The organism is Prevotella sp. P5-126, assembly GCF_002251185.1.
In the GTDB taxonomy this organism is placed as follows: Bacteria; Bacteroidota; Bacteroidia; order Bacteroidales; family Bacteroidaceae; genus Prevotella.
Genome location: NZ_NPIZ01000080.1, coordinates 1 through 89988 on the forward strand (window position 1 = coordinate 1; position 89988 = coordinate 89988).

The 89988-nt window shown below is 47.7% G+C and carries 71 protein-coding genes, 2 tRNA genes and 1 pseudogene; 41 read left to right on the forward strand and 33 right to left on the reverse strand.

Going from position 1 to position 89988, the window contains the following annotated elements; all coding sequences use genetic code 11:
• Positions 1-1029 precede the first annotated feature (1029 nt).
• The 5 genes from CIK90_RS09080 to rpmH all read right to left on the reverse strand — a co-directional run bounded on the left by CIK90_RS09080 (position 1030) and on the right by rpmH (position 5326).
• On the reverse strand, positions 1030-2199 hold the full coding sequence (locus CIK90_RS09080) for an acyltransferase (protein WP_094465032.1): 1170 nt from the start codon (positions 2197-2199) through the stop codon (positions 1030-1032).
• Between the two features lie 10 nt (positions 2200-2209).
• Positions 2210-3199: a D-alanine--D-alanine ligase gene (locus CIK90_RS09085; protein WP_094435498.1), complete on the reverse strand. Its 990-nt coding sequence runs from the start codon at positions 3197-3199 to the stop codon at positions 2210-2212.
• Between the two features lie 15 nt (positions 3200-3214).
• The gene (locus CIK90_RS09090; protein ID WP_094465078.1) at positions 3215-4285 is read right to left on the reverse strand and encodes an RluA family pseudouridine synthase; all 1071 of its coding nucleotides are present in this window, start codon (positions 4283-4285) and stop codon (positions 3215-3217) included.
• 84 nt (positions 4286-4369) lie between these two features.
• The gene (locus CIK90_RS09095; protein WP_094391776.1) at positions 4370-5032 is read right to left on the reverse strand and encodes a PASTA domain-containing protein; all 663 of its coding nucleotides are present in this window, start codon (positions 5030-5032) and stop codon (positions 4370-4372) included.
• Between the two features lie 138 nt (positions 5033-5170).
• Positions 5171-5326: a 50S ribosomal protein L34 gene (rpmH, locus tag CIK90_RS09100; RefSeq protein WP_094391775.1), complete on the reverse strand. Its 156-nt coding sequence runs from the start codon at positions 5324-5326 to the stop codon at positions 5171-5173.
• Between the two features lie 192 nt (positions 5327-5518).
• On the opposite strand from rpmH, the gene efp reads away from it, so the two are divergent.
• The 6 genes from efp (at position 5519) to CIK90_RS09130 (ending at position 15239) form a co-directional block, all read left to right on the forward strand.
• Positions 5519-6085 (forward strand): elongation factor P, encoded by a 567-nt coding sequence (efp, locus tag CIK90_RS09105; protein ID WP_094391774.1) that lies wholly within the window; start codon positions 5519-5521, stop codon positions 6083-6085.
• Positions 6086-7123, forward strand: coding sequence for a glycosyltransferase family 2 protein (locus CIK90_RS09110; protein WP_094465034.1), 1038 nt, complete (start codon positions 6086-6088; stop codon positions 7121-7123).
• A gap of 25 nt (positions 7124-7148) precedes the next feature.
• A complete protein-coding gene (gene radC, locus CIK90_RS09115) occupies positions 7149-7838 on the forward strand; it encodes a DNA repair protein RadC (RefSeq protein ID WP_094391772.1) in 690 nt (229 codons plus the stop codon).
• Between the two features lie 524 nt (positions 7839-8362).
• Positions 8363-10702: a DUF3943 domain-containing protein gene (locus CIK90_RS09120; protein WP_254046323.1), complete on the forward strand. Its 2340-nt coding sequence runs from the start codon at positions 8363-8365 to the stop codon at positions 10700-10702.
• A gap of 118 nt (positions 10703-10820) precedes the next feature.
• Complete coding sequence (locus tag CIK90_RS09125) at positions 10821-12824, forward strand: heavy metal translocating P-type ATPase (protein WP_094391770.1); 2004 nt, start codon at positions 10821-10823, stop codon at positions 12822-12824.
• Between the two features lie 96 nt (positions 12825-12920).
• Positions 12921-15239 (forward strand): glycoside hydrolase family 3 N-terminal domain-containing protein, encoded by a 2319-nt coding sequence (locus CIK90_RS09130; protein WP_094465080.1) that lies wholly within the window; start codon positions 12921-12923, stop codon positions 15237-15239.
• 403 nt (positions 15240-15642) lie between these two features.
• On the opposite strand, the gene CIK90_RS14220 is transcribed toward CIK90_RS09130, so the two are convergent.
• Entirely contained in the window at positions 15643-15798 is a 156-nt protein-coding gene (locus tag CIK90_RS14220; protein ID WP_158216051.1) for a hypothetical protein, read from the reverse strand.
• A gap of 178 nt (positions 15799-15976) precedes the next feature.
• On the opposite strand from CIK90_RS14220, the gene CIK90_RS09140 reads away from it, so the two are divergent.
• Positions 15977-16297: a metal-sulfur cluster assembly factor gene (locus CIK90_RS09140; protein WP_094391781.1), complete on the forward strand. Its 321-nt coding sequence runs from the start codon at positions 15977-15979 to the stop codon at positions 16295-16297.
• A gap of 97 nt (positions 16298-16394) precedes the next feature.
• Positions 16395-17159, forward strand: coding sequence for a UDP-2,3-diacylglucosamine diphosphatase (locus tag CIK90_RS09145; protein ID WP_094391768.1), 765 nt, complete (start codon positions 16395-16397; stop codon positions 17157-17159).
• Positions 17160-17278: 119 nt separating this feature from the next.
• On the opposite strand, the gene CIK90_RS09150 is transcribed toward CIK90_RS09145, so the two are convergent.
• The gene (locus CIK90_RS09150) at positions 17279-18298 is read right to left on the reverse strand and encodes a sugar kinase (RefSeq protein WP_094465040.1); all 1020 of its coding nucleotides are present in this window, start codon (positions 18296-18298) and stop codon (positions 17279-17281) included.
• 59 nt (positions 18299-18357) lie between these two features.
• Here CIK90_RS09150 and CIK90_RS13970 point away from each other — a divergent pair, with 59 nt between their 5' ends.
• Positions 18358-18543 (forward strand): hypothetical protein, encoded by a 186-nt coding sequence (locus CIK90_RS13970; RefSeq protein WP_144007251.1) that lies wholly within the window; start codon positions 18358-18360, stop codon positions 18541-18543.
• Positions 18544-18549: 6 nt separating this feature from the next.
• Here CIK90_RS13970 and CIK90_RS09155 read toward each other — a convergent pair whose 3' ends face one another.
• From CIK90_RS09155 to folP, 4 genes are all read right to left on the reverse strand, one after another.
• Positions 18550-19740: an acetate kinase gene (locus CIK90_RS09155; protein ID WP_094391766.1), complete on the reverse strand. Its 1191-nt coding sequence runs from the start codon at positions 19738-19740 to the stop codon at positions 18550-18552.
• A gap of 20 nt (positions 19741-19760) precedes the next feature.
• Positions 19761-20777, reverse strand: coding sequence for a phosphate acetyltransferase (gene pta / locus CIK90_RS09160; protein WP_094391765.1), 1017 nt, complete (start codon positions 20775-20777; stop codon positions 19761-19763).
• Positions 20778-20866: 89 nt separating this feature from the next.
• Entirely contained in the window at positions 20867-21652 is a 786-nt protein-coding gene (gene cdaA / locus CIK90_RS09165; RefSeq protein WP_094391764.1) for a diadenylate cyclase CdaA, read from the reverse strand.
• A gap of 11 nt (positions 21653-21663) precedes the next feature.
• The gene (gene folP, locus CIK90_RS09170; RefSeq protein ID WP_094447278.1) at positions 21664-22461 is read right to left on the reverse strand and encodes a dihydropteroate synthase; all 798 of its coding nucleotides are present in this window, start codon (positions 22459-22461) and stop codon (positions 21664-21666) included.
• A gap of 221 nt (positions 22462-22682) precedes the next feature.
• On the opposite strand from folP, the gene murF reads away from it, so the two are divergent.
• The gene (gene murF, locus CIK90_RS09175) at positions 22683-24008 is read left to right on the forward strand and encodes a UDP-N-acetylmuramoyl-tripeptide--D-alanyl-D-alanine ligase (protein ID WP_094465042.1); all 1326 of its coding nucleotides are present in this window, start codon (positions 22683-22685) and stop codon (positions 24006-24008) included.
• 90 nt (positions 24009-24098) lie between these two features.
• Positions 24099-24174: transfer RNA gene (locus CIK90_RS09180), tRNA-Pro, on the forward strand.
• Between the two features lie 81 nt (positions 24175-24255).
• On the opposite strand, the gene CIK90_RS09185 is transcribed toward CIK90_RS09180, so the two are convergent.
• Both CIK90_RS09185 and CIK90_RS09190 read right to left on the reverse strand, forming a co-directional pair.
• Complete coding sequence (locus CIK90_RS09185) at positions 24256-25611, reverse strand: sodium-dependent transporter (protein ID WP_094465044.1); 1356 nt, start codon at positions 25609-25611, stop codon at positions 24256-24258.
• An 88-nt stretch (positions 25612-25699) separates the two neighbouring features.
• Positions 25700-27070, reverse strand: coding sequence for a sodium-dependent transporter (locus tag CIK90_RS09190; RefSeq protein WP_094465046.1), 1371 nt, complete (start codon positions 27068-27070; stop codon positions 25700-25702).
• 68 nt (positions 27071-27138) lie between these two features.
• Here CIK90_RS09190 and CIK90_RS09195 point away from each other — a divergent pair, with 68 nt between their 5' ends.
• Positions 27139-27528 carry a VanZ family protein gene (locus CIK90_RS09195; RefSeq protein ID WP_094435488.1) on the forward strand — a complete coding sequence of 130 codons (390 nt, stop codon included), beginning with the start codon at positions 27139-27141 and terminating at the stop codon, positions 27526-27528.
• Between the two features lie 80 nt (positions 27529-27608).
• Here CIK90_RS09195 and CIK90_RS09200 read toward each other — a convergent pair whose 3' ends face one another.
• From CIK90_RS09200 to CIK90_RS09215, 5 genes are all read right to left on the reverse strand, one after another.
• Positions 27609-28091 carry a CYTH domain-containing protein gene (locus CIK90_RS09200; protein ID WP_094391758.1) on the reverse strand — a complete coding sequence of 161 codons (483 nt, stop codon included), beginning with the start codon at positions 28089-28091 and terminating at the stop codon, positions 27609-27611.
• Positions 28092-28094: 3 nt separating this feature from the next.
• Positions 28095-28235: a hypothetical protein gene (locus CIK90_RS14225; protein WP_158214658.1), complete on the reverse strand. Its 141-nt coding sequence runs from the start codon at positions 28233-28235 to the stop codon at positions 28095-28097.
• 46 nt (positions 28236-28281) lie between these two features.
• The gene (gene prfB, locus CIK90_RS09205; RefSeq protein WP_094391757.1) at positions 28282-29403 is read right to left on the reverse strand and encodes a peptide chain release factor 2; all 1122 of its coding nucleotides are present in this window, start codon (positions 29401-29403) and stop codon (positions 28282-28284) included.
• Between the two features lie 35 nt (positions 29404-29438).
• Entirely contained in the window at positions 29439-31247 is a 1809-nt protein-coding gene (locus CIK90_RS09210) for a long-chain fatty acid--CoA ligase (RefSeq protein ID WP_094439797.1), read from the reverse strand.
• A gap of 268 nt (positions 31248-31515) precedes the next feature.
• On the reverse strand, positions 31516-32046 hold the full coding sequence (locus CIK90_RS09215) for a hypothetical protein (RefSeq protein ID WP_094465048.1): 531 nt from the start codon (positions 32044-32046) through the stop codon (positions 31516-31518).
• Positions 32047-32256: 210 nt separating this feature from the next.
• Between CIK90_RS09215 and CIK90_RS09220 the strand changes: the two genes are divergently transcribed.
• Positions 32257-33324, forward strand: a complete 1068-nt coding sequence (locus CIK90_RS09220; RefSeq protein WP_094465050.1) for a M20 family metallo-hydrolase — start codon at positions 32257-32259, stop codon at positions 33322-33324.
• Positions 33325-34202: 878 nt separating this feature from the next.
• Here the strand turns inward: CIK90_RS09220 and CIK90_RS09225 are convergent.
• The 4 genes from CIK90_RS09225 to dut are packed head-to-tail and all read right to left on the reverse strand — an operon-like array spanning position 34203 to position 38891.
• Entirely contained in the window at positions 34203-35819 is a 1617-nt protein-coding gene (locus CIK90_RS09225; RefSeq protein WP_094465052.1) for a murein hydrolase activator EnvC, read from the reverse strand.
• A gap of 8 nt (positions 35820-35827) precedes the next feature.
• Positions 35828-36679 (reverse strand): DUF4292 domain-containing protein, encoded by an 852-nt coding sequence (locus CIK90_RS09230; protein ID WP_094434635.1) that lies wholly within the window; start codon positions 36677-36679, stop codon positions 35828-35830.
• Entirely contained in the window at positions 36676-38409 is a 1734-nt protein-coding gene (locus CIK90_RS09235) for a tetratricopeptide repeat protein (protein WP_094391751.1), read from the reverse strand. The genes CIK90_RS09230 and CIK90_RS09235 overlap by 4 nt, the downstream gene beginning before the upstream one ends.
• A 44-nt stretch (positions 38410-38453) precedes the next feature.
• A complete protein-coding gene (gene dut / locus CIK90_RS09240) occupies positions 38454-38891 on the reverse strand; it encodes a dUTP diphosphatase (protein ID WP_094391750.1) in 438 nt (145 codons plus the stop codon).
• Positions 38892-39000: 109 nt separating this feature from the next.
• Between dut and dgt the strand changes: the two genes are divergently transcribed.
• Positions 39001-40341: a dGTP triphosphohydrolase gene (gene dgt / locus CIK90_RS09245; protein WP_094465082.1), complete on the forward strand. Its 1341-nt coding sequence runs from the start codon at positions 39001-39003 to the stop codon at positions 40339-40341.
• Between the two features lie 169 nt (positions 40342-40510).
• Here the strand turns inward: dgt and CIK90_RS09250 are convergent, their stop codons facing one another.
• Entirely contained in the window at positions 40511-41515 is a 1005-nt protein-coding gene (locus tag CIK90_RS09250) for a GNAT family N-acetyltransferase (RefSeq protein ID WP_094434639.1), read from the reverse strand.
• Between the two features lie 42 nt (positions 41516-41557).
• Positions 41558-42382, reverse strand: a complete 825-nt coding sequence (locus tag CIK90_RS09255) for a glycerol acyltransferase (RefSeq protein WP_094391748.1) — start codon at positions 42380-42382, stop codon at positions 41558-41560.
• 740 nt (positions 42383-43122) lie between these two features.
• Between CIK90_RS09255 and mraZ the strand changes: the two genes are divergently transcribed.
• Genes mraZ through ftsZ form a run of 13 tightly spaced genes read left to right on the forward strand, consistent with a single transcriptional unit; the run spans position 43123 to position 58657 of the window.
• The gene (mraZ, locus tag CIK90_RS09260) at positions 43123-43578 is read left to right on the forward strand and encodes a division/cell wall cluster transcriptional repressor MraZ (RefSeq protein WP_094439787.1); all 456 of its coding nucleotides are present in this window, start codon (positions 43123-43125) and stop codon (positions 43576-43578) included.
• Positions 43579-43584: 6 nt separating this feature from the next.
• Entirely contained in the window at positions 43585-44502 is a 918-nt protein-coding gene (rsmH, locus tag CIK90_RS09265) for a 16S rRNA (cytosine(1402)-N(4))-methyltransferase RsmH (RefSeq protein WP_094465054.1), read from the forward strand.
• Between the two features lie 12 nt (positions 44503-44514).
• A complete protein-coding gene (locus tag CIK90_RS09270) occupies positions 44515-45003 on the forward strand; it encodes an FtsL-like putative cell division protein (RefSeq protein ID WP_254046324.1) in 489 nt (162 codons plus the stop codon).
• 8 nt (positions 45004-45011) lie between these two features.
• Positions 45012-47156 carry a penicillin-binding protein gene (locus CIK90_RS09275; protein ID WP_094465056.1) on the forward strand — a complete coding sequence of 715 codons (2145 nt, stop codon included), beginning with the start codon at positions 45012-45014 and terminating at the stop codon, positions 47154-47156.
• A 40-nt stretch (positions 47157-47196) separates the two neighbouring features.
• Positions 47197-48651 carry a UDP-N-acetylmuramoyl-L-alanyl-D-glutamate--2,6-diaminopimelate ligase gene (locus CIK90_RS09280; protein ID WP_094465058.1) on the forward strand — a complete coding sequence of 485 codons (1455 nt, stop codon included), beginning with the start codon at positions 47197-47199 and terminating at the stop codon, positions 48649-48651.
• 8 nt (positions 48652-48659) lie between these two features.
• Entirely contained in the window at positions 48660-49931 is a 1272-nt protein-coding gene (locus CIK90_RS09285) for a phospho-N-acetylmuramoyl-pentapeptide-transferase (protein ID WP_094391743.1), read from the forward strand.
• Complete coding sequence (gene murD / locus CIK90_RS09290) at positions 49928-51259, forward strand: UDP-N-acetylmuramoyl-L-alanine--D-glutamate ligase (protein ID WP_094465060.1); 1332 nt, start codon at positions 49928-49930, stop codon at positions 51257-51259. Before CIK90_RS09285 ends, murD begins: the two co-directional genes overlap by 4 nt.
• 33 nt (positions 51260-51292) lie before the next feature.
• Positions 51293-52564 (forward strand): FtsW/RodA/SpoVE family cell cycle protein, encoded by a 1272-nt coding sequence (locus tag CIK90_RS09295; RefSeq protein WP_094465062.1) that lies wholly within the window; start codon positions 51293-51295, stop codon positions 52562-52564.
• A 33-nt stretch (positions 52565-52597) separates the two neighbouring features.
• Positions 52598-53713, forward strand: coding sequence for an undecaprenyldiphospho-muramoylpentapeptide beta-N-acetylglucosaminyltransferase (gene murG, locus CIK90_RS09300; RefSeq protein WP_094434651.1), 1116 nt, complete (start codon positions 52598-52600; stop codon positions 53711-53713).
• Positions 53703-55082: a UDP-N-acetylmuramate--L-alanine ligase gene (murC, locus tag CIK90_RS09305; protein ID WP_094391739.1), complete on the forward strand. Its 1380-nt coding sequence runs from the start codon at positions 53703-53705 to the stop codon at positions 55080-55082. Before murG ends, murC begins: the two co-directional genes overlap by 11 nt.
• A gap of 22 nt (positions 55083-55104) precedes the next feature.
• Positions 55105-55863, forward strand: coding sequence for a cell division protein FtsQ/DivIB (locus CIK90_RS09310; RefSeq protein ID WP_094391738.1), 759 nt, complete (start codon positions 55105-55107; stop codon positions 55861-55863).
• Between the two features lie 15 nt (positions 55864-55878).
• The gene (gene ftsA / locus CIK90_RS09315) at positions 55879-57324 is read left to right on the forward strand and encodes a cell division protein FtsA (protein WP_094447219.1); all 1446 of its coding nucleotides are present in this window, start codon (positions 55879-55881) and stop codon (positions 57322-57324) included.
• A gap of 19 nt (positions 57325-57343) precedes the next feature.
• Positions 57344-58657, forward strand: a complete 1314-nt coding sequence (ftsZ, locus tag CIK90_RS09320) for a cell division protein FtsZ (RefSeq protein WP_094465083.1) — start codon at positions 57344-57346, stop codon at positions 58655-58657.
• 307 nt (positions 58658-58964) lie between these two features.
• Here ftsZ and recO read toward each other — a convergent pair whose 3' ends face one another.
• Complete coding sequence (recO, locus tag CIK90_RS09325) at positions 58965-59690, reverse strand: DNA repair protein RecO (RefSeq protein ID WP_094391736.1); 726 nt, start codon at positions 59688-59690, stop codon at positions 58965-58967.
• Between the two features lie 105 nt (positions 59691-59795).
• Between recO and CIK90_RS14230 the strand changes: the two genes are divergently transcribed.
• The 5 genes from CIK90_RS14230 (at position 59796) to CIK90_RS09345 (ending at position 65850) form a co-directional block, all read left to right on the forward strand.
• Positions 59796-59867 (forward strand) — tRNA-Glu (locus tag CIK90_RS14230).
• 174 nt (positions 59868-60041) lie between these two features.
• The gene (rpsT, locus tag CIK90_RS09330) at positions 60042-60296 is read left to right on the forward strand and encodes a 30S ribosomal protein S20 (RefSeq protein WP_094434657.1); all 255 of its coding nucleotides are present in this window, start codon (positions 60042-60044) and stop codon (positions 60294-60296) included.
• 136 nt (positions 60297-60432) lie between these two features.
• On the forward strand, positions 60433-62403 hold the full coding sequence (gene gyrB / locus CIK90_RS09335) for a DNA topoisomerase (ATP-hydrolyzing) subunit B (protein ID WP_094391734.1): 1971 nt from the start codon (positions 60433-60435) through the stop codon (positions 62401-62403).
• A gap of 157 nt (positions 62404-62560) precedes the next feature.
• Positions 62561-64990, forward strand: coding sequence for a glycoside hydrolase N-terminal domain-containing protein (locus tag CIK90_RS09340; protein WP_094465064.1), 2430 nt, complete (start codon positions 62561-62563; stop codon positions 64988-64990).
• Positions 64972-65850, forward strand: a complete 879-nt coding sequence (locus tag CIK90_RS09345) for a helix-turn-helix domain-containing protein (RefSeq protein WP_094391732.1) — start codon at positions 64972-64974, stop codon at positions 65848-65850. The genes CIK90_RS09340 and CIK90_RS09345 overlap by 19 nt, the downstream gene beginning before the upstream one ends.
• Before the next feature lie 41 nt (positions 65851-65891).
• Here the strand turns inward: CIK90_RS09345 and CIK90_RS09350 are convergent, their stop codons facing one another.
• From CIK90_RS09350 to gpmI, 3 genes are all read right to left on the reverse strand, one after another.
• Complete coding sequence (locus CIK90_RS09350) at positions 65892-66485, reverse strand: DUF3109 family protein (RefSeq protein WP_094391731.1); 594 nt, start codon at positions 66483-66485, stop codon at positions 65892-65894.
• Between the two features lie 16 nt (positions 66486-66501).
• A complete protein-coding gene (locus tag CIK90_RS09355) occupies positions 66502-67167 on the reverse strand; it encodes a uracil-DNA glycosylase (RefSeq protein ID WP_094391730.1) in 666 nt (221 codons plus the stop codon).
• 595 nt (positions 67168-67762) lie between these two features.
• A complete protein-coding gene (gene gpmI / locus CIK90_RS09360) occupies positions 67763-69283 on the reverse strand; it encodes a 2,3-bisphosphoglycerate-independent phosphoglycerate mutase (protein WP_094391729.1) in 1521 nt (506 codons plus the stop codon).
• A gap of 425 nt (positions 69284-69708) precedes the next feature.
• On the opposite strand from gpmI, the gene CIK90_RS09365 reads away from it, so the two are divergent.
• From CIK90_RS09365 to CIK90_RS09395, 7 genes are all read left to right on the forward strand, one after another.
• The gene (locus tag CIK90_RS09365) at positions 69709-70542 is read left to right on the forward strand and encodes a transketolase (protein ID WP_094391728.1); all 834 of its coding nucleotides are present in this window, start codon (positions 69709-69711) and stop codon (positions 70540-70542) included.
• A 33-nt stretch (positions 70543-70575) separates the two neighbouring features.
• Positions 70576-71502 (forward strand): transketolase family protein, encoded by a 927-nt coding sequence (locus CIK90_RS09370; RefSeq protein ID WP_094447216.1) that lies wholly within the window; start codon positions 70576-70578, stop codon positions 71500-71502.
• A gap of 8 nt (positions 71503-71510) precedes the next feature.
• Entirely contained in the window at positions 71511-72992 is a 1482-nt protein-coding gene (locus CIK90_RS09375; RefSeq protein ID WP_094391726.1) for a glycerol kinase GlpK, read from the forward strand.
• A 27-nt stretch (positions 72993-73019) separates the two neighbouring features.
• A complete protein-coding gene (locus CIK90_RS09380; protein ID WP_094391725.1) occupies positions 73020-74444 on the forward strand; it encodes an L-fucose/L-arabinose isomerase family protein in 1425 nt (474 codons plus the stop codon).
• Positions 74445-74617: 173 nt separating this feature from the next.
• Positions 74618-76957 (forward strand): glycoside hydrolase family 3 protein, encoded by a 2340-nt coding sequence (locus CIK90_RS09385; protein WP_094465066.1) that lies wholly within the window; start codon positions 74618-74620, stop codon positions 76955-76957.
• Between the two features lie 5 nt (positions 76958-76962).
• Positions 76963-78849 carry an alpha-glucuronidase gene (locus CIK90_RS09390; protein ID WP_094465068.1) on the forward strand — a complete coding sequence of 629 codons (1887 nt, stop codon included), beginning with the start codon at positions 76963-76965 and terminating at the stop codon, positions 78847-78849.
• Between the two features lie 3 nt (positions 78850-78852).
• Positions 78853-80478, forward strand: coding sequence for a DUF5597 domain-containing protein (locus CIK90_RS09395; protein ID WP_094465070.1), 1626 nt, complete (start codon positions 78853-78855; stop codon positions 80476-80478).
• Positions 80479-80601: 123 nt separating this feature from the next.
• On the opposite strand, the gene CIK90_RS09400 is transcribed toward CIK90_RS09395, so the two are convergent.
• From CIK90_RS09400 to CIK90_RS09410, 3 genes are read right to left on the reverse strand one after another with little or no spacing between them, the layout of a single operon-like run.
• Positions 80602-81522, reverse strand: a complete 921-nt coding sequence (locus tag CIK90_RS09400) for a DNA/RNA non-specific endonuclease (protein WP_094391721.1) — start codon at positions 81520-81522, stop codon at positions 80602-80604.
• Between the two features lie 9 nt (positions 81523-81531).
• Positions 81532-82188, reverse strand: coding sequence for an HAD hydrolase-like protein (locus CIK90_RS09405; RefSeq protein ID WP_094391720.1), 657 nt, complete (start codon positions 82186-82188; stop codon positions 81532-81534).
• Positions 82189-82246: 58 nt separating this feature from the next.
• Positions 82247-83539, reverse strand: coding sequence for a M18 family aminopeptidase (locus CIK90_RS09410; RefSeq protein WP_094465072.1), 1293 nt, complete (start codon positions 83537-83539; stop codon positions 82247-82249).
• 313 nt (positions 83540-83852) lie between these two features.
• Here CIK90_RS09410 and CIK90_RS09415 point away from each other — a divergent pair, with 313 nt between their 5' ends.
• Together CIK90_RS09415 and recQ are read left to right on the forward strand one after the other, a co-directional pair.
• Positions 83853-84767 carry a glutaminase gene (locus CIK90_RS09415; RefSeq protein ID WP_094391718.1) on the forward strand — a complete coding sequence of 305 codons (915 nt, stop codon included), beginning with the start codon at positions 83853-83855 and terminating at the stop codon, positions 84765-84767.
• Between the two features lie 81 nt (positions 84768-84848).
• Positions 84849-86651, forward strand: a pseudogene (gene recQ / locus CIK90_RS09420) (DNA helicase RecQ); the annotation flags it as partial.
• Positions 86652-87906: 1255 nt separating this feature from the next.
• Here recQ and CIK90_RS14460 read toward each other — a convergent pair.
• Entirely contained in the window at positions 87907-88092 is a 186-nt protein-coding gene (locus tag CIK90_RS14460; RefSeq protein WP_094447207.1) for a helix-turn-helix domain-containing protein, read from the reverse strand.
• 337 nt (positions 88093-88429) lie between these two features.
• Positions 88430-89959 (reverse strand): fimbrillin family protein, encoded by a 1530-nt coding sequence (locus tag CIK90_RS09430; protein WP_094465076.1) that lies wholly within the window; start codon positions 89957-89959, stop codon positions 88430-88432.
• Between the last annotated feature and the right edge of the window lie 29 nt (positions 89960-89988).

Below are 89988 nucleotides of genomic sequence, written 5' to 3' on the forward strand. Positions count from 1 at the left end.
TCCTAAAAATCGACGGTTCGTAAATTCACCCAAGACTGTACTCATAAAAAGTAAGTCTCGCTTCTTGTACTACTACTTCTCTGTTTTATGTAAATCTTTCAAAGAACTCTTCCTTCAGTGCTTGTCAGGTGTTGTGTTCCTGAAAGCGGATGCAAAGGTACGGCTTTTTTCTGAACTACCAAACTTTTTCGAGAAAAAAAATGCAGATTGCATGAAACTTTTTTGCAGAGATTGATTTCTGTCAAGCCGCAAAACGGGAACTCCTTATTTATTATATATAAAGGACGTGTGGACGCGCACAAATCTTTTTCTTCATTTCCGATGGCTGAAAAAGCACCCGAAACGCACCAATGCCGCTATTCCTGAATTCCGTTTTTAGAGGGAAGCTTTGCGGAAATGTGCAAAGAACGGTGCGGTTGGAGAAGAGAAAATGAAAGTCATGATGATAAAATGATCAAGTCAGGGTTGCTTGAACGAAATGCTCATTTGACTTTGTAAGATGAGAATCTTGAGGCATTACGCACGCATGCACACACGCACGTGAGGTAGCAAAAATCGAACATTCGAACACCTTCGTTGGATAACAAGCTTTGAGACATGACGTTATCGTGGTGTTCGAAATGTATTGAGAAAGCGTTATAGAACATCAATTGAACAACAATCGGACACAAGCCGAACGACCATCGAATACCAATCGAACACGATCCGGATACTAATCATACGTCTGAAAGATGATATATAGAGTTGCCCAAGAGATCTGGAGACTACGAAAGAATATCCAGGGAGCTGTGAAAGAATATCCAAGAAGGTACATAAGAATATCCAAGAAACTGGGGAAAGCCACTGAGAAGTCAGCGTTTGAATATCTGAAAATGACATTCAAACCATCTGGAAATCTTTTACCTTCATTATATTGAAGTGATGGAGGTCGTATGATAGAAAAAAGAAATCTCTGAGGTTTTCTTCGGAAAGAAGCCCCAGAGATTTCCGTTTATTATATGTCATGCGCCAACTTATAGCTGCTGCAGTTTACTCCGCTTTGGCTTTGAGATAGTTGCGCAATGGATTTGCATACATGGTAAGCATGCGTTCCCGTAGGAATTTCTCGTCAGGATTAGCGATTTTCACCTTCTCCAATTGTCCTTTGAGATAGTCTTCGAATCGTTTTTTGTCCGCCTCGGTATAATGTTGTGCATATTTTTTTGTTCCTTCCAACTCATCGAGTGCGATGTAATTGCAGGGGAACAGACAATAATTAGCATGCAGTTCACGGTCAATACGCTTACTGAGTGCTGCAAAAAACTCCGTTTTTGGCAGATCACCGAGTTCGTCGATCCATGTATTGATGGGTGCTGCACAATGATAATGCACACGTCCCTTATATCCAAAGATACCTGTTTTCATGTTATCGAGATCATCCTGGCGACTTTTCTTGAATGCCGGATTATCACGTTTCTGCTGAAATTCCTGTGCTTTAAGATAATCGCATGGGTCGAACTCATAGCTGATGGTGAGTGGAACGATATTGATTTCACGGAGGCTATCGATAGGTTTCCCCTCGCCTCCCATTGCCAACATCTTCAGTACAGAATCCTGCGTACGGTCGTCAGAATCCTTTGCTCTTCCTTCACGCTGTGCGATCCAGATATTTTCATGCTTTTGTGTTACCGCATAATGTATATATCTGCTCATGATTTGGCTAGAGCGCAACATCTCTTTTGGCGTGAGTCCCCGTCTGACCGTAAACGCCTTGTTCATGCGCACCAACCTTTTTATCCATGGGTAAATCAGGAGGTTATCGCCGATACCTATTTCCACGGTAGTAGGATATCCCGTTTTTACAAGCATGACGTCGAGTAGCGCCGAGTCGAGTACGATATCTCTATGGTTGCTGACAAATGTATATCGGAGACTGAAATCGCGTGGCAAACAGTTATCATCGAATGTGCATCCGTCCGTATGCTTCCGTATGATATGTCGCACGATAGGTTTCATAAACCTTTTCTGGAAGTCGAGTGGCGACTTAACCCCAATGAAAGCCATTTTCAGCACAGCGTTTCTCAATGATTTAGGCAGCCACGGCACGATGCCACGTAGCATGGTCGAGAATTGTCTGTCAGCAAGCAATTCATTGAAAGCCTGTTGCACTTCTCCCGTATCATAGGGTCTTATCTCGTCGAATTCAGCAGGAATAGCCATAATATTCGTATCAGAATTGGTTTTCAACAATATCGGTGAGCACGTCGCTCATTTTGAGTCCCGCAGCCTTAACCTGTTGCGGTATGAAGCTGGTAGGTGTCATTCCAGGAGTTGTATTCACTTCGAGCATAGAAATTTTTCCCTCCTTAGAGATGATATAGTCAATGCGTATGATGCCATTGCAGTGCAGGATATCATAGATATGACTGGTAATTTCTTTAACGCGACGTGTCACATCTTCTGGCAGACGGGCAGGTGTAATCTCCTGTACCTGTCCATTATACTTAGCATCATAGTCGAAAAATTCGTTTGTTGTCACGACTTCTGTAGCAGGAAACACAACCGATTTCTCTTTAGTCTTATATACACCGATAGAAATCTCGGTACCTTCCAGATACTGTTCGACCATCACTTCCGAGCTTTCCATCATAGCTTTTCTGATAGCAGGAGCCAGTTGGTCACGGTTTTTCACTTTGGAAACACCGAATGACGATCCATCAGCAGCCGGTTTTACGAAGCATGGCATTCCGATACGAGCCTCAATTTCCTCGTCAGACACCAGTTCTTCATATCCTTGTCTGATGAGCAGGGAATCAGCCACGCTCACTCCGTATCCTTTGAGATACTGGTTGAGCACAAACTTATCGAAAGTCATAGCCTCAACGAGCACGCCACTTGTACTGTATGGCACCCCCACGAGGTCGAAATATCCCTGCATGATACCGTTTTCTCCCGGTGTTCCATGAATGGTGATATAGGCATAATCGAATGTTTTAGCCTTTCCGTTTTCCACAAAAGAAAAGTCGTTACGGTCGATGCGCGCAGTAGTTCCGTCGGGCAGTTCCACATTCCAGTCCTGTCCTTTTACATCGACGATATATACATTATACCGCTCTTTGTCGAAAAACGAAAAGAGTCCTTGTGCTGAGCGCAGCGATACGTCGTGTTCTGAAGAGTCGCCACCGCATACGATGGCGATGTCACGTTTCAAATTGTTGATCATTCGTGTATGTTGTTATATTGTTTGTTGTTCCGGTTTCATATATTTGCGCCATTTTTCAATCAGCGCCTCCATATCAGCTGCCAATGGCGAATTGAAGTCCATTTGCTGTTTGGTGACAGGATGCACAAATCCGAGTGTGCGTGCGTGTAGCGCTTGCCTTCCACATATTTTGAAGCAGTTTTGTATAAACGCCTTATAGGATGCAGAGCGTTCACCTCTTAGTATTTCCATTCCGCCATATCGTTCATCTCCGAAGAGCGGGTGTCCTATATGTTTCATGTGTGCACGTATCTGGTGTGTTCTCCCAGTTTCGAGTCTGCATTCGACGAGTGTCACATACCCGAATCGCTCCAGTACCCGATAGTGTGTGACCGCCGTTTTACCGATATCTCCGCCTGGTGTGAATACCGCCATGCGCAGTCTATCCTTCGGATCGCGTCCTATATTTCCCTCTATGCGTCCACTGTCTTCGGTAAGGTTTCCCCATACGAGTGCATTATAACTTCTGTGTGTATCGTGATTGAAGAACTGGGCACCGAGTTCTGTCTTTGCCTCTGGTGTTTTAGCCACGACGAGGAGTCCGCTTGTATCTTTATCTATACGGTGTACGAGTCCCACAGCGGGGTCGTTGGGGTCGTATGTCGGCAGATCCCGCAAGTGCCATGCTATGGCATTGACGAGTGTTCCTGTAAAATTTCCACATCCCGGATGCACCACGAGTCCTGCTGGTTTGTTGACCACCATCAGTTGGTCGTCCTCATATACCACATCGATTGGTATGTTTTCCGGCACGATTGACGTATCATGGTGTGGCCTGTCGAGCATCAGCGTGATGATATCACCCGGTCTGACCTTATAGTTACTTTTGACAGGATTGCCGTTCACATGTACATATCCCGCATCGGCAGCCTTCTGTATTCTGTTTCTGGACGAGTGCTGCACATGTTCTGACATATATTTGTCGATTCTCACGGGCACTTGTCCTTTATCGACTTCCATGCGCAAATGCTCATACAGTCCGTCGTCAGAAGGTCCGTCGTTGCTCCCTTGTTGGTCCGCATCGAGTCCGAAATCGTCATCCATTTCGATTTCGTCGTATCCTATTTCGTTTATTTCGTTGCTTTTATCTTTCATTACAGTCGTTATATCGGCGTTGGCGGTCAATGGTTATGGTGCTGTCACTTCTTGAAAATCATCGACATCTCCCCCACTTTGTGTTTCGTTGCCATATCCGGCATCGGGTCCCACATAGTTTATATCTACATCTTGGTCATCGTAGGTACCTTTTCCCACCATGAGTGTGAGTGGATATTCTATAGAGATGCGGTCTCCATTAGCCACTCTTCTTCCTCTGCAGAGTATGCCATAGACCCAATCTTTCTCTCCTGCTACTTTTTTTGCAGGCAGCACATTGAATCCGAGCGATTTGAGCTTCGCCTCAGCTTCTCTGTAGCTTGAGTTGTCAACAATGTCTGGTATTTCTATTGTAGGCGACGATGGCGAGTTGACCGTGACATAGATGACGCGGCCTTCTTTCACCTTTGTGCCATAGTCTGGGCTTTGTGCGAGAATGCAGTTGGCAGGCAGAGTCTTGACATAGCCAGAGTCGCTGACAGCAATTTTCAGTCCGTCTTGCTGCAGCAGTTGGTCTGCCTTGTTATAATCCATGTCTTTCAGGTCAGGCACGGGTATTCCCACTCCGTGCTTAGTATATATACTGAGTCCCACGTTGATGCCCACGACGATGAGTATGACCACTGCCGCCATAGCCAGCAGATGGAAGCACAGATAGGGACTGAACAGTTTTCCAAAGAATTCCTTGACGTTCATATATTATTAATAGGTGTAACCAATGGGCAAAAGTACGAAGAATAATCCATACTACCAAATGAATAAACAAAAAAAAGAGAGACAACCTCATGGGTCGTCTCTCTATGTTCTTGTTTCGTCTCCTACTGAAACCGCCATTTACTTACCGTGATTCTCGTGAGATACGGTCAACTTCTTACGGCCCTTAGCGCGGCGTGAAGCCAGCACGCGACGACCATTCTTGCTTGCCATACGCTCGCGGAAACCATGCTTGTTCACGCGACGACGATTGTGAGGCTGAAATGTTCTTTTCATTGTCTTATTATATTTTTATTTTTGTTATTATTCCATAATTCGGGTTGCAAAATTACGCATTATTTTCGAAATACGCAAGTTTTATACGATTTTTAGCACATAAAAAGCCGTTTTTTTATATTTTCTTCGTAACTTTGCACCGCTTTTTACAAACTAAGCCATAAGAAGTTACAATTTTACAGATAAAACAATATGATTAAATCACAAGACATCAAGAAGGGCACCTGCATCCGCATGGATGGCAAGCTCTATTTCTGCATCGACTTCCTCCACGTGAAACCAGGTAAAGGAAACACCATCATGCGTACTACTCTCAAGGATGTGGTAAGCGGTCGTGTATTGGAAAAGCGCTTCAACATCGGTGAAGCCCTTGAAGACGTTCGTGTGGAGCGTCGTCCCTACCAGTATCTTTATCAGGAAGGTGCTGACTACATTTTCATGAACCAAGAGACTTTCGACCAGATTCCCATTGCCAAGGATCTGATTACCGGTGTTGATTTCATGAAGGAGAGCGATATCGTAGAAGTTGTCAGCGACGCCGACACCAACACTATCCTCTTTGCCGAAATGCCTGTGAAGACCAATCTTCGCATCACTCACTCTGAGCCAGGCATCAAGGGCGATACCGCTACCAATGCTACCAAGCCTGCTACACTGGAGACTGGTGTAGAGATTCGCGTTCCCCTGTTTATTGACGAGGGTGACCTCGTACAGGTTGACACCCGCGACGGCAGTTACTTGAACCGCGTAAAGGAGTAAATGAAATATTCCATCATCGTCCCCGTCTATAATCGCCCCGATGAGATAGGCGAGTTGCTTGAGAGTCTTTGCTCTCAAACAGAGACCGATTTTGAGGTCATTGTAGTAGAGGACGGATCACAAATCCCATGCAAGGATGTTTGCGAGAAATTCGCAAGCATCCTTGATTTGCATTATTACAATAAGGAAAACAGCGGTCCCGGCATGAGCCGCAACTATGGTGCTGAGCGATCTGCAGGCGATTATATCATCGTGCTCGACTCCGATGTGGTATTGCCCGACGGCTATCTTGCTGCCATCAACCGCGAGTTGAATCAGCATCCCGTCGATGCTTTCGGCGGTCCCGACGCTTCACATCCCTCGTTTACTGCCATCCAGAAGGCCATTTCCTACTCGATGACGAGTTTTTTTACCACCGGCGGCATCCGCGGTGGCAAAGCCAAACTCGACAAGTTCTATCCCCGTTCGTTCAACATGGGTATTCGTCGCGAGGTCTATGCACACCTGAATGGATTTGCCAAGATGCGTTTTGGCGAGGATATCGACTTCAGTTATCGCATAGTAGAAGCAGGCTATTCCACCCGACTCTTCCCCGAAGCATGGGTTTGGCATAAGCGCCGCACCGACTTCCGCAAGTTTTTCCGCCAGGTGTATAACAGCGGCATAGCACGCATCAACCTTGAGAAGCTCCATCCCGGCACGCTCAAATTAGTGCATCTGCTGCCTATGGTCTTCACCGTAGGCGTCATTGCCCTTATCCTTGCCAGCGCCGTAGGCCGTGCGCTGATGCACTATTGTCCCGAAGGCCAATGGCTGTGGCTGTTTGTCTGTCCGTGGATTCCCATCCTACTCTATTCACTCATCATTCTGATCAACTCCACCGTGTGCAACAAGAGTCTGAAGGTTGGCATCCTCAGTGTGCCCGCCGCCTTTGTCCAGCTTATGGGATATGGCTTCGGATTCATAGAGTCTTGGTGGAAGCGCTGTGTCAGAAAGCAAGACGAGTTTACGGCTTTCGAGAAGAATTTCTATAAATAAACTTACTCTGTCGAGTAGCATCCGTATGGACAAACTCAGCATCACCCAATGGGCAGAAGACGACCGACCGCGTGAAAAACTCATGCGACTGGGTCCCGAAGCATTGAGCAATGCCGAGCTCATGGCCATTCTCATCGGTTCGGGCACCCCAGAAGAGAGTGCCGTCGATCTGATGAAACGGGTGCTCAACGACTGTAACAACAACCTCAACACGCTGGGCAAGCGCAGCATTGCCCAACTCATGGAGTACAAAGGTGTGGGGCCTGCCAAGGCTGTCACCATTATGGCGGCATGCGAACTGGGCAAGCGCCGCCAGATGGAAAAGGCAGAAGTGCGTCCTAAGCTCGATTCGGCAGAGGCGATCTATCAATACATGCACCCCAAGATGCAAGACCTTGATGTGGAAGAGGCATGGGCATTGCTCATGAATCAGAATTTCAATCTCCTCAAGGCAGTGCGTCTCTCCCATGGCGGCATCAGCGAAACGGCGGTCGATGTGCGCATCATACTGAAAGAGGCCTTGCTTGCCAATGCCACTATAGTTGCCATCTGCCACAACCATCCCAGCAACAACCATCGCCCAAGTAGCAACGATGACCGCCTGACGGAACTGGTGAGAAAGGCTTGCCAGACCATGCGTATCTTCATGCTCGACCATATCATCATCACCGACGGACGTTATTATAGTTATCGAGAAGAGGGTCGTTTGTCTTGAATATCAGCCATATAGAATCATCACGCAGCATACCTTTCTCAGCAATTTCAATGTATTTGCTCAGCAAATTCAATGAATTTACTCAGCAATTTCAATGAATTTGGTCAGCAAACTCAATGAATTTGCATCATCAACGAATATTTCGTTTACCTTCTATACATATCTTCAGACTACGTTGCGCAAGTTTCATAGCCTTGCAAAACAAATTACTTTCCTCAGCAAATCAATTTACTTTCCTCAGCAAATCAATTTACTTTGCTCGGCAAATCAATTTGTTTTCCTCGGCAAATCAATTTGATTTGCTAACAGATACGGCTTTCACATAACGGCAACGCGCTATTACTTAAAGATTTAGACTACAATCTCAATACCTGTCATCGACTATGGTTAGTCACATGATGCATATTCCCTTCCATGCAAAGCCTCATCAGCTTCAGCCTCAACGCTTAACCGCAATTACTAACAAAGTATAAAATGCGGAGGCAATCACGATGTTTATCCCGACAAATAGTTATATTTGCATCATGAAAACTACCATTTTCCATCACTTCAGCAAGATAGCCGCACTGGTCGTTGCCCTATGTGCAGCATGCGGGGCAAGCGCCCAAAACTATCCTATAGGTATTGTCAGTCACCAAGATTCCATGCGCTATGTGCAGTTTGGACTGGTGGCAAACATTGCCGACAGTTATGCCAACGGTGTGCAGTTCTCCCCCATTACCAATATGTCGGCGGCTCCTTTCCGAGGCATACAGCTCAGCGCCATCAGCAATATCGCGATGGGAGTGGAGAAAGGCATACAGCTGGGAGGTGCCCTCAACGTGTCGTCGGGATATATGCGCGGCATTCAGTTGGCTGCTGCCAACTATGCCGACTCGCTCAACGGTTCGCAGATAGGACTCATCAATGTGGCACTGGCACATCCAAGGGGATGGCAGGTGGGCATTGTCAACGTCACTCGCGACACCTTGGCACACAAGATAGGACTGGTCAATATCAATGCCAAGACCACCATCGACTATATGTTTTCTGCCGGATCGAGCACCAAGTTCAATGCTGCCGTGCGCTACCGCAACCGCAGCACCTATAACATTCTTGGTGCGGGAACCCACTATATGGGTCTCGACCGCGATTTCTCCGGTGCCATCTATTATCGCATCGGACAGTATTTCCACCTCACACCACGACTGACACTGAGTGGCGATGTGGGCTTCTACCATATAGAGACCTTCCAACACAAGGCCGACAAGCCTGAACGACTCTATTCCATACAGGCACGCATCAATGCCGACTACCAGTTGGGCAAGTATCTTGGTGCCTTTGTCTCCGTGGGTTATGGCGACACCCGATACTACAGCCACAACCGACACTACCGCAACCGCCCGCTCATCGAGGCAGGTCTGACCATACGCCACCAGCGTTCACAGCCGCAAGACATCTTCGACATCAGACGCAACGACGATGATATCATGGATCGCACAGATTCCATCATGGCACTGCCCCTCAAACCAAAACCTTGGCGAGCAGCTGTCGAAGCCACGGGCATCAACGTATTTGTCCACTGTTTCGACCGTTTTGTGCTGGGCGAGGAATTTGCCAAAACCACGCTCAACTCCATTGGTCACAACATCCGCAACGGCTTTGTGTGGGACAACGACCAGTTTTCCACCAACCTTTTTGCCCATCCCTACCACGGCAACCTCTACTACAATGCCGCACGAAGCAATGGGCTCAACTTCTGGCAATCGGCTCCCTACTCCTTCTTTGGATCGCTCATGTGGGAAGTGGCAGGCGAGAAAGAACCGCCAGCCATCAACGATTTGATAGCTACAACCATGGGAGGCATCTGCATAGGAGAGGTGACACACCGCGTCAGCGACATCATTCTCGACGACCGCGCCTATGGTTTCCCGCGATTCCTGCGTGAGGCAGCAGCCACCATCATCAATCCCATCAAGGGTTTGAACCGCATCATCACGGGCGAAGCATGGCGCGTGAGGTCCACCCACTACCTGCACCACGACCGTGAGGCATTCCCCCTCGACTGTTCCATCAGTGTGGGCGACCGCTATCTGGCAGACAATGGTGCAATCTTCCGTGGCGAACACAATCCCTACGTCAATCTCTTTATGGAATACGGCGATGCCATGGATGGTGAAAACCACAACAAGCCCTACGATTTCTTTAGTGCTGAAGTGACCTTCGGACTCAGCAAAAACCAGCCCATCATCAACTCCTTGCACATTCTGGGACGTCTCTGGTCGGCACCGTTCAATTGGGGAAAATCCATGGATGTTGAGTTTGGCATCTATCAACACTTCAATTATTACGACTCGAAACCAGTGAAAAACGGGTCGGATCTCACCCCTTATCGCATCAGCGAAGCGGCATCGGTGGGACCGGGAGTCATCGTAGGATTTCCAAAGGTGGGAGCGCTGACGCGTCTCGAACAGCGCATTTTCCTCAGCGGCATACTGCTGGGCGGCACAAAGAGCGACTATTTCAATGTGATTGACCGCGACTACAACATGGGAAGCGGCTACAGCATCAAGGCCAAGACCCACATGGAGATAGGCAGGTTCGGCAGGTTCATCCTCAATGTGCATTATTTCCGCATCTTCACATGGAAGGGTTACGAGAATAAAGACCTCAGCACCATCGACCCGCTGTATCTCAATGCACAGGGAGACAAAGGCAATGCACGCCTTCTGGTGGTCAGTCCGATGATAGAAATCGACTTGCCAAAGCGCTGGAGCCTATTGATGGCAAGTTCGTTTTTCGAGCGACAAACCCACTACAAATACTATGCCGACGTCAAGGCGAAGACCTTTGAAGTGAGAGCCGGACTTACCTATCATTTCTAATCCAACCGCCGTTTCTTGCAATCGGGTTGCAAGAAACAGCGGTTTTTCCATGTTTTCATATCATCGTGACACTGGTTTGTGTACCTTTGCCATCAGAAACAAACACGTATTATAATATATGGCACACGAACATCAACATCACAGTCACTGCAGCTGCAACTGTCATTCTGAGGCAGAAGCACACCATCATCATCACAATGAAGGTCAAGACCATCACCACCATCACGACCATAACAGCCTTCACCGACAACTGGCTGTCATCGCCACAACCATCATACTGCTCATCGGTGCGGTCTGCATAGAACATTATCTCACGTTGCCCACATGGCAACTGTTGCTCATTTATCTCGTGCCCTACCTCCTGGTGGGTCATAAAACGCTGGGCGAAGCCGCCGAAGGACTGCTCCATGGCGATGCGTTCAACGAGGATTTCCTCATGGCGATAGCCACTATCGGTGCGTTGTGTATCGGATTTCTGCCCGGTGCCGACACCGAATTTCCCGAAGCAGTATTCGTCATGCTGTTCTTCCAGATAGGCGAAATGTTTGAAGGCTATGCCGAAGGGCAGAGCCGCAAAAGCATTTCAAACCTCATGGACATACGCCCCGATGTGGCACACGTGGTGCGCAACGGTCAAACCGTCGATGCAAAACCGGAAGATGTGGCAGTAGGAGAAACCATCATCATCGCACCGGGCGAGAAAGTGCCCCTCGATGGAACGGTCTGCAAAGGCTCATCGGCACTCAACACCGTGGCACTAACGGGTGAAAGTGAACCGCGCGACATCCATGAAGGCGACGACATCACGTCGGGATGTATCAATCTCAGCGGTGTCATCAACGTCACTACGACCAAGACTTACGGCGACAGTACCGTGTCGAAAATCATCGATTTGGTGGAACATGCCAGCGACAACAAGTCGAAAAGCGAGGCTTTCATCACCCGCTTTGCACGCTATTACACCCCTGTAGTGGTCGTTGCTGCATTGATACTGGCGGTGGTTCCGCCACTCATTTCCGGCGATTTCATCGAAAACTTCCCCACATGGCTCTACCGCGCACTGATGTTCTTGGTGGTATCGTGCCCTTGCGCTCTCGTCATCAGCATTCCCCTCACCTTCTTTGGAGGCATCGGTGGAGCGTCGCGCCACGGCATACTGGTGAAAGGGGCATGCTATATGGATGCACTCGCCAACCTCCATACGGTGGTTTTCGATAAGACGGGCACCCTCACCCACGGTCAGTTTGCCGTAGAAGCGGTGCATCCCGACCATTTCAACGAGCGTCAACTGCTTCACCTCGCTGCCCACGTAGAGCATTTTTCCACCCATCCCATCGGAGCTGCCCTGCGTAATGCGTTCCCCGAAGAGGCTACCGACGGATGCCGCATCAGCCATGTGGAAGAAGTGGCAGGACAGGGCATTCGCGCACAGGTTGAGGACCACATCGTCTGTGTGGGCAATCAGCGCATGATGGAAGCCATAGGCGCACAGTGGCATCCTTGCCATCACATCGGCACTATCATCCATGTGGCTATCGACGGACAGTATGCAGGCCACATCGTCATCAACGACCATATCAAGGACGACAGCATTGAAAGCATCAACAAACTCAAGCAGTTGGGCATCAAACGCACGGTCATGCTCACCGGCGACCGACAGGAAGTGGGACAACATGTAGCGGAGACACTTCATATAGATGAATTTCACGCCGAACTCATGCCAGCCGATAAGGTGGCACATGTGGAACGGCTGATACAGGAAAAACCCGTCGATAAAGCCCTTGCCTTTGTGGGCGACGGTATCAACGATGCGCCCGTACTGGCACGAGCCGACGTGGGTATTGCCATGGGCGCACTGGGTAGCGATGCTGCCATAGAGGCTGCCGACGTTGTATTGATGGACGACCGACCCTCTAAGATTGCACTTGCCGTGAGCATTGCACGCCACACCATCGCCATAGCACGCCAGAATGTGGTGCTCGCCATTGGCATCAAGGTGGCTGTACTGCTATTGGCAACCTTCGGTATGGCTACACTTTGGATGGCTGTGTTTGCCGATGTGGGCGTCACCGTACTGGCGGTACTCAACGCCATGAGGGCGCTGAGCGGAAAAAACAAATAAAAAAGAACGACTCTGTTTGGCACTCTGCCCACTATTTAGTAACTTTGCAGTCACTGAAAACATATTCATATTTATAACTAACCATACTACACTATGATGAGAAAATACTTCTTGGCTGTGGTTTGCTGTTGCTCGGCATGGGCTGCAGCACAGACAGCTAAACCCGCCATTCCACGCGATGAACAGTTGGAAGCGAAAGTAGAAAAGACACTTGCCAAAATGACCCTCGATGAGAAAATAGGCCAGATGCTCGAACTCAACCTCGATATCATGGGGACATACGACGCATCGGGAAAATGGAAACTCAACGAGACGATGCTTGACACCTGTATCTCTAAATACAAAGTGGGATCGCTGCTCAATGCACCGGGAACACGCGCTGCTACCGTAGAACAATGGCAGGAGTGGATTCGGCTGATACAGAAAAAATCGATGAAACATATCGGCATCCCCGATGTGTTCGGTCTGGACCACAACCACGGAGTGACCTATACTCAAGGCGGAACGCTCTTTCCGCAACCTATCAATATCGCTGCTTCATTCAATACTGAGTTGGCACGCACCGGAGCACAGGTTACTGCATACGAAAGCCGCGCTGCCAACTGTCCTTGGGTATATAACCCTGTGACCGACCTCGGCAGAGATCCACGCTGGTCGCGCATCTGGGAGAGCTTCGGCGAAGACCCCATTGTCAATGCACGCATGGCTGAAGCTGAAATCATGGGCTATCAGGGCAATGACCACAACCACCTCTCACGCTATAACGTAGCTACCAGTTTGAAACACTATATGGGTTACGGCGCTCCCTTCACCGGCAAAGACCGCACACCGGCGTATATCGCTCCAAACGTGTTGAGAGAAAAGTATTTCGAGCCTTTCAAGGCTGCCGTGCAGGCTGGCGCACTCACCATCATGGTCAATTCGTCAAGCATCAACGGTGTACCCGTGCACGCCAGCTACGAATACCTTACTCAATGGCTTAAGAAAGATTTGAACTGGGACGGAATGATTGTCACCGACTGGGCTGACATCAACAATCTCTTTACCCGCGAAAGAGTGGCAAAAGACAAGAAAGATGCGATCCGCATTGCTATCAATGCCGGTATCGATATGTCGATGGACCCATACAGCGTGGAGTTTTGCATACTGCTGAAACAACTCGTCAACGAGGGCAAGGTGAGCCAAGAGCGTATCGACGATGCCGTGCGTCGCATCCTCAGACTGAAATACCGCATCGGACTGTTTGACGAACCAAACACCGGAGGCAAGGGCTATGAGAAGTTTGGATCGCAAGAACATGCTGATATGGCTCTCCGTAGCGCCGAGGAAACTGAGATTCTGCTAAAGAATGAAGGCATTCTTCCATTGGCAAAAGGAAAAAAGATACTGCTCACTGGACCTAATGCCAACCAGATGCGCTGCCTCAACGGCGGTTGGAGCTACACTTGGCAGGGTAGCAAAGCTGAAGACTTAGCAGAGAAATACAACACAATCTATGAAGCACTCTGCAACAAATACGGTCAGGAAAACGTGATTCTCGACCAAGGTGTGACCTACAACGAAAAGGGACAGTACTGGGAAGAAAATGAACCACAGATCGAAAAAGCTGTTGCTGCGGCTGCTCAGGCGGATGTCATCATTGCCTGTGTGGGTGAAAACAGCTACTGCGAGACACCGGGAAACCTCACTGACCTTTGGATGTCAGAGAACCAACGCAATCTGGTGAAGGCTCTGGCAAAGACTGGCAAGCCCATAGTTCTCGTGCTCAACGAAGGTCGTCCACGGCTCATCGCCGACATTGAACCACTGGCTAAAGCCATTGTCCACATCATGTTGCCAGGCAACTACGGTGGCGATGCACTGGCAAACCTGTTGGCTGGCGACGCTAACTTTTCTGCGAAACTGCCCTACACCTATCCGAAAGAAATCAATTCACTGGCTAACTACGACTATAAAGTCAGCGAAGAAGTGGGCACCATGACTGGTGCATACAACTACGATGCGAAGGTTTCGCTGCAATGGCCCTTCGGTTACGGTCTGAGCTATACTACTTTTGAGTATGCCAATCTAAAGGTGGATAAGGCAAACTTCACTGCCGACGATACGCTGACCGTTACGGTGGATGTGAAAAACACGGGTAGCCGTGCTGGCAAGGAGTCGGTATTGCTCTATTCGAGCGACCTCATAGCATCGATAGTGCCCGACAACAAGCGTCTGCGTTGCTTCACCAAGATTAGTCTCGAACCAGGTGAAACAAAAACTGTGACTTTCACTCTGCCGGCAAAAGACCTTGCCTTCGTGGGTGCCGACGGTCGCTGGACACTCGAAGAGGGTGATTTCCTGCTGCGCGTTGCACGCCTTACCGCTCCCACCACCTGCACCAAAACTAAGGTTTGGAATACGCCAAATAAATAAAAAGGCCTGATTTCAACGGATTTTCCCGTTCTCATACACAACGATTCAGCCGCATTTGAAAAATCAAATGCGGCTGAATCATTTTGATATCACAATGTCGTTTCAGTATAAGAGACAAACATATTCAACATGCCACGAATAGCCATTCTTCCCAAAAGTAGTCCGAGAATGCCCAATACAAACAATAATATCAAGGGAACAACTCCCCAGTTATCACAATAAGACAATATCACTGGAAACAGTAAAGACAACACCAAGAGACTATAAGACAAGAAGAACAGGCATCGAGGACGTTTCCATTCAACCTCCAGCTGTTGTTCTGTCCTCATCTTATCCATAAGCATAGGCACTACCGCCAACGACAAGAATCCAATGACATAAGTCAGAATGGCCAATATGAAAACTAAAGAATAGCCATACGATAATTATACGATTGGGCTGCCGTTGTTTCATAGGACTTCTGCATCACCTGCCCATCGATGATAATTCCAACTACCGCAATGATAAATCCTATTGCCATGAGAATAGCTATATAGGATACCAAATTTCGCTTCTTCATAGGTTAGCAATATGTGACATAGTTAATATAGCTTATGTTCCTTCCTGTTCATCACTGCAAAGATACGATTTTTCTATGACACACCACTTGTGTACCCGTTCCTTTTTCATCCATGCACCCTATTTTTGGTGGTTTGGGAAAAAAGATATATCTTTGCAAGAAGAAAACAAATAAGACTATGACACAAGAAGAAAAGACACAAATAGAAGAACGCATCGTGGATGTGCTCAAAACTGTATATGACCCGGAAATACCCGTAGATATCTACAATCTGGGCATGATCTATAAGATTGATGTGAAAGATGACGGAGCTGTGGAACTCGACATGACATTCACTGCACCAAACTGTCCGGCTGCTGACTTTATACTGGAAGATGTACGCACCAAACTGGAAGGTGTGGATGGTGTGAAAACAGCCAACGTCAACCTCGTGTTTGAACCCGCTTGGGATCAGTCGATGATGAGCGAAGAGGCTCGTGTCGAACTCGGTTTCGACTGATGCTCTATAAACACAGACATGGAGACTGCAACCAATAGCGACAAGCTCCATATTGATTATCGACAGATACTATAATATATAATAAGGTGTAAAGCCCATGAAGAATGTATATTTCCTATCCGATGCCCACCTCGGATCGTTGGCAGTTCCGCATCAACGCACGCAGGAACGACGTCTGGTACGCTTTCTCGATTCTATCAAAGAGAAGGCGGCAGCCATCTATCTGCTGGGCGATATGTTTGATTTCTGGTATGAATACCGCTACGTAGTGCCACGTGGCTATACCCGGTTCTTAGGCAAACTCTCGGAACTGAGCGATATGGGAGTGGAAATCCACTATTTCACCGGCAATCACGATATATGGGCTTACAACTATCTGCAACAGGAATGTGGGGTGATACTGCATAAGAAAGAGGAGACAACAGAAATCTATGGTCACGAATTTTTCCTTGCTCATGGCGACGGACTGGGCGACAATGATGCCTCATTCAAATTGCTTCGTGCCATTTTCCATAATACGGTGTGTCAAAAGATGTTTTCTTCCATCCACCCACGATGGGGTATGGCATTCGGATTGACATGGGCAAAACACAGTTATATCAAGCACAAAAAGACCGACCAACCTTCCTTTATGGGTGAAGAGCGTGAACACTTGGTACGCTTTGCACGCGCTTATATGGTGGATCATCCCAACATAGACTATTTCATCTTCGGGCATCGACACATAGAACTCGATATAAAACTGGAACGCCACACGCGCCTGATGATATTAGGCGACTGGATTAGCCAGTTCACCTATGCCGTATATGATGGCGAACACATGTTCTTAGAGGAGTATGTGGAGGGGGAAAGCCAACCCTAACAGCATATCACGATGTCCGACAAGCAGTTTTCTAATCGTTAGAAAACTGCTGTACGACTCATTTCATCCTATCCTGTAGCCAGCCGATCTAACGGGCTGTCGGATGAAGAAAATGGCTATCAACTGTTCATCAAGGCTTCAATCTCCTCTTCAGTAGAAAGGTTGAAGTCGCCCGATATCGTACTTTTCAGTGTACTGGCAGCCAGCGAGAAGTCAAGACAACGCTGGTCATCGTCGCGGCGCACCAGGTGTGCATGGAGATAGGCTGCCAGATAAGCATCACCAACACCCATGGGATCGATCACTGGATTAATGTCATAGACGCGAGTGGTATAGAGTTTTTCGCCATCGAAAAGTACGCCACTGAGCAAATGGTGGTTGGATGAGACCTCATTGCGCAATCCCATGATAAACTTCCTACAGCGCGGAAAACGGTCTGCTATCTTGCGAAACATCGCAGTATAGGCCTCCACATCAATGTGATAATCGGACGAAGTTGCTTCAAAGGGTATGCGTGGCAGTCCTGACACCAATTCCCATTCGCCAGCATCGCCAAAGACAATGTCGCTATAGTGCATCAGTTGGGGCAACACATCGGCTGCCTTAGCGCCATAGTTCCACAGGTTTTTGCGGTTGTTGATGTCGCAGGCAATGACAAGTCCCATCTCGTCGGCAGTGCGCACTGCCTCAAAAGTTGCATCGGTAGCACTCTGCGAAAGGGCACAGGTGATACCGGAACAATGAAACACATCAGCGCCACGAAACACATCGCGCCATGGTATCATACCGGGATGTAGATTATAGAATGCGGAATCCTTACGATCATAGACCACACGTGATGGGCGAAGCGATGGTGCCTGCTCGAAGAAATAGGTTCCGATACGTGGTCCACCCCAGTTGATGAAGCGCGTATTGAGTCCCATCTCGCGCAAACGCTGTTCGCAAGCCTTGCCCATTGCCGTTTCCGGCAGGCGGCTCACATAGCGCACCTCATTACCCAACATGGCAAGCGAAACTGCCGCATTGGCCTCACTGCCGCCAAAATGAGCTTCCATCTGTGCGCCTTGTGTCAGGCGGTAATCGTCTCTTTTGGAGAAGCGAAGTAATACTTCGCCGAATGTCACTACTTTCATCTTGATTCCTTTCTATATATTATAATTGGTGTAACACCTCTGTTTCTATTGAATCCACATGGATTATGAGGTCAAAACGACTTCAACAACCAGTTTTCCACCCCATCGACCACTATACCATTTCAGTTGGAATGGAGTATAACATCTATGGTCTCTGGAGTAATAATAATGGTGAAAGACCTCCTGTCAGGCATCCCTTGCGGGCCACCAAGCGGTCTTCCACCATCAAAAAAAATGTATTGCTGCGATAATAACGCTTAGAGCAGATTCATCGTATCGGTAGCAATCATGAGTTCCTCATCGGTAGGAATGACCACAACCTTCACCTTCGAATCGTCGGCAGAGATAACAGCCTCTTCGCCACGTACGGCATTTTTGGCCTCATCAAACTTCACACCGAGGAATTCAAGACCCTTGCATACCTCTGAACGCATGCTGACCTGATTTTCCCCGACGCCAGCTGTGAATACAATGACATCCACTCCGCCCATAGCGGCAGCATAGGCACCAATGTATTTCTTAATGCGGTAGAAGTACATGGCCTGTGCCAACTGGGCACGAGGCTCACCGGCTTTGGCTGCATTCTCTACATCTCTCATGTCTGATGAACCTCCTGTGATACCAGCTACACCGCTCTTTTTGTTGAGCAGGTTGCTCATGCCATCAGCATCGAGGCCGAGTTTCTTCTCAAGGAAAGTCACTGCACCACCATCGATATCGCCTGAACGGGTTCCCATCACGAGTCCTTCGAGTGGTGTAAGACCCATGGAAGTGTCGATACACTTGCCATCAACAACGGCTGCTACGCTACCTCCATTACCAATGTGGCAAGTAATCATCTTGGTACCTTCTGCCTTGATGCCTAAAAATTCGCAGGCACGAGCAGAAACATAGCGGTGGCTGGTGCCGTGGAAACCATAACGACGCACGCCATACTTCTCATAGAGTTCGTAAGGGATGGCATACATATAGGCCTTGGCAGGCATCGTTTGATGGAATGCAGTGTCGAACACACCTACCTGAGGCAGTCCGGGCATAAGCTCTTTAACGGCATTGACACCCTTGAGGTTGGCAGGATTGTGGAGCGGAGCAAGGTCAGAGCATTCTTCAAAAACCTTCAACACCTCGTCGGTGAGCAGTACAGACTTGTTGAATTTCTCACCGCCATGCACCATACGGTGGCCTACAGCATCGATTTCCTTCAAGTCTTTAATAACGCCAACCTCAGGATCAGTAAGCAAAGAGAAGATGAATTTCACACCTTCAGTATGCTCGGGGATGTCGTGCATGATTTGCTTTTTCTCACCATTGGCCAGTTTCACCTTGACAAAGGCACCGTCCAAGCCTACGCGCTCTGCACCTCCAGAGGTCATCACGCTCTTGTCGTCCATGTTGTACAGTGCGTACTTGATAGAGGACGAACCGCAATTTAATACCAGAATCTTCATCTTTTATAGTTGTTTGCTAGTTATTTGTTTGCCTTAGCATCCATGGCCTGGCAAGCTGTGATTGCCACCATGTAGTAGATATCATCTACCGAACAGCCACGAGAGAGGTCGTTGACCGGACGTGCAATACCCTGGAGGATAGGACCAATGGCAATGGCATCGCCAAGTCGCTGCACAAGTTTGTAGCCGATATTACCAACTTCGAGGTTAGGGAATACCAGAACATTTGCCTTACCTGCGATGTCTGAACCTGGTGCTTTCTTTGCAGCTACGCTGGGCACAAGTGCAGCATCAGCCTGAAGTTCGCCATCAAGCTTGAGTTCGGGATCCAGTTCGTGGGCCAGTTTGGTAGCCTCAACAACCTTATCCACTACTTCATGCTTAGCAGAGCCCTTGGTAGAGAAGCTCAGCATGGCAACGCGAGGATCAGTAAAGCCTGCTACAGAACGAGCAGTCTGGGCAGTACATACGGCAATCTGGGCGAGTTCGTTGGCATTGGGCATGGGAGTTACAGCTACGTCACCAACTACGAGAACACCGTCTTCACCATACTCTTTCTGCTTGCTGATGAGGAGCAGGCCACCGCTAACACATGAAACGCCAGGGGCACACTTGATGATTTGGAGTGCGGGGCGCAGGGTGTCGCCAGTAGTAGAGAGGGCTCCTGATATCTGACCATCGGCTCCTTCGGTCTTGATGATCATGCATCCGAGGTAAAGCGGATTCTTCACGAGTTCGCGAGCCTGTTCGATGGTCATTCCTTTCTTTTTACGAAGTTCTGCCAGCAAAGTAGCATACTCTTCGCTCTTGGGATTGTTTTCCGGGTCGATGATAGTGGCCTTATCTACACTGTTCAGTCCCCATTGTGCAGCGAGCTGCTTGATTTCGTTGGGATTACCAATGAGAACGATGTCGGCCATGTCTTCTGCCAATACACGATCGGCAGCTCTAAGGGTGCGCTCCTCTGTTGCTTCAGGGAGCACGATGCGCTGTTTGTTACTTTTTGCACGCGCAACGATTTGACTTAATAAATCCATAGTTTGTTTATTAAAAGTTTGATTTTGCTATATCTAGTTTGCAAAAGTACTAAAAATATTCTGAATAAGTCCGTAGAATTCAGAATATTTTAGATTAATTGCATCATTTCCTCAGTTAATATGCTTTCAAGTTTCTCTGCAGTGAGCCGAAGTTGCAATTGTCCATCAATAGCAACAGTGATGCCACCGGTCTCTTCGCTGACCACAATGGCTATGCAATCGCTGTCTTGCGACATGCCCAAAGCTGCACGATGGCGCAGTCCGAGCGATTTGGGAATATTCTGTTCGTGACTGACAGGAAGTATGCAACCGGCCGCTTTCAAACGTTTTCCTTCCACGATAAGAGCTCCGTCGTGGAGTGGAGAGTTTTTGAAAAAGATATTCTCAATAAGCTGTTGACTGATATTTGCATCAATCATTTCACCCGTATTTGCCACATCATCAAGTGGCATAGACCGTTGCATCACGATCAAAGCACCAACCTTTTTCTTGCTCATGTTGAGTGCTGCCATCACAATAGGTATGATAATGGGTTTCAGATCTTCTTCCTTCTTGCGTCCATCCTCGCCTGTAAAGAAACGACGGATGCCTTTCACGCGTTGATGGGCACCCAGATTGTAGAAGAAACGACGGATATCGTCTTGGAAAAGCACGATAAGTCCGATGACACCGACACTCACCAACTTGTCCATGATACTACCCAGAAGTTTCATTTCAAGCACCTGTGAGACGACAAGCCATAGTACAATAAACACCAAGATACCCATAAACACAGGCAATGATCGCGACTCCTTCATCAACCGATAGAAGTAGTAGAGTATCAAAGCCACGAGAGTAATGTCAATGGCGTCTTTTATTCCAAACTCAAAAAACATAGGCAGGTAATTTATTGTTTAGGGTTCATCTGTCCAACAATACGCACACACTCCACTGCTTCTTTCACATCATGCACGCGAAGTATGGATGCGCCTTTCATCAATGAAATGGTGTTGAGCACCGTAGTGCCGTTGAGGGCCTGTAGCGGATCGCTTTCCAACAATTGCCACACCATGCGTTTGCGTGAGATTCCCACAAGCACAGGCAGTGAAAGGGCATCGAGCTGATCCAATTGGTGCATCACGTCATAGTTTTGTTGCAGGTCTTTACCGAATCCAAAACCAGGATCAAGGATGATATCCTTCTGTCCACAGTCGCGCAACTGCTGTATCTCACGGGCAAAGCGTAGCATCATATCGCGGATAGTGGGAGCTATAGACATGAGGATATAGGGCACTTTAAGACGCGCCACCATGCGGAACATCTCAGGATCAGCACCTTCCGACACATCATTGATGATATCGGCACCAAACTCCTCAACGGTCATTCGTGCCACATCGGGACGGAATGTATCTATGCTTACAATGGTATCGGGTGCTTCACGACGTACTATTTCAAGGGCAAAGCGCAGTCTGCGTGATTCTTCTTCTTCATCCACAGGAGCACTACCGGGCCTTGTTGAGCATCCGCCCACATCGATCATAGTACCTCCCTCTGCCAATATTTGTTGTGTACGTTCTGCTATTTCGCGTTCGGTTTGCTTTCTGCTTCCCGAATAGAAGGAGTCAGGAGTGACATTAAGAATTCCCATGACCTGTGGTGAGGACAAGGTTATCAGCTTCCCATTACAATTCAGAGTATATTCCATCTTATTTTACACGTATATTATATTATTTCGCAAAGGTACGATTAAGTGAGCAGAATACAAAAAGAAATATCAATTTTCTTTTTTATTCTCGAACGACAGTAACTTCGGTGTGTAGCGCTAGAGTTACGGTTAAATAAGGAAAATACAAAGAAAAAACGGCAATTCTTTTGCAGTTCACTCACATAATCGTACCTTTGCATCACCAAAACAACAACAAATATATGGATATCAAGGAACTCTACAAACTCTATCTCGCCCATCCGTGCATCACTACCGACTCGCGCGAATGCCCGAAAGACAGCATCTTCTTGGCTCTTAAAGGGGCTTCGTTTGATGGTAACCGATTCGCACAGGCCGCTTTGGAGAAGGGGTGTGCCTATGCCATTGTCAGCGAACTCACCAATCCTGAAACTCAAAAAGACGACTGCCGCTACATCTTAGTGAATGACACATTACAAACTTTCAAAGACTTGGCACGCGAACACAGATGCCATTTCGATCTGCCCATCATAGGCATTACGGGTACAAACGGAAAGACTACTACCAAGGAACTCACGAAGGCAGTACTCGCTGAATGTTATAACGTAATGGCAACAGAGGGTAATTTCAACAACGACATAGGCGTTCCGAAAACTCTCTTCAGACTAAACGAAGACTACGATATCGCAGTAGTGGAAATGGGAGCAAGCCATCCGGGAGACATTAAAACACTGGTAGAAACGGCTGAACCTACATGTGGACTGATTACCAACGTGGGGCGTGCCCACCTACAGGGTTTTGGATCTTTCGAAGGTGTATGCCATACCAAAGGCGAGCTCTACGATTATCTCCGACAACACGAATGCCCTGTGTTTGTCAATCGAGACAATGAACACTTGATGGCTATGACCGAAGGTCTCGCAGACATCTATTACTATGGTCAGAGTAGCAACCCCGATATTCTGATACATGGCGAAGTATTATCATGCGCCCCATTTCTCAAGTTCCGCTGGCGAGAGCAAGACAGCGATGCAGGCTATGCCAGCGAATGGATGGAGGTGCAGACCAACCTCATCGGTGCTTACAACCTCGACAATATTCTAGCTGCAATAACCGTGGGCTATGTCAACAACGTACCATTCGAACTTATCAACAAAGCAATTGCCAACTACACCCCTACCAACAATCGTTCGCAGATGACCGTCACCGACCATAATCATCTCGTGGTCGATGCATATAACGCCAATCCATCGAGCATGCAGGCTGCTATCGACAACTTCAAACTCATGGATGTGCCTGCAAAAATGGCAATCCTCGGCGATATGCGTGAATTGGGTGATGCCTCTGCAGAAGAACACCAAAAGGTGGTGGAACAACTCAAACAAGCTGGTTTCCAACAGGTATGGCTCGTTGGCGAAGAGTTCGCAAAGACAGAATGCAGCTTCAAGAAATTCCACGATATAGAAGAAGTAAAAGCAGCCATTGCTGCCCAACAGCCGCAAGACATGTATATCCTTATCAAAGGATCTAATGGCATCAAACTATTCCAACTGCCCGAATTGCTATAGCAAATAAGTGGCATTTTGGGTGTAAAGGCAAAAAAACAATGTTTTTCTCTACGTTATTCATAAATAATTAGTACCTTTGCACCACAAAATCGGGATGTAGCGCAGTTGGTAGCGCACTACGTTCGGGACGTAGGGGTCGGGCGTTCGAGTCGCCTCATCCCGACCAAAAGGCGGCAAGTGAAACGTTTCACTTGCCGCCTTTGTGTTTTTCATCACGTGGATATGCTCACCTGCATGACCTCTTTCATCAAACCACTCCCATTTGATGGAGGAAGATGATGAGGATGCAGATGGGACAAATATAGCGGACGGCAAAGAGATAAATCATAAACCAACGCTGATTGGTTATGCCACGATTAGTAAACTCAGCATAGACCGTACGCTTGGGAATATACCATCCGACGAATAGACAAGTGAGCATCGCTCCGATTGGCATCATAATGTTGGCAGTGATTTTATCACAAAAATCCATCAGCGCTACACCAGTGATTTGCAACCACGAACGCCCTCCTACTGACAATGAGCACAACACACAGATAGCTCCTGCAGCAACTGTCACCACCCAAGCAGAGTAACGGCGTCGTAAAGTAAACTCTTCTGTAAAGAAAGCAGTACCAATCTCGTGCATCGAAATGGTTGATGTCATCGCTGCAAAGACCAATAGTGCATAGAACATCACACTAATCACATAACCCACCACGGGCATCGACGCAAAGGCTTGCGAGAATACATTAGGCAAGGTGATAAATATGAGTGAAGGTCCACTATCGGGATTGACACCTACAGAAAACGCTGCAGGAAATATCATCAAACCAGCCAAAACAGCTATCATCGTATCGATGGTCACAATCTGGAATGCAGATTTCAAGAGGTTTGTATCTTTGGAGAAATAACTGGCATAGGTACATAGACATGCAGTACCCAACGACAAGGAGAAGAACGATTGGCCCAATGTTTCGAGCAATACGTCGCTCGACAACTTACTAAAGTCGGGATAGAACAGGAAACGGATGCCTTCTAAGGCTCCAGGCAACATGCACGATGCCACTACGATGATAATCAACAACACGAAAAGCACAGGCATAAGCAGTTTTGAAGCGCGCTCTATACCACCACGCACACCACGAGCCACCACAAACTGGGTGATTAAGATGAACAAAACGCCTAAAATAGCCGGTTTCATCGCATCACCGGAAAAATCGGTGAAATACTCTCGAACGGCATCAACATTGCCACTCGCCATGCCAGTCAGTGCTACATACAGGTATTGCAGACACCAGCCTGCCACTACCGAATAGAAACCGAGGATGATATTAGAAGTGAGAATACCAAGATAGCCGACAAACTTCCAGGGCCGACCTTTCGACAGTTTATCGTAGGCACGCGCTGCATTGGCTTGCGCATGGCGACCGATGATAAACTCACTCAACATGCCGGGCAATCCAAGCATTAGAATACATACCAAATATATCACTATGAAAGCAGCGCCACCATTCTCGCCTGCCATATAGGGGAAGCGCCATACGTTACCAAGGCCTACTGCAGATCCTGCCGTTGCAAGTATCACGCCAATCTTACTACCAAAGTTTCCACGTTCTATCATAATGGTTTGTGTTTATATATAAATATGTAGATGGCAGACGAACATAGTCCTTATGCCCCAACAATACTCCGATGAAATGGACAAAATTCTATTCCAACAGTCCAAACTGATGAAGGAATATGAATAGAATCGCCATCGGACAGATGTATTTCACCAAGAAGAGGTAGATATGAAACAAACGGGCGTACCACTCGCTACGAAGCGTTCCCCAGTTGGTAAACTCCTCACGCACTACCTTATGAGGTACAAACCATCCGATAAAGACACAAGTCAAGAATCCCACAACAGGTAGGAATATTTGTCCTGTAATGAAGTCAAACCAATCAAAAAGTGCCTTTCCACCGAAGACAAGAGTATCGGTCGCTCCCAGCGACAACGAGCAGAACGCACCGATGATAGCTGTTGATATGGTCACTATAAGGGCAGCTTTCTTGCGCGATAGGGTAAACTCTTCTTGGAAGAAAGCTGTACTTACTTCATGAAGCGACATGAGCGATGTCAGTCCTGCCAGACTCAGCAACACAAAGAATAACAACGACACAAAATAACCCACTATGGGAATGGCACCAAATGCTTGCGAGAAGACGTTGGGCAATGTGATGAATATGAGTGAAGGACCACTATCTGGATTGACACCAACAGAGAAGGCCGCAGGAAATATCATCAGTCCTGCAAGAATAGCAACAACGCTGTCGATGATAGCAATCTGCGTTGCTGACGTAGTGATATTGGTGTATCTGGAGAAGTAACTGGCATAGGTACACAAACAGCCCATCGCGATACTCAGCGAATAGAAGCTCTGTCCCAATGCACTAAGGAAAACATCGCCAGTCATCTTCGACATATCAGGTTTAAACAGAAATTCTATGCCTTTACCCGCATTAGGCAACATACACGAAGCCACAACAATGATGAGCAGAAGGATAAACAGTGTGGGCATCATCATCTTCGATGCTTTCTCAATACCATCGCGCACACCATGTTCAATAATCAAATAAGCGATACCAAGCATGACGAAGGTCCATAAAACAGGGCGAACAGGATCAGAGGAAAGCTCGGCAAAATAGGTTTTGAAATAGTCTGGTGTGCCTTGCAACTGACCGATGAACGATGCCCAGATGTATTGCAGGCACCATCCGGTGACAACGGCATAATATCCTGTAATGAGGAATCCAGTAAGCACACCCATATAGCCTACAAGTTTCCAAGGGCTACCACCCGACAGTTTGGAGTACGCACGCGCAGTATTAGACTGCCCATGGCGGCCCACAATAAACTCGCTAATCATACAGGGTATTCCCAACAACAGAACACAGGCGAGATAGATGATGATGAATACAGCACCACCATTTTCACCAGCCATGTATGGGAAACGCCATACATTACCCAGTCCTACTGCTGAACCTGCCGTGGCAAGAATCACTCCGAGTTTGCTTCCAAATCCAGTTCTTTCTGTCATATAAATCAGTTTTTGCTTGCAAAATTATAAAAAATTTCCTACATTTGCGCTCAAATTGTTATAATTGTATGAATAAAACAGCACAAATCATAAGAAAGTACCCATTATCGCTAATATGCATAGCCGTTATCTGGTATTTATCATTCTTCACTCCTCCAAAAACAGAGTTGGAAGATGTACCCTTGATTGACAAGTGGGTACACATGATTATGTATGGTGGAACATGGACATTAGTATGGTTGGAATATCTCAGAAGTCATACACACCTCAACTACCGCAAACTATTTTGGTGGGTATGGTTGTTACCCATCATGATGAGTGGTATGATAGAATTATTGCAGGAATACTGTACCAATGGGCATCGGAGTGGCGATTGGCTTGATTTATTAGCCAATTCCATTGGCATCACACTTGCCACAGCAGTAGGCATGTTGGCCAAACGGTTGTTTTTTCGCTAACACCAACAACACTAACTGAAAGTGGATATATCGTAGCTAAACGACTATTTTTCCACCAGCAACAAGAACATGTCTTCGACCTATGACTTATCACCCCACTTACAATAGGGATGTTGGCGAAGTTGGCTATTGTAATAACGGCGATCTCCAGTGACTTCAACTCCGATGAAATCGGGCAATTCTGCACTTTCATCAACCGATGACAATTCTACTTCAGCCATAACAAGACCTGTATTGTCGCCATAAAATTCATCAACTTCAAACACATGTCCGCCATGACGCACAAGCCAACGAGTCTTATCGACAAGTCCCGGTTCACAGAGTAGCATCAACTGATGTCCCTCTTCAAGGGTTATCTCCTTTTCAAATTCATAGCGCGATAATCCACCATCGAGGCTCGGTCCCTTGATGGTGAGATAGGCACGTTCGTCACGTATGCGGACGCGAACAGTTCTTCCGCGCTCACTGCAGATATAACCCTGTTGGATATGACTATGTGCAAAAGCAAGTTTCTTGTAGGAATCATCCCTGACAAGAAACTTGCGTTCGATTTCTGTAGCCATCATTTAAAGGACGGTTAATGCCCAAGCCATATAAAGCAAGCCGAGTGCAATAAAGCCACCGATAATCCACCATATCAGTTTAGAACCCTTTTTCTCTTGTTTCTTGGCCCATGCTTCACGCTTGGCCTGATGTTGTTTACTCATAATATTCAGTTTTTAGTGTTATATATTTCTATGTTCGAATATACGTTTATTCCTCATCGGTGGTAGGGAATTCCATGAGATAAGCCTTGATGAAACCGTCTATTTTTCCATTCATCACGCCATCCACATCAGATGTCTGATAGTTGGTACGATGGTCTTTCACTCGTCTGTCGTCAAAGACATAACTGCGAATCTGACTTCCCCACTCTATTTTCTTCTTACCCGCCTCTATCTTAGCTTGCGCTTCAAGACGTTTCTTCATGGCGCGGTCGTAAAGTTGTGAACGAAGCAAAGCCATGGCGCGCTCCTTATTCTTGGGTTGGTCGCGCGTTTCGGTGTTTTCAATGAGGATTTCCTCTTCCTCCCCTGTATCAGGATCAGTGTACCAATAGCGAAGGCGCACACCCGACTCCACCTTATTGACGTTCTGTCCACCTGCACCGCTCGAACGGAAGGTATCCCACGAGAGTTTTGCAGGATCCACATACACCTCAATGGTATCGTCAACCAATGGTGTGACGAAAACAGAAGCAAAGGAAGTCATTCGCTTACCCTGTGCATTAAACGGGGATACTCTCACCAGTCGGTGCACACCGTTTTCACTTTTGAGGTATCCATAGGCATATTCTCCACCTTCAATCTGCATCGTGACACTCTTGATGCCAGCTTCATCACCTTCTTGAAGGTTGGAAATGCTCACTTTATACCCATGAGCTTCAGCCCATCGTTGATACATTCGCATGAGCATCGACGCCCAATCCTGACTTTCCGTACCTCCAGCTCCTGAGTTGATTTTGAGTACACACTCCATAGGATCCTCCTTTTGACGGAGCATGTTCTTCAGTTCCAAGTCCTCAATGAGCGATATGGCGCGCTGATAGTCTGCATCTACTTCCTCTTCTGTAACCATCTCTTCCTTGTAGAAATCGAATGCCAGTTGGAGTTCGTCTGCTGCAGCTCGCACGTCATTATAGCCATCAATCCATTTCTTGATGGCTTTCACTTTCTTCATCTGTGCCTCAGCCCGCTTCTGATCCTCCCAGAAATCAGGTGCTTGTGTGCGCAGGTCTTCTTCTTCAAATTCTATTTTTTTCTCGTCGATCTTCAGATAATGACGCAGTTTGTCAGTCCTATCGAGGACATCTTTCAGTTGGTCTTGTGTAATCATCGTGTCTGTTGGCGATAATAATTATATGAAAGACATTAGTCTTCGTACATCTTGTCGATTTCTGCCTTATAGTTTTCGTTGAGCACCCGACGTCGTATTTTCAGCGTATTAGTCAACTCGCCCTTTTCCATTGAGAATTGGTGGGGCAAGAGTGTGAATCGCTTCACCTGCTCATAGTGTGCCAGCTGCTGCTGAAGGGTATCAATTCTTTCCTTCATCATGGCATAGATTTGCGGATTAGCGCAAAGCTGTTCACGATTTTCAAAGGCGATATTATGCGCACGTGCATACTCTTCAAGCATGCCATATACGGGGATGATGAGTGCCGAGACGAATTTGCGTTGGTCGGCAATGACAGCAATCTGGTCGATATACTTATCTACCAAGATTTTCGACTCTATCATCTGTGGTGCGATATACTTACCGTTAGAAGTCTTGAAGAGGTCTTTGATGCGCTCTTTGAGGAAGAGTTCACCATTTTTCAGGTATCCTGCATCACCAGTACGGAAGTAACCATCTTCTGTGAATGCCTGGCGGGTGAGGTCTTCACGGTTGTAGTATCCCTTGGTGATGGTGGGGCCTTTGAGCAGAATCTCGCCTTCATCGCTGATGCGGATATCGATGCCGTTGATGGGGCGCCCTACACTTCCCACGGTATATGGTTTGTTGAGATGGTCGCAACTGACGGTGGCAAGCGATTCGGTGAGTCCGTATCCCACTATCATATTAAGTCCGATGGAATGGACAAATTCTTCCACATGCTCACTAACAGCAGCTCCTGCTGTGGGGAAGAAATGTGCATTTTCCAGTCCCAACTCTTTACGTACGAGCGAGAATACGGTGCGGTTGAGCAGTTCGTATTCGAGATGGAGTGCTATCGGTGGTTTCTTGCCAAGGCTGAGATACTCAATATTATGTTTTCTTCCTACTGCCAATGCATGATGGAACAGTTTGCGTTGCACGCTACTGGCATGGTCTATCTTCTCCATCACACCCTGATATACCTTTTCCCAGAATCGGGGCACACTCGACATACAGGTGGGATGCGTCTCGCGCATCGACTGCTGCACTTCTTGAGGATGGGTGTTTACTATCAGTGTAGCACCTTCAGAGAGGCAGAGAATAGCCCATCCACGCTCAAAGATATGGGTATAGGGCAGGAAATTCATCACACGGTCGTGTTCATTGACATCAACACACTCGTCGTTGGCAATTATTGCCGCATGGAATTGTCCGTGGGTCAGTATCACGCCCTTAGAGTCTCCGGTGGTTCCGCTGGTATAGAGGATATTGGCAATATCGTCGTTGTTAGCCTCGCGCTGACGCTGTTCCACCTCTGTCTGACGTGGCAGTTTGTCACCAAGTTTGAGAAAATCATCGAAATAGATGGCATTGGTATCATGTTCTGAGATATGCACCATGGCATCATAGACAATGATCCGTTCCAGTGTGGGGCAGAGTGATACCACTCGGCGTGCCCGGTCGTACTGTTCTTGTTCGCCCACAAAGAGGAAACGCACCTTGGCATCGTTGATCATGAACTGTATTTGCTGCTCGCTACTGGTAGCATAGAAGGGTATGGTGACAGCCCTTACTCCCCATGCACCAAAGTCGCAGAAGAGATACTGAATAGAGTTTTGCGAGAATATACCTATGTTTTCCTGTTCTTTCACTCCGATGTTGAGTAGCGCATTGCTGACTTGTTTAACGGTTGCAGAAAACTTATTCCACGACAACGACTTCCATTCCTTGCCGCCAAAGTCCTGATAGATGAGTGCTTCGCGCTCGCCATATTTCTTAGCGAGGTCATGCACCAATACCGACATGTGGCTTCTTACTTGCATAAGCGTTTTTCCTTATTTATTATATATAATATGTGCAAAGGTACGAATAAGCGAGTGAAATACAAAGAAAAAACACAATTTATTTCGCATTTCCGAGCAAGAGAAGGAAAAGACAGAAGGAGGAAAAAGCATGGTCGGATGGTTATCTGTAGCGGTTTGATCTAAAACTTTTTCTCTCACACCACATGACAACCATCCGACATGCCGACTATCAACGTTCTCAAGTTTGAGACTTTTCGAACGTATATACTATATTTTTCTAACTGTATTATAGTGCAATACCGACCGACCAATACACAAAACCATGGTTTGGACTAAGTTCCGAACGTGAATTTACATAGCGGAAGCCCACACCAAGGTTCAGGCCAATAGCCTTACTGTTCGCTGCATGAATATGGTGTATAGACAGGTCGTAATAGTTATTATTCCAATCAGGATGTCCCACAGGCCATGCCATTCTAAAGCGCACAGGAGTAAAACTTGTTCGTTTCTTATTCTGTTGGATGTCATAACCCACACCAACACCCAAGGTATTGGTATTCATATAGGTTTTCACGCCATCCTTTCCCAAATGATGGCTCATTCTCTCATACGTGCCAAACAGCTCTACGCGCTTATGTTTTAGTCCAAAGTTGAAGTCATAGCCATGCATGGACATACCTTTGTTGCGTATAGAGAACACATGGTCAACATCAAGTGTAAGAAGCAAAGAATCTGTATTTCCTGGTTTACATTGTGCATGTAAAGCATCGCCCAGAAACACAATAAAAAAAAGAATAAATGATAGCATTTTCTTCATAACTCTTCAAATTTAATTTTTTATTAATATTGTTTGTGTTAGGAAATGTCCTTTTGGCTCGCAAAATTAAACAAGAAACTGGAAATACACAATAACCGACAATTAAAAAATCACACATTTTCTCATAGAAACAAAACATTTCGTCACTTCTCTCGCTGTTATATTAATAAAAAGGTGTAATTTTGCAAACAGGTTAATAACATACGAACGATGACAAACAATATACAGCAAATGACCGAAGAGGCAGTGGGACTGCTGCAACAAATCATCAAAACACCATCGGTGAGCCGTGACGAGAAAGCCGTTGCCGACCTGATGGAACAGCAAATGAAGCTATGGGGACTGGCTCCGAAACGTGTGGGCAACAACCTGATGCTTATCGGGAAACACGCTGAAGGCAAACCTACCCTACTGCTTAATGCACATATCGACACGGTGAAACCCGTCAGCACATGGACACGCGATCCGTTTACACCAACCATCGAAGACGGACGCCTCTACGGACTGGGCGCTAACGACTGCGGCGGCGGACTTGTCAGTCTGCTTATGGTATATCGCGCACTCTGCAACGAAGACCTTGCCTACAATCTGGTTTATGTAGCCAGTGCAGAAGAGGAAGTCAGCGGCGCCAATGGATTTACGCTGATTCGCGAACAACTGCCACCTATTGATGTGGCTATCGTGGGCGAACCGACTGGCCTACAACCGGCTATTGCCGAGAAAGGACTGATGGTAATCGATGCCGTGGCACACGGAAAGAGCGGACACGCTGCACGCAACGAAGGCGAAAATGCGATTTACAAAGCTCTGGACGATATACAATGGCTGCGCAACCATGAGTTTGAAAAGGTCAGTCCACTACTTGGTCCGACCAAAGCCACGGTAACGATTATCGGCGCTGGCACTCAACACAACGTGATTCCAGACGAATGTAAATTCACCATCGATGTGCGCACCAACGAGTATTACCGCAACGAAGAACTCTGCCAATACCTACAGTCGCAGATGAAGAGCGAACTGAAAGCCCGTTCTTACCGGCTGTCATCCTCGTCGATTCCCACCGACCATCCCATAGTGAGCCGTTGTATCGCCATGGGCATGACACCTTTTGGATCGCCAACCCTGAGCGATCAGGCTCTTATGCCCTTTGCTTCGCTGAAACTCGGACCAGGCGAATCGAGTCGCAGTCATAGTGCAGATGAATATATAGGTATCGACGAGATTGGCAATGCCATTGCCACCTACATGGAACTGTTGCAATCCATTCATTTGAAATAGGCGTCAATGTGATTTACGGCAATCAAACCGAGAAAACACAAAAACTCCCATTCCATCGGGTTTTACTTCGGCTTCAACCCTATTCGATTAGTATTTCCGACAGGCAAACCTCTTATAAATCACGCGCGCACACCTAACAATATACGCGCGCGTACGCACACGCGACGTCGCAAAATTTCGACCACTCGACCACCACAATGGCATAACACGCTATGTGTATGCAGCTTACGTGGGTGGTCAATTACGCTAACTCGGCGGTTTTCGACCACCATTCGACCACCAGACCCTCTGCCGTTGCCACCATAAAAACAGTCCATCCGCATAGCCGACAATACATGATTTGTATATTCTGACGCCAGATAACATCCTTGTCAAACGTTGGACAACACTATTGTATTATATTTGACACCACTCTCTTCCGATATTTGAAACAACTTATTTCCAACGTTGAAAAGGCTCTTGTCTAACGTTTGACAACACTCTTATCTAACATTTGATAACACCTTTATCAAACGTTGGATAACACCTTTATCAAACGTTGGATAACACCTTTGTCAAACGTTGGATAATAACTTTGTCAGCCGTTTGAAAATGCCTGAAAATAATTTTTGTTTACTTCGTGTGAATATCCACGATAAGTATCGGGAAAAGCACGTGTGGTCGAAGTGTGGTCGAAAACACAGGGTTCTGACCAATCGACCACAGTCTAAAATACTATCTCATAGCAGTTTACGCCACATCTGTGGTCGTGTGGTCGAATTTTTTAGAAAACTAAAATTTAGAGTAGCTTACCTCTAATGCACTTTGGTAAACAACATCCCCCAATCAGCCAAACGACCAATTGGGGGATGTTGTGTTCATCTATTGTGAGACCTCTACTATCTTCCGAGCCATGCTTCAGGATTGAGCTTAGCCGTTTCCTTACGCAATTGGAATTGCAGAATATTGTCTTGACCAATACGTCCAAGGGGTTGACGAGCAGTCACTTTCTGTCCACGGTGTACGTTGACCGATGACAAATTGCAATAAACAGAGATGTAACTGCCGTGACGCACCATGACGATGACCGTGCCTCCGAAGCTGAAGACACCACTCACTTCACCATCGAAGATGCTTCGTGCCTGTGCGCCAGCCTGACCTTGTATATTAATACCCTTATTGTCGAGGCGAACGTTTTTCAGTCCCTCTACATTATACTGACCGAAATGGCTGACGATGCGGTAGCCACCCGTGATAGGCATGGGCAGTCTGCCTCGGTTGCTCTCAAAGTTACCACTGATGCGCCGGTCGTCGCTGCTCATGGTATAGAGCACCTCATCCGATTTTTTCTTAGCTTCTGCCACCTCCTGTTTATGTCGTTTGGCATCTGCGGCAGCCTTACGCTCGGCAGCAATACGAGCCTGTGATGCTTCGAGGGCTGCACGATCGGCAGCATCACGCGCTTTCTTATCGCGAGCCGCCTTGGCTTCTGCACGTGCCTTGTCCTCAAGAGCTTTAGCCTCGGCAATGCGTCGCGCGTTTTCGCGTGCAGCCTCTTCGGCCTCCCGCTTCTTGCGAGCCAGTTCTGCTGCACGCTCGCGTGCAGCTTCGGCAGCAGCCTTGCGCTTGGCCTCTGCGGCGGCTCTTGCCTTTTGTCTTGCCACTTCTTGGGCAATCAGTCTGTCAATCTGCGCATTGATAGCAGCATCCTTCTTACGTTGTTGGTCAATGACCCGTTGGATGGTCTTCTGCTGTTTTTGCAACGAAGATACCACATTCTGCTGTTCGGCCTGCTTACCTTCCAGCGAACGTTTCTCACTCTCACCACGAGTCAACAGTTTGTGTTTTGCATCGCGAGCACCAGCCAGTTCGCTGCGCTTGGCAGCAACTTCAGCCTGTTTCACTTTCACATCTTCACCCTGCGAACGCTGATAGGAGGCATATTCCCTCATGAATCGCAAGCGTCGGTACATTTGCGAGAAACTGCTGGCACTAAAGATAAACATCATCTGGCTCTGAACAGATCGATTGCGGTGCATATAGCGCATCGACTTGACATAGCGTTGTTTACACTGTTCCAAATCCTTTTGCAAGGCATCGAGCTCCCGGTTCATTGTCTGTATTTCCACATCAATATTGGAGAGATCGCGACGTATGGTGTCGATGGTGCGACGCTTCGAAGCAATCTCGGTATTGATGATCATCAGATTCTGCAAACGTTGTTTCACATCGCGCTCGTTGCTACGCAGTCGTTGTTCCTGCAGTTTGATCTGTCGCTGAATATTCTTTCTTTGATTCTGCAGACTCTGCACCGACTCCGGTTGGCGCGTTGTCTTACGTTTTGCCGCAGCATTTCCTGTTCGCTTCCGGGTAGATGTTGCTTTGCCCGACGCAGTTTTTTTGCGCTGGGCACTTGTGGTTGTAGTTCTTGCCTTAGGCTTTGCGGTACGTTTCTGCTGTGCCGGCACTACCACAAAGGCAAAGGCAAGAAGAGTGAGTATAATAATTCGCTTCATTCGCTATATTAGAGAGCCATAAAGCGGCGGAGGATTTGATCGACCGTCACCTCACGGTATTTGGCAGAAACCTCTGTTCTGGTTTCCCAGTTATCATCATTCGACAGATAGTTGAGCGTCATTCCAAACTTCACTTCCTTATCTGGAGTGCGGAATGTGATGGCGTGTGTATAGGGGAAGAGACGCTTGCTGGTCTGCTTGAAGTTGCTATAATCCCAGTTCAACGAGTAGTTGCCACGGATTCTGTCTTCATAGACAATATTAGCCATCTTCACCTGTGCGCCCTCCTTATCAGCCAGCCAACGATAGCTGAGCTTATCTTTTGCAAAACTGATAACGGCATCGTCTCCATAGAGATCGGTAGTAAAATTCTTCAGCATCTCATCGGTCATCGCAGTATTGCCCGGCTGGAAGAGTTCATTCCAGAAGAGAGCCTGCAGCGAATAGAAGTTGAGTCCGCTATTGCGCATGAAGTCCAACTGATTGTAGTTGGCTTTGAGATACTGCTTGTTGATACGGTCCATGATGAGGACATAGTCTTTGGTGAATTCCAGTCTGCCTGCCTCCACAAATCCAAAGGCTGTGAGTTGCAAACGGATCACATCATCGCGCTTCATCTTGAGGTTGCCGGTGAGGGTGAGATGCTGATTGCCCACCTCTACAGAGAACTTCACTTTAGATGTGATAAACTTGGCATACTGCGCATTGTCAGTAACCTTTTGCAGGAATTCCTGCTGTTGGGCGGTAGCCACTGGTGCCTTCGAGGCATTGTCCTTGACTGCTTTTTTCTGAGTTCCGCAGGATGCGAGGGCAAATGCCACTGCCAGTCCTGCAAGTTTCATCATGCTGGTTGCTTTCATTCTTTTACGTACTTCTTTAGTTTAATTTTACGTGCTATGATTTTTAAACGGTTATCTTCTGATCCGACTGTTTGTCGGGTTCGTTCCAAAGCTTGCTTCCAATACTCGACCGCCTGCTGCTTATTGCCTACATGATAATAGATGTCTCCGGCATGTTCCAACAATACTGCCGATGTGTCGGAATCGCATTGCAGGGTCTGGTCAATATAGATTTTGGCTTCGGTATAACGTTTCTGCCGAAAGAGAATCCATGCGTATGTATCGAGGAACGTCGCGTTTTTAGGTTCAGCCTTTACGGTTTTGAGCGACATTTGCTCGGCTTTATCGAGCTGCTGGCCGGTTTCTGAGAGATAATAGGCATAGTTGTTGAGACATCCCACATTATCTTCTTTCCATTGCAGACAGGAGTCATAAGCCGCATAAGCCTCTTTGTCGAATCCCTTCTGATGGTAGATATCCCCCATGACAGCATAGAAATCGCTGACAATATCAGGATCGCTGTCCTGTGTGATTACTCCGATGCCATTCTGGAAGGCATTGAGCGCCTCGTCAAGTTTGTCTTGTTGATAGTAAGCCACGCCCTGATAATAATAAAATGCCATTTCATCGGGATTGTAGAGGCGTGCCCCCTGACACAGGCTGACCACTCGCGGCATATCCTGATCTCGCCAGGCATAATCAACGAGTTGCAATCTTGCTGCTGCATTATCCGGTGTTTCTGCAATAACACGGTCGAGCACAACGGTAATCGTGTCGCGTGGCATATTCTTTAGCGTCATATAAGCGACACAAAGCATGGCAACATCAGCATCGAGAGGCTTTTGCTCAAGCATGCGGTCAAAGAGGTAGAGCACACGAGTGGAGTCACCGCCATTCTGTTCGCTCTCTGCAATTTCTTGTCTCATGAGCGACACCCTATCCTGCGAAGTAGCATTTTTACTGACCAGGACACGCTGCATCAGCGAGTCAACCACATCAGGGTCTCCATGTTTCTGCTCGTATTGCAACAGGGCAAGGAGTGTGAAACGGTTGTCGGGATCCTGTTCAAGGATTTCATCATAGATGTCGAGTCCTTTTTCTTCCTGCCCATTATTGATAAGCGCCTGTGCATAGAGTCCCCTGTAATTCAAATCATTAGGATACTGATTGGCAAGTTTCTGCATCTCACGGATGGCAGCTTTCTTATTGCCGAGTTGGGTATAGTATCCGCTTTTCTTCAATGAGAACTGTGTACTTCTGCCTTCCATCACCTCCAAGCGGTTGAGTGTTTGGATGGCAGATTTGTAATCTTGCTGGTCTTCATAAATAGACACCAGTGCGCCAAGCACATCCTCTCTATCGTGGTTAGCCTCATAGATACGGTTCAAGACCTCGATGGCTTTGGGGTAATCCTGCTTGCTGAGATACAGATTGGCGAGTATTTCTTGATAGGTAGAAATATCGGGATCGAGCGAAGCAGCCTTTTCCACACAACGTTGTGCCTTGTCGTTTTCCTTCAAAGCATCATAGTATTGTGCCAGAAAATACCATGCTTCAGACTTGGTAGAGTCTATATCGACACAATGGCGCAACAGGTCGAAGGCCGCATCGTTGTTGCCTTTGACACGCTGGTTGATGGCTTCAAGGAAGAACGCATCGTATTTTCTCGATGTATCCTCATCGGTCTGTGCTGTTACAGCCGTGCAGATCAGAGCCACTACCAATAGAATGATTGTATATCTGCGTTTCATGTGTCTTCTTTACATTAACATCTCGTCTGTTACTGCGCTACTAATTACTTCACGCCAGTATGACCATACCCGCCTTCGCCACGCTCGGTTTCATCGAGTGTTTCTACGAGTGAGAACTCCACTTGCTCATATCGTGCCACTACCAACTGGGCAATGCGCTCTCCGTCGTTGATGGTGAAGTCTTCCTGCGATAAGTTGATAAGCACCACACCAATCTCACCGCGATAGTCGGCATCGATAGTGCCAGGGGCATTAAGTACGGTCAAACCATGCTTCAGCGCTAATCCGCTACGGGGTCTTACTTGTGCTTCATAACCCTCAGGCAATGCAATATGCAGTCCGGTGGGTATGAGCCGACGCTCCATAGGATGGAGCACAACAGGCTCTTCAAGGTTGGCACGGAGATCCATTCCCGCACTTTGCGATGTGGCGTATGTGGGCATAGGTTGGCGTCCACGATTGATAGCGTTAATTTTCAGCATTTGTTGGTTTATTTATAATAATGTGCAAATTTACAGAATTCCTACCAAACTGCCATCGTTTTTTGCAGAAAACTTTGTAGGTTTCATACTTTTTAGTAACTTTGCCATCATGGAATGGACTAAACTCATATCAAACAAACGCCTCGGACAGGAGCATCGCCACACCGAGCGCCACGACGACCGTACTGAATTTAAGCGTGATTACGACCGACTGATATTCTCGGCGCCCTTTCGACGACTGCAAAACAAGACGCAAGTATTTCCTCTGCCGGGTAGCGTCTTTGTTCACAATCGCCTTACCCACTCGCTGGAAGTGGCAAGTGTGGGAATGTCGTTGGGCAACGATGTGGCGCAAAGACTTATTGCCGAGAATCGTCCCGAACTGAAAGATACACTTTTTGAACAGATTGGGCAGATTGTTTCAACGGCCTGTCTGGCACACGATTTGGGCAATCCGCCATTTGGTCATAGTGGCGAGAAAGCCATTCAAACCTTCTTTACCGAAGGCGAAGGACTGCAACTGAAACCGTTGGTAAGTGATGCATTTTGGGACGACATCACCCATTTCGAGGGTAATGCCAATGCTTTTCGCCTGTTGACCCATCAGTTTAAGGGGCGGCGCACAGGTGGTTTCGTCATGACTTACAGCACGCTGGCAAGTATCGTAAAGTACCCTTATGCCTCATCGGCAGCTGGCAAGAAGGGCAAATTCGGTTTCTTTCAGTCAGAACAGGATTTCTACCAACGAATTGCCGATGAAATGGGGATAATTCGCTTATCCCACACAGAAGAGCCCTTGCGGTACGCACGCCATCCATTAGTCTATTTGGTAGAGGCTGCCGATGACATCTGCTATGAAGTCATGGATATTGAGGATGCTCACAAACTGAAGATTCTATCATACGAAGAGACCGAGCGCTTACTGCTCAACTTCTTCGACGAAGCCACCCAGGCGAAGATTCGCCAACGCATCGACGACGAGGCGTTGCAGGACACCAACGAAAAGATTGTGTATTTGCGTGCTTGCGTGATCGGAAAGTTAGAAAACGAATGTGCCAACGCATTTGTCGAAAACGAAGAAAACATTCTCAACGGTACGTTTACCGGCTGTTTGATAGACCACATCCATCCCACTCAAAAAGAGGCCTACCGCCGGTGTGCTGAACTTTCAAAGGTGCGCATCTATCGCAGCCGACCGGTTCTTGACGTGGAGCTTTCGGGTTATAAGATTATGGAAACGCTCATGAAACAAATGACCGAAGCCGTCATGCATCCCGAGCGTTACTATTCACAACAGCTCATCAGTAGGGTTTCCAGCCAATACGATATTCAGGCCGACAACCTTGAAACACGCATCATGGCGGTTATCGACTATATTGCAGGAATGACCGATGTTTATGCACTCGACGTTTATCAGAAGATCAACGGTATTTCACTACCTATCGTATAAGCCAAACTTGATTGACGCATCGGGAGTGGGCTAAAGCAATCAGCTTCTTTCTCGATTAGACCTTTGAGCCAAAACAGCAAAAAACATCGGTTCCATCGCAATTCTCCCACCATCATTCAAGGATATTTGCAATGGAACCGATTATCTGAAAATCCATAGAAAGCGCTCCTTATTCTCCTTGGGGCGTCTTCTCTTTATAGATAACATTATTAGCGCCGCTTGTAATCTTCAAAGCCTCAGGATGCGACTGAACAAACGAGTCGATATGGCGCTGACGCTTCTCTTCAAGTATTTCGTCAACGGCTATAAGGATTCCCGTTTCCTCCACATCGCCAAAACCATAATTGATGGCTGTGCCAAAGAGTTTCATGGTGGGCGACAAACTCATATAAGCATTAACCAATGGGGGAATATTATAGCCCAACTTTCTAATCTCCCGATTGAGGATACGATAGTCATCTTTAAAGTCCTTGCCAGAGAAGAGCGCCTCAAATTCGCGCACGTCAGACTCCAATTGTAGCGGTTTCATCGGGATAATGAGATGTTCTTTATCGTCGAAATGCTTTTTCAAGAAATAGAGAATCATGTCGCGTCCCTTACGGATATAAGAGGGGTACATGGTCATTTTTCCGAAATAGTAGCGTATATTAGGACGAATAACCGTGAGTGCGCCAAGTCCATCCCACAGGTTATCGAGTGCGAAGAGACTCTTGGCGCCCATGCGAGACGACTGATAAGGAAGCGAGACAAACGACCGACCGAGTTCTACGGTCTGGGGTGCATAGTCTTTGATAAACTTTTCAGAGAAATGGAACATGTGACTGGTGGCAAGAATAGGTTGTCCCTTGTCATCATACTCCCAGTCAGTACCCAGCAAATAACGGTAACCTCCGATAATCTCTTCCGCCTCCGGATTCCACACGATGAGCTGTTTGTAGCATCGCTCGCACGTATCAAACTCGTCGATATCGACTTCCTTGCCAGTTCCTCCGCCAGCCTCGCGGAAAGCAATCTCTCGCAGTCGCCCGATCTCCTGCATCACGTTGGGTGCATTGTGTGCGGTAATGACATAGATTTCATTGTTGCTCTTGTTGGTCATGCGAAGGCGCTTGTCGGGCGTCAGTTCGCTTTTGAGCACTTCCTTGTCAATGGGTTGAATAATTGGCTGTTCCATTTATTTATCTGTCTGTTAGCTATAGGTTGTTCTTCTGTTGGTTTATAGACTATACACGATATCTTGCACATATTGTGCCCATTCCATCGGTGTTTTCGATTTATCAAAGGTTTGCCAGGGAATAGGCTTTCCTATTTTTATTTCAAAGTTTTTGCCTACGTTCTTATACATTTCATCTACAAGGAAAAGCATGGCAAGGTTAAACTTCAGATGTTTGTCGCTAAAATTAGCCAAACGATAGAAGAAATCAGAATTTTGCCCACTGAAATGGATGGGCACAATATCGCGCTGATACTCCACACTCTTGACAATAAAAGTCTTGCTCCATGCCACATCGCGAATCACACCGTTTCGGCGACGTGAACAAATGCCTGCAGGATACATCAGCATGTGGTTGTCGCTTTCAAAGCCAGCTTTCACCATTGCCGGGAAGTTACGGCCTTGTTTACCTGTTTTGTTGATAGGAATGCAAAGCGGAGCCAGTCCTGGAAGATTCATCAGCAGGTCATTGACGAGATAACGGAATCGACTGTCGTAATGACGACCGATAATGGCGCCGAGCGCTACACCATCTTCTCCGCCCAACGGATGGTTGGAGACAAAGGTATAGAGGCGGCCGTCGTTGGGATCGGGAAGATTCTCTTTGCCCACGATTTTGATGGTCATTTGCAGATATTCGACACAAGCTTCGAGCCATTCGGTACCTGTTTTATGGCGGCTTTCCCACAGGAATGCGTTGACGCGATCCTGATGCACAATACGTTTCAGCCACGATACCAATGGGCGGGGCACCCATTTGGATTTGGCACCCAACTTATTCTTGAGTATCTGGTCAATATCAATCGTTTTCTCTGTTATCTGATTCATTTCTCTCTTACATACATACTAATCAGATGCAAAATTAAGAAATTAGTTTGAGAAACAGCACATTTTTTCACGAAAAACTTTTAATCTTCGTGTTTTTGTAATCACATTGGACGTTTTTGCAACATTACTCAAATAGCAAACAGCATAAAATAACCACAAAAACGAGCAAGAAACTGTCTGCCTTACTCGGTTATCAACCAACTTTTTGATTTGTTCTGCATCGACAAGTTTCCCATTTTCTTCCCATCATTCTCCCTTCACTTTCGCATAATCAACCGCAAGTTTTGGGACTTACTTGGGACTTTCATCGGACTTCCATCGGACTCAGTTGAGAATTTCATCGAAAGAATACAAGACTTTCATCTGACTCTGTTTTGAGTTGCCCACATGCTCCTGCGGGCGACTTCATCCCGAAGGCATCCCGAACATATCCCGAAGACAAAGGGTTTGATGAAGTTCGTCAAAATGCAAGTTAAAGTTTCGCTTGCGAGAGCTTAACGCCAAGACTTCAAAAACACAATACGCTTTACTGTAAAACCGAACCTCAATATTACAAAAACGCTCCACCGGAATGTCACTTACGAATATTTAAGAATACCGCTATAAATCAACCACTTACACACTATTAACATTACACTTACAAAAATAATCATAAAAAAAGTGGGGAAATGTGGGGAAATATGGAGGATTTTGTTTAATTTTGCAAGCGAGAATTAAAATCATATTATAAATAAGTACGCATGCGTTTTTTAGGTAATATAGAAGCAAAGGCTGACGCCAAGGGGCGTGCATTCCTGCCTGCAACATTCAGAAAAGTATTGCAGACTGGGGGTGAAGAGCGTCTTGTGCTAAGAAAAGACGTGTTTCAGACCTGCCTCGTGCTCTATCCCGAATCTGTATGGAACGAGCAAATGGACAGCATGCGCCAACGACTGAACCGCTGGAATAAGACCCAACAGCAAGTGTTTAGACAGTTTGTGAGCGACGTAGAACTTGTCAGCCTTGACGGAAACGGTCGTTTTCTCATACCCAAACGCTTCCAACGGATGGCTAATATCGAACAAGAAATCCGATTCATCGGCATGGGCGACACCATCGAAATATGGAGCAATAACGAGGCAGAACAGCAGAAAATGAGTGCCGAAGACTTCGGAAACGCACTCGAAGAACTGATGACAGACAACGATAAACTCTAAACCGGCATGGCAAAAACGGCAGAAACATACCACGTACCTGTGCTCCTCAACGAGAGCATCAACGGACTTGACATCAAGCCCGACGGCATCTATGTAGATGTGACATTCGGCGGAGGTGGACATTCGCGCGAAATACTGCGTCATCTCGGTCCCAATGGACATCTCTACAGCTTCGACCAAGATGCCGATGCAGAGCAAAACATCGTGAATGACGACCGTTTCACCTTTGTCAGAAGCAACTTCCGCTACCTCTGCAACTGGATGCGTTACTATGGCATCGACCATATCGACGGGCTGTTGGCTGACCTTGGCGTATCAAGCCACCACTTCGACGACGAGACCAGGGGCTTTTCCTTCCGATTCGATGCACCATTGGATATGAGAATGAACAAACGCGCAGGTACGACTGCAGCCGATATTCTCAACAACTATGCAGAAAGTCAGTTGGCAGACATCTTCTACCTCTACGGAGAAATGAAGAGTGCACGACGCATCGCCGCCGCCATCGTCAAGGCAAGAGCCGCCCACCCCATCGTCACAACAAGCGACCTGACCACCGTCATCGAACCGCTAATGCGCTCCGAGCGGGAGAAAAAAGACATGGCGAGACTCTATCAGGCACTTCGCATCGAAGTCAACCATGAGATGGACGCCCTGCGCGACATGTTACTGGGAGCAACCCGAATGTTGGGAAAAGGCGGAAGACTGAGCGTCATCACCTACCACTCATTAGAAGACCGACTCGTGAAAAACGTGATGAAAGCCGGTAATGTGGAAGGAAAAATAGAACAAGACTTCTTCGGACGCATCAACAGCCCATTCCGGTTGGTCAACAACAAGGTCATCACACCCTGCGACGAAGAACTTCAAAACAATCCCAGAAGCCGTAGCGCAAAACTGAGAATAGCAGAGAAAACAGAATAACACCACAAGAAAATGACAAATAAAGATTCAGACATCATTCTCGACGAGAATAAGGAAACCACAGAAGACGCCGCCGTCAGTAAAAAACAGATGCGCGCCGAAAAGGCAGAACAGCAGCTGCAAGAGACGCTGAAGAAGATACAGGAGACGGCACAGGACAGCGATACCCATCCCGGACAACAGCTCAGCATGAAGAGCGTATTGGGCGGCGACTTCCTGACGGCAGACTTTGTGCGCGCTCAAGTCGGACTGATTCTCCTCGTGGTGGCATTCACACTCGTCTATATCGCATTCCGCTATCAATATCAGCAAGACATGGTAACCATACGAAAACTGGAGATTCAGCTCAAGGATGCTAAAAACAAAGCATTGGCAGCATCGAGCACACTCACCGAAAAATGCCGTGAGAGCCATGTACTCGAAACACTTCAACAAAACAAGGACTCGGTATTACACATAGCCGACCAGCCACCATATATTATACAAGTGCCCGAAAACTAAACCCGTCAATGAGTAAAATAAACAATAGCAGCATAGCACAGCGGTATTTCTGGATCGCTTTCGCACTGGTAATCGTATTCATTATGATTATCGGAAAGGCATTCTATACCATGACGGCAAAGAAACAATACTGGATAGAGGTGGCAAGCAGACTCAAGAGCGACAGTATTACCGTCAAGCCCAACCGAGGAAATATCCTCAGTTGCGACGGACAACTCATGGCAAGTTCTATTCCCGAATACAAAATCTATATGGACTTCGGTATAGATAACGAGAACCAAGACTCGCTATGGAACGACAAAGTGGATTCTGTCTGCACAGGTCTCAGCAAGATATTCCCTGAGCGTTCGGCTGCGGAGTTCAAACGACATCTCGAAGAAGGACACAACAAAAAGGCACGCCACTGGCCCATTTGGCCCAAACGCATCACCTACAACACCTATACGGAGGTGAAGGCGCTGCCGTTCTTCTCACTCTCGAAAAACGCAAGCGGATTCCACGAAGAGGAATTTAATGCACGCCGGCGCCCATTCGGATCACTGGGCGAACGCACCATCGGTTCTATGTATGGCGCAAAAGACAGCGCCAGACTCGGACTGGAACTGGCTTACGACACAATTCTCCGCGGAACACCAGGTCTCAATAAGCGACGCAAAGTGCTCAACGCACAACTGAACATTCCGGTCACGCTACCCATCGACGGATGCGACATCGTCACAACTATTGATGTCAACATGCAAGACTTGGCAGAACGCGCACTCGTGGCAGAACTGAAAAAAGACAACTGCGACCTCGGCGTTGCCATCCTCATGGAAGTGGCGACGGGCGATATCAAGGCTATTGTCAACATGGAGCGTTGCCCAGGCGACGTATTCCGCGAAACAAAAAACTTTGCCGTGGCTGACCTGCGCGAACCTGGATCGGTATTCAAAACCGCATCTGTCATGGTGGCGCTCGACGACGGAGTGGCTGATACCGCACAACACATAGAAACAGCTGGAGGCATCTGGCCCATGCACGGCGCACAGATGAAAGACCACAACTGGCGAAAAGGCGGTTATGGCTACATCTCTCTCGGACGTGCGATGGAAGTCAGTTCGAACATCGGTATCAGCCGAGTGATCGACGAAAACTACGGCAACCGACCTGAGAAATATGTGGAAGGAATCTACCGCACAGGACTTGCAGCCGACCTCAAGCTGCCCATTCAGGGATATGCAAGACCTCACATCCGCATGCCCAAGAAGAACAAGCGAGGACAATGGCTCAACTGGAGTAAGACCGCACTACCGTGGATGTCGATAGGATACGAGACTCAGCTTCCACCAATATCCACACTCACCTTCTATAACGCCATTGCCAATGATGGTGTGATGATGCGCCCACGCTTTGTGAAATACATCATGAAAGAAGGGAAAGTCGTTGAGGAATATCCACCGACGAAAGTCATGGAAAAACGAATGGCTAAAATGAAAACCGTGAAAATCGTGCAATCGCTACTCGAACGAGTGGTCAGCAAAGGCACAGGTAAGAAAGCCGGATCGAGAATGTTCCATGTGGCGGGAAAAACCGGAACCGCACAAGTGGCACAGGGTGGCGGTTATAAAACAGGAGGTATTGCCTATTGGCTTTCATTTGCAGGTTATTTCCCCGCAGAAAAGCCACGCTACTCCTGCATCGTCTGCATCAAAAGATCAGGATACGGTGGTTCTGGCGGTATGAGTGCCGATGTGTTCCACCAGATTTCAGAAGGTGTAATGGCGCGTAACCTCAAACTCGGCATCAACGATGCCCATGACGAAAACTCCATAGTAATACCCGATGTAAAACGAGGCGATATGGGAGCCGCCGGCTATGTATTGAGCCATCTCGGCATTAAAACCTCAGAAAACTGGAGCGGATCGTATGCAGACGGCAACCCGATATGGGGCTCAGCCGAACGTCATAGTAACAAAGTGGCTCTCCACAAACACGACGTAGGCAAGGGTATCGTACCCGATGTTGTGGGCATGGGCGCCAAAGATGCAGTTTATCTGTTGGAGTCAACAGGAATGAAAGTAAAGCTCCAAGGCCGTGGGCATGTCAAACGACAAAGTTGCCAAGCCGGACAGAAACTACAAAAAGGAACCGTCTGCACCCTGATATTGGAATAAATAAACATATGTTGAACTCTTATATAATATAATAAGGTATATGAAACTTAGCGAACTGCTGAAATCCGTCAACATCCTGCAAATAGCAGGACCGGCAGAAACCGAAATTACAGGCGTGAATATCGACTCACGCAAAATAGAGAAGGGACATCTCTTTGTGGCTATCAAAGGCACACAGACTGATGGACACAAGTTCATAGCCAAAGCCATAGAACTGGGAGCAACTGCCATTCTCTGCGAGGATATGCCTGAGGAAAAAATCGAAAGCGTAAGCTACTTGCAAGTGGCTTCAACCGAAGATGTGGTAGGTCAGGTGGCAACCAATTTCTACGGCAATCCTTCTAAGAAGCTCAAACTGGTGGGAGTTACTGGCACCAACGGTAAAACAACCATCGCCACATTGCTCTACAACATGTTCCGTAAGTTCGGACACCGTTGCGGACTGCTCTCAACCGTCTGCAATTATATTGAAGACGAAGCTATTGCAGCCGATCATACCACTCCAGACCCCATCGAACTCAATCATCTGCTCCACCGCATGGTTGAAGCTGGATGCGAATACGCCTTCATGGAGTGTTCAAGCCATGCCATTGCGCAAAAACGTATCGGCGGATTGACATTTGCAGGAGGCATCTTCACCAATCTCACACGCGACCACCTCGACTATCATAAGACTTTCGAAAACTATCGCAACGCCAAGAAGGCATTCTTCGACGGACTGCCCAAAGAGGCTTTTGCCATCACCAATGCCGATGACAAAAACGGTAGCGTCATGGTTCAAAACTGCAAAGCCAATATCAAGACCTACTCCATACGCCAAATGGCTGACTTCCGCGCACACATTATCGAATGTCACTTTGAAGGCATGTATCTCGAAATCAACGGTCGAGAAGTAGGCGTGCAATTCATCGGTAAGTTCAACGTCAGCAACCTTTTGGCTGTCTATGGCGCTGCTGTCATGCTGGGCAAGAATCCCGAAGACGTTCTCGTTGTGATGAGTACGCTGAAAAGCGTGGCTGGACGCTTGGAGCCGATTCGTTCCAAAGACGGAATCACAGCCGTAGTAGATTATGCACATACTCCCGATGCATTGGAGAATGTACTTAATGCCATCCACGAAGTACTCGAAGGCAAAGAGGGACACGTCATCACAGTTTGTGGCGCAGGAGGCAACCGCGACAAAGGCAAACGCCCGCTCATGGCACAAGAGGCTGTCAAACAGAGCGACCGCGTCATCATCACCAGCGATAACCCACGCTTTGAGGAACCACAAGATATCATCAACGACATGTTGGCGGGCCTCACTCCTCAACAGATGAAAAAGGTCGTGAGCATCGTCGATCGCAAAGAAGCCATCCGTACCGCCTGCATGATGGCACAAAAAGGCGATGTCATCCTCATAGCAGGTAAAGGTCATGAAGACTATCAAGAGATAAAAGGCGTAAAACATCATTTCGACGACCGCGAAGTGGTCAGAGATATTTTTAACTCATAATTCAGACTATGTTATACTACCTGTTTAGATTTTTAGAAGGATTCGACATCCCAGGAGCACATATCTGGTCGTACATTTCCTTCCGTGCACTTCTGGCATTAATTCTATCGCTGGTCATCTCGGCATGGTTCGGCGAGAAATTCATTCGCTGGATGAAGCGACACCATATATCAGAAACTGCTCGCGACGCCAGTATCGATCCCTTCGGTGTGGAAAAGAAAGGTGTTCCTACCATGGGCGGTATTATCATCATCGTAGCCATTCTGGTACCTGTCCTACTGTTGGGCAGAATGCGCAACATCTATCTCATTCTGATGATTGTCACTACGGTATGGTTGGGATTCCTTGGATTCCTCGACGACTATATCAAGATCTTCAAAAAGAACAAGGAAGGTCTAAAGGGCAAATATAAGATTGTGGGACAAATCAGTATTGGCTTCATTGTGGGATTAACACTTTGGCTGAGTCCTGATGCTGTAGTACGGGAAAACATATCTGTACAACAACAGAATCAAGAAGTTGTTATCAAGCATAAGACTGAAAATGTCAAGTCGCTGCAGACGACTATTCCATTCTTTAAGAACCATAATCTCGATTATTCCAACATCATGGCATTCTGCGGAGAACATAAAGTTGCAGCCGGATGGATTCTCTTTGTCGTTATGACAATTATAGTAGTAACCGCTGTGAGCAACGGCGCAAACCTCAACGACGGTATGGACGGTATGTGTGCCGGCAACTCGGCCATCATTGGTGTGGCACTTGGAATCTTTGCATACGTCAGCAGTCATATTGTCTATGCGGCATACTTCGACATCATGTATATTCCCGGTTCACAGGAACTTGTAGTATTCCTATGTGCCTTCGTCGGAGCCATGATAGGATTCCTATGGTATAATGCCTACCCTGCACAGGTCTTTATGGGCGACACAGGTTCGCTGACGATCGGCGGCATTATCGGTGTATGCGCAGTCATCATCCATAAGGAATTGCTGTTGCCAGTTCTCTGTGGCATTTTCTTCATCGAGAGTCTGAGTGTCATCATCCAGACCCAATGGTTCAAATGGCAGAAACGTAAGGGCAAGCGCGTACGTGTGTTCCGTGCCACACCAATCCATGACACATTCCGCCGACTTGATTCACAACTCGACAGTACCAGTACCTATCTGTTGCGCAACTGGCCACATCGTCCGTTCCATGAATCTAAAATTACCATCCGTTTCTGGATTACAACCATTATATTAGCAGCAATAACGATTATAACATTAAAAGTAAGATGAGCAGAATCGTAGTATTAGGTGCCGGAGAAAGCGGTGCGGGCGCCGCTGTACTGGCCAAGAAAGAAGGTTTCGACGTGTTCGTCAGCGACATGTCGAAAATTAAAGACAAGTATAAAAAGCTGATGGACGACCACCATATCGAATGGGAGGAAGGTCAACACACAGAGGATAAGATTCTCAATGCCGATGAAATTATCAAAAGTCCTGGCATCCCTGACACAGCACCAATGATAGTTAAAGTGAAGGAGAAGAGCATTCATATCATCAGCGAGATAGAATTTGCTGGTCGATACACCGATTCGAAAATGATATGTATTACTGGTTCAAATGGTAAAACTACCACAACGAGCCTCATCTACCATATCTTCAAAGAGGCTGGATACGATGTAGGATTGGCAGGCAATATCGGCAATTCGCTGGCACTTCAAGTGGCAGAAGATCCACATGCCTTTTACGTTATCGAACTGAGTTCATTCCAGTTGGACAACATGTATGACTTCCGTGCCAACATTGCCATTCTGCTGAACATCACTCCAGACCATCTCGACCGATATGACTTCTGCATGCAGAATTATGTAGATGCAAAGATGCGCATCATCCAGAATCAGACACCTCAAGATGCCTTCATCTTCTGGAACGATGATCCCATCATCCATAACGAACTGAGCAAATATGACATCAAAGCCATACTGTATCCTTTCTCCGAACTGAAAGAAAAAGGAAGCATCGGTTACATCGAAGAAGGAGAATACAAGATTGAGAAACCCGAACCATTCAACATGGAGCAGGAGTCTCTCAGTCTGACGGGCAAACACAATATCTACAATTCGCTGGCTGCAGGTATCGCTACCAACATAGCAGGTATCAAGAAAGACATTATCCGCCAGTCGCTCAGCGACTTCCCCGGCGTAGAGCATCGCTTGGAAAAGGTTTGTTCGGTACGTGGCGTCCAGTATATTAACGATTCAAAAGCCACCAATGTGGATGCATGCTGGTACGCATTGGAATCAATGAAAAACAAGACCATCCTCATCATTGGCGGAAAAGACAAGGGCAACGACTATAGTCCTATCATCCCATTAGTAAAAGAGAAATGTGCTGGCATTGTATATCTTGGAGCCGACAATAAGAAGTTACACGACAATTTCGACAATCTCGGAATACCAGTACGCGACACCCATTCTATGAAAGAATGTGTAGAAGCCTGCTACGAAATGGCAGAACCGGGTATGACTGTTCTGCTGAGTCCGTGCTGTGCATCATTCGACTTATTCAAAAACATGGAAGACCGCGGCGAACAGTTCAAGACGCTGGTCAGAAATTTATAACACATCATAGAAGCTATATCAACAACAAAAGCAATGAACTTTAAGATCAGCAATATCTTCAAAGGCGACAAGGTCATCTGGATGGTCTTCTTCTTCCTCTGCATGGTCAGTATCGTCGAAGTTTTCTCGGCTTCAAGTCAACAAACCTACAGAAGTCAGAACTACATCGGCCCTATCGTGTTTCATGCAGGAACCATCATCGCTGGCTTTGCTGTTGCACTCGTCATGCCACTTATACCTTGTCGTTATTTCAAACTGATGATAGTACCGCTATTATTCCTAAGCGCATTATTGCTGATTGTTGTATTAGTTGGCGGAGAAACCATCAACGGAGCAAATCGAAGTCTCAATATCATAGGACTGTCGTTCCAGCCATCCGAACTGGCAAAAGGAACGGTAGTGCTTGCAACTGCACAAGTACTGGCAGTCATGCAACGAGAAGACAGGGCCGATCTCAAAGCCTTCAAATACATCATGTTCTATACCGTTAGCATATGTATTCTGATTGGTCTTGAGAACCTTTCAACAGCCATGTTGCTCTTTTTCGTTGTAGCTTTGATGATGATAATCGGTCGAGTACCATGGAGACAACTGTTCCGTCTCTTTGCTTTTTGCGCCAGTCTGGGAGTTGCTGTTCTTACTTTCGTCATGGTTGCGGGACATCAGGAAGAACCTACCATGGAGAGTAAGGCCAAGACCGAAAAAGTAGAAGCCCCAAGAAAGAAAAATTTTGCCGACAAGATTCTCCACCGTGCTGATACTTGGAAAGGACGTATTCTGAGTTTCAATAAACCAGACGTAGCCCCAAAAGACTTCGATATACAAGGTAAGGATGCCCAGGTAGCACACGCCAACATAGCTATTGCCACCAGCAATATCATCGGCATCGGACCTGGAAAATCGGTAGAGCGCGACTACCTACCACAGGCATATTCTGATTTCATCTTTGCCATCATTATTGAAGAATTGGGATTGTTCGGAGCTATTGGCGTCATTTTCCTCTATACGGTATTGCTTTATCGTGGCATCCGCATTGCCAACCGATGTGAGAACTATTTTCCTGCATTTCTCGTCATGGGACTCACCTTATTGCTCGTAGTACAAGCCATAGCCAACATGGCTGTGGCAGTAGGTCTGGGACCTGTCACAGGCCAACCGTTACCATTGGTATCAAAAGGTGGTTCGTCAACGGTCATCAACTGCGCTTATATTGGTGTCATCCTCAGCGTCAGCCGTACGGCTAAAATCAAGAAAGACAAGAATGTTGATAAAAAATGCAACGAGAATTCGGCAATGACGAAATAAAGTTGTAATTTTGCAAAATACTATATATAAGGTATGAGTAAAGAGCTTAGAGTTATAATCAGCGGCGGCGGAACGGGAGGACACATTTTTCCTGCCGTGTCCATAGCTAACGCTTTAAAGACATTACGTCCAGATGCAAAAATTCTATTTGTAGGAGCATTAGGACGCATGGAGATGCAACGTGTGCCTGCTGCAGGCTACGACATCAAGGGTCTTCCCATCTGCGGTTTTGACCGTAAGCATCTACTAAAGAATTTCAAGGTGCTCTACAAAATATGGAAGAGCCAGCGCATGGCCAAGCACATCATAAACGACTTCAAACCGCAAGTAGCTGTAGGAGTTGGTGGATATGCCAGTGGCCCTACCCTCAACAAGGCTGCTGCTATGGGCATTCCCTGTCTTATTCAAGAACAGAACTCGTATGCTGGTGTTACCAACAAACTTCTCGCCAAGAAAGCCGAGAAAATTTGTGTAGCATATGACCACATGGAACGTTTCTTCCCAGCCGACAAGATTGTGAAGACGGGCAATCCCGTGCGCCAGTCTCTACTCGACACTACGACATCTCACGAAGATGCCGTACGTTCATTCGGTTTGGATGCCAACCGTAAAACTATTCTGTTGGTAGGTGGTAGCTTGGGTGCACGCACCATCAACGATAGTGTGATGCAGCATCTCGACCTCATTCGCAAGAGCGACGTACAGTTTATCTGGCAAACAGGTAAATACTATCATGCCGCCATTATGGATCAGTTAGCTCATGACGTTAGGCCTGACAATCTCATCGTTACCGACTTCATCAGCGATATGGGAGTAGCTTACAAAGCAGCCGACCTCGTCATCAGCCGTGCCGGAGCAAGCAGCATCTCTGAATTCTGCCTCATCGGCAAGCCCGTCATTCTCGTCCCCAGCCCGAATGTAGCCGAAGACCACCAGACTAAAAATGCCATGGCACTGGTAGATGCCGATGCGGCACTCTATGTAAAAGATGCCGAAGCAGCAACCAAGCTCTTGCCTTTGGCCATCGAGACAGTAGGCAACAATGCCAAGCTCACATCGCTTAAAGAGAATATATTAAAACTCGCACTGCCCGATTCGGCAGAAATCATCGCCAAAGAAGTGATAAGATTAGCAAACAATGGAAATTAAAGACATCAAAGCTGTATATTTCATCGGAGCTGGTGGCATAGGCATGAGCGCCATCGCCCGTTATTTCATACATCGTGGATTGGTTGTTGCCGGCTACGACAAAACCCCAAGTGCCTTAACTCTACAATTGGAACGTGAAGGCATGCTCATTCATTACGAAGAAAATATCGACGAGATTCCCCATGCCTGCAAGCAACCACAGACATGTCTAGTAATCTACACACCAGCCATACCTTCCGACCATCAGGAACTGCAATATTTCCGTCAAAACGGTTTTGAAGTAGAAAAGCGTGCACAAGTGCTCGGTACATTGACTCGTGAACACAAAGGCCTCTGTGTGGCAGGTACTCATGGTAAGACCACCACATCTACCATGTGTGCACATATCATGCATCAGAGCCATTTGGACTGCAATGCCTTCTTGGGTGGTATCTCCAAGAACTATGGCACCAATTACATTCTTTCCAATTCCGATTATGTGGTAATAGAAGCCGATGAGTTCGACCGTTCATTCCATTGGCTCAGTCCATGGATGACAGTCATCACCGCTACCGACCCTGACCATTTGGATATCTACGGCACTAAGGAAGCCTATCTTGAGAGTTTCCGCCATTATACCGAACTGATACAGCCAGGTGGCAATCTCATCATCCATCGCGACCTTGAGATGAAGGAAAACCTGCAAGAAGGTGTAAACCGGTACGATTATTCCCTTCATGAAGGTGACTTCCATGCAGAAAATATTCGTATCGCCAACGGCGAAATCACCTTCGACTTCATATCACCCATCGAATGTGTGAAGGATGTACAATTGGGACAACCCGTGCCCATCAATATCGAAAATGGTGTGGCAGCCATGGCCATGGCACAGCTCTCAGGTTGTACAGCCGAAGAACTGCGCTACGGCATGCAGACCTATGGTGGTGTAGAACGTCGTTTCGACTTTAAGTTGAAGAACGACAAGATAGTATTCCTCAGCGACTATGCCCACCATCCTAAAGAGATTTATCAGAGTGCCAAGAGCATTCGCGAACTCTATAGCGACCGTAAGATTACTGCAATCTTCCAGCCGCACCTTTACACTCGCACAAGAGATTTCTATAAGGACTTCGCCAATGCGCTGAGTCTTTTGGATGAAGTCATTCTCACCGAGATATATCCTGCACGTGAACAACCTATCGAAGGTGTGACTTCACAACTCATCTACGACAACCTGCGTCCTGGAATAGAGAAGCACATGATAGCCAAATCAGATGTGCTCCAATACATCAAGGACCATTCGTTTGATGTACTCATCGTGCTTGGTGCCGGTGACCTTGACAATCAAGTGCCACAAATCACCAAGATACTGAAAGAGAAACAACAATAATAAACAACGTCAACAGCAAGTAATGAACATCAACTGGAAGAAATCCGCCATTATCGTGATAGATATCGCTCTGGCTGTCTATCTGTTTCTGGCCATCACGGTTTTCAATGAACCGCAAGACCAGAAAGCAGTATGCACCCGTGTGGATATCCGCATCACCGACGGAATGGCGGAGGGATTCCTTGGTGAGTCAGAAATAGAATCGCAACTGAAGGCCAATAAACTCTACCCACAGGGGCAGCCCATGTCGCAAGTCAACGTGCGTGCTATCGAAGAGTCGCTGTTACTCAATCCTTTTGTCAAGGAAGCACAATGCTATAAGACGCAAGGCGGTAAAGTCATCATTCTACTCAACCAGCGTCTTCCTGTCATGCGCATCAAAGCAGAGAATGGCGATGACTATTACCTCGATGAAAAGGGAAATGTAATGCCCAACACGCACTACACCAGCGACCTCGTCATTGCCACAGGTCACTTCAACAGGAATTACGCAAAGAGATATTTAGCACCTATCGGAGAGAACCTGTTGCATGACCGTTTCTGGAACAACCAGATAGAACAACTCAACGTATTGCATGACGGAACAATAGAGATGGTGCCTCGTGTAGGCAACCATATAGTCTATCTGGGACCACCCACCGACATTCCCCAGAAACTTACACGTCTGGAGAAATTCTACCGTTACGGCCTGAATGTCGCTGGCTGGAATAAATACTCCTACATCAATCTGGAATTCAACAACCAGATTATCTGCAAAAAGAACAAAACAAGCAAACCGTAAAATATAGATATAGAGATGCCAAAAGATTTTATCGTCGCAATCGAACTAGGATCATCCAAGATGACTGGTATCGCAGGAAAGAAGAACCTGGATGGCAGCACACAAGTGCTGGCCGTGGTGAAAGAAGATTCCTCTTCGTTCATCAGAAAAGGTTATGTGAACAATATCGACAAGACAGCCAAAAGCCTAAACAGCATTGTCAAAAAGCTCGAAACCCAACTCAAGACAAGCATCAAATGCGTATATGTCGGCGTAGGTGGGCAGTCTATCCGTTCAGTACATAACGTTATCACTAAAGATTTGCCTGCAGATACTATTGTGACGGAATCAATGGTCAACGACCTTTTGGATTCCAACCGCAATATGGAATATCCCGATTTGGAAACCATCGACGTTGCAGTACAAGAATACAAGGTTGATACACAAAACCAACTTGATCCTGTAGGCATTCCCTGTAGTCATATTGAAGGAAACTTTTTGAACATCCTTCAGCGCAAGACCCTCAACAATAATCTCAACCTCTGCTTCAAGACCGCTAAGATTAATGTTGCCGAACTATTCCTTGCCCCTCTTGCACTTGCCGATGCAGTACTGACCGAAGCAGAAAAGCGTTCAGGTTGCGTCCTGGTAGATCTTGGAGCCGACACCACCACAGTTAGTGTCTATTGGCAAAATGTGCTGCGCCATCTGGCAGTCATCCCATTGGGCGGCAACAATGTCACCAAGGACATCGCATCCCTGTCAATAGAAGAAAACGATGCAGAGGAAATGAAGCTGAAATATGCCTCAGCCTTTACTGATCCCAATGAAATCGACAATGAGAAGAAATATCCCATCGACAGTGACCGTCAGGTAGAAAGCAGTAAGTTTATCGAGATTGTCGAAAGTCGCATAGAAGAAATTATCGCCAATGTATTGTATCAGATACCCGACAAATACTGCGACAAACTGCTGGGTGGCATCATCCTCACCGGTGGCGGTTCTAAGATGAAGAATATAGAAAAGGCATTCCGTTCCTATACCAATATCGAAAAGATTCGCATTGCTAAGACCGTCAACATGACCATCACAGGCAACCAGCCCGAGATAACAGCCAAAGACGGAACAATGAATACCGTACTTGGAATATTGGCAAAGGGAGACATCAATTGTGCCGGTGGCGATCTCGCAAACAAGACCGACCTCTTTAGCACCGGCGAACATACCGCCACTGTCACACAAGGCATCCATCGTCCAGTACGCACAGTCGGCGAGATTCCTCCTGGAGTAGTTCCCACAGCAGACGAAAGAGCCCTTGCAGAAGAAGCCAAGCGAAAGAAGCAGGAAGAAGACAAAAATCGCGAGGCAGAAGAAGCAAAAGCCCGTGCTGCAGCCGAAGAGCGCAAGAAGAACAATCCTGTCGGCAAGATGATGGGATGGCTGAAGAAAGTCGGCCAGGAGTTTACCAAGGATGAAGACTAAACCACAAAATCAAAGAATTATGAGCGAGACAAACAATACAAACAATATATTGGATTTTGGCGATCCAGACAAGAGCAACAGCATCATCAAGGTCATCGGTGTAGGTGGCGGAGGCGGCAACGCAGTCAACCACATGTATCGGAAAGGCATCCACGATGTAACCTTCGTGCTCTGCAACACCGACAACCAAGCCCTCAACGACTCTCCCGTCCCTGTCCATCTGCAGTTGGGCAAAGAAGGACTCGGTGCCGGCAACAAACCCGAAAAAGCCCGAAAGGCTGCCGAAGAGAGCGCAGATGACATTCGAGAAATGCTCAACGATGGTACCCGCATGGCATTCATCACTGCCGGAATGGGCGGTGGTACAGGTACAGGTGCCGCACCTGTCATTGCACGCATCTCCAAAGAGATGGACATTCTGACTGTAGGTATCGTGACAATTCCCTTCCGTTGGGAAGGCACGCAAAAGATAGACCAAGCCCTCGACGGCGTAGAAGAAATGGCCAAGCATGTTGATGCCCTGCTTGTCATCAACAATGACCGCCTTCGCGAGATATATCCCGACCTGTCCGTACAGGACGCTTTCGGAAAAGCCGACGACACATTGTCAATAGCAGCAAAGTCCATTTCTGAGATTATCACCGAGCATGGACTGATCAACCTTGACTTCAACGATGTGAAGACCGTATTAAAAGACGGTGGTGTGGCCATCATGTCAACAGGTTACGGTGAGGGCGAAGGTCGTGTAAAGAAAGCCATCGAAGCCGCAATCAACTCACCTTTGCTCAACGAGAAAGATGTTTTCAACTCCAAGAAGATTCTTCTCAACATCACATTCGCAGGTGGAAAAAATGGCAACGGCCTGATGATGGATGAAATGGGCGATGTCAACGAGTTCATGGAGAAGTTTAGCGACTTTGAAATCAAGTGGGGACTTGCCATCAATCCTGAATTGGAAAAGAAGGTAAAGGTCACTATCCTTGCCACTGGTTTTGGTGTAGAAAAAGTGGAAGGCATGAAAGACCACATGAAAGACCGTTTCGCCCAACAAGATGCCGATGCCATCGAAGCACAAGCCAAGAAGGAAGATCGCCGAGACCGATACTATCACGACACCCCCAACAAGACACGCTACCGTCGTCGTCCGCATATCTATCGCTTTAATGCCGAAGACCTCGATAACGAGAATGTCATCTCTGCAGTAGAACAAAGTCCCACCTACAAGCGCACACGCGAGATACTGGAAAACATCCACAACCAGGCAAACGGACATCCCACTACTGTTGATGAAACTCCGAAGGAAGACATACAGGGAACTATCGTGTTTGCATAACACCACATATCATATACAACCATCGGCGGACACCTTGTTGATAAGGGTGTCCGCCGATTGTATAATAACCAAGCTATCGAAATCCCATAACCATCACATTAATCATATACGCGCGCACACACGTACATATACGCACACGCGTAACTCATTCATTTTGTCAGCACCAAGCACCTTTCTTGCTTAATCTTTTAATTGACAAGTCATTACACAGATGTTCGATACATTTTCAACAACGTCTATCAACACCTATCGAACATCTATCCAACACCAGTCAGAGTTCGTTTAAACCCATGACACACACCAGCAATCAGTCGAACAATTGTTGCAACACCTCAAGACTCTTAAGCATAGGGAATCCCGGAATATGTATTCTGTAATATTCCACGAGCACTTCCGCAATACGATTTCGTTCATGTCTCGACATACGGAAAAGCCGCATGGTGGCAAAATTCATCCGCATCAACTGTTGCAACAATGCCGCATCGTCAGCCGCAATAAAGTCGTGATGCATAGGAACCGTCATAGAGAAACAACTGTTTCTCATATCAAACACACATCCTTCATGATAATCTTCAAGATTAGGAAAGAAACCCAGAAATCTTGAAATGCGCATGAGAAACGTCAGATGGAAGTTGGCATAACCGTCATTTGCAGCATCCAACCACTGCAATGAGTCACAAATATAATCATAGAGCGTCACATTGCGTTGCTCCGATCGGAGACTGTAATACAGGAACTCAGCAACAAAGAGCGCAATAGCTAACTTATCAGCACAGAGGCAAATGGAAGATGCCGGAGCCGTCAACCTCACGTCTTTCAGTCGTTGCAACTGCTGTCCAGGCCTGAGGTCACAAGTCAGTTCCAACATAGTCATCGGTTGGAAATACTGCTTCTTCATCTTTCCCGTATTCTTGCTGCTTACAGTCACGGCAAACGCCATTCTACCCATTTCTTTGGTAAACATATCGACTATAATTTTCTTATCACCATATTTAATGGTATGCAGCACTATTGCGTCTGTTTTTGCTATCATGAGGGCGAAATTACAAAAAAAACACGAATAAAATGCATTTTTTTGCGAGAAAGTTTTGCAGAATAAAAAAAATACCGTACCTTTGCACCCGCTAAGAAAACGCATGGTCCCTTCGTCTATCGGTTAGGACGAGAGATTTTCATTCTCTAAAGAGGAGTTCGACTCTCCTAGGGACTACAACATTTAAGTCCGCCATCTGCGCAGCGATGCGCTACTGATAATAATCGGGAAAAGGTGACGGAGGTTTTTATTTTAGGTACATCCTTAATAGAGACCGCCCAGGGCAGTTATTTTAACGCAAGACCCAGAAGCTTTAAATCAACATTATCAATTTTAAACAATTCAACAACAATGGCAAACCACAAGTCATCTCTTAAGAGAATCCGTCAGGACAAAGTTAAAGCCCTGCACAATCACTACTATGCAAAGACCATGCGCAACGCTGTACGCAAACTGCGTGCCATGACCGACAAGGACGAAGCTACCAAGCTGTATCCTTGCGTACAGAAGATGCTGGACAAGCTCGCAAAGCGCAACATCATCCATAAGAACAAGGCAGCTAACTTGAAGTCAAGCCTCACCAAGTACATCAACAAACTCGGATAAAAACAATCCAAGAATATTCTCCCAAAGACCACATTCTGCAAAAAGGATGTGGTCTTTGTTATTTTTGTGCGCAAAAGATTCTGATAAGTCGCAGATTTTTTGTATCTTTGCAACCTATAATAGCTCTAAAATAACAATGGCAGAAGACATTACGAAAGAAAGCAACTATTCCGCGAGCAATATTCAAGTGCTCGAGGGACTTGAAGCCGTGCGCAAACGCCCAGCGATGTACATCGGCGATATCAGTGAAAAGGGTTTGCACCATTTGGTGAACGAGACCGTTGACAACTCCATCGACGAAGCGATGGCAGGCTATTGCACACATATTGAAGTAACGATCAACGAAGATGAATCTATAACCGTGCAGGATAACGGTCGTGGTATCCCCGTTGACCAGCACAAAAAAATGCACAAATCGGCCCTTGAGGTTGTTATGACCGTGCTCCACGCCGGTGGTAAGTTCGACAAGGGAAGTTATAAAGTCAGCGGTGGTCTGCATGGTGTAGGTGTAAGTTGTGTGAATGCACTTTCTACCCACATGATGTCACAGGTGTTCCGCAATGGTCATATCTACCAGCAGGAATACGAGAAGGGCAAGCCCCTTTACGACGTTAAGATTGTGGGCGACACCGATAAGACCGGAACTCGCCAGCAGTTCTGGCCCGATCCCAATATCTTTACCACCACCATCTACAAGTATGACATCATCGCCAAGCGTATGCGCGAGTTGGCTTATCTGAATGCCGGTATCACCATCACGTTGCGCGACATGCGTCCCGACGAAGAAGGCAAGACTAAGGAAGAAGTATTCCATGCCAAAGACGGTTTGAAAGAGTTTGTGCGCTACGTTGATCGCCATCGCACCCACCTTTTCGACGATGTAATCTATCTGAAGACCGAAAAGCAAGGAGTCCCCATTGAGGTTGCCGTGATGTACAATACCGACTATACCGAAAACATTCACTCCTACGTCAACAATATCAATACCATCGAAGGTGGTACCCACCTGACAGGTTTCCGTATGGCATTGACCCGCACGCTGAAGGCTTATGCCGATGCCGATCCGCAGATTTCCAAGCAAATCGAGAAGGCAAAGATAGAAATTGCAGGTGAGGATTTCCGCGAAGGTCTTACCGCTGTTATCTCTATCAAGGTAGCCGAACCACAGTTTGAAGGTCAGACCAAGACCAAGTTGGGCAACTCTGAAGTAGCAGGTGCCGTTCAGCAGGCAGTTGGCGAAGCATTGAGCAACTATCTGGAGGAGCATCCCAAGGAGGCAAAGCTCATCTGCGACAAGGTTGTTCTGGCTGCCACAGCACGTATTGCAGCCCGCAAAGCCCGCGAAAGTGTACAGCGCAAGAACCCCATGACGGGTGGTGGACTCCCTGGCAAACTTGCCGACTGTTCCAATAAAGACCCAAAGGAGTGTGAAATCTTCCTTGTCGAGGGTGACTCAGCCGGTGGTTCTGCCAAGCAAGGTCGCGACCGTCACTTCCAAGCCATCCTACCTTTGCGTGGTAAGATCCTTAATGTTGAGAAGGTTCAGTGGCATCGCGTATTCGAAGCCGAATCAGTGATGAACATCATCCAGAGTATCGGTGTACGCTTTGGCGTTGAAGGCGAAGGCGACCGTGAAGCCAATATCGACAAGCTGCGCTACGACAAGATCATCATCATGACCGATGCCGACGTCGATGGTTCACACATCGACACCCTCATCATGACATTGTTCTATCGTTTCATGCCCCAGATTATTCAGGGCGGTCACCTGTATATTGCCACTCCACCACTATACAAGTGCACCTACAAGAAGATATCAGAATACTGCTATACCGACCAACAGCGCCAGGCTTTCATCGACAAATACGTGGATGGTCGCGATGACGATAAGAGTCTGCACACACAGCGTTACAAAGGTCTTGGTGAGATGAATGCCGAGCAACTGTGGGAGACGACAATGAATCCTGCCAACCGTTTGCTCAAACAGGTTACTGTCGAGAATGCCGCCGAGGCAGACGAAATCTTCTCCATGCTTATGGGCGACGACGTAGAACCACGTCGCGAATTCATCGAGAAGAACGCCACCTATGCCAATATTGATGCATAAAGGCCAACTACCATATCAACACGAGGGCGGAACCAGCAATGGTGTCCGCCCTCGTGTCTATCATTTTGGAGGTCTATCACACAGATTACAGATGTGTCAAAGACTAACATAACAACTTATACCAACATCAAAATTACGCCTGAATAAGACTGTAAATATGAAAAAAATCCTATTGCTCCTGTCGCTGTTCACAGCCATCAGCACTTCAGCCCAACAACTCCCGATGCGCCTCACCTACAACCGTCCAGCACAATTCTTCGAAGAATCGCTGCCTATCGGTAATGGTAAAATGGGTGCATTAGTATATGGCGGCACCGACGACTGCCTTCTCTATCTCAACGATATCACGCTTTGGACCGGCAGTCCTGTAGATCACAACGAAGGAGCAGGTGCCTCCAAGTGGATTCCCGAAATACGCAAAGCCCTCTTTGCCGAGGATTATCAGCGTGCCGACAGCCTGCAGTTGCATGTGGAAGGCCATAACTCAGCCCACTACCAGCCGCTTGCCACGGTTCATCTCTACGATTGGAACGAAGGCAAAGTGAAGCGTTATCAGCGCACACTCGATATCGACCGAGCCATTGCCTCCGACCGTTTCGACCGTAACGGCGTGACCTTTACGCGCGAATATATCGCATCAAATCCCGACCGCACTATTGCCATCCGACTGACAGCCAGCGAGAAAGGAGCGCTCAACTTCCGTATTGCCCTCGGTTCGCAACTGCCTCATGAGGTGAAAGCCAGTCAGAGCGGACAGCTCACCATGACTGGTCATGCCACTGGCGATGCAAAAGAGAGTGTCCACTTTTGCACCATTGTGCGCCTCTGCGAGACCGATGGCACCGTCACAGCTGACAGTGAGGGTCTGACACTGCGTCACGGCAGCGAAGCAACCATCTATTTTGTCAATGCCACAAGCTACAACGGCCCCCGCAACCACCCCGTCACAGCCGGAGCGCCCTATTTAGAAAAGGCAGCCGACGATGCTTGGCACACTGCCAACACCAACTACGAACAAGTGCGCAGCGCCCATGTCAGCGACTATCAGCAATACTACAACCGTGTGAAACTCAACCTCGGTGGCGAGCTACCCACCGTCACTACCGATAGCCTGTTGCGGTCACAAGTGCCACAACTGCCTCCCGCCGATGGAAAAACTGCCAATGGAAAACCATTGCCCACACCTCGCGGCAATGCCTATCTCGAAACGCTTTACTTCCAATATGGTCGCTATCTGCTCATCAGCAGTTCGCGCACGCCCGGCATACCTGCCAATCTGCAAGGCCTGTGGACGCCACATTTGTGGTCGCCATGGCGCAGCAACTACACCATGAACATCAATTTGGAGGAAAACTACTGGCCCGCCTTCACCACCAACTTAGCAGAAATGGCGCAACCGCTTGATGCTTTCATACAAGCACTGGCAGAAAACGGCAAGCATACCGCCCACCATTTCTATGGCATCGACCGTGGTTGGTGTGCCTGCCATAATAGTGATTTATGGGCAATGACCAATCCTGTGGGAGAAAACCGCGAGAGTCCGATGTGGAGCTGTTGGAACATGGGTGGTGCATGGCTCGTCAACACCCTGTGGGAGCGTTACCTCTTCACTCGCGACCGCAACTATCTGCGCCAGATTGCCCTGCCACTGATGGAGGGTGCCCACGATTTCTGCGATGCCTGGCTGATAGAAGATCCCAAGCAATCCGGTAAGCGCCAACTCATCACAGCGCCTTCTACTTCTCCCGAAAACGAATATATCACCGACCAAGGCTACATGGGTGTGACCTGCTACGGCGGCACAGCCGACCTCGCCATCATACGCGAACTGAAAGTAAACCTCATGGAGGCACTTCGCACCATTGGTGCCAAATCATCGCAACTGTCGGCCATGCAGCGCCGCCTGAACCAGTTGCGCCCCTATACCATCGGTAAGGATGGCGATCTCAACGAGTGGTATTACGACTGGCGCGATAAGGATCCGAAGCATCGCCACCAGTCACATCTCATCGGCCTCTATCCCGGCCACCATCTGCAAGATGCCCGTTTGCAGGAAGCATGCCGCCAAACGCTCATCCAGAAGGGTGATGAAACCACAGGTTGGAGCACCGGTTGGCGCATCAACCTATGGGCACGTCTCCACGATGGCGAGCGCGCTTACCGCATCTATCGCAAGCTGCTCACTCCTGTGCGCTCTGAAGAAGACCGCAACTCTACGTTGCCCCATGCTGGCGGCACCTACCCCAACCTGTTCGATGCCCATCCCCCGTTCCAGATTGACGGTAACTTCGGTGGAACAGCCGGTGTTGCCGAGATGCTGGTGCAAAGCAGTTATGAGGGCGGCAAGGCAACCATCGAGTTGCTACCTGCCTTACCTTCAGCTTGGAGCAACGGCAGTGTGAGTGGACTCTGCGCTCGCGGAGGCTACGTTGTGACAATGACCTGGCAGGAAGGACGCCCCACCATGGTGACTGTCACCGCCAAAGCATCAGGCAAAGTAACATTGGTTTACGGTCAAGACCAAGCCGTACTGACACTGAAAGCCGGTGAAACAAAAACTGTAACAACATGGAAAAGCAAAAAATAGTAGAAACCAACCTGCAGAATACCAAGCATTGGCAGAACATACATTTCTTCGACGACGACATTGTGTTGAGCGAAGAGATTGCCGAAGCGCCTATTCCGAAAGAGGCGAAGCGCATGAACTTCATCCTGATAGCCCTTTGTCAGGAGGGTCATGCCGTATGTTCTATCGACACCCAAGAGGTCACAGTCAATCCTGGCGACCTCATCATGATTTCCGACCGACATATTGTCGAGCGCTTTGTGCCATCGGCAGACCTCAAAGCGCAGTGCATCATGCTGTCCAAGGATTTCTACTATGAGTTTATGAAAGACATCACCGACATGTCGTCGTTGCTGCTTTTCTCGCTCAACAACCATGTGGTGAGCCTGACTGAATCAGAGATGACCACCTTCAGCAACTACTACAACTTCATCAAGGGTAAGTTGGAGAACAAGGGGCACCATTACCGCAAGAAGTTAGTCTCCACCCTTCTACTTGCCATGTTCTACGATTTGAGCGACTTGGTCTATCACACGCGCAAGCCAACCGAGCACCGTGTGTTGCGCGGCAGCCAACTCTTCACACAGTTTATCCATTTGCTCGAAGCCAATTTCCGCAGCGAGCGCCGTGTCAGCTGGTATGCAGAGCAACTCTGCATCACGCCGAAATATCTGTCGGAAGCCATCAAAAAGGTGAGCAAGCGTACGCCTTACGAGTGGATCAACAGTTATGTGACCCGCGAATTGCGCGTGTTGCTGAAGAATACGAATATGAATATCAAGGAGATTGCTGAAGCATTGAACTTTCCCAATCAGTCGTTTCTCGGAAAGTTTTTCAAGGAGCACGTCGGTATGAGTCCATCGGAATACCGCCGTTCATAGCGACCTGCTCCCTTCAACAAGTGGCATGGGCTACCTGAATGCTATTCGGCAGCCAACAACTGCTGTGCCACTTCACAGAGTTCTTTATACCACGCTTCGCCAAAGCGACGTGTCAACGGGCCTTCGAGGAAACGATAGACAGGAAGTTGCAACTCGTTTCCTTTCTTCACCGCATCTTTACACACCGCCCAACGGTTGTAGTTCAGTCCTACGAGCCCACTGGAGAATCGTTTCTCGCGAATGGGATAGAGTGCACAACTGATGGGTTTACAGAATTTCGCCTTACCATTACGATAGGCACGTTCCAGTGCACAGAGGCAACATCCGTTGTCGTAACAAGTAAACACGCAGTCTTTTCCACCAACGATACTCGTCACCAAGTCGCCATCGGGATCGCTGTAAGCCACCCCCTGACGGTCGATTACGGCTTGTGCCGATGCCGAAAGGTCTTCCCAAACGGTATCGAGACTGTCCTCAATAGCCATCACTTCATCGGTAGTGACCGGTGCACCGGCATCACCTTCCACGCAACAGATACCCTTACAGGCATCAAGGTCGCAACAAAAACACTCTGTCAATATGTCCGACGACACCAGTATGCCGTCAATATCTATAATAGGTGGTATCTTCATCATTTATCTATTTTCGGGTTTACCATACGATAGGTTGCTGTCCATGTTCGGTCAGATAGGCATTGCAACGCGAGAACTGATGTTGTCCGAACCATCCGCCACGGTTGGCGCTAAGTGGAGAAGGATGAACAGACTCCAATACAAGATTGCGCTGCTTATCTATCATATAAGCCTTGCCGCGTGCAAATCCGCCCCACAACATATAGACCACTCCCTCGCGTTCGGTAGCCAGTGCACGGATGGCAGCGTCGGTAAACTGTTGCCAACCAAAGGCAGCATGGCTGTTGGCTTGGTGCGCACGCACGGTAAGTGTGGCATTGAGCAGCAACACACCCTGTTGTGCCCATCGCGTCAAATCGCCCGAAAAAGGCATATCCGTACCCAAATCATCGTGAATCTCCTTAAAGATATTCTGCAATGAGGGAGGGAAACGCACACCGTCGAGCACCGAGAAGCTCAGTCCATGAGCCTGTCCTGGCTCGTGATACGGGTCCTGGCCGAGAATGACCACCTTCACTTTGTCGAACGGACAAAGGTTGAAGGCATTGAATATCAGTCGTCCTGGTGGAAAACATGAATACTGGCTGTACTCCATGCGCACCGTTTGGGTGAGTTGTTGAAAATAGGGTTTGTCAAATTCCGGCTTCAACCGTTGCGCCCATGATGGTTCTATCTCTACGTTCATTGCTTGTTCTGCATTTATGCCCGATAGGTCGTGCGGTTGAATCGTGGTGCTGACAAGATGTCATCCTATCGTTTCAGTCCCTGTTCAGCCCATCGGTCAGGGTGTATATTTCTGGCTGCGAAGTTACGCAAAATATTTCATAATGCCAAATCAGCATCTTTGTTTCTTAGTCTGCCAGCCTCGCTTTTCCGATGCTCGCAACCGCCGTGACGGTCGTCAGTGCGTGGTGTTGATGGGCTTCAGTCAGCAACTTTTCTGTTGCTGAAAATTCGCTAATATACAAGCTTTTATTTCGCAGCATGAAAAGACCGCGATTTTTCATGGTCTGAAGATATGATATAAATCACTCTCCTACTGCATTTTACAACATCAAAAACGTCATACAGACCAGCAAATCAATTTACTTTGCTCAGCAAATCAATTTGAATTGCTCAGCAAATCAATTTGAATTGCTCAGCAAATCAATTTGTTTTCCTCAGCAAACCAATTTACTTTGCAGAGCGATGTGGCTTTCAAATGGATCATCTATAAAAGACAAAGAGCACAAAACCCATAGGGCTTTGCACTCTTCGGAATGTTTTATACTTGATATAGATTAGTCTTCTATCAGGTTTTCACCCGTCATATCGGCAGGCTTCTCCAGTCCCATAATGTGGAGGATAGATGGAGCAACGTCAGCCAGACGACCGTCTTTCACGGTAGCGCTGTTGTTGTTGGTCACATAGATGAATGGAACGGGATTGAGTGAGTGTGCTGTGTTTGGTGTGCCATCGGGGTTGATAGCATTGTCAGCATTACCGTGGTCGGCAATAATGATAGCCTCGTAGTCGTTGGCTTTAGCAGCCTCAATCACGTCTTTCACGCAGTGGTCAACAGCCCATACTGCCTTAGCGATAGCGTTGTAAACACCGGTATGACCCACCATGTCGCCATTGGCGAAGTTTACCACGATGAAATCATACTTGTTTTCATTGATGGCTGCCACCAATTTATCCTTCACCTCGTAGGCACTCATCTCTGGCTTGAGGTCGTAAGTAGCCACTTTAGGAGATGGCACGAGTATGCGGTCCTCACCTTCGTAAGGTTGCTCGCGTCCGCCGTTAAAGAAGAATGTCACGTGTGCATACTTCTCTGTCTCTGCAGTGTGCAACTGTTTCTTGCCTTGGCGAGAGAGATATTCGCCGAGTGTATCTTCCACATTCTCTTTAGGGAAGAGGATGTGTACACCCTGGAACGATGCATCGTATGGAGTCATGCAGTAGTATTGCAGATTCTTCACGGTCTGCATACCCTGTTCGGGCATATCCTGCTGGGTGAGCACAACGGTAAGTTCCTTAGCGCGGTCGTTGCGGAAGTTGATGAAGATAACCACATCGCCCTCTTCAATCACACCGTTTACTGAACTGTTGTGGATAGGTTTGATAAATTCGTCGGTCACGCCCTCATCGTATGACTCCTGCATGGCAGCCACCATGTCAGCCGACTGTTTGCCTTCGCCCTTCACAATCAGGTCGTAAGCCTCTTTCACACGTTCCCAACGCTTGTCACGGTCCATGGCATAGAAGCGTCCCACGATGTCGGCAATGGCAGCATCATTGTCTGCACACACCTTGGTGAGTTGCTCAATGAATCCCTTACCGCTCTTCGGGTCGGTATCGCGACCATCCATAAAGCAGTGGATGAAGGTCTGATTCTTCAGTCCGTATGCTTTTCCCACTTCGATGAGTTTAAACAAATGATCGAGGCTTGAGTGTACGCCGCCATTTGATGTCAATCCCATGAGGTGGAGCTTTTTACCGTTTTCCTTGGCATAGGTATAAGCTGCCTTTACCTGTGCGTTGTCCATGATAGAGCCATCTTTGCATGCACGGTTAATCTTTACGAGGTCTTGATATACCACGCGTCCTGCTCCGATATTGAGGTGTCCCACCTCAGAGTTACCCATTTGTCCGTCGGGCAGACCTACATCTTCGCCCGAAGCAGCGAGTTGTGAGTGTGCCGAAACGGCTGTCAGATAGTCAAGATACGGTGTTGGTGTGTTGTAGATTACGTCACCTTTACCATGTTTGCCGATTCCCCATCCGTCGAGAATCATCAATAATGCTTTCTTTGCCATAATATTATCTGTTTTCTTATGCCTTATTTATATAGACTGCAAAGGTACGAATAAGCGAGAGAAATACAAAGAAAAAATTCGATTTTTCTTTTATTTCCGAGCGAGAGTACCTAAGATGCGTAGCATCAAAGGTACGAATAAGTGAGAGAAATACAAAGAAAAAATTCGATTTTCTTTTGTATTTCCAAACGCAAGTACCTTCGACGCGTAGCACCAGAGGTACGAATAAGTGAGAGAAATACAAAGAAAAAATTCGATTTTTCTTTTATTTCCGAGCGAGAGTACCATTGAAGCAACACGCTAAATCTTACATATAAGGCTTGAAGATGCCCCTAAGACATCGTTTTTGTCGTTTTTCCCCCTTCAAGTGATTACATTTCGTCCTTTCGTGCATCATTATATAAAGCAACTACTAAGACAATATTATGGATACAAAACAACTGCAACTCATCGCCGAGCAAAACCGCAAACGACTCGTCGAGGTGGTGTATGCCGCCAAAGCGGGACATATTGGAGGCGACCTGTCATGCCTCAACGTGATGACGGCACTCTATTTCCATGTCATGAACGGACTCAATCCAAAAGATCCGAAAGCACCCCTACGCGACAGATTCGTACTCAGCAAGGGGCATTGCGTGGAATCACTTTATGTCACGCTGGAGGCTAAAGGCTATCTGAAACCCGAAGTTCTCGACACCTTAGGACAATTCGGTTCCATTCTCAGTGGTCACCCCACCATCGAAGTACCAGGTATCGAGGTCAACTCAGGAGCACTCGGCCATGGACTGTCCATCGGCGTGGGCATGGCTATCGCTGCAAAAATGGACCAACAGCCATGGCGCACCTATGTCATGATGGGCGATGGTGAACAGGGCGAAGGGTCTATCTACGAGGCGGCAATGGCTGCCAATCGCTATCATCTCGACAATCTCGTGGCAATCATAGACCGCAATCACCTGCAGATCAGTGGCAACACAGAGGATGTAATGCCTATCGACAATATCCACGACAGATGGACTGCCTTCGGTTGGGACGTCATTTTGATGAACGGTGACAGTATGGATGACATCATACGCACCTTCGACAACATCGACTATAACAACGGAAAGCCTCATCTCCTCGTATCAGACACTACGAAAGGTAAGGGGGTCAGCTTCATGGAGGGCATTGCCAAATGGCACCACGGCGTGCTCAATGCCGAACAGTGTGAGGCTGCTGTGGCTGAAATACAACAGCGTATAGACGCCCTCAAGAGTTGATTTCTATATAATTAACGCATTAAACCATCAGATATGATTGCTTGCAGAAAGATGTTTACCGATACGTTGCTCGAACTGGCACGTAAGGACAAAGATATTATAGCCGTTACCACCGATGCACGTGGTTCGGTCACACTGGGCGACTATGCTACCGCATTGCCCCAACAGTTTGTGGAATGTGGCATCGCCGAACAGGATGCCGTGGGAATTTCGGCTGGACTTGCACACAGTGGAAAGAAGGTATTCTGCTGCGGACCGGCATGCTTCTATGTGGCACGATCACTCGAACAGGTGAAAGTGGATTTGGCGTATAGCGAGAATCCTGTGACCATTCTCGGTGTTAGCGGCGGCGTGGCATACGGTGCTCTCGGTGCTACCCACCATTCGCTCCACGATATTGCCGTGTTGCGCACATTCCCTGGCATGACCATTTGTCTGCCCAGCGACTGGCGAGTGACTCGCAAACTGGTCAACACACTGGTCGATTTCCAACAACCGTGTTATGTACGGGTGGGACGTGCGGCTGTGCCCGACGTCTATGCCGACGATAATTTCGATTTTGAAGTGGGCAAAGCCATCACCGTACTCGATGGTTCCGATCTCACCATCATAGCCACTGGCGAAACTGTCTATCATGCCTGGCAGGCTGGACTGCAACTCAAAGCACAGGGCATCAGCGCCCGTGTGCTCGATTGCTCATGGCTGAAACCATTCGACGAAGCTGCCATTCGACGCGCAGCTGCAGAGACTGGACGCATCATCACCGTTGAAGAACACAGCCAATATGGTGGATTGGGTGCCATGGTCTGCGAAACATTATCAGAAAATCCTGTTCCGGTGCGCATCATCGGCATTCCCGACGAGAACGTAGTACACGGTTCCAACACCGAAATATTCCATCACTACGGACTCGATGCCGCAGGCATAGTGAAGAAAACCCTCGATTTCATCCGTAAATAACAACCATCATGAGCCAGCGTATCATAGCCATCGACCAAAGCACTTCATCGACCAAAGCACTGCTGTTCGACGATCAGTGCCGACTGTTGGCACGCACCAACGTGGATCACCAACAGTACTATCCACAGACAGGATGGGTGGAACACGATGCCGAAGAAATATACCGCAACATGGTAGAGGCTATCCACCAACTGGTGGGTGACGAGGCAAAGACCAGCCAACACACCTACTCTATTGCTATTACCAATCAGCGAGAGACGGCTGTGGTATGGAATAAAACGACCGGACACCCCATCGCCAATGCCGTAGTATGGCAGGACACACGCGGTATAGACTGTTGCAACGACCTGCGCCAACGGGGCATGACCGAGATGGTGATGCAACGCAGCGGACTACTCATCGATCCAAACTTCTCGGCAAGTGGTGTGAAATGGTTGCTCGACCATATCGACGGGGCTCGGCAACAAGCCGAAGCGGGACTCTTGCTGATGGGAACCATCGACACATGGCTCGTGTGGCGGCTCACCCAAGGCAAGGTATTTGCCACCGATCATACTAACGCATCACGCACCATGCTATTCAATATCCATACCATGGACTGGGACGACGAACTGCTCCGACTGTTCAATATTCCACGAACAATGATGGCGGAGGTGCGCCCATGCGATGCTTGTTATGGCGAAACAACCGTGGAAGGCATCTTCACTGCACCCATCAAGATTGCAGGAGTACTCGGCGACTCTCACGGTGCACTGGTGGGACAGATGTGTTTCAATACCGGACAGGGAAAAGTAACCTATGGCACAGGGTCGAGCGTGATGGTCAACATCGGAGAAAATCCGTTGCCGGCACCACAAGGACTCGTCACCAGTGTGGCATTCACAGCATTGGGACGCACCTTCTATGGCTACGAGGGAAACATTTACAGCACAGGAGCCACACTCAAATGGATGGCTGACCAACTGCAACTCGTAGATCATCCGGCTGAAATGGAAGCCATCGCCACATCGGTAGATAATAACGGCGGAGTCTATATAGTACCGGCTTTTGCAGGTTTGGGCGCTCCATGGTGGAACAGCCAAGTGAAAGGTGCGGTCTTCGGACTGACCTTTGCTGCCACAAAAGCCCATGTGGTGAGGGCAGCACTTGAGTCTATTGCCTATCAAGTGAAGGACTTGGCTGACGTTATGGCACAAGCCACGGGGGGCGCACTCACTGAGATATGTGCCGATGGTGGACCTACGAGAAACGCTTTCCTCATGCAGTTTCAAGCCGATATGCTGCGAACTCCCATCGTTTGCACCGAGGTGGAAGATGCTTCGGCACTGGGAGCTGTAGTGATGAATGGGTTTGCACGCCAACTGTGGAACAGTTTCGACAAGGTCGCATCACTACGAAAAGTGACGCGCACGGTATTGCCTCACCACACAACAGAACACGACAGACTCTATGGCGAATGGCGAAAGGCTGTCGGACAACTCTGCAAATAAGAATTACTAAACTAAAACCACTACTATATGAGAAATGGAAAAACATGCTTTGGAGTGATTATTGGCACACGAGCATACTTCAATTCAGAACTGGCACGCGATGTTCGCAAACAATTACTGGCTACTCTCGATGCCAATGGTTATGAATATGTCATCCTTCCAGAGGATGCTACACCCACAGGAAGCAGTAGCATTGAAACACGCGAAGACGGTCTGAAGGTGTCAAAACAGTTTCGCGAACACCGCGACGAGATAGATGGTATCATCGTTTCACTGCCAAACTTCGGTTTTGAAATCGGTATCATCAATGCCATCAGCGATGCTGATCTCAACGTGCCCGTCATGGTTCAAGCCTGCGACGATGATAACGATAAAGTGGATTTGGATAGCAGACGCGATGCGTTCTGCGGTAAAATATCGGTTTGCAACAACCTCTATCAGTATGGCATCCCCTTTACCGACACCTCGCTGCATACTTATTCCATCTACAGTCCACTACTCTTACAGGACATCAACCGCTTTGCTGCCATCTGCCGCGTGGTCAACGGACTGCGACACTGCCGTATCGGACAGATTGGTACACGTCCCTTAGGATTCAATACATGCCGCGCCAGCGAGAAACTCCTACAGCGTTCAGGCATTACCGTAGTGCCTGCCGACCTCTCGGAAATTCTCTTTGCGGCACAACGCATCAGCGATGACGACCCGAAATTCAAAGCCATGTGCGACCGCATACGCCACTATGCTGAAGTGCCTGAGGCTTACAACAGCAAACTGGCACTGCAAGTGAAGTTTGGAGTGGCAGTGGAAAACTGGATTGCTGACAACGATGTGCAGGCTGTTGCCATTCAGTGTTGGGATTCGCTGGAGCAGAATTATGGTTGTGCAGCGTGCGTCACCATGTCAATGCTCAGCGACAAACTCATTCCTGCGGCTTGCGAAACAGACTTGGCTGGCGCTGTATCGATGTATGCACTCAGTCTGGCATCAGGACAAGCTCCTGCCCTGCTCGACTGGAACAACAATTTTGCCGACGACCGCAATAAGTGTGTATGTACCCACTGCGGTAACTTCCCACGCTCGTTTATCGGCAACGACCAACTCCGGCTCGGTCCTCTCGGTGTGCTCGGACGCACCTTGGGCAAGATCAACACCTTTGGTGCGGTCTATGCGAAAGTGTCGAAGGGCGACTTCACCTTTTTCCGACTTTCCACCGACGATACCAAGGGCTGCATCAAAACCTATCTGGGCAAGGGCGAACTGACCGACGATCCCTACGGAATGGACGGTTGCATCGCTGTAACAAAGGTAGATAACCTGCAAAAACTGATGAAATACATCTGCAAAAACGGTTTCGAACACCACGTTGCCATGTGTCGCACCGATGTTGTTGATATTCTGCAAGAGGCCATCGAGACCTATCTCGGATGGAACATCTACGTCCACGAATAAGAGAGACATACGGGAACCTCCTACCATACATCATGTCCGCAGCATCCCTGCGGACATTTTATTTTTTAGGGAAACACTATCGGAAATTTGCGAATATGACAGAAATATCGTAATTTTGTAGGCAATATACACCTACAACAATTACGATAATAACCAAAATTCCAATAACATCTATGAAGAAAAGAACACTGATGACAGGTATTGCAATTGCCATGACGGCTGCATCGATGACGGCGCAGCCCAAACTAACTGCTAACAACATCGACGAAATCGTTAAAGCCATGACGCTGGAAGAAAAGGCACAACTGCTGGTAGGCGGCGGCAACGACGGCTTCGTGGGTAGTGGTGCCATGTTGGGACACCAGAAGAAATTCGTACCTGGAGCGGCTGGTTACACCGTAGCCATACCACGACTGGGCATTCCATCGACAGTACAATGCGATGGTCCTGCCGGCGTACATATCGATGCACACCGTGAGGGCGATAGTAAAAACTATTTCGCTACGGGATTCCCCATCGGCACTTGTCTCGCTTCCACATGGAATACCGACCTCGTAGAACAGGTGGGACAAGCCATCGGCAACGAGACTCTGGAATACGGATGTGATGTGATTCTGGGTCCTGGCCTCAACCTTCACCGCAATCCGCTATGCGGACGCAACTTCGAATACTATTCAGAAGATCCTATCGTGACGGGACTCATCGGTACTGCCTTCGTCAAAGGTGTGCAGAGTCAAGGCGTTGGTGTCAGTGCAAAGCACTATGTTGCCAACTCACAAGAAACTGACCGTACCCGTGTGGATGAGCGCGTCAGCCCACGTGCACTGCGAGAACTCTATCTGAAAGGATTTGAGATGGTGGTGCGCCGCAGCAATCCTTGGACCATCATGTCGGCTTACAACAAAGTGAATGGACACTATGCACAAGGCAGCAAAGACCTCCTTACCAAGGTGCTCCGCGAGGATTGGGGCTATAAAGGTATTGTAGAAACCGACTGGATTGGCAAGCGCAAAGACCTTCCCGTAGAAACAGAGGTGGCTGCCGGCAACGATTTGATGATGCCGGGATTCCCTGCTCAGGTGGAAGATATCGTGGCTGCAGTGAAAGCCGGACGTCTCGATGTGGCTGATGTAGATCGCAATGTACGCCGCATGCTGGAGTATATCGTGAAAACACCACGCTTCAAAGGTTATAAATTCAGTAGCGAACCCGATCTCAAAGCTCATGCTGCCATCACCAGACAAAGTAGCACTGAGGGTATGGTACTGCTGAAAAACGACAATACACTGCCTATACGTTCGCTGAAAACAGTAGCGCTGTTTGGTGTCAGCTCCTACAACTTCATGTCGGGTGGCCTCGGTAGCGGCTGTGTCAACGTAGGATATTCTGTCGATATGGTAACAGGACTGAAGAATATCGGCGTCAACACCACTCCACAACTGACGGAGATTTACCAGAGCTATGTGAAGTATGCCAAGGCAAAACTTGAAGCTGACAAGAATCCGATGATGTGGTTCCTCAATCAGGGACAGCCCAAATACGATGAAATAGAGATTACTGAGCGTTGTGTAGCCCATGAAGAACCATTGGCTGATGCGGCTATTATCACCATCGGACGCCAAGCTGGCGAGGGAATGGACCGCAACATCAACGGCGAGTTTAATCTCACCAAGGACGAGCAAGACATGATTTTCCGCGTTTCAGATGCTTTCCACGCTAAAAACAAAAAGGTTATTGTCATCATCAACTCTGGTTCTGTCATGGAAACTGCCAGTTGGCGCGACCGTGTAGATGCCATTCTCGTGGCTTGGCAACCGGGTATTGAGGGTGGAAACTCTGTGGCTGACATTCTTACAGGTAAGGTAAATCCTTCTGGACGCCTCACCATGACATGGCCCATCGCTGCCACCGACCATCCTTCAACTGCCAATTTCCCACAAGACTACGATATGTACACCTATAAAAATATGGAGGGAAGTGGTCATGTGAAGAATGTGGATTACACGAACCACGAGGAAGATATCTACGTAGGTTACCGCTATTTCGACACATTCAACAAGCGGGTGGCTTATCCTTTCGGTTTCGGTCTGAGCTACACCACTTTCGAACTCACCAAACCGGTAGTGAAACTCAACGGCAACACCATCAATGTGAGCATCAATGTGAAAAACACGGGTGACGTTGCTGGTAAGCAGGTGGCTCAGGTCTATGTGAAAGCACCTAAAGGCAACTATGAGAAACCAACTCGCGAGTTGAAGGCTTTCGGCAAAACCAAAGAGTTGAAGCCAGGCGAGAGTCAGACCCTCACCATGCAAATTGACAAGCGCGACTTGGCAAGCTACGATGAAGCTGGATGCCAATGGAAAGTTGATGCTGGCGTTTATACCTTCCAAATCGGTACTGATGTAGAGACCATCAAGGCTTCTGCCACATTGAAACTCACAGAATATACTGAGAAAACAACCGATGCTCTGCCACTGCAACAACCCATGAACCTGTTGAAACAACAATAAAGCAAATGAAAAAAAAACTATTCACACTACTTACTCTGACTGTCTTCACCCTATCTTCATGGGCTGAAGACGGCCATCGTTTATGGTTGCCGGCACAGAAAAGCCAAACAGCACACGTGAGCACCAATGCACAATCGGCAACGATAGACTTGGCAAAACAAGAACTTACCGACTATTTCGCTGGTACAAAGGCAACATTACTCATCGACCCTACCCTTACAGACGACGAGGGTTTTACCATCAATGGCAATGAAGACAGTGTCGTGGTACGTGCCCGACGCGACATCGGTCTGCTCTATGGCGCTTACGATGTACTGCGTCGTCAAGCCACACAAGGCAACATGAACCACGTGGAACAGCACCCAAGGTTTCGTTTGAGAATGCTCAACCACTGGGACAATCTTGACGGAAGCATCGAACGTGGCTATGCAGGAGAGAGTATCTTCGAGTGGTTCCACCTCGATGAAGCATTGCTTCATCAGTATGCACGCGCCAATGCCTCTATCGGCATCAATGGTTCGGTGCTCAACAATGTCAACGCTTCGCCTAAGATGCTGACGCGTGAATACCTCGACGAGGTCAGAAAGATTGCCGATCTGTTGCGCCCTTACGGCATTCGCGTCTATCTCTCTATCAATTTCGCCACACCAATGGCACTTGGCGATACACGCACCGCTGATCCAAAAAACAAGCGTGTGCGTCAATGGTGGAAGCGAAAGGCAAAGGAAATCTACAGTATCATCCCCGACTTCGGCGGTTTCTTGGTGAAAGCCAATAGTGAAGGACAACCCGGACCGGGCGACTATCATCGCACACATGCCGAAGGTGCCAATATGTTGGCTGATGCTTTAGCACCTTTCAACGGTAGCGTCATCTGGCGTTGCTTCGTCTATGGCGCTAACCATAAAGGGGAAGACCGCGTGAAACAGGCGGTGTCTGAGTTTAAACCGCTCGACGGTAAGTTCCGCGAAAACGTCATTCTGCAAACCAAAAACGGTCCGCTCGACTTCCAACCACGTGAACCTTACAGTCCTGTATTCGATCAGATTAGCGAGACGCCCAATATGGCTGAACTGCAAATCACACAGGAATACACTGGTCAGTCACACCATCTGGTCTATCTCGGTCCTATGTGGAAAGAGTTTTTCCAGTATGTGGAACCCGAATGGCTGGCGGGCATTTCAGGCGTAGCCAATATCGGCAAGGACCGCAACTGGTGTGGTCACCATTTCTCGCAAGCCAACTGGTATGCTTTCGGACGTTTGGCATGGGATCCATCACTATCGTCTGAGGATATTGCCAAAGAATGGTTGGGACAAACTTTCAGTACCGATGAGAATTTCGTCTATATGATGTCAACCATCATGGAAGAGAGTCGTGAGACCTGTGTCGATTACATGATGCCATTGGGCTTACACCATATCTTCAAGTTCGACCACCATTATGGTCCAGAACCCGATGGCTTCAAGGCTGAATATCCATTGGAATGGTGCCCGGTATATTATCATCAGGCTGACGCCAACGGCATTGGTTTCGACCGTTCGTCTAAGGGTACCGATGCTGTGAGCCAGTATCGCGAACCCTATGCGTCGATGTACGATAAGTTGGAGACCTGTCCGGAGAATCTCCTGCTGTGGTTCCATCATGTGCCTTGGACTTATCGAATGAAAGACGGAAGCACCCTGTGGGAGTCGCTGCAGTATCACTACAACCAAGGTGTCATCAACGTAGAGACCTATCATAACATCTGGCACAACAAAATGCGCCATTATGTTGATGAACAGCGATGGCGCGAAGTGGATGATCGCTTGGAAGATCAGCTACAGAATGCACGTGAATGGCGCGATGTTTGCTTGAAGTATTTCGGTGGATTCGCAAATAAAAAACAATAGTATATGAAGATTCTACTCTCCTTTATATTATTCTTAGGTCTTCTGTCGCCTGTTCATGCACAGCAGAAAAACGATTTCTTCATGCTCGGCGGAGAGCTCAGCAACTCGGCAACCACATCGGTTGCCGACATCGACAAGGTCATGCCTCGCATGAAAGCCCTTGGACTGAACACCGTACTGGCGCCCATCTACTGGGAATTTCTTGAACCACAAGAGGGAAAGTTCGACTTTACACTCTTGGACCGCACTATCGACCAAGCACGTGAGAATCAGTTGCAACTCGTATTATTGTGGTTTGGAGCATGGAAAAACTCCATGTCGTGTTACGCACCACTATGGTTCAAACAAGACACCAAACGTTTCCCTCGCGCCACAACAGCCGATGGCAAACCATTGGAAATTGCCAGTTGCTTCTCCGAAGAGGTGTTCCAAGCAGACCGCCGTGCCTTCGAAACACTGCTCACACGAGTGGAAGAACGGGGCAAGGATGTGGTCATCATGATTCAAGTGGAGAATGAAATAGGTATGTTGGAAGATGCTCGCGACCATGCACCATTGGCAGAACGCGAATGGCAAAAGCCTGTGCCCGACGAATTGATAAGTTATCTGAAGAAACACCAGAAGTCGCTCCACCCTTGGTTGACGAATCGTCTCAACCTCAAGGAACGCACATGGAATGGCATGTTTGGCACCGATGTCTATGCCGACGAGGTCTTTATGGCTTACAACTATGCGAAATATGTAGGCAGACTGTGTGAGGCTGGCAGAAAAATCACGCAACTGCCGTTCTATGTCAATGCTGCCATGAACAGCCGAGGACGTCTGCCGGGACAATATCCTTCGGCAGGACCGCTCGCCCACCTCATCGACCTCTGGCATGCTGGAGCTCCACAACTGTTGTTGCTGGCTCCCGACATCTACGACACGGGCTTCAAGGGTTGGGCAAGTCAATATGCGCTTGCCAACAATCGTCTGTTTGTTCCCGAAACGCGTTGCTGTGTCAACAGTGGTGTGCGCGCCATGTATGCCTTCGGCGAGCATCAGGCATTGGGATTTTCACCCTTTGCCATCGACCAAGCCAGTAAGGCAGAAACCAATGGCATCAGCAAGTCGTACGACCTCTTACGCCAGTTGCGCCCCTTGATGAACAAACCTTCGTGGGGACTGCTCTTCGACCAAGAAGACAAAGAGCGCATCATCTACGATAAAGGCACGATGATTACCGCGCGCCATTACTACACCTTACCTTGGGACGCTCGTGCCACCGATGGTTCAACATGGCCCGAAGGTGGTGCTATGATCATCCGTTTGGCAGCCAACGAATATCTGTTGGCGGGTTCTGGCATCGTCGTGAGCTTTGCCACCGAATACGAGAAGAACCGCGAAGAACACAAAACGCTGGGTGAAGATGGTTTTGCCTTGGCTGGTCAACAGACCGCCAAACAACAAAAAGGTCGTTTCACTGGCAAGCGCAAAGGTATCGGTTTTGTGGATGAGGTAACTATTGCTTCCGATGGAAGCCTACAGTTCTTGCGCCGCCACAATGGCGACCAAGACCATCAGGGCCGTCACGCTCGCATCTCGTGCGACGATTGGAAGATTCTCCACATCCGTCTTTACGACTACTAATCGCCAATCGTTAACATCACATCTCGATAATAAAGCAGCGAAGGCAAAGTGAAAATTCAATTTCACTATGCTTTCGCTGCTCTATAATATCTATATGGCATTCAACTTATCCACGCGAATAAGTTATTGCCAATCGGCTTGCGTTCCCCATGCCGCCTCTATTTTGTTTTCTATCGAATCAGGCAATTCATAGAAGAAATCATGGCCTGTCAACGCTTCAACTTGATCTACCGAACAAGCATAGCGAAACATACTTCCCTTGCAATCACTGTTAGGAACAACAAAGCCGATGGCTTGCCATTTACCGTTGCGCTGCATACAAACCACCTTGAAGAATCGTTCCGGAACAGCCACACCGTTTCTACCGATGCGCTCTGGACGTTTGCCCATGATAGGACCTGTACAGATAAAAATCTCAGTCTCTTTTGCCAACTGCCTGCATTTGCGCTCCACATGTTCCCATACACCACCATTCATGGCTTGCACCTGCGGACACACATTACTCAGATAAAAGCTCTCGTTCATCGCCCGCTCACTCCATTTCATATCGGCAGCAGGAGCCATGTGGCCACGACTATACCCTGAATGCGTATAGTCACTATGTTCTGCCGAACGACCCTTCACCTGTGGATCGGGTTCAAACTGGCGTTTAGGACGTTTCACGATACCAGCCACCTTCCTTGGATTCAGACTATACGCCACCCAGTTGGGGATAAGCCAATCCGAGTTCCAACAAGTCAAATAGCCAAAGTGACGTATCTCCTGCGCCTTCACTCCCTTGGCAGTACGCGTCAGGGTATATGTAAGTTCCTCCCTTGACATAGCCCTTTGCTTGTCAGGAGGCAGAGAAGCCATCGTAGCTTTCAGCGCTTTACGCTCTTGATGCAGATTACCTCCCATAAGTGGGCGGCTGGCAGAGCGCGGTTGTTGGTCACTACCGGGCAGTCGCTTGATACAAGATGACCACGACATTGCCGTCAGCAGCATGATTGTCACCGTCACCGCCATCAGCCTCATTCCATGATTATTCTTTGTCTTCATCATTGTTGGAGTTTAAAGGTATTGCAGCATTTCGTCATACGATTCGCAGATATAATCGGCACCGGCTTGCTCCATCTCAGGACGATCACCATAACCAAAGAGCACACCCATGGAATCGAGTCCACAGGCCTTCGCCCCTTCAATATCGAAACGGCGGTCGCCTATCATCAACACCTCATGGAGGTTGGTAATCTGCAACTGTTTCAGTCCGTCATTGATCACGTCCGCCTTGGTGTGGAGCAGTCCTTCATCATCTCTGCCAAACACATCATCGATATAAGGAGATAGTTCTGGAAAAATCTCCTTCACGACGATATCCGCCTGAAAGCGCATCTTACTCGTGGCAATAGCGGTGGTATAACCCCTGCGTTTCACCTCACGCAGGAAATCGAGCACACCGGGATAGAGTTCCTCTTCATACATACCGATGGCAGCATGGCGTTCGCGATAGACCTCGACGGCCTCAGCAGCCTGTTCTGGAGTGAAGCCGTAGAAATCTATAAACGAGTCTTCGAGTGGCGGACCCACAAAGGGTCGCAACGTACGGTAGTCGGCAACCTCAATGCCGAAATGGTTGAGTGCATGTTCGGCACTGCGCATAATACCTTCGCCACTATCCACCAAGGTTCCGTCAAGGTCGAATAGCAGCGTGGTGTATTGTTGTTTCATCTTTTAGTGTATCGTTGTCGTTTATTGTGTGAAAGGGTTGTTCGTTCGGTCTGAGATATTATTCCATACCATAGAACGCAGTGAAAGCCTTCACGCAGTATTCATGGTCGGCAACACTTCCGGTCTCCCTGCAACTGTGCATAGCGAGGATGGCATTGCCCATATCCACTCCCTTCACAGGAATGCTCGATGCCAGGATATTGCCGAGCGTGCTTCCTCCTGCCACATCACTATGGTTCACAAAGCGCTGGCAAGGCACTCCTGCCTCCTGACAGATGCTGGCGAAGATAGAAGTCGACACCGCATCGCTGGCATATTTCTGCGCTGCATTAAACTTAATGACGGGACCACCGCCCAGTTTAGGATGATTGGTGGGGTCGAATTTCTCACTGTAGTTAGGATGCCAAGCGTGTGCATTATCTGCAGAAATCATAAACGCACGCTCCACCGCCTGGTAGTATGCTTCCTCGCTACCGCTTTGTGCCAGGGCAATGCGCTTCAACATATAAGATAGGAACGGACTGCCCGCACCCTGTTTGGTCTGTGATCCCGTCTCTTCGTTGTCGAAGATGGCAAGTACCTGCGTGGTCGTGGTGGGTTGTGATGCCAGCAAAGCCTCAAGGCCGGCATAACACATCGACAGGTCGTCGAGCCTGCCAGAGGAGATAAACTCATCGTGTGCACCGAAAGTGCAGGCAGGTGTGGTGTCAGCCAGATAGAGGTCGAAGTCGAGAATATCGCTGGCTTTCACTCCGTCGAGTGCTTCCACAATGATATTCATCAGCAGATTGCCACGTTCCAACTCATTGTTGATGATACCAAGGATAGGCAGCACATCTTTCTGTTTGCTCAGTTTCACGCCGTCGTTCACCTGTCTGTTGAAGTGGATGGCGAGATTACTAATCTGCAACAGAGGCCGTTTGATATGCAACAGCCGAGTCTGTGGGTGCATCGCATCCTCACCTTTCACTATCACGCGACCCGCAAGAGTCAGCGGACGGTCAAACCATGTGGACATGATAGGTCCACCATACACCTCAGTATTGAGTTTCACGATACCGCCTTCACAGTCCATCTCAGCATTCGGTTTGATGCGGAAGGTCGGTGAATCGCTATGCGCACAAATCATGTGGAAGCCCCGATCAGCCATCGGCATACTTCCGATTTGGAAGGCAAAGACCGCAGAATCGTTCTTAGTGACATAGAATCTGTCACCAGCCACCAGTTTTCCCAGTGGTTTCTTAGGATTGATACGGCGGAAACCATGACGTTCGAGTTCATCAGCAATGTTCTTCACTGCCAGAAAATTCACTGGCGAAGCATCGAGAAAGGATAATAGTCGTTGAATCATAATACTTCGTTTTTTTAGTTTATGTCACAAAATTACAAATAAAATCTGTAATGTCACACATCTCTCGCGAAATTCTTTCGTTCATCAGCCATCATACACGGAACCGAAATCCACAGAGCATACAGATTTGTACAGATTTTCCATATTTTCTATATCTCCGTAGTTTCATAATTCCAAAAATCCGTTTAGATTCTGTTTAAATTCCGATGATAAAAACCTCTCCGATGGCGAAAAAACAGCAATACTGTTTTGAGGATTGAAAAAAAATGTTTAGCTTTGCAATTGCAAGACTCACCAACAACCGAAAAGGACTATGGACTATCAGCCTATATTAGACAGAATAAGGAAGGAAATAGAGGTATATGCACACGAAGGTAAACAAGCCGACTACATCCCGGCACTGGCTCGTGTCAACCCCGACCAGTTTGGCTTATGCCTCAACACGCTCGATGGTAAGACCTACCGCTTAGGAGACTCCGCCACGAAGTTCTCTATACAAAGTATCTCGAAAGTATTCTCCCTCGCCATTGCCCTGAGCATCATGGGTAAAGACCTATGGCAGCGCATGGCGAAAGAACCTTCTGGGTCTGCCTTCAACTCATTGGTGCAGTTGGAGTATGAGCACGGCATTCCTCGCAACCCCTTCATCAATGCAGGAGCTCTGGTCTCTGCCGATGTGTTGCTCTCCAATCTTGACGATCCCGAAGCATTCTACCTGAATTTCGTGCGCACCATCAGCGGCAACCCCACCATCGACTATTCCGACGAAGTGGCGCAGTCTGAGCAGAGTTGCAGTTACCTCAATGCCTCGATAGCCTACCTGTTGAAGCATCACGGCAATCTGCACAACGATGTCAACCAAGTGTTACACCTCTATTGCAGGATGTGTTCGTTGGAGATGAGCTGTGAGGATCTCTCACGCGCCTTCATGGCATTTGCCAAGAGCAACGAGCCCTTCTCCCATGCAGGTGTCAATCTCACCATATCGAGAGTGAAGCGCATCAATGCCATCATGCAAACCTGTGGTTTCTATGACGAGGCTGGCGAGTTCTCCTTTCTGGTCGGTTTACCTGGCAAGAGTGGTGTTGGCGGAGGCATTGTTGCCATCTATCCCTCCCGCTATTCCATTGCCGTATGGAGTCCGCGCCTCAACGCCAAAGGAAATTCTATCATGGGCATGAAAGCCCTCGAACTCTTCACCTCGGAAACCGAGGAATCTATATTCTAACCCCAATCGATCATTGGGACTGAATAGGTAGGTACATAGGAGGGAATGACAAGATACAAACAACACAAGTTCTTTACAACGATGAATACAGCTTTAGAAACGCTCAAGTCATATTATGGTTACGATTCCTTCCGTCCTTTACAGGAAGAAATCATCAATCACGTGCTGCAACACAAGGACGCACTGGTACTCATGCCCACTGGAGGTGGAAAATCTATCTGCTTTCAGATACCTGCCTTGATGATGGAGGGCACAGCCATAGTAGTCTCCCCACTCATCTCGCTGATGAAAGATCAAGTGGAAACGCTGGTAGCCAACGGTATTGCAGCAGAGGCACTGAATAGCGCAAACGACGAGATTGCCAATCGGCAAATTACTGAAAGGTGTCTGCGAGGTGAAATAAAGCTGCTGTACATCTCGCCCGAACGACTCATCACGGAATTGGGATGGATGAAAACCATGCTGAAAGTTTCTCTCTTTGCTATCGACGAAGCACACTGTATCTCACAATGGGGTCACGACTTCAGACCAGAGTATAGTCAGTTGGGCAATCTGCACGAACTGTTTCCTGATGTTCCCATAATGGCACTTACGGCTACTGCCGACAAAATTACGCGATCCGACATTATAGAACAGTTACGTCTGCAAAATGCCGAAACCTTTATCAGTTCATTCGACCGGCCTAATCTGAGTCTGGATGTCAGAAGGGGATACTCTGCCAAAGAGAAGCTACGCACAATAACCAATCTGATTCAGCGTCATCAGGGCGATAGCGGCATTATCTATTGTCTGGCAAAGAAGACCACCGAGACTGTTGCAGAGAAACTTAGGAAAGAAGGTTTTTCCGTTGGTGTTTATCATGCAGGGTTACCCACCGACGAACGCAATCGAATACAAGAGGATTTCATCAACGATCGCATCCAGGTGGTTTGTGCTACTGTTGCATTCGGTATGGGCATCAATAAGAGCAACGTGCGCTTCATTGTCCACTACAATCTGCCCAAAACTATAGAGAACTACTATCAGGAGATTGGACGTGGCGGACGTGACGGTCTGCCTTGCGAGACTATCTTGTTCTACAACTTGCAGGATATTATCACGCTACGCCATTTCGCAGAGGAAAGCGGACAACGCGAAATCAACACCGAAAAGCTACAACGCATGCAGGAATATGCCGAAGCACAAATATGTCGCCGACGCATTCTGTTGAACTATTTTGGAGAAACAAGCGACATGAACTGTTGCAACTGTGACGTCTGCCAGACTCCACCAACGACATTCGACGGTACAGAACTGGTACAAAAGGCGCTTTCTGCCATTATCAGAACCGATGAGCAAATAGGATTCACGCTCACCATAGACATCTTGCACGGAAACTTCTCGCCGGAACTCGTGTCACGTGGTTATAACCAAATCAAGACCTTTGCAGCCGGCAGAGATGTCCCTGTAAGAGACTGGCGCGACTATCTGCTTCAGATGTTGCAAATGGGATATATAGAGATTGCCTACAACGAAGACAACCATCTACACGTCACCCCACTCGGACAGGATGTGCTTCACGGAAAAGCCAAAGTGCAATTGGTAGTTGTCAGTAGGGAGGCTCGCACAAGAGGTCGTCAGAAACAGACTGCTGAAGAGGCAACGACAGCAGCATCTGCAACAGCAGAGCACATGGAACTGTTTGAACAACTGAAAACGCTGAGAAAGGAAATTGCCAATGAGAACAACTATCCTGCGTATGTCGTGATGTCCGACAAGTCTCTCCATGCCCTGGCCACAGATATGCCCACAACACTATCAGCATTCGGCAACACCTATGGCATCGGTGAACACAAATGCAATACTTACGGCGAACGGTTTATCGGACTAATCCAACAATATGTATCAGCACATCAGAAGTCTCAGACTCCAGACGTTTCTGTCACGCCCGAAACACCTGCAGAACCCAAAGAAAAGAAAAAGAAAATCAAAAACCAGATTACCATAAAAGGAGTCTGCTACAATATCGACCTTGATATCTGGGAGTCATTAGACTGGCGAAAGGTGCTGAAAGAGATCACAACGAAAGCATATTGGAATTATCAAAACACCCTTGAAATTCCATTAAGTGACTATGTAGTTCCAGGCACAGAGCATCAGGATCGGATTATCGCTACCCTATGCCAGTTGCTGAAGGAAGCCTACAACATGAACGTTGATGAGCAGACTCACAAAGTGATAATACCGCAAAAATACGATTACGACCAAGACGGACAAGCAGTACCGTTCCCCACAGGATCATTCTATGAAATACTTTCCCGCTTCCGTCTCTTTGTCATCCAAAACAAGCGTTATCCTTTCATGGATGGCGATCGCAATGAGATTGAATTGCGAAAATGGTTCAGAGAAGTGGGCCACGGACTCGTCGCACTTACCGACGAGCAAAAGATTCTGTTCGACAATCTAAGTTCCGAATTTGCCGACATGCCCAAAACCAAGAGTCAATTAGAAAAGAAGTCATCGGATGTTTAGGCGCTACGCGGAGGACAGCAATTCTTCCCATGTAGGCAGAAAGACTGAGACAACCCTTTTATATGTTATATAATTCAAGTTTCGCAACTAAGGGATTTGTCCCTTAACTTCTCTCTAACTTCCCTCTAACTTCTCTCTAACTTCCCTAACTTCCCTAACTTCCCTTAACTTCCCTTAACTTCCCCACATGCGAAAGTTCATTTATATAATAGGTACGCGCATGTATGCACGCGCACACGCGATGTCGCAAAATTTCGACCACTCGACCACCACAACCGCATAACGCGCTATATATATGCAGCTTACATGTGTGGTCGATTACGCTGACTCGGCGGTTTTCGACCACCCTTCGACCACCAGGTCCTCTACCGTTGCCATCACAGAAACAGCCCAACCGGAATAGCCACCAATACACGATTTTGTATGTTCTGACGCCCGACAACACCCTTGTCAAACGTAGGGCAAAACTATTGCATAATATTTGACGTCACTCTTTTCCGATAGTTGAAACAACTTTTTTGCTTGGTTTGAAGGGCGTTCACAGAATCATCGGGGACAGGTTCATCGACCCTAAAGAGTGAACCAATGTACCTGTCCCCATGACCCTGGTACCTGTCCCATGACCCTTTTAGTCGTCCGTTATTTCCCATCTGCCGTCTCGCTTTCCTCCAACACGTCGCAGGATTCCTTTTTCCTGTAGTGAGACAGTGATGCTTTTAACAGTCCGTTCCGACTTTCCTATCATGGCAGCCATCTGATTCTGTGTGGCTGTTGGATTTGTTTGCACAACTCGGAGCACAGCAATCTCTTCCAAAGTGCAGAATTTGCACTTTAGGGGATGGTTAAGTGCAAAATTTGCACTTTGAACTGCGCCTTTTGCACTTTGAACGTCATCATTAGTCTCACCTTCCTTCCAATCTATGTGCAACTCGCGATTTCGGAAACTATCGAGGGTCAGGGGACAGGTACTTGAACCATCTATATATAATTGAGAAATGGCACGTACAGCAAGAAAGCATTCAGATAGCGGAGTCTATCACGTTATATTGAGAGGGGTTAAAAGAATCATCGGGGACAGGTTCATCGACCCTAAAGAGTGAACCAATGTACCTGTCCCCATGACCCAATCGCCTTGCGCTATTGCTCAAGTTTCAATCTACTGGAACCAAGCGCACTGGGCGCACCGAACAACCGAAGAAGCGAAAGGAGCTGCTCTGATCAGGGGTATAGTTGTTGGCAAAGTACAGGCGATACGCATCCGAGCTATAGTAGGAGGCTGTGCCTGACCAGTAGTAGCCCCAAGCGTGGACAAAATTGAACGATTTCTCATTGACGAAGCCAGCTGCAGGCAAGAAGAGAGTGACACTTGTGGAGTTGTTTTTTACCTCCATACCTTTTTTTCTAGTTGTACTAATTTCATTATTCCAAGTCCAGTTATAACTTGAAGTCAATTTCTTCCAAATCTCTTTTGTGGGCAACTGCCAGTCACCACCGAGAATCTTGCGAGCTGGGTCGTCTGACATTTCAAAATCTTTTACAGACGTATATTCGGGGGAGAAGGTTGGGGCTGTTCCTTCTGCATAACCGCTTTTATGTTCATCTTTCCAACCATCTGATGTTACCGTTGGCCAATAATATTCTACATTAATAGTATAAGACTTGTACCAAGGCTCTGTTGCTCCCCAAGCAAAATAATCACCATAATCATATTCACTTGCGGCAAGACCTGCGGCTGTCAGGTTGGATTTGGCGAATATAACTTTATAATTCTTTGTGCCAATATTTATTGTCAATCCCAAATCTACCTCTTGGTCGGCTCTAACTTTATCTCCTCTTGGATTATACCAATTTGTTCCATTGATATCAAACTCACCAAGGTTGGTCACCATATTGCGAGTGAAAGTGATGGGTTTTGTTCCCTTGCGGGAATATTCTTTACCATCAGACGCTGTGAATTCTATAGTCCAACCAGCCTTAAGTGTAACTGGGGGTACTGCAATATAGTAGTATTTGTTTGCCTTGATGTCTCCTCTCAGTGTGATGGCATAATCCTTTGTTTCCGCATTGGAAAGATCGAGTTTTGGTTCTCCGTTGTTATAAGAGACTGTGCCAGTTCCTGCCAATACCGCAGAGTTATCAAAAGCCTTTAAATCTATTCTTGTGCAATTGAAAGTAGGTTTCACCTTCACATAACCAACGGCATTTTTGAATTCCAAAGTTGTGTTGTCGCTCTTTGCCATCATTAATGCAGCATTTTCATCGAAGCTATTGTCGGTAGCGGTTTGAGTGGCAGGAAGGGTTACGTTTGTCACATCATTGCCCGAAAGAGAAGCATTTGGCTGATATGGATAAACGGCTGTATAAGAATTTGATTGTCCTGCCTTACCTGAAAACTTGCCCGATGTACTTCCAGCACCATCAGTTAGCGTAAACTGTTTATTTTCGCTACTATAAAGAAGACTTATTTGGTCGCCTTCTTCCCAATTGATGACTTTACTATCAGAGGTTGAAATAGCTGCTCTTGTTGATTGAGAATCACCTTCTTGCGTTGCAGTAAAGGTCATTACCTTTGTCGCACTCTCATTTTCAATTGTAGTGTTGTTGTCCTCCGACGAACATGACGCAAAGGACACGATGGCTGCAAAAGCCATCATAGATTGAATATATTTCTTCATTTTCATTCTTTTTACCATGTATAATTTTCTTCATC

Bases quoted from the DNA above. Each gene is read 5' to 3' on its own strand.
- CIK90_RS09185 (WP_094465044.1), bottom strand. From the start codon at position 25,611: ATGATAGAACGTGGAAACTTTGGTAGTAAGATTGGCGTGATACTTGCA.
- CIK90_RS09430 (WP_094465076.1), bottom strand. From the start codon at position 89,959: ATGAAAATGAAGAAATATATTCAATCTATGATGGCTTTTGCAGCCATC.
- recO (WP_094391736.1), bottom strand. From the start codon at position 59,690: ATGATAGCAAAAACAGACGCAATAGTGCTGCATACCATTAAATATGGT.
- CIK90_RS09130 (WP_094465080.1), top strand. From the start codon at position 12,921: ATGAGAAAATACTTCTTGGCTGTGGTTTGCTGTTGCTCGGCATGGGCT.
- mraZ (WP_094439787.1), top strand. From the start codon at position 43,123: ATGCGTTTTTTAGGTAATATAGAAGCAAAGGCTGACGCCAAGGGGCGT.
- CIK90_RS09235 (WP_094391751.1), bottom strand. From the start codon at position 38,409: ATGAAACGCAGATATACAATCATTCTATTGGTAGTGGCTCTGATCTGC.
- dgt (WP_094465082.1), top strand. From the start codon at position 39,001: ATGGAATGGACTAAACTCATATCAAACAAACGCCTCGGACAGGAGCAT.
- CIK90_RS09275 (WP_094465056.1), top strand. From the start codon at position 45,012: ATGAGTAAAATAAACAATAGCAGCATAGCACAGCGGTATTTCTGGATC.
- CIK90_RS09220 (WP_094465050.1), top strand. From the start codon at position 32,257: ATGACAAACAATATACAGCAAATGACCGAAGAGGCAGTGGGACTGCTG.
- CIK90_RS09120 (WP_254046323.1), top strand. From the start codon at position 8,363: ATGAAAACTACCATTTTCCATCACTTCAGCAAGATAGCCGCACTGGTC.
- CIK90_RS09270 (WP_254046324.1), top strand. From the start codon at position 44,515: ATGACAAATAAAGATTCAGACATCATTCTCGACGAGAATAAGGAAACC.
- folP (WP_094447278.1), bottom strand. From the start codon at position 22,461: ATGGAATATACTCTGAATTGTAATGGGAAGCTGATAACCTTGTCCTCA.
- CIK90_RS09145 (WP_094391768.1), top strand. From the start codon at position 16,395: ATGAAGAATGTATATTTCCTATCCGATGCCCACCTCGGATCGTTGGCA.
- gpmI (WP_094391729.1), bottom strand. From the start codon at position 69,283: ATGGCAAAGAAAGCATTATTGATGATTCTCGACGGATGGGGAATCGGC.
- CIK90_RS09345 (WP_094391732.1), top strand. From the start codon at position 64,972: ATGGAAAAGCAAAAAATAGTAGAAACCAACCTGCAGAATACCAAGCAT.
- cdaA (WP_094391764.1), bottom strand. From the start codon at position 21,652: ATGTTTTTTGAGTTTGGAATAAAAGACGCCATTGACATTACTCTCGTG.
- CIK90_RS09410 (WP_094465072.1), bottom strand. From the start codon at position 83,539: ATGATTCAACGACTATTATCCTTTCTCGATGCTTCGCCAGTGAATTTT.
- CIK90_RS09375 (WP_094391726.1), top strand. From the start codon at position 71,511: ATGAGCCAGCGTATCATAGCCATCGACCAAAGCACTTCATCGACCAAA.
- CIK90_RS09140 (WP_094391781.1), top strand. From the start codon at position 15,977: ATGACACAAGAAGAAAAGACACAAATAGAAGAACGCATCGTGGATGTG.
- CIK90_RS09210 (WP_094439797.1), bottom strand. From the start codon at position 31,247: ATGCAAGTAAGAAGCCACATGTCGGTATTGGTGCATGACCTCGCTAAG.
- CIK90_RS09255 (WP_094391748.1), bottom strand. From the start codon at position 42,382: ATGAATCAGATAACAGAGAAAACGATTGATATTGACCAGATACTCAAG.
- CIK90_RS14225 (WP_158214658.1), bottom strand. From the start codon at position 28,235: ATGAGTAAACAACATCAGGCCAAGCGTGAAGCATGGGCCAAGAAACAA.
- pta (WP_094391765.1), bottom strand. From the start codon at position 20,777: ATGGATTTATTAAGTCAAATCGTTGCGCGTGCAAAAAGTAACAAACAG.
- CIK90_RS09250 (WP_094434639.1), bottom strand. From the start codon at position 41,515: ATGGAACAGCCAATTATTCAACCCATTGACAAGGAAGTGCTCAAAAGC.
- CIK90_RS13970 (WP_144007251.1), top strand. From the start codon at position 18,358: ATGAGGTCAAAACGACTTCAACAACCAGTTTTCCACCCCATCGACCAC.
- CIK90_RS09190 (WP_094465046.1), bottom strand. From the start codon at position 27,070: ATGACAGAAAGAACTGGATTTGGAAGCAAACTCGGAGTGATTCTTGCC.
- efp (WP_094391774.1), top strand. From the start codon at position 5,519: ATGATTAAATCACAAGACATCAAGAAGGGCACCTGCATCCGCATGGAT.
- CIK90_RS09385 (WP_094465066.1), top strand. From the start codon at position 74,618: ATGAAGAAAAGAACACTGATGACAGGTATTGCAATTGCCATGACGGCT.
- CIK90_RS09195 (WP_094435488.1), top strand. From the start codon at position 27,139: ATGAATAAAACAGCACAAATCATAAGAAAGTACCCATTATCGCTAATA.
- ftsZ (WP_094465083.1), top strand. From the start codon at position 57,344: ATGAGCGAGACAAACAATACAAACAATATATTGGATTTTGGCGATCCA.
- CIK90_RS09405 (WP_094391720.1), bottom strand. From the start codon at position 82,188: ATGAAACAACAATACACCACGCTGCTATTCGACCTTGACGGAACCTTG.
- CIK90_RS09415 (WP_094391718.1), top strand. From the start codon at position 83,853: ATGGACTATCAGCCTATATTAGACAGAATAAGGAAGGAAATAGAGGTA.
- CIK90_RS09200 (WP_094391758.1), bottom strand. From the start codon at position 28,091: ATGGCTACAGAAATCGAACGCAAGTTTCTTGTCAGGGATGATTCCTAC.
- CIK90_RS09090 (WP_094465078.1), bottom strand. From the start codon at position 4,285: ATGGATGACGATTTCGGACTCGATGCGGACCAACAAGGGAGCAACGAC.
- prfB (WP_094391757.1), bottom strand. From the start codon at position 29,403: ATGATTACACAAGACCAACTGAAAGATGTCCTCGATAGGACTGACAAA.
- gyrB (WP_094391734.1), top strand. From the start codon at position 60,433: ATGGCAGAAGACATTACGAAAGAAAGCAACTATTCCGCGAGCAATATT.
- CIK90_RS09125 (WP_094391770.1), top strand. From the start codon at position 10,821: ATGGCACACGAACATCAACATCACAGTCACTGCAGCTGCAACTGTCAT.
- CIK90_RS09155 (WP_094391766.1), bottom strand. From the start codon at position 19,740: ATGAAGATTCTGGTATTAAATTGCGGTTCGTCCTCTATCAAGTACGCA.
- CIK90_RS09355 (WP_094391730.1), bottom strand. From the start codon at position 67,167: ATGAACGTAGAGATAGAACCATCATGGGCGCAACGGTTGAAGCCGGAA.
- murC (WP_094391739.1), top strand. From the start codon at position 53,703: ATGGAAATTAAAGACATCAAAGCTGTATATTTCATCGGAGCTGGTGGC.
- radC (WP_094391772.1), top strand. From the start codon at position 7,149: ATGGACAAACTCAGCATCACCCAATGGGCAGAAGACGACCGACCGCGT.
- CIK90_RS09350 (WP_094391731.1), bottom strand. From the start codon at position 66,485: ATGATGAAGATACCACCTATTATAGATATTGACGGCATACTGGTGTCG.
- CIK90_RS09285 (WP_094391743.1), top strand. From the start codon at position 48,660: ATGTTATACTACCTGTTTAGATTTTTAGAAGGATTCGACATCCCAGGA.
- CIK90_RS09280 (WP_094465058.1), top strand. From the start codon at position 47,197: ATGAAACTTAGCGAACTGCTGAAATCCGTCAACATCCTGCAAATAGCA.
- rpmH (WP_094391775.1), bottom strand. From the start codon at position 5,326: ATGAAAAGAACATTTCAGCCTCACAATCGTCGTCGCGTGAACAAGCAT.
- CIK90_RS09080 (WP_094465032.1), bottom strand. From the start codon at position 2,199: ATGGCTATTCCTGCTGAATTCGACGAGATAAGACCCTATGATACGGGA.
- CIK90_RS09395 (WP_094465070.1), top strand. From the start codon at position 78,853: ATGAAGATTCTACTCTCCTTTATATTATTCTTAGGTCTTCTGTCGCCT.
- rpsT (WP_094434657.1), top strand. From the start codon at position 60,042: ATGGCAAACCACAAGTCATCTCTTAAGAGAATCCGTCAGGACAAAGTT.
- CIK90_RS09310 (WP_094391738.1), top strand. From the start codon at position 55,105: ATGAACATCAACTGGAAGAAATCCGCCATTATCGTGATAGATATCGCT.
- CIK90_RS09215 (WP_094465048.1), bottom strand. From the start codon at position 32,046: ATGAAGAAAATGCTATCATTTATTCTTTTTTTTATTGTGTTTCTGGGC.
- murF (WP_094465042.1), top strand. From the start codon at position 22,683: ATGGATATCAAGGAACTCTACAAACTCTATCTCGCCCATCCGTGCATC.
- CIK90_RS09095 (WP_094391776.1), bottom strand. From the start codon at position 5,032: ATGAACGTCAAGGAATTCTTTGGAAAACTGTTCAGTCCCTATCTGTGC.
- CIK90_RS09400 (WP_094391721.1), bottom strand. From the start codon at position 81,522: ATGATGAAGACAAAGAATAATCATGGAATGAGGCTGATGGCGGTGACG.
- ftsA (WP_094447219.1), top strand. From the start codon at position 55,879: ATGCCAAAAGATTTTATCGTCGCAATCGAACTAGGATCATCCAAGATG.
- murG (WP_094434651.1), top strand. From the start codon at position 52,598: ATGAGTAAAGAGCTTAGAGTTATAATCAGCGGCGGCGGAACGGGAGGA.
- CIK90_RS09230 (WP_094434635.1), bottom strand. From the start codon at position 36,679: ATGAAAGCAACCAGCATGATGAAACTTGCAGGACTGGCAGTGGCATTT.
- CIK90_RS09390 (WP_094465068.1), top strand. From the start codon at position 76,963: ATGAAAAAAAAACTATTCACACTACTTACTCTGACTGTCTTCACCCTA.
- CIK90_RS09110 (WP_094465034.1), top strand. From the start codon at position 6,086: ATGAAATATTCCATCATCGTCCCCGTCTATAATCGCCCCGATGAGATA.
- CIK90_RS09295 (WP_094465062.1), top strand. From the start codon at position 51,293: ATGAACTTTAAGATCAGCAATATCTTCAAAGGCGACAAGGTCATCTGG.
- CIK90_RS09340 (WP_094465064.1), top strand. From the start codon at position 62,561: ATGAAAAAAATCCTATTGCTCCTGTCGCTGTTCACAGCCATCAGCACT.
- CIK90_RS09365 (WP_094391728.1), top strand. From the start codon at position 69,709: ATGGATACAAAACAACTGCAACTCATCGCCGAGCAAAACCGCAAACGA.
- murD (WP_094465060.1), top strand. From the start codon at position 49,928: ATGAGCAGAATCGTAGTATTAGGTGCCGGAGAAAGCGGTGCGGGCGCC.
- CIK90_RS14220 (WP_158216051.1), bottom strand. From the start codon at position 15,798: ATGAAGAAGCGAAATTTGGTATCCTATATAGCTATTCTCATGGCAATA.
- CIK90_RS09380 (WP_094391725.1), top strand. From the start codon at position 73,020: ATGAGAAATGGAAAAACATGCTTTGGAGTGATTATTGGCACACGAGCA.
- CIK90_RS09370 (WP_094447216.1), top strand. From the start codon at position 70,576: ATGATTGCTTGCAGAAAGATGTTTACCGATACGTTGCTCGAACTGGCA.
- rsmH (WP_094465054.1), top strand. From the start codon at position 43,585: ATGGCAAAAACGGCAGAAACATACCACGTACCTGTGCTCCTCAACGAG.
- dut (WP_094391750.1), bottom strand. From the start codon at position 38,891: ATGCTGAAAATTAACGCTATCAATCGTGGACGCCAACCTATGCCCACA.
- CIK90_RS09225 (WP_094465052.1), bottom strand. From the start codon at position 35,819: ATGAAGCGAATTATTATACTCACTCTTCTTGCCTTTGCCTTTGTGGTA.